This window comes from Spongorhabdus nitratireducens (assembly GCA_947387575.1).
Classification (GTDB): Bacteria; Pseudomonadota; Gammaproteobacteria; order Pseudomonadales; family Endozoicomonadaceae; genus CANDOC01.
This window is the reverse complement of record CANDOC010000012.1, coordinates 57,672-173,014: the sequence shown is the minus strand read 5'-3', so window position 1 is coordinate 173,014 and position 115,343 is coordinate 57,672. Positions and strand designations below refer to the sequence as shown.

The following is a 115,343-nucleotide window of genomic DNA, read 5'->3' as shown; positions in this document are numbered from 1 at the left end:
AAAAATGGAGCAACAACCCAGTGATATCAGTAGAGGCCATAGCCGCCCCTCTCCGGCCCTTCTGTCCATAGAGTGAGCCTCGCTGTTATAGATGCATGACAATGTACTAACGTACCTATCAATCAATATATCTTACATTTCAGGCAAGAACAAAAAGGCTCCCAGACAAAAACCGTTATAGCTGAAACTAAACAACAGTATGCGTTGATGAAATAAAGTTGACTAAATCAAAAACCAGCCGTAATATTCACGGCCTCTGGTGCGGGGTGGAGCAGCCTGGTAGCTCGTCGGGCTCATAACCCGAAGGTCGTCAGTTCAAATCTGGCCCCCGCTACCAACTTTAAAATCGTGAAATCTACCAGTTTCACGTATTACACGGATCGCCTGATCTGAGTAATTATCGGTGCGGGGTGGAGCAGCTTGGTAGCTCGTCGGGCTCATAACCCGAAGGTCGTCAGTTCAAATCTGGCCCCCGCTACCAACTTTAAAATCGTGAAATATACCAGTTTCACGTATTACACGGATCGCCTGATCTGCGTAATCATCGGTGCGGGGTGGAGCAGCCTGGTAGCTCGTCGGGCTCATAACCCGAAGGTCGTCAGTTCAAATCTGGCCCCCGCTACCAACTTTAAAATCGTGAAATCTACCAGTTTCACGTATTACACGGATCGCCTGATCTGAGTAATTATCGGTGCGGGGTGGAGCAGCCTGGTAGCTCGTCGGGCTCATAACCCGAAGGTCGTCAGTTCAAATCTGGCCCCCGCTACCAACTTTAAAATCGTGAAATATACCAGTTTCACGTATTACACGGATCGCCTGATCTGCGTAATTATCGGTGCGGGGTGGAGCAGCCTGGTAGCTCGTCGGGCTCATAACCCGAAGGTCGTCAGTTCAAATCTGGCCCCCGCTACCAACAATCATATTCTTAGACAGCCCTTCTACAACCACAAAATCTATTGCCATTCATTGGTGAGGCAAGTAAAGTTTTAAAAAGACTTGCAATACAGTCTTAGAATTACTGCACAAAGCCAGACTCACTCATAAGAGCCTAAAATAACAACAAAAAGATTGAGGCTGAGATGGAACTTGACCTAACTTATCTAGTCTACCCATAACAACTGATTATTCCTCATTCCAGCTGTAGTTGTCGTAGTGGATTAAGCGTCTATAAGCCATGATGTACAGCTGTATCAAATTAGCTGATTGATGGGCGGTAGCGTTGGCTTAGTCAAGCAGCTAAAAGAGGTAAAACGTTCTATTGTCGATCAGAAAGTGCAACACAGGATAAGCGCAAGAAGTCGGGGACAAGAGCTGTACATCTATTTCAATGAAAGCGTGTGTCAGCAAGATACTTGATTCAAGAGCAGATATCTAAAAGTTAGCGGACAACTCAGAATGAACTTCAAACAGCAACTTATTGACAGGTTCGACGATAAAACAGCAGTTATCGGAATCATAGGTTTAGGCTATGTCGGTCTTCCATTAATGCTTCGATACGTTGAAGCCGGTTACAAAGTAATTGGAGTAGACACTGACAAAGATAAAGTCAAAAAGTTAAATCATGGTATTTGTGAAATAAAACATATTTCATCAGAAAAAATAGCTTCAGCCATTGAGCAGAAACTGTTTGAAGCCAGCAGTGACTACGCTGACTGCACCAAAGCAGACGCTCTTATTATTTGCGTCCCAACTCCTCTTAACAAATATCGAGAGCCTGATCTCAGCTTTGTTCTTGATACGATGGACAACATTGCCCCCCATATGAAGCAAGGGCAGATTCTGGCTCTTGAGAGCACAACATACCCAGGAACGACAGAAGAAGAGTTGCTTCCCCGTATCGAAAAGACAGGACTAAAAGTCGGAGTAGATACATTCCTTGTTTACTCTCCGGAACGAGAAGACCCTGCAAACCCCAAATACGACACACGAACAATACCTAAAGTATGCGGTGGTGATACAGAGTCCTGCCAACAAGTTGGTAAAGCACTATATAGTGTAGCCATAGATAACATTGTTGCAGTTTCATCGACCAAAACTGCAGAAATGACAAAACTGCTGGAGAATATCCACCGGGCTGTAAATATCGGTCTGGTTAATGAAATGAAAGTTGTGGCTGACCGAATGGGGATCGATATCCATGAGGTGATTAGCGCTGCATCAACTAAACCTTTTGGGTTCACCCCCTACTATCCCGGCCCTGGACTCGGTGGTCACTGTATCCCTATCGACCCCTTTTACCTTACCTGGAAAGCAAGAGAGTACGGTCTCCATACACGTTTCATTGAACTGGCAGGTGAAATAAATGCTTACATGCCCTGCTTTGTAATCGAAAAGATTACTGATGCACTGAATGTCAGAGGAAAGGCTCTCAGCGAATGTACCGTCCTCGTTCTAGGTATTGCGTATAAAAAGAACGTTGATGATATGCGTGAGTCGCCTTCAGTCATTATGATGGAGAAGCTGGAGGAAAAAGGAGCTGTAATAGCTTATTCAGACCCACATGTTCCTGTATTTCCAAAAATGCGAGAACACCATTTTGAATTGAGCAGTATTCCTATTACACCAGAAACATTAAAAGAGTATGACTGCGTTATTCTAGCTACAGATCATGATGCTTTTGATTTCGAAATGATCTCCCAACACTCAAAACTGTTGATAGATACACGTGGAAAATATCATCGGCCTGCTCTCAACATTGTAAAAGCATAAGGTTAGATTAATGCTCCCCATCATAAATAATCGAAAGCTAAGAATCGGTATTGTTGGCTGTGGAAGAATATCTGCCAAACACTTTGAGGCCGTTAAAGCCCATAATAATGATCTTGACCTAAAAGCTGTCTGCGACATCGAACCAGCAACTTTAAAAAAGGCTACAGAAACTTATAAGGTACCAGGATACTCCAGCCTTTCAGCCATGCTGGAAACTGAGCAGCTGGATCTGATTTCTTTATGCACACCCAGCGGATTGCATCCAGAGCAAACCATTGCTGCAGCAAAAGCTGGCGTAAATGTTGTCAGCGAAAAGCCAATGGCTACAAGATGGTCTGATGGCCTGAACATGGTAAAAGCATGTGACGATGCAAATGTACGGCTGTTTATTGTCAAACAAAACCGGTTAAACACTACTCTTCAGCTTCTGAAGAAAGCAATCTCTGAAAAACGGTTTGGTAAAATTCATACTGTACATATAAATGTTTTCTGGACCCGCCCTCAGGAATATTACGACAGGGCTAAATGGTGCGGTACATGGGAGTTTGATGGTGGTGCCTTAATGAATCAGGCAAGCCATTATATTGACCTGATGGAATGGCTGATTGGGCCCGTTTCCGACATTCAATGCATGACGTCCACTTACCGGGACATTGAAGTAGAAGATACCGGAGTCATGAATGTCAGATGGAGAAACGGAGCGCTGGGATCAATGGCTGTGACGATGTGCACTTATCCAAAAAACCTCGAAGGCTCCATAACAATTCTTGGAGAAACTGGTACTGTACGTATTGGTGGCGTTGCAGTAAACGAAATACAGCAATGGGATTTCAGTGACCAGAAGCCCTATGACCAGGAAATTCAAAACGCCAATTATCAAACTACTTCCGTCTATGGATTTGGTCATCCCGTGTACTATAAAAATGTCATCGATACTATGCGTGGAGAGACTTCAGCAGAAACTGATGGCAGAGAAGGACTGAAATCACTGGAACTGCTAATTGGTGCATATCTTTCAGCCCGTGACGGAAAGACAGTTTCACTACCTCTTGAGTACTGAAAATGGCTGACCATAATTATACTGCACACCACACAGCTATCATCGATACCGGAGCCACTATTGGAGCCGACACCCGAGTATGGCACTGGGTTCATATCAGCTCAAATGCCGTTATCGGATCTCAGTGTTCATTAGGGCAGAATGTATATATCGGCAATCAGGTCAGTATTGGCAATAATGTAAAAATACAAAACAATGTGTCGGTATATGACAATGTAACTCTGGAAGACGATGTATTCTGTGGCCCAAGTATGGTTTTTACTAACGTCTACAACCCAAGATCAACTATAAACAGAAAAGACGAATACAAAAGCACCCTGGTAAAGCAGGGCGCCACACTGGGAGCAAACTGTACACTTGTATGCGGCATTACTGTCGGGCGCTTTGCATTTGTTGGTGCCGGTGCTGTTGTTAATTCCGATATACCTGATTACGCCCTGGTTGTTGGTGTTCCAGCACGACAAGTCGGGTGGATGAGTGAGTTTGGTGAAAAACTTGATCTCCCTTTATCCGGCAATGGCAGCTGTACATGCCCTCACACCAATGAAACCTATATATTAGAAAATAACAGAGTCTCTAAACAGACTGCCTGACAAACCTTCTCTAAAGAATTTTGATCAAAATGGAATTCACCGATTTAAAATCACAATATTTAAGTATCGAAGATAACATTAACCATCGAATTTCTGAGGTACTCCGGCACGGGAAGTATATTCTCGGCCCTGAAGTTACAGAACTGGAACAGCGTCTAGCAGAATATACTGGAGTGAAGCACTGTATTTCTGTTGCCAATGGAACAGATGCGCTACAGATATCTCTTATGGCCTTGGGAATTAAGCCCGGAGATGAAGTAATCACGCCTGCATTTTCTTATATTGCAACAGCTGAAACAGGTGCTCTCCTGGGAGCAAAGCTGGTTTATGTTGATGTAAGCCCTCAAACCTGCAATCTCGACCCTGCTCTTCTAGAGGCAGCGATCACAAAGAAAACCAGAGCTATCATTCCAGTTTCTCTATATGGACAATGCGCTGACTTTGATGCAATCAACGCTATTGCCAAAAAATATAATATTCCGGTCATAGAGGATGGCGCACAAAGCTTTGGTGCCACATACAAGGGAAAGCACTCAGGAAATCTCAGCACGATAGGTTGTACTAGCTTCTTCCCATCAAAGCCATTAGGTGCTTATGGTGACGGTGGTGCAATATTTACAAATGATGATGATATTGCTTTGATTGCGAAGCAAATAGCACGACATGGACAAGATCGGCGTTATCATCATATCAGAGTTGGAATGAACAGCAGGCTTGATACTATTCAGGCAGCAATTCTGCTGGCAAAAATGGATATCTTCGACAAAGAAGTAAAAAGGAGAGCCGAAATCGGAAGAAGGTACTCTGAACTACTTAACAGCTTGCCAAATATTACAACACCGGTTATTGATGAACACAATACAAGTGTTTATGCACAATACACTATTCAGGTAGCTGACAGAGCCAATACACTGAAGTTGTTACAGCAAGCCAACATACCTTCAGCTATCCATTATCCACTACCATTAAACCTTCAACCTGCTGTTGCAGATGAACACTGCCATGTTCCCGTTAGTGAAATGCTGGCAGAAAAAGTAATCAGTTTGCCAATGTCTCCTTATTTAACATCGACTGACCAAGAACAGGTTGTTGAAACCTTAGCCTCAATATAAAAACAACCCAGTGATATCTTGTATGCAGCCATTTCTTCCTTTTGCAACTCCAGATATTGGCGACTCTGAAATATCGGAGGTCATAGACTCGCTAAAAAATGGTTGGTTAACGACAGGACCTAAAGTAAAACAGCTTGAAAAGAACTTTTCAGAGTATCTCGGGGATGGTGTAACTGCTTTAGCTGTTAACTCAGCCACTTCAGGGCTTCATTTGGCACTGGAAGCTTTAGGTATATCCGAAGGGGACGAGGTTATACTGCCAAGCTATACCTTCACTGCAACCGCAGAGGTCATTAAATATCTTGGTGCAACCCCTGTTTTCGTTGATATCGATGCCTTTACCTATAATATTTCCCCAGAAAGTGTTTTGAACGCAATATCACCGAAAACCAAAGCAATCATGCCTGTTCATTTTGCAGGATTGGCTTGTGATATGTCTCCATTATTCGATATTGCAAAAAAATTCAATCTCTCCATTATTGAAGATGCTGCACACGCATTTCCTGCAAGTTATAAAGGAAAAAAAATAGGTACTCTGGAGTCAGATGCTACAGTATTTAGCTTTTATGCAAATAAAACAATGACAACAGCTGAAGGAGGAATGATTGTTTCCTCTAATCCAGAACTAATCAAACGAGCCAAAACCATGCGGCTTCATGGCATAAACCGAGACGTTTTTGACAGGTATAATAGCCATCTCCCTTCATGGTATTACGAAGTAGAAGCTCCCGGATATAAATACAACATGCCGGATATAAACGCAGCAATCGGCATTCATCAACTGAAACGAATAGATAATTTTCTTGAAAAACGAAACAAGCTTGCTCAATTTTACTTTGATAATCTTAAGAATCTACCTCTAACATTACCTCCCACACCAAATCAAAACGAAGATATACATGCATGGCATCTATTCCCTATATTATTAGATGAGGGAATTGACAGAGACAAAATTATAGAATCACTCTATCAACATAATATTGGCTGTTCAGTCCATTTTATCCCTCTTCATCTTCACCCTGCCTGGAAAGGCTATTGCATAAGCTACCCCAAAGATCATTTTAAAAACACTATTAATACATTTTCCAGAGAGATCTCAATACCCCTGTACACAAAAATGGATACTGGTGACGCACAGCGTGTTGTAAGTGCTCTTGGGGATATACTCAGACCTTATGTATAAATTAACAAAGCGTTCTTTCGATATAATTGTCTCTGCTATAACCATTTTATTACTCTCTCCACTCTTCATATTGATTGCTATATTTATAAAAATCAATTCGCCTGGCCCAGTCTTTTTTAGACAAGAGCGTGTTACCCAAGGGGAACGTCGATTTTACATTCACAAGTTCAGAACCATGAAACATAGCTCTAAAAAAGGGAAGCTAATTACAACATCAAACGATAGCAGAATTACTTCACTGGGAAATCACCTCAGGAAATATAAGATTGACGAACTACCACAACTTATTGATGTTTTTCTTGGAGATATGAGCCTAGTCGGCCCAAGACCAGAAGTGCCATCATATGTGAACTATTACTCAAAGCCAGCAAAGAAAAAGATTTTTTCAGTTAGAGCAGGTATAACAGATCCTGCATCAATATTGCTTGTCGATGAAAGCCTAATCCTCAGCAAGTCCAAAGATCCAGAAAAAACTTATGTCGAAGAGCTGCTACCTAAAAAAATTGATCATTACATTTCATATGTAGATCACTCAGGTTTCTTCTATGACATCAGAATTATATTACAGACCATTTATCGAATTTTTTTTCGAAGATCACACTCAACCATTCCAGATTGAATTAAATAACAAGGCCTGCAGAGTCGCAGCAAGTACCAACTGGCTGAGTGATATGCGCCCCCCTTCTTCAATATAGCGAGATGAAACCTCACCATTATTTCTCACACCCGAGTATGCATGCTTGATAGCAATACTATAACTGTAATTTGCCCACTCCTGTGGATTATCGATCGCCAGCTTGGGTAGCACCTTCACATCAACTTTACTTCTCACCTTATCTGCGAGCTCTTTTGACTTGTTTTTCCAGTCATCATCAAACCACCTCACTTTCGGCAAAGCCATCACTCCTGCATCCCACAACCGATGCAGCGAAGTAATCTGCTCCCCCTCCCAGTTAACTGGCTTGATTCGAAAGCCGGTTCCTCCATTGTCTCCATGAGGCGCAGCCTTGGAAAACCGTGACACCACATGCATGGGCTGAAACAAATCCACCATAACGTGCATCAAGCTTCGTAACATAAGTGCTTTGGCAAAATCAGATGCGCGCGGATTTCTTAACGTCTTTATTGCTTCAGAAGCAAGGGTCACAGCATTGTTAGGATTATAAGCCGGTAGTTGTCGTGGGGGATCAACGACATAAGGTTGATCAATAAAATGCCAGGATGAAAAGATGGAAAGCCCCCTGCCATTCTGCTGATCCATCCAGGTCGAAGCCTGTACAAAGTCCGTCATTGCAGGTTCTGCATCACCCAGAATCCTCAACAGCCGGTTTATTTCCTTTTTGGCAGGTTCATTTAGTCTTTCCCAGGTAATCTGGGCAGCCACCATATGTCCAACGTCATACCAGGCTCTCACTGGTGCGGCCACCAGCAAAATAAAAAGCATACAAAACTGCACAAAAAAACCAAAAGACCATTCTGTCGCTGACTTTTTCATCGTTTTCATCCTGCCGATGACATGTAATAATGCCTACAGTTTGTTCGGATACCCGCTATATTCAGCCTGCAATGCGGTACTTTTTATTTTCTGCCTGAATGCTACTGAACCATACCGGCCACAAGCCTAAGGGAACACTGACCAGGCATTACCCGTCTGCAGCAGTGATCTGGTTTATATCCAGCAACCGGGCAAACCGTCCAAGGCAGCATGACATTCGTTCCACTGAACGGGTAAAAATGTCTCTTTGGCAATACCAAACTGTCAGGACAGCAGTCTGCACAGGTGAGAAATCACCCCTCTGTTGTTTCCCTAACAGCCTCAAACAGCCATAACACAGACATATTAAGTAGTAGCACGATGTCGACATCCAACCAAGAAAACCAAACCTGGAAAAGTAAAGGCACCTTTTTGCTGGCGGCCGCCGGCTCCGCAATCGGCCTTGGAAACCTGTGGCGCTTCCCTTATATCACCGGTGAGAACGGTGGTGGAGCATTCATTCTTGTATACCTGCTGTGCGTGCTGATGCTGGGCCTGCCTCTGTTAATGGCAGAGGTCAGCCTGGGTCGCTATTCCCGTCGCAGCCCGATTACCGCTATGGGTTCACTGGCACGTCATATCGGCGCATCCCGCAGCTGGGCCGGGGTTGGTATTATGGGTGTACTGACCGGGGTAATGATTCTGTCGTTCTACAGTGTTATTGCCGGCTGGGCCATGTCCTACACCTACGAATCCTTTGCCGGTACATTCACCGGCATGCCTGCAGATGAAATTGGCAAGTTCTTCAGCAACATGATTGCTGACCCGGTCACCCTGACTATCTGGCACACCGTATTTATGCTGGCTTCCGGCATCATTGTTGGACGGGGTATTCACAAGGGACTGGAAAGCGGCCTCAAAATCATGATGCCGGCCCTGTTTATCCTGATGCTGCTTATGCTGCTGTATGCCATCACCCAGACCGGGCAGTTTGGCCGAGCTGTAGAGTTCATGTTCAAGCCTGATTTCAGTGAGCTGTCCGTCAACAGTATTATCGCAGCGATGGGACAGGCATTCTTCACCCTGAGCCTGGGCATGTGCACCATGATGACGTACGGTGCTTACATGCCAAAAGAGAACAGCATTCCGGTGACCTGTTTGAGCGTAGCCGGTCTCGACACCCTGATCGCGATCATTGCTGGTCTTTCTATCTTCCCGATCGTATTTGCTTTCGGTATGGAAGCCAGTGCCGGCCCGGGTCTGCTGTTTATCTCCATGACTACTGCATTCTCCCAGATGAGCTTTGGTGCTATCGTCGGCGGCCTGTTCTTCCTGCTTGTCACTATTGCTGCCCTCAGCTCCGCCATTTCCCTGATGGAGCCTGCCGTCGCCTGGCTGCAGGAGCGCTTCGGTATGAGCCGTGCAGGTGCAACCGTTATTGTTGGTGCCCTGATCTGGTTCGTCGGCCTCGGCTGTGTTCTGTCCTTCAACCTGTGGTCTGGCGAAGAGTACAAGCTGTTCGGCAAGACCTTCTTCGATATTCTTGATTACCTGACAGCCAACCTGATGCTGCCACTGGGTGGTATGCTGGTTGCCATCTTTGCCGGTTGGAAGATGGGTCGCAACAAGATGATGAAGGAACTGGGACTGAGCACTACCCTGTTCAACCTGTGGATGCCGCTGACCCGTATCTTTGCTCCGGCGGCGGTACTGGTAATCCTGTTTACCTCCCTGTAATCAGCAGCCCACTCCACAGACACAAAAACAGCGCCTTCTGGCGCTGTTTTTCGTTAACAAGCGGACAAGTCTGGTTTGACTCATGTCATTCAGGCGGGTTCTGCTTCCTGAACAGATTGACTGTCTTGTCTGGATTCTTTTACCGCGCGCTCTGCCCGGGCATGAAAAACATAACCCAGCAGATTCATCAGTACCTGAGCAGCCAGAATACTGGTTGACCCGGTCTGATCGTAATCCGGCGCCACTTCGCATAAGTCGATACCCACAACCTCACCCTGATGAGCAACTTGCTGGAGTACCTCCATCACCTCATAGTACTGAAAGCCACCATGACTGGGTGTGCCGGTACCCGGCGCAATAGAAGGATCAAAACCATCAATATCAATAGTGATGTAGTAGTTCACACCTTTGGGGATCAGCGCCATCACACCATCCAGCCCCAACCGGCGTACATCACGCACAGACAAAATGGTTGAGCCTGCATTTTCAGCCAGCTTGTGATCATTCCGGTTGGATGAGGAAACATTGCGAATCCCCAGCTGGGTCATGCCACTGACATAACTCTGTTCTGATGCCCGACGCATCGGATTGCCATGGCCATAACGCACACCATGACGCTCATCCACAAAATCGAGATGGGCATCAATCTGAATAATATGAATCGGCCCCTTATCGGCATATTGCTCAAATGCCCGAATACAGGGCGCATTAACCGAGTGATCACCACCAACAGTGACAGGCAGAGCACCGGCTTCAAGCATCTTGCGTACACCATATTCAATATTGGCATGGCTCTTTTTGGTATCGGTATGAACGATATCCGCATCACCAATATCAACCATATTCACGCCTTCCAGGTACATGATGTCTTCTTCATAGGAATAAGCACCACCATGTCCAAATGAAAACAGTGTTGATGCTTCCCGTACAGATCTGGGTCCCATGCGGGCACCGGAACGCCATTGAGTGCCACAGTCAAAGGGCGCTCCCATAAAGGCGACATCAGCCTGGATATTGTCCCAGTCTTCGCAGGTCGGGCTTTTGGCAAAAGTACAGAAGCCAACAAATGGAAGGTTCAGTCGACCTTTTTCGTAGGCGTTTTCGCTCATTATTATTATTCCTGTCTCGCATCTGCTCCGGTATCGAAGCAGTGTTGAGACGGGAGTATTGCAAAGATAAATGCATCAAAAAATATAAAAGTTATGATGCTTACATCAGTAAAAATTATGTATTTTTTGATCATCCACTGTTGTTTATTCCTGCAAGACTGGAACCACTCTCTTCTGGATTTCGAATGAAGGTATGGCGGCTTTAATATCCTCCAGAAATACTGTGACAATGTTACGCACCGAAGGAGAATCCCGCATCGCCAGATAAAACGATGAGTAATGGCTGAGATCCAGATGATTAATGGCTCTCATCTCCCCTTTATCCACCCAGCTTTGGGCATAATGCACCGGGAGAAATCCCATAAACTGCCCACTGATAATCAGCATGACCTGGGCTTCCATATTGCTGACATAGGCGGTGTTTTTTATGCCCGGCAAGTCAGGATTCTGCATATAGGCACGACTGGATACAGGAAACTTTTGCAAAGTCTGCCAGCTGATTTCAGCTTCCGGCATAGCAAACAACGGATGTTGTTTGCCACAGTAGAATCGATGCTCTTCCTTGTGAAGTAAGTGGTAACTCAGCACGCTATCCCGCCGCTGAAAGGGGCCAATCCCTATATGGATATGACCGCTGGTTAACTGTTGCTCCAGTGCTTCCGGAGACAAAATTTCAAGCTTGATGGAAACATCATTTTTTCTGCTGAAAAAATTCTGAATAGCCTTGTAGATAGGAAATGCTTCATTGGTGATGGTGTTATCAATCAGGCCAACACGCAATGTCCCCGTCAGCTTGTTATGAAGCTCACCCAGCTCTGCCTCAAAGTCGGAAATATTGTTCAGTATCCGCCGGCATTTCTCATAAGCCAGCTCCCCTTTCTCTGTGAGACTGAAGCCGCTTCTTCCCCGCTGACACAATTGAAAGCCAAGCCTGATTTCCAGGTCTCGTATATGAGTGCTTATGGCCGGCTGACTCATTCCCAGTGCTGCCTGGGCACTAGCAAAGCCGCCACACTCGACAACAGTGCAGAATGTGTGCAGATGTTTTACTGAATACTGGGTCATATTTTTTATTATCGTTGGTTATGCAGACTCAAATTACATTAGCTTTTATAATATATACATATGGTTTTTTATATTTTTTAATGCATACGCTTTTGCAATACTGACCCGGCATCCAACTTGCTGTGATCAAAATCGCTAATAAAAATAAACTCTATAAAGCGAGGCCTTTAAGATGTTCAAGTTAGGGACAAGCCTGCGGAATTTAACAGCATCTGCCGCAATCTTTATGTTGCCAGCGTTGTCAGTTGCCGAGGAGTGGAAATTTGCCATCGAGGAAATTCCGGGCTCCATCATGGACTCTTACGCCCAGGAATTTAAACGTCGAATTGAATCCAAAACCAATGGTGATATCACCGTCAATGTCTATCCCCAGGGCTCTCTGGGAACACCAACAGAAATCGTTGAACAGACTGCAGACACCGTCGTTCACTTTGCCAATGTATCAGTAGGCAACCTCGGCACCATTGTTCCCGAGTCCCAGTTATTCCTGCTGCCCTACACTCTGCCTTCCGACCCTGCATCTATTTCCAGAATGCTGACCACCAGCGACGTTATCTATAACGATCTGGGCAAGGACTTCGCCAGTAAAGGCCTGAAGCTGCATACCATGTACTCGGAAGGTCCACAGGTATGGACCACCAACAAGGAAGTCCGCAAACCGGCCGACCTCAAGAACTTCAAAATGCGAGTCATGGTGTCACCTATTTTGCTCAAGGCTTACGAAGATATGGGTGCCAGCCCGACTCCATTACCTTTTGGTGAAGTCTACGGCGCACTGCAGCTGAAAACGGTAGACGGCCAGATTAATCCGGTGCCAACCATTGAAGAGATGAAGTTCTATGAAGTCACCGACTATATGATCTGGGCAGGCGAGCAGGAGCTGGTCACCACTATTGTTTCCGGCACTGACTGGTACGAAACCCTGAGTCCGGAAAAACAGCAACTGATCAGCGAAACAATGACTGAAATGCGAGGCTTTATTGATGATGTGGTCGTTCGCTTCAATGAAGACAAGCTGGACAAAATCAAGGCGGCCAAACCCGATATCAAGTTTGTGAAGCTGAATGCAGAAGAGCAGTCCGTCTTCCGTGAGCGCAGCACTTCTACCCACGAAGCCTTCGAAGACATCGCTGGTGAACGTGGACAACAGCTGCTGAAAAACCTCCTTGCCGAGCTTGATGCTCAATAAGTTGCAGCTCCGGAGTTATCAGTCACTGTTCTGGTGATTGATAACTCTGTTGCTTTTCCTCTCTATCTGCTGCTGTTTATTTACCTAGCTGTGAGCCTTATATGCTGAAAGGTATTTCAAGGGGGCTGGCTCAAATCGATCTCTGGATTGGTCGTATTGAGGCAAGTATTCTCAGTCTGGCGATTATCGCCATGGCAACGAACTCGATTGCCAATGTTTTTGGCCGTTACCTGTTTAACCAAAGCCTGTATTTCTCTGACGAACTCAACCAGTTTCTGATCGTTATCATCACCTTTATGGGATTGGGTTACATCACCCGTAAAGGCAAGCATATCCGGATGTCGGCTTTCTACGATATGTGGCCGGCTAAAGTACAAAAGATGGCCATGATTGTGATTGCCCTGCTGACCGCGTTCGTGATGTTTGTACTGGCCTGGTATGCCCTTGAGTATGTGCAAAAGCTTGAGCGTCGTGGCCGAGTAACACCGGCACTGCAGGTTCCACTCTACTTGGCTTATTTCTGGGTTGCGGTCGGCTTTTTTATTGCCGGAATACAGTATCTGCTGACCGCCATCCGAAACACCGATCTTGCAGACGAAACGGTCTATATCTCATACACCACCGTCGACACCTATGACGATCCGGAAATAACCAGCGTCATCCAGAACAGTCAGGCTGGTAATAAAGCGGCGGACGAACCGCATTCAAATAACAAGCAGGAGCCATCATCATGACGTTAGTAATGCTGGGTATCATGCTGGTTCTGCTACTGGGCGGTTTCCCGATGATGATGCCGCTGCTTTGTGCAGCCATCGTCGGTTTTGTTGTCTATTACCCGAACCTGAGTCTGCAGCTCATCATTCAGCAAATGATTGGCGGGGTGAAACCATCAGCACTGATTGCGGTGCCTATGTTTATCCTCGCCGCAGATATTATTACCCGGGGCCATTCCGCTGACCGGCTGGTTGATGTGGTCATGCGCTTTATGGGGCATATTCGGGGAGGTCTGGCCGTTTCCGTAACCACCGCCTGTGCCATGTTCGGTGCCGTTTGCGGTTCGACTCAGGCAACAGTTGTTGCGATTGGTGGCGCCATGCGTCCACGGATGCTGAAGGCCGGTTATAACGACTCCTTTTCAATCGGACTGATTATTAATGCCGCCGACCTTGCGTATCTGATCCCGCCCTCCATCGGCATGATTATCTATGGTGTTATTTCAGGTACTTCTATTTCCGAGCTCTTTATTGCCGGACTGGGCCCCGGGTTACTGATTATCGTGCTGTTTTCCATGTACTGCATGTGGTACGCCAGGCGTCATAATATTCCGGTAGAACCCAAAGCCAACTGGTCTGAACGCTGGACATCACTGCGACGAGCACTCTGGCCTGCCGGGTTTCCGGTAATTGTAGTGGGAGGCATTTATGGCGGGGTATTTAGCCCGACAGAAGCAGCGGCCATCTGTGTACTCTATGCACTGGTGTTGGAGTTGCTGATTTTCCGTTCGATCAAACTGAAAGATATTGCTGATATTACCCTGTCGACCGGCGCTGTTACCTCAGTCGTCTTTATATTGATTGCAGCTGGCGCAGCATTTTCTTGGCTGCTCTCCTATGCACAGATACCTCAGCAGATTATTGCTTCACTGGGGCTGGAACAGGCCGGTGTTATTACAACGCTGATTGCAATCAATGTGGCGTTTTTCATTGGTTGTATGTTTGTTGACTCCATTGTGGTTATCCTGATTCTGGTGCCCATCTTTGCGCCGCTGGTAAAAGCTACCGGACTCGACCCGGTATTGGTGGGTGTCATGATAACCCTGCAGGTTGCAATCGGTGCCGCGACACCGCCCTTCGGCTGCAATATTTTTACTGCTGTTGCCGTCTTCAAGCGCCCGTTTGTCGATGTCATCAGAGGCATCCCCCCGTTTCTGATCATACTGTTTGCAGTCACTGTACTACTGGCAGCCTTTCCGGAGATTGCACTCTGGCCAAGAGATCTGGCTTTTCGCTGAATGAATGGATTTACATAGCGCCGGAAATAAAACATCTTAAAACAGAGGACGCTTTTCAGGTTGCGGTCGGAACAGCTTCTGAGGACATCGAAACCAGGTTGTAACCGGACCTGGTTTCGATGACAGGATCAGACCTGGCAGGGAGAGCCCATGTACTACATGATTTACATCAGCACGGCGACCACGCTGATGACTGAAGAAGAACTGACATCAATACTGGAAACAGCACGTCATAATAATGCCAGCAATAACATTACCGGCATGCTGCTCTACAGCAATGGTACCTTTATGCAGGTGCTTGAAGGGGAAGATCGGGACAAGCTTCAGGCACTTTACCAGATCATTGAACAGGACAAGCGTCACCACAGCATTATTCGCATGATCGAGGGAGAAACCCAAAAACGTCAGTTCCCGGACTGGAGTATGGGCTTCAATCATATCGAACAGGAAACCGCAGAAACCTCCGGATTTAATAATTTCATGGCTCAGTCTGCGGAAATTACCGATAAAAGCTCAATGGAAAGCACTGCCTGGCGGTTATTATTGCTGTTCAGACGTAACAACCCCAGCTAAATAATCTTTCCATGACGACTTGAGCAACTTGACAGCTCAACCTGCAACGGGATAATTTACGCCAAACGCGCCGATTTGAGACTTCAGCTTGCGGGCGCATGGATAAATACTGCTAAAAGAAGGTTTTTCAGAATTCGTCGGAAAAGCCACTCTGTTAGCAGAGTGGCTTTTTTGCATTTTACAGCCCACTCTGTACAGACCTCCTCCCCCCGACCCCTGAAATTCCGCACCTTAGCTGTATGCGGAGACCCCATGATAGAACTTAAAAATATAACCAAATCTTTCGGAGAGGGTGCCAGTGCAGTCAAAGCACTGGACGATATCACTCTGAAAGTGCCATCCGGCGCTATCTATGGCGTCGTCGGTGCCAGCGGTGCCGGCAAGAGTACCCTGATTCGCTGTGTCAACTTACTGGAACGACCGTCATCCGGTGATGTACTGGTCAATGGCCAGAATCTGGTCAAGATGAATGACCGGGAGCTGCGCCAGACTCGTCGTGATATCGGCATGATTTTCCAGCATTTCAACCTGCTCAGTAGCCGCACTGTATACGACAACATTGCATTGCCTCTGGAACTGGCTGGCAAATCAAAAGCAGAAATTCACGAAGCGATTGAACCACTGCTGCAACTGACCGGGCTGGACGAAAAACGTCAAAGTTATCCTTCCCAGTTATCTGGCGGTCAGAAGCAGCGTGTCGCCATTGCCCGCGCCCTGGCCAGCAAACCTGCGGTTCTGCTGTGTGATGAAGCTACATCAGCACTGGATCCGAAAACCACCAATGCCATTCTGCAACTGCTGAAAGATATCAATAAGCAGCTGGGCATCACCATTCTGCTGATTACCCATGAAATGGAAGTGGTGAAGTCAATTTGTGATCGTGTCGCCATTCTCCATGGCGGCCGTCTGATCGAAGAAAATGCTGTCGAGCAATTCTTTATTCAGCCACAAACTGAAATTGCCCGGGAATTTGTTCGCAGCGCCCTGCATGAGAAGCAACCAGCAGAACTGGAAGCTGATTTCCATAAGGAACCCCGTGAAGGTTCCCGGCCGGTGGTTCGCATCTCCTTTATGGGGCACAGCGCAGTAGAACCCCTGATTACCCAGGCTGCCCGCCAGTTTAATGTGGATATCAGCATTCTGCAGGCCGATATGGAAACCGTACATGGTAATCGCATGGGCTTCCTTACCGCCGAACTGATCGGTGATGAGGCTGCAACACAGGCAGCCACCAACTATCTGCAACAACATCCTGTACAAGTGGAGGTACTGGGCTATGTCAACTGATGCCTGGCTGTTACTCGGTTCTGCCTTGTGGGAAACCGTTTACATGGTGGCACTGTCCGGCGCCATGAGTTTTCTGTTTGGTATTCCGCTGGGTGTGCTGCTGTACAGCACCCGTGAAGGCAATATTCTGCAAAGCCCGCTGACTAACCAGTTGCTCGGTGCCGTGGTTAATGCTGCACGCTCAGTGCCGTTTATCATTTTGATGGTTGCCATTATTCCGCTTACCCGACTGCTGACAGGTACTTCTATCGGTACCACCGCAGCAATTGTTCCGCTGACACTGGCATCAATACCTTTCGTCGCCCGAATTGCAGAGGGTGCTCTTAACGAAGTGCCGGGCGGGTTGGTTGAAGCCGCGGAAAGTATGGGAGCCACACCGCTACAGATCATTAGCCGGGTATTGCTGCCGGAAGCACTGCCGGGACTGATCCACGGTATCACCCTGACGCTGGTCACACTGGTCAGCTACTCTGCAATGGCAGGTGCCATCGGTGGTGGTGGTCTGGGTGACTTGGGTATTCGCTATGGTTATCACCGCTTTGACGGTGTGATTATGGCGGCAACCGTCATTGTACTGATTATTCTGGTGCAACTGATCCAGATGGCCGGTGATCACCTGCACCGCAAGTTTGATCACAGCTAAACCCTGACATTGAAATAGTTTCAAGCACTTCAGTTGCCCCCTCCAGGGGCTGAAGAGACTTTATTAAAACAATCCCCCACGAGGAGATGAAAAGCATGTTCGCTGCAGTAAAAGCGTTATCCCAACTGAAAACCCTGGCGGCAACCGCCGTGATTGGCACCGCACTGGTTCTGAGTGGCTGTGGTCAGGATACTGACAAGGCCGATTCCCCGTTGAAAGTCGGCGTAATGGCCGGCCCTGAAGCCGATGTAATGAAAGCCGCGGTTGATCAGGCAGCAAAAGACAGTGGTTTGAAAGTCGAACTGGTCGAATTCTCTGACTATGTGTCGCCCAACATTGCCCTGTCCGATGGCAGCATTGATGCCAACGCCTTCCAGCACAAGCCTTACCTGGATAGCATGGTTGAAAGTCGCGGTTTCAAACTGGCAGCGGTAGGTAACACCTTTGTTTACCCGATCGCAGCGTATTCCAAGCGCCTCAAGGACATCAGCGAACTGCAGGACGGGGCAACCATTTCGATCCCGAATGATCCCAGCAATGAAGGTCGTACCCTGCTACTGTTGCACAAGCATGGCTATATCACTCTGAAAGATCCTTCAGACCTGGAAGCAACCCCGGCAGATATCAGCGACAACCCGCACAACTTCAAGTTTGTTGAACTGGAAGCTGCACAGCTGCCGCGCTCACTGGATGACGTTGACCTGGCATTTATCAATGGCACTTACTCTGTACCGGCAGGTCTGATTCCAACCCGCGATGGTCTGTTAATCGAAGACAAGGAGTCTCCCTATGTGAACCTGATCGTTGCGCGTCAGGACAACAAGGATGACCCTCGACTGCAGACTCTGCTGAAGGCTTATCAGTCACAGGCTGTTATTGATAAAGCTGAAGAGCTGTTCAAAGGCAGTGCGGTACCGGGCTGGGATGTAAAATAAATCACCTTAATATTTTTCGATAAAGGCTCTGGCTTTACATTTGATAAAGCCAGAGCCTTTCTTTATCAGTCATCCCAGTCCTCATCCTCTACATCAAAAAACTCAAACAATTCTTCTGATCTTTCGACTACTTGATACTTCAGAAACGGTGCAGCTAATGTATTCGCGGCTCCTTCCACTGTATAACAGGCTTCTGCTTGTCGTCCTCCGGCCGGATAAACCAAGCTATAAACAGCATCAGCCAATTCTCCGTTTAATTGTGACTGCTTGATCGTAATAACTATTTTTGTCTGTATTTTTTCCGGAGCAGCCCCCCTTTCTACACTTCCTTCTTTTCCATTTTTTGAAATAGTGAAAATGATTTCTGCCTGACTTGTTTCTATATCTAATGAACTTTCTTTAACAAAACAGGAACAACTGTCAACCATAGAGGCACATTCGCCTCCACTAGTCAGTTCTGGTTTCAGAGAAAAAAGCAACCCATACCCCAATGCAAATATAGGGGGAAGCTCAGGACATGCTTTACCTGCATCGGTATACTCCCCACACTCAATGACTGGCAATCTCGAAAATTTGTAAGTGCAGGGGTCAGGTTCTGATTGTTGTTTTTCTGGCTCAGAGCTCTCGCTCTGAATTTGCTCATCAATCCCTTTCGTATAAACTGTAAGTGTTTTATCTTTTTGATACAGTTCTGATGCTGAAAACTTAATTCCTATATTTTTTGAACATTCCATATCAGAGCCGCTCTTTACCTCAATCCATTCATCCCACAAAAACAGTTTTGTGTTTAGTGGACCAGAAAAACTCTGACTGGATATAAAAAAAACACCCATCAATAAAAAAAGTTTCAACAGGGTTTCATTAAAGACAAAAACTTTTTTTTGACTCATACTAAAAACCAAATTTTATACATTAGTTAGAATAAATTAATAAGGTTGGGCACAATTAAAGAAAGAAAATAAGAATAGCAGTAATTCTGAAAAAACAATCCAATGATAAATAATTACCTGAAGGCTTATACATCTTTAAAAGCATCCAATTACAACCTTGAAAAGTTGTTCTAGCAGCAACAAATAAATTACAGGGGGTTATTGAGGGTTATTCCGAAAAAGTCTGTATTATGGAGACAAGTCTCTTGTCGAAGATAAAAGCTGCAATCAACGCTAAAGTCATGATCGGCGGCACAGTACTGTTGATTTTCTTTCCCCGACATTTTTAATGCCGAATCCGGATATATTTACTGTGTAAGAACAAGTGCAGGCAGCAATGGCGCTCCGGTAGGCAATGACTACGAAACCAAAACCTTTATGCAGATACTGAAACTGGATGCTGCTAAACGACTAAACCATGAGTGGAATGTTGTAGTAAAAGAATAAAGCCTTATTAGAAAGCAGGCAGCCAGATACTGGCTGCCTTGTGAGATTATGATATTGTCGGTTTTGTCTTCATTAACTTCAGCTCAAGCAACACTGGCTCCACACCTGACAGCTTCGGACTGACTTCCAGTGACAGCTGCAGGACTGTAATCCACCCGAACAACACGGGCCCGGGGAAAGTAGTTGAAATCTGTCGCTGAAGCACTGGTATAAGCTCCCATATAGCGACCGATGACCAGATCGCCCTCTTCCAGTACCGGCATCATGATATTCTCATCCACAATATCGTTGCTGTCACAGGTCGGCCCTGTTAGAACTGCAGGTTCAAGAGGGCCCTGTTTCAGAACTGAAAGTGGAAAACGAGTATGGTCAAATAAAATGCCACTGTAAGAACCATATACGCCATCATCCAGATAATGCCACCAGCGGCCTTCACGTTTGGCGACACCCATTACTGAACAAACGGCAGTCACAGCTTCTGCTGCAAGAAAGCGACCCGGCTCTGCAATTACTTTCATTTCCTGTGGCAGTAAAGAAAGAGCTTCCCGAATCGGACGGCAGAACTCACTGATTGCCGGCAACGGCGCGTCATAGGGAACCGGAAAACCACCACCAATATCCAGCACTTCCAGCGGCATACCTTCTGCAGCAGCCTGCTCGATCAGCTCACGGCAATGGTTGATAGCATCAACATAACGGCCCGGATGAATGACCTGGGATCCAACATGGAAACACAGACCACTAACTTTCAGCCCCATGGCTTTGGCTTTTCGCAGCAACGGTAGAGCCGCTTCCAGCTCACAACCAAACTTTTTGGACAGATCAACCCGGGTGTAGGGATTCCTGAAGCTGAGCCGCAGCATCAGATTCACCTGATCACGCCAGGGGTGGAGTTTGTCCAACTCACCGGCATGATCAAATACAAAGGTACTACAGCCATATTCCAGACAACTGACAATATCTTCACGTCGTTTAACCGGGTGAGTCTGTATACAGCGCTCCGGATCAATGCCCAGCTCCTGTACCAGCGCCACTTCTCCGGCAGAAGCCAGATCAAAGCTGGAACCAGATTCATTCAGCAACTGCAGCAATTCCGGATTCGGAAAGGCTTTTACGGCGTAATGCAGGGTAACACCCGGCAATGCTTCACTCAGTGCCTGATATTGCTGGCGAACCACCGATGCATCCAGCAGCATCAGCGGCGTACCATACTGCTGAACCATCCGCTGATAGAAGCCATGCCGGGCTGGCGGGAGAATTTCCGGTACCCGCGCCTGCTCTTGAGCCACCACGCTCAGTCACCTGCCTGCTGGGTATCAGCCATACCTGGCAGATCCAGTACATACTGTGGCAGGGCAAAGCTGCCAACGTGCACTGCCGGGGTATAGTAACGGCAACGCAGACCGGACTGCTCGAAGCGACGGCTAATCTCTTCAACCGACAACTGACGCAGCGCCGGATTATCTGTCGCCCATGCAAACGTCATTTGCCCACCAACATAAGTCGGCACCGCGGCAACGTAAAAAGACACATCGTCAAAATAAGGCTTTAACCGCTGCGCACTGACAGTCACCTCTTCCGGCTGCATAAACACGACGCCATTCTGGGCTACCAGAACACCACCTTCATTCAGGCAGCGTTTGCAGCCTTCATAGAACTCGCTGGTAAACAGGGCTTCACCCGGGCCAATCGGATCAGTACAGTCAGAAATAATGACGTCGAACTTGTCAGTGCTGTTTCGCACATAATCCAGCCCATCACTGATTACCAGATTCAGACGAGGATCGTCGTAGGCTCCGGCAGAATGATTCGGCAGGAACTCCCGGCACATATCCACAACCTGACGGTCAATTTCAACCTGGGTGATATGCTCAACAGATTCATGTCGGCATACTTCACGCAGCATTCCGCCATCACCACCACCGATAATCAGCACCCGCTTGGCATTTCCGTGCGCCAGCAGCGGCACATGGGTCAGCATTTCATGGTAGAAGAATTCGTCGGCTTCCGTCGTCTGGATAACACCGTCCAGTGCCATCACCCGACCAAACCGCTGGTTGTTGAAAATAACCAGATGCTGGTGTTCGGTGCGGTTTTCAAACAGCACCTCGTCCATACCAAAGAACTGACCGTAGATACCCTTGTAAAGGGATTCATCATAACGGCGGCTATCATTCGCCTGACTGTCAGTGTGACTCATTGTACTCCCTCCTGAACGATACCCCGCAGGTGCCGGCTGACATTCATTCGGCCCGGCATAAACATTTCTTCCAGTACACTCAGGGCTCTGGAAGGTACAGCATCACCACACATGAAAATATCAAAGGCCGCAAAGTTGCGTTCCGGCCAGGTGTGAACACTGATATGGGATTCAGCCAGCACTGCTACGCCGGAAATACCCCCTTCCGGTGTAAAGTGATGCAGGTGAATATGGAGCAGGGTTGCTCCGGCCACTTCGACCGAGCGACGCAGGGCCGATTCCATCTTTTCCAGATCATCCAGATATTTGGCATCCCAGAGATCAATAATCAGATGGGTACCGGCAAAAACCTTGCCGTCACGCACAACAAAATGATCCGGGGCCACTTCATGGTCCGGTGTCACTTCATGTCCAGTGGAAGTGTGGGGAGCGGAGATATCCTGAACAGGGTTGTCGGGATAGGGAGCTTCGTTTAGCGCAGCAGCAAGCGCACGATGTGTCTGCATTAAAATTTCCTTGAAATTTTACCGTGTAGTCCGGGGTTACAGGTGTTTCTGAGACCTGCACTCAATGCCCTCAGGCCACACGGGTATTACTCGAAAGACATAAAAACCTTGGTTGGGTTGTCTATAAAGAAGATGCGGTTTATACCGGATTGATTAGTAAATGCAACTGCTCGCAACTAACGATTTTGTAATATCAAATGACGCTTACCGTGCCTTCCGCACAGCCGTAACGGAATAACGAAAAGTCTTCGAGTCCTGCTATCAAGGGGGTTTCAACAATCTGTATTAATGTCTGCCGTTTCCAATCGGTCAGCCTGCTTTTGTAACCGGTGTAGCCTTACTGTAGCGGCCAATCGTAACAATTTAGGTATTTACCCCTCCCCCCGAATCATCGAAACTGTCACTTGTACAGGGCAGGCAATAACAAATACACTGCCTCTTCGATTTTTATTCAGGAGTAGATTCTTTGACCGCCTTTCAGCGATTTTTAAAGCTTGAATCTGCAGGGGGCATTTTACTTGCTGCTGCATCTCTGCTGGCTCTGATCGTTGCCAATACACCGCTGGTTTCCTGGTACGATCTGCTGCTGCATTCCAAGCTGGAGATTTCTTTCGCCGATTACGGCATCGATAAAAGCCTGTTGCACTGGATCAATGACTTCCTGATGGCGATCTTCTTTCTGACCATCGGTCTCGAAGTCAAACGGGAATTCGTTTCAGGCGAGCTGTCCAGCCCCTCCCAGGTAGTTCTGCCGGCTATCGCCGCAGTTGCCGGCATGGTGGTTCCGGCCATGATCTACGCCTTTATGAATCAGCATGACCCTGAAGCACTCAGTGGCTGGGCGATTCCGGCGGCAACTGATATTGCCTTTGCCCTCGGGGTACTGGCACTGCTGGGCAAACGGGTACCGACCAGCCTGAAAGTATTCCTGCTGGCACTGGCGATCATTGATGACCTCGGCGCGATTATTATCATCGCCCTGTTCTATACCAACGACCTCTCCCAGACTTCACTGATTCTGGCAGGAATCTGCCTCAGTATTCTGGCCTTCATGAACTATAAAGGTGTCACTCGCCTCACACCGTTCATGCTGGTCGGTACTATTATGTGGGTCTGTGTACTCAAGTCAGGCGTTCACGCAACGCTGGCAGGTGTCTGTCTCGGACTGCTGATTCCGATGGAAGGAAGCAAACCCGGTCACTCACCGGCCGAGCACCTGGAACACGAACTGCACCCCTGGGTCGCTTTCTTTATTCTTCCGGTATTTGCTTTTGCCAACGCAGGGGTGACCCTGGACAGTGCTCAGCTGGAGAACATGTTCGGTCCGGTACCTCTGGGGATTCTGGCAGGCCTGTTTATCGGCAAGCCGCTGGGTGTGTTTGGCAGTGCCTGGATCACCATCAAACTGGGGCTGGCCCGACTGCCTTCCGGCAGTAACTGGCTGCAACTTTATGGTATCTCGCTGTTGTGTGGTGTCGGCTTTACCATGAGTATGTTTGTGGGCGGCCTTGCCTTTACCGACACGGCTTATATGCAGGCTGACCGGATTGGTATCCTGCTGGGCTCGATACTCTCAGCAGTAGTGGGTTATCTGGTACTGGACTATAGCGCCCGCCGCAAGGAAAAAGCTCAGGCAGTATCTGCCAGATAACACTATCAGGCTTCTGCCACGGAGCTGCCTTCTATAACGGGGAAATCTCCCTGTAAAAACCCAGCCGGAGTAGTTTATACTCCGGCTGCCTCCTGACCCATTATAAAACGTCTTATAACCTTGCAGACCAGCCGAGAAAAACCATGCCTGCACCGGAAGCCATGTCATCCTCCACTTCGTCCCTTCAGCGCCGCGGTGTACTACTGGTTAACCTGGGTTCACCGGACTCGACTTCTGTTCCGGATGTCCGTCGCTATCTGAACCAGTTCCTGATGGACCGCTATGTGATCGATCTGCCCTGGTTACTGCGGCGCTTTATTGTCAGTGCCTTCGTACTGCCCAAGCGGCCACAGGAATCTGCTGAAGCCTATGCTTCCATCTGGACACCGGAAGGCTCTCCCCTGAAAGTAAACAGCCAGAAGCTGACCGATAAGCTGCAACAGCAAACTGATCTCCCGGTTCGACTGGCCATGCGTTACGCCAGCCCGGATATGGAAACCGAGTTGACAGCACTGGCCCGTCAACCCGGTATTGAAGAAATCCTGCTGTTGCCCCTGTATCCGCACTACGCCATGTCGACAGTAAAAACTGTGGTTGAAGAAGCACAGCGTATCATCAGCAAGCACCAGTTAAATGTGCAGCTGAAAGTGCAGCCAGTGTTTTACGATGACAAAGACTATATAGAAGCACTGGTAGAAAGTGCCCGCCCGTGGCTGGAGCAACCTTATGACCACCTGCTGTTCAGCTATCACGGTTTGCCCGAGCGTCATCTTAAGAAAGATGATCCTACCGGCAGTCACTGCCTGTCTTCACAGGATTGTTGCCAGCGCAGTTCCACTGCACATCCCACCTGCTACAGGCACCAGATTTACCGCACGACTGCTGAATTTGTTGAAAGAGCCGAGATTCCGGTAGATCGCTACTCTGTTGCATTTCAATCCAGGCTGGGACGTGACAAATGGCTTGAGCCCTACACCGAGCCCCAGTTACAGGAACTTGCCGCCAACGGAGTGAAGAACCTGCTGGTAATCTGCCCGGCCTTCGTAGCTGACTGTATCGAGACGCTGGAAGAGATCGGAATTCGCGGTCAGGAAGTATTTCAGGAAGCTGGCGGCGAAAAGCTGACTCTGATCCCCTGCCTCAATGATCATCCCATGTGGGTGAATACGATTCAGAGCTGGATCGAAAAGCCCTGAATGATTGCTCACTATTTTTGACTCAGGTGTTGCTATCTTACTGATCCTGTTATAAATTACGCCGCGTCCTGAGGCAGCAACCACTGCCCCGGATCAAAACTTGGTGAGGTGTCCGAGTGGCCGAAGGAGCACGCCTGGAAAGTGTGTATACGGAAACGTATCGAGGGTTCGAATCCCTCCCTCACCGCCATATCAGAAAAGCCCGATTCATATGAATCGGGCTTTTTTTGTTTTTCTCCCCGCCAAATCTGATCAAAACCCGCTAAACTTCGTATCTTCCGCTCCAGACAAGTGCAATAAGACAAAAAAAAGAGTGAACTACTCATAGCATTCACGCTCACAACTTATATAATAAGCCCCATGTTAAAAGTGCTTTATTATTTATGTACCGGTTCAGATTATCTGAATCAGAATGCTTGGGTGTAGTAGCCCGTCCTGCGTTTCATAAGCAATAACAAAACTTCTAGCACCACCGCCTTGCGTTTGCGAGGTGTTATTCATGTTTAAAATTCAGGATGACGATTATGTCTACTACTACCGGTACCGTTAAGTGGTTCAACGAAGAGAAAGGTTTTGGTTTCATCGCTCAGGACAACGGTCCTGACGTATTTGCCCACTTCCGTCAGATCGTTGGCGACGGCTTCAAGACCCTGGCTGAAGGCCAAAAGGTTAAGTTCACTGTAACTCAGGGCCAGAAAGGTCCTCAGGCAGAGAACATCGAAGCTCTGTAATTCAGATGCTTTGTGAATCCGGCACCCGTTAGCGGTTAGAGTCGGATTACAGTTTCACCTTTCAGGTGAACAAAAAGGGTAATGCATATTGCATTACCCTTTTTTATTATCTTCCGAAAAGCAGTCACCTGCCTGCTTCTGGTGCAGATAATCGATTTTTTCTGATATTTGCCTGTGCGTCTGCAGGGCACACTCAAGAACATCTTCAATCCTTTTCTTCTGCTCCAGCAGCACTTGCAACGCCTCCACTTTAGACATTTCTTTCGCCATAAAAGCATCCAGCAATGGCGCAATATCTTTCAGGGTAAAACCAATAGCCTGCCCCTGCTTTATAAGCTGCAGGCGCCTGACCGTTTCATCCGGAAAATCACGATACTGGCGGCTACCTGCCTGAACGGGCTTGGAATAAATCAGCCCCAGTGACTCATAGTGACGCACCAGGGCTTTTGACACTTGAGCCTGACGGCAAAGTTCGCTGACTTTCACAAGTTATCTCTTGACTGAGCGGTATAGGTCACAGTTTACACTGCGACCCTGAATAGCAGACAGGAGAATGCTAATGCTTTGCAAAAAGTGGACAGCAGCCGATATGCCGGATTTGTCCGGTAAAGTCGCAATAGTGACGGGTGCCAATACCGGACTCGGATATAAAACCAGTCTTGAGCTTGCACGCAAGGGTGCGCACGTTGTCATGACAGCCCGCAATATCAACAAAGGTCAGCAGGCGATAGAGCAGATTCAGACACAATTTCCCGGGGCAAAGCTTTGCCTGCTTCAGCTGGATCTGACCGACACAAATACAATTGCTACATTCGCTGCAGAACTTAGCAACAGATTCAGTTCTCTGGATTTACTGATCTGTAATGGCGGTGTAGTTAATCTGGAAACCCGGATGCAGACTTCCCGCGGGTATGAAATGCACTTTGCTACCAACCACCTCGGTCACTTTGCGCTTACACAGGCTTTGCTCCCCCTGCTGGATAAAGCTGAAAAAGCCAGAGTTGTTGTGGTCTCAAGTGGTGGATATGCCTTTGGAGATCTCGACTTCGATGACCTGCACTGGCAACACAGACCCTACAACCGGGTAAAAGTATACGGCACCAGTAAACTCGCCAATTTACTGTTTGTCCACCAGCTCAATAAACAACTTGCCAACAGCAATTCGTCAACCATTGCCGTAAGTGCTCATCCGGGACTTACTGCATCCGAACGCCAGCAAGCAGAAGGCGTCGGAGGTTGTTTATCAAAATGGCTGGCATCACCGCTTGATACAGGGGTAAAGCCTCAACTTTATGCTGCTACGGCACCTGATGTTAAAGCTGGCCAGTACTATGGGCCGCGTTTTGGACTACGCGGGTCACCGGCAGCCAAATCTCTCAAGCCTGTAGCCACCGATGACACTGCAGCCAAACGACTATGGCAAATATCGACAGCTTTGCTTCAGTAGTCGGTTTCTGCAAAGAGCACCTAAACTAAGCACTCGCTCTGTAACCGGTACCCCGGAGGTTCAAGATGCGGGTGTTCAACCTATTTCGCTACGCATGGTTAATCGTTTGTATTGCGCTGTTATCGGCCTGTAGTTCCGAGCCGGTAAAAGACTCATCGAAATCGAAGCTGTGTGATGGCAAGGTGCATCGACTGACAGTCCTGCATACCAATGACAACCATGGTCACTTCTGGCGCAACCATCGTGGTGAAGGCGGTATGGCCGCCCGTAAAACCCTGGTCGACCAGATCAGAAAAGAAGTTGAGGCAGAAGGCGGTGCAGTGATACTGCTATCCGGCGGCGATATCAATACCGGTGTTCCCTCTTCAGACCTGCTCGATGCACTGCCTGATATCAAGGGCATGAATCTGATCGGCTACGATGCATCCGCCGTGGGCAATCATGAATTCGATAACCCGCTGCCGATCCTGATGCAGCAGGCCAAATGGGCAGAATTTCCTCTTCTCGCAGCCAATATCTATCGGCGGGATAACGGCCAGCGACTGTTCAAACCCTACACCATTCTCACAGCAGGTGATTTGAAAGTAGCGGTTATTGGTCTCACGACCCTTGATACAGTCACTACCTCCAATCCGGATGTGGTCAAGGATCTGGATTTTCGTGACCCGGTCACCGAAGCTACAGCACTAATGCCCGAGCTGCAGAAACAGGCCGATATTGTGATTGCCGCAACCCATCTGGGCTGGTACTTCCGTGGAGAACATGGTGTTAATGCGCCCGGTGATTACCGGCTGGCCAATGAAGTCGATGGTGTTGATGTTATTGCCGGCGGCCATTCCCAGGATCCGCTATTCCGTCCCGATATCAAAAATTCCACCTATATCATGCAGGCGTTTGAATGGGGCAAGTATGTTGGCCGGGCTGACTTTATTTACCGTGACGGCATTCTCAAGCTGACCGAATACCGGCTGGTCCCGGTCAACCTGAAAGAAAAAGTAATTCGGGACGGCAAGAAAACTTATGTCTATATCGACAAGCAGATTCCCGAAGATCCTGAAATGCTCGATCTGCTGATGCCTTACCAGCAGAAAGGGGAAGAGCGGCTCAGCGTTAAAGTAGGCTCAACCAATGCCCGGCTACCCGGAGATCGCGCCGAAGTCCGGTTTCATGAAACAGCACTGGGCCGACTGATTGCTATGGCCCAGATGGAACGCACCGGGGCTGATCTGGCGGTTATAAACAGTGGAGGTATTCGAGCCAGTATTCCCGAAGGCGATATCACCTACCGCGATGTTCTGAAAGTGCAGCCCTTCTCCAATCAGGTCAGTTACTATGAACTGTCTGGCAAGGACCTGAAAAACTATCTGCAGGTTATCGGCAGTATGCCACCGGACAGCGGCGCTTTTGCTCACTTTGCTGGTGTCACCATGACGGTGGAAGACGGTATGCTGAAAAAATTGCTGGTTGGCGGCAAGAAAGTTGATGACAATAAAACCTACCGCATGGCAGTAAACAGCTTCTCTGCTTCCGGGGGAGATGGTTATCCGAAGATTGAGGATAAACCCGGATTTATTAATACCGGCTATATCGATGCCGAAGTCCTGAAGGAATACATTCAGAAAAACTCTCCTATTGATGTTAAAAAATATGCACCCAAGGGAGAAGTAAAGCGTTATTGAGATGATTTTCTAATGAAAAGCCCTCTGACATTGCCTGTATGTCAGAGGGCTTTTGCATTATCTGAACCTGACAATTAAAACAGATTATAGATAAACACAATCGCCACAGCAGCCGGAGTCAAAAAGCGCAGGGTAAAAATCAGGCTGTCGTATAAAACGCCATCACCCAGACCTAACTGTTCCTTAACCACCTTACGGCTCATAAACCAGCCGGCAAACACTGCAAGGCACAGTCCGCTCAGCGGCATAATCAGATTCGCGGTGAGGTAATCCAGAATATCGAAGATGGTCTTGCCTTCGAATACCGGAATAAACGCCAGCGGATAGAACTCGGCCCACTCGTTAAAAGACAGTACGGTTCCAATACCCATAATCCAGGCCAGTGCGCCCAGCACAATTGTCGCCTTCATCCGGTTAAAACCCTGGCGCTCTTCCAGCCATTCAACCGTAGGCTCCAGCATGGAAATAGCAGAAGTCAGGGCGGCAATCACCAGCAGGGCAAAGAACAGTGTGCCGAAGAACACGCCGCCTGCCATTTTTCCGAAAGCCAGTGGCAGGGTCTGGAAAATCAGCCCCGGGCCAGCTCCGGGCTCCAGTCCATTGGCAAATACCAGCGGGAAAATCGCCAGACCAGCCAGCAAAGCTACACCGGTATCAACAACGGAAATGGTCACCGCTGTCTTAACAATCGGCACATCTTTGGGCAGGAACGAGCCATAGGCAAACATAACCCCGACACCGATACTCAAAGTGAAGAAAGCATGACCCAGTGCACTCAGTACCGCTTCGGTAGACAGCTTGCTGAAATCAGCAGCAAACAGAAACTCGATTCCGGCATAAAAATGGTCTGTGCTCGCGGCATACCCCACCATTACCAGCAATAACAGAAACAGCAGCGGCATCAGAATATTGATTGCCTTTTCCATACCGGATTTCAGGCCACGGGCCACAATCATCACGACAGCCAGCATAAATACACTGTGCCACATGAAAAGCTGCCACGGGTTACTCAGCAGACCACCAAATATACTGCCTATCTCATCACTGCTGGCACCGGCAAAACTGCTGTTCGCCGCTTCCCCCACATAACTGACGGCCCAGCCACCAATCACGGAATAAAAGGTAAGAATCAAAAACGAGGCAGAAACCCCCAGCCACCCCAGACCAACCCAGTGACGGCTTAGACCCTCTTTCTTAACCAGCCACTGCATGGTTCGAATAGGACTGCCGCCGCCCCAGCGACCGATCATCACTTCGGCAATCAAAATCGGCAGACCAACAATGGCAATACACAGCAGGTACACCAGAACAAACGCGCCCCCGCCGTTTTCTCCGGTGATGTAAGGAAACTTCCAGATATTACCGAGCCCGACAGCAGAGCCGCTGGCAGCCAGAATAAAAGCCAGCCGCGACGACCACATCGGATTACCTGCACGCGCATCTGCAGATTCAGACACACCGCCCCCGGAGTGTGCTACTTCACTCATATTATTCCCTGATTTTTGTTTTTAGGTGCTGCGCTTTGCAGCTGAAGATATTCAGGCAGGTTGCTGTCGGTCATCCCGACCGACAGCATTTATCAAACAGTTATGACCGGCTTACGCCTTCAATACCTGAGTGACAGAGTTTACAAAGTAATCAATATTGTTTTCGCTCAGACCAGCAATATTGATTCGGCTGGAATCAACCATGTAGATGCTGAAGTCCTTTTTCAACTGATGAACCTGCGCCGGGTTAATACCCAGGAACGAGAACATACCACTTTGCTGCTGAATGAAGCCGAAGTCACGATCGATACCGGAAGCAACAAACTTGTCAACCACTGCACCACGCAGGAAGTGAATCCGCTGACGCATGGCAGCCAGTTCGTCCTGCCATACAGTGGTCAGTTCATCGCTGGCCAGAATCAGATCAACTACAGATGCACCGTGTGACGGTGGCATGGAGTAGCAGCCACGGATGATACTGAACAGGCGGCTGGCAGCAACCGCAGCCTGATCGGCATTGGCAGACAACAGCATTACAGCACCGGTACGCTCACGGTACAGGCCGAAGTTCTTGGAGCAGGATGCGGTAATAACCAGTTCCGGCATTTTCTCAGCCATCAGGCGTACACCGTAGGCATCTTCATCCAGACCGTCACCCAGGCCCTGATAGGCAATATCGATAAACGGCAGCAGACCTTTACGCAGACACAGCTCGGTTACCTGTTGCCACTGCTCCTGATTCAGGTCAGCACCACTGGGGTTATGGCAGCAGCCGTGCAACAGCACGATATCACCGGCTTTAGCTTCGGATTCCAGCTTGTCCATCATGGCATCAAAACGAATGCCACAGTTTTCATAGTCGTAGTAAGGGTACTCAACTGTTTCCAGACCAGCGCTGTTCAGCAGCGGGTGGTGGTTGGCCCAGCTGGGGTCACTCAGCCATACCTTGTTACCCGGCTTGCACAGGTTCAGGAATTCAGCGGCCATGCGCAGTGCACCGCAACCACCTGGAGTCTGGGCTACAGTCAGACGACCACTTTCCAGTACCGGGTTATCGCTGCCCATCAGCAACTTAGCCATGCTGCTGTTAAAGCCGGCATTACCGGCCGGGGCAACATAGGTCTTGGTGTTTTCGGTTTCCAGCAGAATACGCTCGGCACGGTCTACCGCCTGCATAATCGGGGTAGCGCCCTGAGCATCCTTGTAGACACCGACCCCCAGATCAATTTTCTGCGGGTTATTATCCTGACGCTGTTCAGCCAGCAGTCGCAAAATCGGGTCCGGTGGCAGGGCAGTCAGATGTTCAAACATTAACAACTTCCTCTATCGTTTTCGTTCTCGAGGCTGATTGTACAGATGGTTGCTCAAAACGCTGTAACAATATGTTCTGGCGTGCTTCTGCCTGCCCGGCTGACTTCTCCCTGACCGGTCCGAAGCCTCTGATTTCTGCCGGGATATTGGCCAGCTCAATAGCGGTCTGGTAATTATCCTGGCTCAGCTCGGTGATCAGCTTGCGCAGCAACTCCTGATAGGAGGCCAGCAACTGGCGATCCAGCTTCCGGTCGGCACTGTGCTTGAACGGATCAAGGGCTGATCCGCGCAATCCTTTCATGCCCGCCAGTACTTTCAGCGATTTCAGCATACCCGGACCGAACCGGCGTTTTACCGGACGGCCACGGCCGTCCAATTTACCATTGAATATGGGCGGAGCCATATAGAAATTGAGTTTGTAATCGCCTTCGAAGGTTTCTTCGACCTGTTTTAGGAAGTCTGTCTGGGTATAGAGCCTTGCAACTTCATATTCATCCTTGTAGCTCATCAGTCGGAACAGCTGGCGTACTGCGGCCTGAGTCAGCGGCAGACTCTCATCGTGCCCAGCTACTTTTTGTTCTGCAGCCTGCACATCCGCAATCAGCTTGCTGTAGCCATTGGCCCACTGTTGATTCTGGTAATCAGTCAGATAGCTGACATTACGGGTCAGTCGTTGATCCAGTGTCAGTTCCCGGGAAACTTTCGGTTCATCCTGCAGCGCTTCATTCACAAAGGCCCGGTTGGCAGCTGCCAGACGGCCCCAGCCAAAGGCCTGCTTGTTCTTTTCAATAGCAACACCGTTCAGCTCGATGGCACGCATCAGTGCACTATGAGAAACCGGCACCAGACCACGCTGCCAGGCAAAGCCCAGCACCATAACGTTGGAGAATACGGTATCACCCAGCAGTTTTTCGGCCATATGGTTGGCATGCAGGGTTGTCATCAGGTCTTCGGTACCCAGCGCTTCGCCCAGCAGTTTCAGACGACGATCTGAGTCCATATCCGCATCGCGGTACAGTACATAATCCGCTGTCGGCAGCTCTGCCCGGTTTACGACGGCTTTTGTATGCTCCTTGCGCAGGGTGCTTAGAGCCTTGTCAGAAGTGGAAACCACCAGATCACAACCGATCAGGGCATCCGCACCACCGTGGTCAATACGCAGCTGGTTCAACTTAGCCGGACTGGAGGCCAGACGCAGATAACTCAGCACCATACCGCCCTTCTGGGCAAAACCCATAAAGTCGAGCACAGTAGCGCCTTTCCCTTCGAGATGCGCCGCCATAGTGATCAACTGACCGACGGTAACAACACCGGTACCACCCACACCACCGACCAGCAGGCTGTAACTGTTATTCAGTGGCTGGTGCAATGGTGAAGCCAGTGCATCAAGCTGCTGCTGGAAAGCATTACCGGTACCAATCCCTTGTTTCTTCTTCAGGTCTCCGCCTTCAATGGTGACAAAGCTGGGGCAGAAACCATCCACACAGGAGAAATCCTTGTTACAGCTGGACTGGTCAATCTGGCGTTTACGACCCAGTTCGGTCTCTTTGGGGACTACGGACAGACAGTTGGACTGTACCGAGCAGTCACCACACCCTTCACACACATGATGGTTAATGAAGGCGCGACGCGCAGGGTTCGGGAACTGGCCACGCTTGCGACGGCGACGTTTTTCCGAGGCGCAGGTCTGATCATAAATCAGTACAGTGACGCCCTTGATTTCACGCAGCTCACGCTGAACAGGGTCAAGCGCATCCCTGTGCTTGAAGGTTACACCTGCGGGGAACAGGTTCTCGTGACCTTTATATTTTTCCGGCTCATCCGACATCACGATGACTTTGCGAGCCCCTTCTGCAGTTACCTGCTGGGCAATCATCGGTACCGTAATCTGGCCATCTACCGGCTGGCCACCGGTCATGGCTACCGCATCGTTAAACAGAATCTTGTAGGTGATATTGATACCAGACGCGACGGCCTGACGAATCGCCAGCGAGCCGGAATGGAAATAGGTGCCTTCACCCAGGTTCTGGAAAATATGTCCATTACCAATAAACGGTGCCTTACCGGCCCAGTTCACACCTTCACCACCCATCTGGATCAGAGAACTGGTGTCACGTCCCATCCATGACGCCATAAAGTGACAGCCAATACCGGCCAGCGCCTTACTGCCTTCCGGCACCTTGGTCGAGCGGTTATGCGGACAGCCGGAACAGAAATACGGCAGACGACGAACATTACCCGGATCAGAAATACAGTGTCCGGTAATACCAATCGCTTTCAGCTCTTCGGTCAGATCCAGATCGAACAGTCGCTTCAGACGACCGGCAATAAAAGGTGCCAGCAGGCTCGGACTCAGCTCGCCAACATAGGGAATCAGCGGATCACCGATTTCATTCTGCTTGCCGGTAATCAGCACTTCGCCGGGACGGTCCGGCTCGGACATGGCTTCCTTGATCTGGCTCTCGATAATGCCGCGCTTCTCTTCGATAACCAGCACTTCGTCCTTGTCATGGACAAAATCAAGAATGCCCTGTTTTTCCAGCGGCCAGACCATGCCCACCTTATAAATGGCAATGCCTAGCTCAGCGGCTTTATTCTCATCAATACCCAGCTGATCCAGCGCTTCCATCAGGTCGAGATGGCCTTTACCGGTGCTGACAATACCAAACCGGGCTTTCGGATTATCCCAGATCTTTTTATCAATCGGGTTAGCACGAGCAAAAGCCTGAACTGCAGCCAGCTTGTGCTCGATCCGGGTTTCCAGCTGCGGCCCCGGCAGGTCAGGCCAGCGGTAATGCAGACCATCAGCCGGTGCTTCGAAGTCTTCAGGAATCGTAAATTCAGGCAGCGGTTTCAGCTCAACAGAAGCCGCACTTTCAACGGTTTCCGAGATGGCCTTGAAACCAACCCACATGCCACTGAAACGGGACAGGGCAAAGCCCCACAGGCCAAAGTCCTGATATTCACTGACAGATGCCGGATTAATCGTCGGCATAAACCACGACATAAAAGCGACATCGGATTGATGCGGCATAGAGGAAGAAACACAGCCATGGTCATCGCCGGCTACTACCAGCACACCCCCATTGGGAGAGCTACCATAGGTATTACCATGTTTCAGAGCATCACCGGCACGGTCAACACCCGGGCCCTTGCCATACCAGATACCAAATACACCATCGACGGTCTTATCCGGGTCTGTTTCAACCTGCTGGGAACCCAGCACCATGGTGGCACCCAGTTCTTCATTAATGGCTGGTTTGAATTCAATATTATGTTCGTCCAGCAGCTTGCCGGCCCGCCACAGCTCCTGGTCATAGCCACCCAGCGGTGAGCCACGGTAGCCACTGATCAAGCCGGCAGTATTGCGCCCGTCGCGGCGATCCACCAGCTGCTGCATCATGGGAATACGCACCAGAGCCTGGGTACCGGTCAGGAAAACACGGCCCTCTGTGCGTTTATAGCGATCTTCAAGACGATAATCGTCAAGGGAGGTTTGCTCGCCCTTCATGGCCATCTCTCGTTTTTTATTCGTTATTGTCTGAGTACGACGTTTATTATTGCTGTACAGCTGTTATTTATTTCCAGTCACGAATCTTGTGTTCATGTACTGCAATCTCAACCGCATCAAGTGCTTTTTATCAGTCTGTACAGCTTCATCTGCTAGCGTCGTCTGGCCGCTATTTTATGAATAAAAAGCTGAAAGGTGCTTGCAAATTAGATTGCCATACACCACTCAAAAGAAATATTCTTGCGCCAGATCAAAAACAACAAAATAACCTTTCATAAAAGCTGAACATGATGACTCTTGACTCCTTTGACCATCGCATTTTGTCGCTGCTGCAGCAAGATGGTCGCATCAGTAACCAGCAACTGGCTGATAAGGTCGGCCTGTCGTCCGCAGCCTGCTGGCGCCGGGTTAAATCGTTGGAACAACAGGGCACTATTCAGCGCTATGCCGCACTGGTTAATGCTGAACATCTCGAAAAGGGATTATGCGTCATGCTGATGGTATCCCTGAGCAAACACTCGCCGACCCATCAGGCCGAACTGGAAAACTCAGTAAAGAAATGTCCGCATGTCCTGCAGTGTTATGCCGTATCAGGCAATGCCGATTACATCCTGCGAATTCAGGTGAAGGATATGAAGGCCTATGAACAGTTTCTGCAGGAGTACATCTTCCCGCTGGAAGGGGTTGCCCAGGTTAATTCCAACTTTACGATGCGGGAAATAAAGCACGAGACCGCCATTATTGCAGAATAACAACACAGCGAGGTATTGACCTGTCTACAGGTTCAGGCTTGAGAATAGCGCTTCAAAACAGAGCCGGGGCAGGCAATGAACAATGATTTCACGGTCATTCGGCCGTTACATACACGCTTGAGAGATTATTTTTTTGAAGCGCTATCTCCCACTGCAAGAGGCGTCATTCTGGCACTGGTTTCAACAGCGCTGTTTACCATTACCGGGGTTATTGTTCGTCTGCTGAGTGAGCGGATTGATGTATTCCAGATTTTATTTTTCAGACAGCTGGTCTTTATTACCCTGCTGACTCCCGCCATGTACGGGGCTATGGACAAGTTGCTAAAACCACAACTGATACGGTTACATCTGTTCAGAATTGCAGGAGCATTTGCCGCACTTTACCTTGGCTTCGTTTGTATCAGTAATATTCCACTGGCTGACGCAACAGCACTGGGTTTTATGCAGGTGTTGTTTGTAGCGTTGATTTCCCAGGTATTCCTTTCTGAATCGGTGGGTAAAGGCCGGATGTTTACTATCGTCGCAGGCTTTGCCGGCGTTATGCTGGTTGTCCGCCCGGAGTTTGCCAATCCATCATCTATCTATATTCTCGCCGGTCTTGGAGGCGCTCTGGGAGCAGCTGTAGCCGTTGTTTGCGTTCGACGGATGGCTCAAACCGAATCCAGAGTCGTTATGCTGGCTTATCAGGCTGTATTCGTAGGATTGATCGCACTGATTCCCAGTATTTCGCTATGGCAATGGCCAACTGTTTATGAGCTGTTGTTACTCACCGCAGTCGGTGTAATTTCTTCTGTGGCCCAGTGGGTTGGTGTCACCGCTTACCGTGAAGGTGAAGCGAACATTGTCGCCAATGTTGAATATGTAAAAATGATTTATTCCATTTTACTGGGGTACTGGTTATTTGCAGAAGTGCCTGACCTGCTTGCAGTGATCGGGGCGGCCATAATTATTGCCAGTGCACTGATTCCTTTTGCATTGGGGCTTTTGAAAAGGAAAAGTCAGAGCTGACACCCTGACTTTTTCGATCAAATAACCGGCACTGGCAAGTCACACCATTTTAATGCGGTTGTTTCAACTCAAAGTTAAAACTGCCGGTGCCAAGCATTTGATACATACGACACCATAATATCAGATGCATTTCCATCGCTCGGGCATAAACAATGCCCCCCAGATCAATAATCTGTTCCTGCCTCCAGCCAAATGAAAGCAGCAGTTCTTTCACTTGCACTTTCGCTTCTTCACTGTCTCCACTCATAAACACATTATGACCACCCTCAATCATACCTGGGTTCACCATCAGAGAGTGTTCAACATGATTAAGTGTTTTGACGATGTATGCTTTGGGAAAGGCCTTCTGGAGCTCTTCTCCCAAAGAGGTGGTATTCACCAGTTTCAGTGCCGGCAGTGGATCCGAGCCGGTAAATTCCAGATAGTTGGATACATCCACAATTACTTTGCCATCAAGCAGCTCTGCCCCAATACTGTCCAGAACCGCCTGACTGGCAGCACCGGCTGTAGCCAGAAACAGAATATCAGCTGCTGCAGCGGCAGAAGCAAAAGACTTGAGAGCAATATCCTGCCTGTTTTCACACCACTGTTTAAATGGCAAATTACCCATCGCATCCACTTCGGTTACAGCCAGAGTAGTGCCAACATTTCGGGTTCCCATCACAACAGTGTGACCGGTTTCCGCCAGCTTTACCGCCAGACTTCTGCCCACCATTCCTGTGCCAAGTACTGCAATATTCATCCAAAAATCCTCATGCCTGCGGCCTTGTTTTTCAAACCAAGACCTGATGCCAGGCACTATATGTGAAGACCCTCCCTGCTAAAATGCACATACTTGCAGACCAAACCTGCGCATATGCACACGACAAGTTATATGCATAACTGGGAAGACATCAGATATTTTATTGAAGTGGCCAGACTGGGCAGCTACTCCGCTGCAGCACACAAGCTCAAGGTCAATCACACCACCGTATCCAGACGAATCAGAAGTCTGGAGCAAAACATTGGGGCAAAGCTGTTTATCAGTACCAGCCAAGGCTTTGCAATGACCAATGCCGCACAGGCTGTGTTTGCCCAAGCCAGCAGTCTGGAACAGGCCCATCAGTGTGTTGCACGAACCCTGACCGAATATAACGACCTATTATCCGGGCAGATCCATCTGACAATGCCTCATGATCTGTTCACCCTGTTTCTGGCAGAGACGCTTGCAGAGTTCAGGCAGTTATACCCTGACGTGGATCTGACCCTGTCTCTGACCAATGACCTGAAGGATATAGCCGCCAAAGAAACTGATATCGCTGTTCGTATATCGCAGCCACCCGATAATCTGATCGGGACCAGGATCGCAACTTTGCAGGGTGGTGTTTATGCCAACCGAAAACTGGATACAGCCAAACCGGTAGGTATCATTTTATGGGAAGGAGAGACGGAAATTCCCCCATGGGCGCTGGATAACTTCGCTTCCTGTTACTGCTCTTTAAAAGTCAACGACCTGGCCTCGATGCACGCTGCCATTAACGCTGGCTTTGGCGTAGCAGCAATGCCCGCTTATCTGCCAGAAAAAATGGCAGGGCAGCTGGTTGAAAATGATGTTGTCAGACTTGATATAAATGTCCCGGAAAATCCCTGGGGGCTCTGGGTACTTACTCATGTAGAAGTGAGGCAGGCCGCCCGCATCCGGGTTTTAAAAGACCACCTGATACGCGCCCTGAATAATGTAAAAAACAGTTTTGGCTGAGAGCGTAAACGACCTGGTTTTTATATGCCGGGCAAGGTCAGACAAGATAATCTCTATCCTGCCCGGCAGCTGTTATTTCATCGACTAAACCAGAGTTCCGTCTGTTTCAGCCAACGTCACCAGTCGTTCTGCAGGCTGCCAATAGCGGTCACCCAGCTGCTCCCGGAACTGTTCAATCCGGGAGACAACATTCTTCAGTCCCAGTTCCTGCGCATAGCACATCGGACCACCGCGGAAGCGCGGGAAACCATAACCGTTGAGCCAGATAGCATCGATATCACCGGCGCGGGCCGCAATACCTTCATTCAGAATCCGGGCACCTTCATTGATCAGGGCAAATACCAGCCGGTCCTGAATTTCCTGCTCGGAAATCTCCCGCTGTTCGACACCCAGTCTCTTCGCTTCTGCAGTAAACACTTCCAGTACACTGGCATCAGCATGTTTCTTGCCGTCTTCATCGTATTGATAGAAACCCGCGGATGTTTTCTGTCCCAGCCGACCACTTTCCACCATCAGATCGGCAGCACGGAAGTAGCAGGGATCATCCGGCAGATCAGGGTTTTCCCGCCGTGCTTTATAGGCAATATCAATCCCGGACATATCATTCACTGCCAGCGGCCCCATCGCCATGCCCCAGGCCTGCATGGCCTTGTCGATCTGCTCCGGTGAAGCACCTTCCAGCAGCAACATATTGGCTTCACGGCCGTAGCAGGCGTACATCCGGTTACCAACAAAACCATAGCAGACACCGACCGCTACACTGATCTTGCGAATCTTGCGGCCCAGCTGCATGGCCGTTACCAGTGTTTCATCACTGGTTTTGTCTGCACGAACGACTTCCAACAATTTCATAATGTTGGCCGGACTGAAGAAGTGCATCCCCAGCACTTTTTCCGGGCGGGATGTTGCAGTCGCAATCTGGTCAATATCGAGATAGGAGGTATTGGTCGCCAGCAGGGCTTCCGGCTTGCAGACCTTGTCCAGGGTGCTAAAAATCTGTTGCTTTACCTGCAGATTTTCGAAAGCAGCTTCCACCACCAGATCAACTCCGGCCAGATCATCATATTCACAGGTACCCTGAATACGATCCATGCAATCTGTCAGCTGCTGTTCGGACATCCGCCCTCTTTTCACATTTTGCTGGTAGCGGGTGTAAATCGAAGCCAGTCCGGTCTGCAGGTTATCTTCGCTCAGCTCCAGTAACCGCACCTGTAGCCCGGCACTGGCAAAGCACATGGCAATCCCTTGCCCCATGGTACCAGCACCAATAATAGCCACTTCGTTGATATCCAGTGGCTGTACAGACTTATCAATACCTTCCAGTTTCGCGACTTGACGCTCGGCAAAGAAAGCATGACGCATGGCACGGGACTGGCTTGATGCACGACAACTCAGGAACATTTCACGTTCTTTGGCCAGTGCTTCATCAAACGGCAGCTTTACTGCATTCTCGACAGAATCAATAGCCAGTTGTGGTGCGGTCTGACCACGGGCTCGTTTGGCTGCTGTCTTGCGATATTGATCAAAGATATCTGCCACAAAGGAATCTGCAGCAATAGAACGCTCAGGCACCGCAACTGCGGCACGCTGTTCACTGACTACAGTTTTGGCAAAATCAATGGCCGCATGAAGCAGGTTGTCATCGACAATCTGGTCGATAGCATCAGTGTCTACCAGCTTCTCGACCTTTTCCTGCTTGCAGGAAGTAATCATCTGCAGTGCTGTTTCAACGCCCACAACCCGGGGCAGCAACTGGGTGCCACCGGAACCCGGAATAAGGCCCAGATTTACTTCCGGCAGCCCGACTTTGGTGCCTTGCAACGCAACCCGGAAATGGCATGACAGCGCTGTTTCAAAGCCTCCGCCCAGAACCGTACCTTGCAGCGCGGCAATTACCGGTTTGCTGCTTTGTTGCAGTCGCTGCAGTACATCCGGTAGATGAGGTTCCAGCGGTGGTTTACCAAACTCGGAGATATCGGCACCGGCAATAAAGGTGCGTCCCTCACAGGCCAGCACGACCGCCGCTATATCGGCATCATTTTCCGCAGCAGTCAGAGCTTCAACAATACCCTGCCGTACACTTTGAGACAGTGCATTGACCGGCGGATTATTGATAGCGATAACGGCAATATTATTGTTCTTTTCCAGTGTGACTGTTGAGGTCATACAAACATCCTGTTACCTGCTGTCAGAGCCGGTTACTTCAAACCACCAAAGCGCTGGTAGAAGTCCCCCCGGGGTTCAGGCAGGTTACCATTGACACATTCGAGATTATTTTTGATATATACGACAGAGCACTCTGCTAGCCGACGATAAAGCCGTTGCAGCAGATCATGGGCTTCATGCCCGACCCAGCCATGGGGCAGCATCGCATCCGGGAAATTGGGATCCCGTAGCAATATCCTTCTGAAGTCATGAATCAGCATGGTTCGCATTACAAAGCAGTCCTGCCCTGTGGGCATTCGCTGAACTGTTTGCTGATTCCACGAGCGATAAAACGCGACGAATTCACTGTATGACCGCTGCAGCTCGCTGAGTTTCCAGCGCTCCATTGCCAGCTCTTTTACCACCTGCGACGAATACACTTCATCGGTGCTGGCAGACATCACAATAACATGATCATTGAGCCCCTGTTCCAGCAGGGTTTCATCCAGTGAACGACGATCCGGCGACGGATGGGCAAATACCCCGTTGGTCAGGGTATTAAAGCCCTGCCACCCCAGGCTTTTGCGAAACTCATCCCGTTTTTCTTCCGGTACCGAAACCGGTAAAACCAGAGTCCAGAACCCGTTCCATTCAACCTGGCGGGGGTGATAAATCCGCCGAGCAGCCTTCTCGTAATGGCTTTTGGCCGTATCGGTAAAGCAGTAATAACTGCAGCGCCCGGCCTTTTTGGTCATCAGCCAGTCACTCTGTACCAGACGATAGACGGCTGTTCTCACCAGCCTTTCACTGAAACCAAAAGGCTTCATGGCCTTGATCAGGCTACCCAGCCAGATCCAGCCACCATGTTGGGAAACCACATCACCAAAAATCGTGACGACCATCGAAGTACAGCTGATACTGCTGTCAGCAATACGCTGCTGTACCTGATGTACCCTGTTTTGAGCAAGGTTCTGGGCGAGGCTTTGAGCAAGGCCCTGATCCAGATTTTGAGCAGTATTCGCTTCAGACACCCTATCTATTCCATCTATCATCGGGAGCGCCATTGTAATCATCCATTGAATAGCGCAGCAAACTACGAGCGTCTGACAAAACAGCCACCAGTGTGGCTACCCATTACCACACTGATGGCTTAAAAGTTCCGGCCGGGTACACCCCGGCCAGATTATGCGGCAGCTTTACAGACTGCCGGACAGCATTACCGCAGGTCAAAATCCAGCTCGACTTCATCGGATACCGGATGCGCCTGACAACACAGGACAAAGCCCGCTTCAATCTCGTGGGGCTCCAGACCATGGCTGATATCCATGTCTACCTGCCCCTTGACCAGCTTGGCCTTACAGGTTGAGCAGACACCTGCCTTACAGGAATAGGGCAACTCCATGCCATTTTCCATACCGGCATCGAGAATATTTTCGCCTACAGTAGCCAGATCAAAGGTAATCGCACGACCATCTGCGCGTACAGTTACAGCACTGGTTTTCTCTTCACCGTATTCGTGCACCCGCTGCTGGGCTTTCTTCAGACGTTGCTGGGAGTCATCCGCAGAGCTGGCAAACAGTTCGTAGTGAATCTGACTGTTATCAAGGCCTTCAATCCGGAAACCGCGGGAGACTTCCGACATCATGGATTCCGGACCACAGATAAAAGCTTCGTCAGTATTCTGGATATCAATCAGCTTCTGCTTCTGCAGCAGGTAGCCCTTCTTGTTATCAATCCGGCCGTTCAGCAAATCAGAACCCTGATCTTCCTTCGACATGATATTGATCCACTTGAAGCGGGTCAGGTACTGGTTCTTGAGGAAGCTCAACTCTTCCTTGAACATCATGGCCTGAGTGCCTTTGTTACCGTAGATCAGGGTCACATCGCTTTTTGATTCGGTTTCCAGCACGGTCTTGATAATCGACAGCATGGGGGTAATACCACTACCCACAGCCAGACACATATAGCTCTTGCTGTTATCTGCATTCAGCTCGGTGTTGAAGCTGCCCTGCGGCGGCATCACATCAACCTGTATACCCTTTTCAAACTTGTCATTGGCGTAGTTGGAAAAAACCCCGCCCTTAACCCGCTTGATCGCTACACGCAGCGCGCCGCCCACTTCGGAGCAGATGGAATAGGAACGACGGACATCTTCACCATCGATCATGGCACGCAGGGTCAGAAACTGGCCTTGCACAAACTGAAATTTGTCCTGAAGGTCTTCAGGCACTTTGAATGTGACACAAATCGCGGTGTCGGTTTCCGGCTGCACGTCAGCGACCGTGAGCGGATAAAAATTGGTATCAGTCATAATTCCAAATAGCCCCAACCTGTATTCTTATTCTCAGCTTCTGGCTGTTTTTCAACACGCTCATGGCTTTCCAATACGCTCATGGCTGTTATATTTTTTTGAAATAGTCGAAAGCTTCGAGGCAGTCCTGACACTGGAATAGTGCCTTACAGGCAGTCGAGCCAAACTCACTTACCCGTGTCGTATTATCTGAACGACAGTAGGGACACTTGACCTGCGATTCCGGTGTTTCATCGTCGACAGCATGTTCCGGCGCATCATCAGGCGCGGCAATACCGAAGGCGCGCAGCTGATCCCGACCCTTGTCGGTCATCCAGTCGGTGGTCCAGGCTGGTGCCAGTCGGGTTTTGACCTGAACGCGGGCCACCCCGTGGCGGTACAGGGCATCCTCGATATCATCCCGCATCTGGTCCATGGCCGGGCAGCCCGAATAGGTCGGAGTAATGGTTACCAGCACCCGGTCTTCACAGGACTCAACATCCTGCAGAACGCCCATATCCCACAGCGACAGGGCTGGAATTTCCGGGTCCATGACCCGATCCAGTACCCGCCATAGCTCCTGGCATTCCGAGTTACGACGCTGTCTCTCCCGCTGATACCGGGCTTCGGTCATCAGTGGAATGGTGACTGTGTTCGACTGATTCATAACATTACCGCCTGCTATCTGCTTCAGGGCTCGCTGCGTGCTTTACTTCTAATTGCACTCTCTAAGGCGAGCCCCTGACTACTTCTCTGGTTGCCTTTATTTCCGGCAGGGTTCTGTTACCACTGACAACCCGGGTAGGCACGATGCACACTCTGCATCATTGCCAGCATTTGTCCCAAGTATTCAGTGTGATAGCCCTCACGGCCACCACGAACGGCCCACTCTTCCTGTGGAAGTTTCAGGGTGGCTTCTTCCAGAATGGCGGTAACGTCTTTCAGCCACTGATCCTTGAGGTCGGCAGCTTTTACCGCAATACCCTGCTCAGCCAGACGCAGCTCCAGTTCGTCCTGCTCAAACAGCTCATGGGTAAAGCCCCAGACATCTTCCAGCGCCTGCTGGATCTTCTGATGGCTTTCTTCAGTACCGTCACCCAGACGCAGGGTCCAGTGGCGGCTGCGGCGCAGGTGATAGCGGGTTTCCTTGATACCTTTCTCGGCAATCGCGGCCAGCGTTTCATCCTTGGAGTGACGCAGCTGTTCAAGGTAATGCTGGTTAAATACATCAACCATCAACTGACGAATAATGGTGTTGGCAAAATTACCACGGGGCAGTTCATTAATCAGGTGATTCTGGTATTCCCGCTCGGTACGCATAAAAGCAAAGTCGTCTTCAGTACGACCCTTGTCTTCCAGTTCAGCGGCATAGGTGTAGAACATTCGGGCCCGGCCAATCAGGTCCAGCGCCACATTGCCCAGGGCAATATCTTCTTCCAGAAACGGACCATAGCTGACCCATTCAGAAACCCGGTGACCCAGTACCACGGCATCGTCACCCAGACGGGTGGCGTAAGTGATGATATCGTTGTTCAAACTTTTATCGCTCATTATCATCACTCCTTACATATTGCCCACTTCTTTGGGCAGCGGGTAGTAAGTGGCATGACGATAAGGCTTGTCGTCAGACGGATCGAAGAAGCAATCGCTGTCATCTTCCTGGGAAGCACAGATATCTCTGGACTTCACTACCCACAGGCTGACACCTTCACTGCGACGGGTATAAACGTCACGGGCGTATTCCAGTGCCTGTTCATGATCTTCAGCGTGCAGGCTGCCGACATGCTTGTGATCCAGACCACGCTTGGAGCGAACAAATACTTCAAACAGTTCCAGGTTTTCCAGAATCATTTTCCAGTCCTCAATCTTTATTATTCTTTTTTCAGGGAAATCAGGCGGCGTCAGCTGCTTTTTTAGCTTTCTGCTTGGCGTTATAAGCCAGCTGTGCATCACGCACCCAGGCGCCTTCTTCGTGGGCCTTGATATGGTGCTGAATACGCTGGCGGTTACAATGACCGTTGCCGTTTATAACCTTGTAGAATTCATCCCAGTTGAGCTCACCACTGTCATAGTGGCCACGCTCTTCATTCCACTTGATGGCCTTGTCAGGGTGTTCAAGCCCCAGGAATTCAATTTGTGGAACGGTCTGGTCGATAAATTTCTGGCGCAGATCGTCGTTGGTTTCCCGCTTGATTTTCCACTTCATGGACTTGGCGGAATGAGCGGATTCCGAATCATGAGGACCGAACATCATCAGTGCCGGCCAGTAGAACCGGTTGAGAGAATCCTGCGCCATCTGCTTCTGTGCCGGTGTGCCCTTGGCCAGTTCAATCATAATTTGATAGCCCTGACGCTGATGGAAACTCTCTTCCTTACAGATTTTGATCATGGCACGGGAATACGGGCCGTAAGATGTCCGCTGCAGTGAAACCTGGTTCACGATCGCCGCACCATCCACCAGCCAGCCGATAGCGCCAACATCACCCCAGGTCTGGGAAGGATAGTTAAAGATGGATGCATACTTGGCCTTACCAGTCTGCAGCGCCTCAATCATTTCAGCTCGGGAGATACCCAGTGATTCTGCGGCACTGTACAGATACAGGCCGTGACCCGCCTCATCCTGCACTTTGGCCAGTAGTACTGCCTTGCGACGCAGTGACGGTGAGCGAGTAATCCAGTTACCTTCCGGCTGTTCACCGATCACTTCGGAGTGAGCATGCTGGGAAATCTGGCGAATCAGGTTCTTGCGATAAGCCTCCGGCATCCAGTCCTTGGGCTCAATTTTCTGTTCATCATCAATACGCTGTTGAAAAGCCGCTTCTTGTTCTTCTTCCGTCAGCTTGTATTCAGCCATGGTTTATTCTCTATTATTTTTGGACCCCGGGCACATGATACACATATCTGGATATTTTGAAATATATGTATCATATAAACACAAAAAGAAAGCCTGCCCTAAAAGACAGGCTTTGTGGCATAGAAGACTATGCATGAAACCGTTTGATTCTGCGGTGACCTTTGGTCTCAAATAAATACTTCAGGCAACACCATTCATGATGTCTTTGATAGCATAATTTGAGCAAGTTACTGACTCACTTAACAACAACTTCGTCAGGGTATACCCAAACTCCACTGACAAGGTCGGTAGTTACAGTGATAGGAATAAAAGGCCAGAAAATGGGAATGAAATTACCATAAAACAGCGGGCTCATTTCCGCTTGAAGTATTTTACGCTTTCCTTCAGTAATCAGGATCAAATCATCCCCTGACTTGTTGGGTCTGATATCAACCGTGTCAGGAGCAGAACCTTCAGCAATCAGAACACCTGCCGTATTAATAAGCTGGTATTCACCTTTACCTGTGATTTCTATGCCGTTTTCCGGCTGCAAAAGAGTCGTACACCCTCCCAGAGATAAAGTGGTAAGGAGAGCAAAAGCAGCGTGTCTGATTTTCATGAATAAGTGAGAGCAGGGACTGATTTGAGGGCGGCAAATACTCTCAAACAGCTGTTCTGTTTGCTATAGGTAATGGTGGGGCTTCGGGCAGGCTCCGTATAAGTGGTTATGCATTATAACTGATTAAATTCAGAGCCCACCCTGTTAAGACCTCTTACATTTTGCAGAGATCCCGTTTGGGGGAAGAACAGTAATCCAGCAATGTCTGGAACTGGTCCTCAGCCTTGCCAAGTACCGGTGGCACTTTCAGCTTCTTTTCCAGTGTATAAAACTGTCCATTTACATCATAAGGCTCTGTTGACTGAATATGCCGAATGATACGCTGACCACACTCCTCTGGCTCAATACTGCCGGCCATTCGACTCAGCCAGCGAATGATAAAGTGTCTGTCAGTCACTGTTCTGGTATTTACAATGCCCGGCTGCATAAACTCGTGGGCAACAGAGGACTTTGTATTCTCACCAAAATATCGCACCAACAGAGCGCTGCCGGTAGCCGCCTGCCACAGGGAACGCATAACACCATAATCCGGCTGTGACAATTTTTGATAGCGAATATCAACCACTCGACTAAGGCCTCCAATATGTATCACCCGTGGAGAATCTCCCCGCTTTAGCAATGGGTCCAGTGCATACGAGAACATGACTCGGGACAGACAGCCGATAACAAAGTTGCTATCAATGCCATCACCTGAGAGCTCGACTTTTGTTGAGAAACGGTTGGCATTCAACACCATCAGATCCAGCGCTTCAAATGCCTGACAGTAATCATCAAGAAAGTCACAACAAGCCGATAGACTGGATAAATCAACCAGGAACAGCCGGTGTTCCAGCCCCGGAGCAATAGCTTCGAGTTGCTCTAATACCTGCTCACCCCGTTCAGAGCTGCGTCCCAGAATATGAACTTCATACCCTGCACGAGCCAGCTCAACTGCAATGCTTCGGCCAATGCCATCTGTTCCGCCAGTAATCAGTGCCCGGCAGCATTTCACAGCTTCATCCATTACTTGCCCAGCCGCATTGTTTCAAACACCTGATCCCGGCGCATATAGCGATGCCATAAAGCGGCACCGATATGCAGTGTCAGTAACCCCCCAAGCAGAGAAATACTGCCGGCATGAAATGCTCTCACCTGCTCAAACAGTGCGGCATCCCCCCTTGCCAGATTAAAGAGCTTCAGCGGCTCAACCGGTAACGGCGAATGCCAGGCTGTTGCCAGGCCGGTTATCAATACAGCTATCAGTGAAATATAAATGCCATACTGCACAACCTGTGCAGTCAGCAGCTGAAGTCGTGGTAATTCAAGTACAGGACGACCCGCTTTGCCTGAAGCTCTCATCACAACCCGCAGCAGCATCAAAACAATAACGACAAGCCCCAGCGATGAATGTCCGGCCAGAGAAAACAGCCGCTCATCTTGCGGCAGCTCTGTATTAAAACGTTGCCCGGCCAGCAGCATGGTTATTACCAGTACTGACATGATCCAGTGCACCCAGCGAAATCCCCGGCTATAACGTACTACAGCATTATCAGACATATTGACTCTATCCGTCGTTCTCCTAATATCTGCTCAGCAGGGTAAACCCTGAACCATACTCCAGAGTCAATAGCCGCAAGAACGGACACAGCCAGAGATGCAGATTGGAGAGCTAAGCAAGAAGTCAGGAATTAGCGTCGACACGCTCCGCTTTTATGAACGCAAGGGTTTACTGAAACCTTCAAGGACAGGCACAACAAACAATTACCGCTATTTCAAACAGCAGGATCTGGCGCGGCTGGAATTGATAACCAAAGCAAAGTCACTCGGATTTACCCTGACAGAGGTTAGCGGCATGCTATCCCGGGTTGAAGGCAACGAGCTTTCTGATGATGAAAAGCATGCGGTTATTGATGAAAAAATTGCCCAGATAGAAGCAAAAATGCAGGAACTGAAAGAGATCCATCAGATGCTGACGACCATTCGTGGCAGCCTTGGCACTCATACCTGTGAGCTGGAACAGTAAGTATTCTTTCTGCTTTGAGTGTTTTTTCTCTTATATTTCCAGCGATTTGATAACCGATCGCAACCAACTGCACGCCGGATCATGATGCTGTCGGGTGTGCCAGTATTGAAAGACCTTGTATCCATCCAGCTCCAGTGGCGGCTGGAACTGTCTCAATTCAAAGCGCTCCATATATTGTGTAGCCACTCTGGACGGCAGCGTTGCCAGATACCCTGTCTGCTCCAGCACTGCAGGAATCACCGATACATGCGGCACCCGCAACGCAACTTTTCTTCTTAGTGACTGTTTGGCCAGCGCCGTATCAACATTCCCTGCCCCCTTGCCTTCCAGCGAAAACAGGATATGTGGCGTTTCACAGTACTTTTTAAGCGTCATTCTGCAGTTTTTACCAAAATGATGCTTTCCTCCCAGCGTCACATAGTGATCCTGAAATAACTGCTGCTGATAAAGACCAGGGCCGTTTAAATCTGTGGAGACAACCAGCTCAGTTCTGCCGGTTCTGAGCTTTTCGTAGGCACTGTCTCGATCAATATGACTTGTAGTAATAGTGATACCCGGCGCTACGTTCTCAAGCTGTCGCATCAGCCCGGGCAATAACAGTGAGCCAATATAATCGCTCACTGTCAGACGAAAATTGTCGCTGGACGAGTGGCAATCAAAACTGCCGGAGGCCGCCAGGCAATCCCTGAGCGCAGCAAGGGAACCGGACACCACCGGAATAATCTTCTCGGCATAGGTTGTTGGCACCATACCATCAGCGGTTCGCACAAACAGAGGATCACCTACTTTTTCCCTGAGTCGTTTCAGGGCATTGCTTACTGCAGGCTGGCTCAGGTTCAGCTGCTCTCCTGCTTTTGTCAGGCTGCCATCGTTATATATCGCCTCAAACACCAGCAGCAGGTTCAGGTCTATCCCTTGCAGATTCATAAATCAAATAATAAAGCATTCATAACATTGATTTTATTTATGATACGGCAGCCGTTATAAATACCCAAAATCTTCTTCAGGCATTTATATGACAACAATAAAAAATGGCCAGAGTACCCGGGACGGGCGCTTGAACTCTTATCTGCAGGGAGCGATGGCAACAATTCCGTTGATTATCGGGGCCATACCTTTCGGTATTATTTTCGGTGCCATTGCCTTTGATCTGGAACTGAGCATTTATACGACATTAGCGATGTCAGTATTTGTTTTTGCCGGCTCAGCACAGTTTGTCGCACTGGGGTTAATTGCTACGGCCAGTCCGGCCTTACTGATTACTGGCACTGTCATTGTCGTTAATTTAAGGCACCTGTTTTATTCAGCAACGCTGGCACCCCATCTGGAAAAATTGCCGCTGCACTGGAAAGCAGTACTGTCATTCAGTCTGACAGATGAAGTTTTTGCGGTGATGAGCCGTCATTACGACAACCAGAGTACAGTTAACAGCCACTGGTACTTTCTTGGTTCCGGCTCGGCCATGTGGATTTTCTGGAATATCTCCACAATAACCGGCTACCTGTCCGGCGCCAGTTTTCCGGTTATGTACGATATGGGGCTGGAAGTCGCGATGCCGATTACATTCGCCTGTATGGTGGTATTGATGTTGAACAATACGGCCACAGTGGCCGCAGTTTTTGTATCAGCAATAACAGCATGGCTTGGCAAAGACCTGCCCTATCAAACCGGATTACTTATCGCCACCATTGCGGGAATCACAACCGGCTACCTGATCAGTAAAATGCCACAGGCCAGGGAGAAGCACACATGTTAATAATGATAGCGGGTATGGCCTTATCTACATTCGTTATACGTTTTTTCTTCATTGCCCTGGCTGGCCGACAACGCCTGCCGGAACCTGTGGCCCAGGCTCTGGCCTTTTCTCCTGCGGTTGTATTAAGCGCTATTGTTGTCACAACCCTTTCCGGTATGGCGAAAGAGGCAACGGATTTTGAATCCGTCATCCCTGCGCTGTTAAGTATTGCAGTGGCAATAGTCATCACTTTCCTGAGAAAGAACCTGCTATTGGCTATCGGGGCGGGAATGGCAGCCTATGGTTTGCTGAATTATCACATGATGGGCTGATATTTATTAAGGAAGCAATAATCCATGAATCATTCTGCATCAGGTCATTGCTCATGCGGCAACACAACATTAAATCTGAGTTTGCCCCTGCCGGTAACAGATTTGACACCCAGAGCCTGCGACTGTGATTTTTGTGTTTCGCATCAGGCTGCTTATCTGTCGCACCCGGAGGGGCAGCTGCAGCTAGCCAGTAAAATGCCTTTTCGTACAAAACAACAAGGCTCGAAACAAGCCCAGTTTTTGTTCTGCTCAAGCTGTAATGATCTGATTGCTGTAATTTGTCAGATCAGAGGGGAATATAAAGGAACTGTTAGTGCACGTTACCTGAGTGAATATTCTTTCATGAAGGAAGCTCTTCCTATCTCACCAAAGGTGCTGTCTCCAAAGGAAAAGTGGACTCGCTGGGAACAGATGTGGATGCCTGTTGCTATAACCAATAGGTAGGTTTTAACGTGGCAAAAGTAGACTCAATGTTGTCCTGTGCTGTAGAGGCGGCGCTTTTCTGAACTGACACAAATAAAAATATTAAGACTTCAAGCAGATAATAAACCGCCATATTCAGCTTAACAAAACACTCTGATAACTTGACACATCCCTCAATTCGCGCTAAAAAACCACCCAGAGAAGCAAAATACTCCCAAGAGAAGCACTAAAGCACTTAAAAGAGAAAAGTTATGAATAATTTAAAAAAGCACCGATTATCAGCAGGTCTGACACAGGCGCAGGTTGCTTCGAAGCTTGGAATTCGCACTAACCGCTACGGCAGTTGGGAGCGAGGAGAAAAGCAACCTCCAGCGTCAATTCTTCCACAGCTAGCTGAGCTTTTTCGTACAAGTACAGACAAACTTTTATCACCTACTACAGCTACGGAATCAGATAGAGATTCAGATGTAGAAAACCTCGATATTAAACGAATGTTTATAGAGTTTGATCCTGATCAGCTACCTTTTGTAAGGTATGAGTTGATTATTAAGCTATCGATATTTGAAAAACCTCTACACTTCACGCCTCCTTTGAACAATCTTAATCTATTTATAAGAAATTACAGCGATAGTGATTACCCATGGTTAATTATTCAAACCGTTAACAACTCAAGTCATATAATAAACAAGCAGCATATTGAATGGTTTGTTGTACATGATGAAGGGCTAGATAACTGGCCTTCACTAGCTCAGAATGGCTTTCATGAAACTCCTCTAATGAAAGAAGGAGTTAGTGCTAGTACTGCAATTATGGCGATGGCTATTAATGCTTCTTTTTGTGAGCTTCTAAATATTGATGAGAATAAGCTCGAATTGAAAAGCATGGTTAATGAAGACAACTTTTCATATAAACTACATAAAGATTTTGAATGGTTGGTTGAGCATAAATCCGAACTTTTTGATAAAAGAAATATTGAGCTTAAAGATACCCGTGAACAGTTGCGCTATGAAGAAGCATTAGCAGATAAAGAGAAAAGCGGCTGGCTCAACTCATTCAATGAATCTTGGGGAATAAGGTCATATTTTTCTAACGGGCAAACACTATTTAAGGGTGGGTGCACAAGTTACGAAGCTGAATGGCATGGTGAGATTTCTGAGTACTTCCTCTATCTTAATCATGGTTTTTTCGATCAGCCACAATCTTATTCAGCCACGGATTCAGATGGGAATGAATACACCTTCAGATCAGACCTTTTTGTCATGATGGAGCTGCCCACAGCATTCCTAGAAATGGCTAACATCCAATCTCATTGGGATGCCATGGAACATAAGCCCAAGCAATTGTCACAAGATGAGGCAGAAAAAGTAATGATCAAGATTATTGAAACAGTTCATAAACGTAACTTATGACACTAAATTTAATACAACGTTTTTTCAGAAATTCGACTGGCCTTGGCGATGCACTATGAGGTGTATCGCCAAAGCAGCTTTTTATACCCGTTCGATAACCAGCGCAATACCCTGCCCAACACCAATACACATACTGCACAGCGCGTATTGTCCACCAGTACGATGCAGCTGATACATGGCCGTGGTCACCAGCCGCGCACCACTGGCACCCAAGGGGTGACCCAGCGCAATAGCACCACCATTGGGGTTAACCCTGGGATCATTATCTTCCAGCCCAAGATCACGCAGTACAGCAAGGCCCTGTGCAGCAAAGGCTTCGTTCAGCTCGATAACATCCATCTGCTGCAGTGACAGGCCGGTTTTTTCCAGTACCTTGCGAATGGCCGGTGCCGGACCAAAGCCCATAATCCGTGGCTCCAGACCTACCGTTGCCATACCGACGACGCGGGCTTTCGGTGTTAACCGGTAGGCTTTTACAGCATCGTCAGATGCTACCAGCAGAGCACAGGCACCGTCGTTTACACCGGAAGCATTACCGGCAGTTACCGAGCCGTTCTCACGGAACGGTGTACCCAGTTTGGCCAGTGCTTCCAGCGAGGTTTCACGGATATGCTCATCACGGGCAAAAACCAGTGGTTCCTGCTTGCGACGGGGAATGGTGACCGGAACGGTTTCTTCGTCAAAGATACCCTCTTCCCGTGCTTTGGCCGCTTTCTGCTGGCTTAGCAGGGCAAAGGCATCCTGGGATTCACGATCGATATTAAACTGTTCGGCAACATTCTCAGCGGTTTCTGGCATAGAGTCGATACCGAACTGCTGCTTCATGATTTTATTCACAAAGCGCCAGCCAATTGTGGTATCAAACATTTCCGCGCTACGGCTGAAGGCATTTTCGGCCTTGCCCATCACAAACGGTGCCCGCGACATGGACTCGACACCACCGGCAATCACCAGATCCTGCTCACCACTGCGAATGGCGCGGGCAGCAGTACCCACTGCATCCATACCAGAACCGCAGAGGCGGTTAATGGTCATGCCCGGTACAGTGTCCGGCAAGCCCGCCAGCAAGCCACTCATCCGCGCTACGTTGCGGTTATCTTCACCGGCCTGGTTGGCACAGCCATAATAAATATCGTCAACAGCGCTCCAGTCTACTTCCGGATTACGCGCCTGCAGTGCCTTGATCGGAATCGCTCCAAGATCATCAGCCCGAACAGTAGACAAGCTGCCACCGTAACGCCCAAACGGGGTACGAATAGCGTCACAGATATAAGCTTCAGACATCTTTTTTATTCCTGTTATTCTGTTCGTTCTCTGGAAATAACCGGCTGCCCCAATCGCGCAGAGTTACCCTGGAACAGGGCCACCTGCTTGCCATCCTGATTCACGACTTCAATATGATACACACCGCTGCGGCGACCCTGATAAGCAACCTTTGCCCTGGCAGTCAGTACATTGCCCCGGTATGCCGGACGAATAAAATCAATTGAGCAGTGTGCAGCGACGGCAACTTCATCCTGAGAGTTACAGGCAAAGGCAAAAGCCGAATCGGCCAGCGAGAAGATCATGCCGCCGTGACAGGTATCATATCCATTGACCATATCGTCACGTACCGGCATAACAACTGTGGATTCCCCTGGCCCGACAGATTCAATCACCATCCCCAGTGACTGTGATACCTGGTCATTGGCGTACATCGTTTCAGCACAGCGCTCTGCCAGCTGCTTTGCTTGCTCCGGGCTTAACGTATCAGCCATGCTTATTCACCTTTAAAAGCGGGTTTACGCTTTTCCATGAAAGCAGCAACACCTTCACGGTAGTCATGGCTCTGACCCAGCATTCTCATCGCTTCTTTTTCCAGCTCCAGCTGCTGATGCAGCGGGTTGGAGAAGGACTCATTCAGCAGCTTTTTAATCATCGCTAGCCCCTTGGTCGGCTGGGTTGCCAGATGCTCGGCCATAGCGATGGTTTCCGGCATCAACTGCTCATTATCAACACAGCGCCAGATCATGCCCCAGCTTTCAGCCTGTTCTGCCGGCAGTTTGTCGCCCAGCAGAGCCAGCGCCTTGGCTCTTGGCAGTCCCAGTGCCCGCGGCAGATTCCAGGTACCACCGGAGTCCGGTACTAGACCGATCTTGCAGAAGGCCTGCACAAAGCTGGCACTACGAGCCGCCAGCACGATATCGCAGGCCAACGCAATACTGGCGCCAGCACCGGCTGCTACGCCGTTAACTGCGGCAATAACCGGCTTGTCGAGGGTCATAATGCTGCGAATCAGCGGGTTATAATTCTTTTCTACAGACTCACCCAGATCCGGCGCTTCATCACTGGCTTTCACCGAACGATCATTCAGATCCTGTCCGGCACAAAAGCCGCGACCGGCACCGGTGATTACCAGGCAGCGGACATCAGTATTGGTGCGCACATCTTTCATCGCTTCACGCACTTCTTCATGCATCTGTGCCGTAAAGCTGTTGAGTGTTTCCGGCCGGTTCAGTGTCAGCAGAGCAACACCTTTGGTCACTTCATAGGTAATGGTTTCAAATGCCATGAGAGGTTCCGTTCTTTAGAATTCTTGTTTTCTGGCCTTTGCCATTTTTTCTGTGTGCTTTATTTTGTGCTAGGGTACGAACCCAATGACTTGTACCCATACATATAACAATTCAAGCAGCGATAAAAATAACCATGCCTGTTTACGCTACCGAAGACCTGATCCCTGTCGTTGATCCAACAGCTTTTGTTCACCCTACCGCCGTCTTGATTGGCGATGTGATCATTGGCCCCGGCTGTTATGTCGGTCCCAATGCTGTTCTGCGCGGTGACTTTGGCCGTATTGTGATGGAAGCCGGAAGCAATCTGCAGGACACTTGCGTGGCTCACAGCTTTCCATCCAAGGACTGCATCATCGAAGTCGACGGACATATAGGACACGGCGCCGTACTGCACGGTTGTCGTATCGGTCGTAACGCTCTGGTCGGCATGAATGCCGTGATTATGGATGATGCCGTTATCGGTGCTGAATCGCTGGTTGCTGCCGCGGCTTTCGTCAAATCCGGGTTTGAGTGTCCACCGCGCAGCCTGCTGGCTGGCAGTCCGGCTCAGGTCAAACGGGAATTGAGTGAAAAAGAGGTGAACTGGAAGTCTGCCGGTACTGCCGAGTATCAGAAGCTGACACAGCGCAGTCTGGAATCACTTCGTGAAATCACACCCCTGACCGAGATCCAGCCTGATCGTCCCCGCTATATCGACAGCAGCCATAAGCCCAAACAGTCTTCATAAACGGATCGTCACAGCATTCCTGCTTTCGGAACGCTGTGACGATCAACCGTTTTAGTCTTCCTGACGCTCAACCAGAGTCATGATGTCGTACAGGGCAACCAGCTCCTGATTCTGGTTCAGGACTTCTACATCCCAAACCACAACACCACTGGCACGATCTTCATCCGGACGCTTGGCCTTCTTGATCTTCTTCTTGACGGTGATCTTGACCTGAATGCTGTCACCAATACCCACCGGCTCGACAAAACGCAGGTTTTCCAGACCGTAGTTAGCCAGAACCGGACCTGGTGCAGGCTCAACAAACATGCCCGCTGCAGCAGAAATCACGAAGTAACCATGTGCTACCCGCTTACCGAACAGGGAGTCCTTGGCCGCAATCTCGTCAAAGTGAGCATAGAAATGGTCACCGGACAGACAACCAAAGTTAACGATATCTGCTTCCGTTACTGTACGACGATGCGTTGTCAGGCTTTCACCGACCTGCAGCTGCTCAAAGTACTTTTTGAACGGATGGATATCGGTTTTTGTGGTTTTGGCTCCAGCCACATACTCTTTGGTAATCGCCATCATGGTAGTCGGCGAGCCCTGAATCGCAGTACGCTGCATATAATGCTTGATCGCCCGGCTGCCACCCAGCTCTTCACCACCACCGGCACGACCCGGGCCACCGTGAACCAGCGGTGCCAGAGGAGAACCGTGACCGGTAGATTCGCCGGCACAGTCGCGGTTCAGTACCAGCATACGACCATGATAAGCCGCCGCGCCCATCACAAGTTCGCGTGCTTCCTGATCATCATAAGTCACGACAGAACCTGCCAGACTACCCTTGCCCATATGCGCCAGCTCTACTGCCTGCTCAATACTGTCGTACGGCATCAGAGTGCTGACCGGGCCAAAGGCTTCAATGCTGTGCGGAGCTTCGGTTTCCATCGGGTTGCCACAGAACAGCAGGGTCGGCGGGTAGAAAGCGCCTTCAACGGCAGAAGCACCTTTTACCTGAACTTCAATATCGTTGCCGCCGTAAACAACTTCACAGTGCTCCTGCAAAGCTGCAACCTTGCGACGAACATCTTCACGCTGGGAACAGCCTACCAGCGGCCCCATGCGAACGCCTTCTTCTGCAGGATCACCCATCACAACCTTGTCGAGACGGGCTTTCAGTGCAGTAGTAACGGCATCAACTTTAGCTGCAGGTACCAAAATACGACGGATAGCAGTACATTTCTGACCGGCCTTGACGGTCATTTCCCGAGCGACTTCCTTGATAAACAGATCAAACTCGGGATCTTCCGGATTGACGGTTTCCCCCAGAATAGAGCAGTTCAGAGAGTCGGCTTCCATATTGAACGGAATGCTGTTGGCAACAATATTGGGGTGATTGCGCAGCATCTGGCCGGTTGATGCAGAACCAGTAAAGGTTACGGCATCCTGTTCGTTCAGTTGATCCAGCAGATCTCCGGTACTGCCACAAATCAGCTGCAGAGAACCTTCCGGTAACAAACCGGATTCAACAATCATCTGCACCATGGCTTCGGTCAGATAAGCGGAAGCTGTCGCAGGTTTCACGACCACCGGCATACCGGCAATCAGACTGGGTGCAATTTTTTCCAGCATACCCCAGCAAGGGAAGTTGAAGGCATTGATATGAACCGAAACACCCAGTTTCGGGGTCAGAATATGCTGACCAACAAAGGTGCCTTCGGCAGACAATCGCTCGGGAGCACCTTCAACAATAAAGGTTTCGTTGGCAAATTCACGACGGGCGATGGATGAATAGCTGAACATGGTGCCGACACCGCCTTCGATATCGACCCAGCTGTCGGCCTTGGTGGCACCGGTTTGGGCAGAAACCTGATACAGCTCTTTTTTGCGAGCCATCAGCACCTTGCCCAGTTCTTTCAGGGCATTGGCGCGGTCGTGTACGGTCATGGCGCGCAGTGCTTTGCCACCAACTTCACGTCCGTACTGTACGACTTTGGCAAAGTCGACCCCTTCACTGCTTACCCAGCTGATAGTTTCGCCGGTGACTGCATGCTTGACTTCTATGCCCTGGTCAGCGCCCTCAAACCACTCACCATAAACATAACTTTTGGTTTTCATACAGTTTCCTTGACTGCTCGCCTGAGCTATTTGCCCGGGGCGTACTCGGAGAGTATCACTCGGTAAAACCACTGATCAGGCTCTTATTATTGATTTTTATTACCGCAATCATGATACACATTTATTGTTTTGCATCAAATTTATGTATTATATCCACGCCCGGATTGCTTTCCCCCGAGATTTTCTCATTGCGAACTTTCCGGCGCAGGTTCCCAGCTCAATAAAAACAAATGTGATCTAAAGACGAACGGGGCCCCTATGTCAGACAAGAATAAAAATGCAGGCCTTGACGCTATTGAGTCAGCCAGCATTGATGAGATTCGTGATTTGCAGTTCAACCGTCTGAAAAAGACCCTGAACCATGCGTACAACAACTCTCCGGTCTACAAGAAGAAGTTTGATGATGCCGGCGTTCACCCGGACGATCTGAAAACCCTGAGCGACCTGAGCAAGTTTCCCTTTACCACCAAAGCCGATCTGCGAGAGAACTACCCGTTCGGCATGTTCTGCGTACCCCAAAAGGATATCGTCAGAGTTCATGCATCCAGCGGCACGACAGGCAAACCCACTGTCGTTGGCTATTCACAAAACGATATAAAAACATGGTCGGATATCGTGGCGCGCTCGATTTACGCTGCTGGCGGCCGACCTGAAGACAAGGTTCATATCTCCTACGGCTATGGCCTGTTTACCGGCGGTCTGGGTGCCCACTACGGTGCCGAGCGGCTGGGTTGTACCGTTATTCCCATGAGCGGCGGCCAGACTGAGAAGCAGGTGCAGCTGATCAAGGACTTTGACCCAGACATTATCATGGTCACCCCTTCCTACATGCTGAATATCGCCGACGAAATGGAGCGTGAAGGATTGGATCCCCATGAGACTTCACTGCGGATCGGTATTTTCGGTGCCGAGCCCTGGACCAATGCCATGCGCCAGGATATCGAACAGCGGCTGGGTATTGATGCGGTTGATATCTACGGCCTGTCGGAAGTTATGGGGCCGGGCGTAGCCCAGGAGTGCATCGAAACCAAAGATGGCCCGACCATCTGGGAAGATCACTTCTATCCGGAAATCATCGACCCCAAGACCGGCGAAGTACTGCCGGACGGTTCCGAAGGTGAACTGGTCTTTACCAGTCTGACCAAGGAAGCCATGCCGGTGATCCGTTACCGCACCCGAGACCTGACCCGCCTGTTGCCGGGCTCTGCCCGTACCATGCGACGGATGGACAAGATCACCGGTCGCAGTGACGATATGCTGATTATTCGCGGGGTTAATGTGTTCCCGACCCAGATCGAGGAACAGATCTGTAATATTCAGGAGCTGGCGCCTCACTATATGATCGAGGTCGACAAGAAGGGCAATATGGATACTGTGCGGGTATCGGTAGAAAGCAGCATGATTAACTCTACCGAGCTTAATCAGCAGCTGGCTGCTTCACTGCGTCACAAGATCAAGTCGTATATCGGTATTTCTGCTGCGATTGATATTGTGGAACCGGGCAAGTTGCCGCGCTCTGAAGGCAAGGCAAAGCGGGTTATCGACAAGCGTTAAGCCTTTAACTAATTGTTGAAAACAAGCTCGCAAAAAAAGGCGCCCTGATATGCAGGGCGCTAACCACAGAGAAACTGTTAATTCTTTCTGCTATTCAATTCTTGAGACTATAACCTCGTTTAGGGCTATAACCTCATTCAGGACTACAACCTCACTTGCGACTATAAACCTCACCGGTTACGGCAGTTTTGCACGCGCCGTATATCGCTCCGACAGGTCCTGTTACATAAGCGGCCGGGAAGCCTGCGGGATAAAACATCACCGCCTTTCGAGCCAGTTTCAGCGAATTGATGACAGGTCTGGAATCAAGGTTACGTAGCAAATCCCTGGTTCTTTCCTTTCCAGTCATCAACGCCATTGTCTTGTTAACGCCCTTGCAGTAACCGTTTCCAGCGCCTTTTAATATCGCGACCAGACGCAAGCCGAAGCGCTTTAATGCTGAAGGTCTTTTAGGCTCGTTTTTATTTACTGCAAATAAAGCTGAAGGATGAATCGTTCTGGCAATCGTATGCATAAGCTTCTTCCCTGTGTGTTTAATCAATAGCCCGCACTATCCTGTGCAGTTGATTAGAACTATAAGGAATAAACAGAAGCAGGGGTATTATACCAAGGTATGAGAGCTTCCAGAGGCAGGGCGATATTCAGGCTCCCGTAAACACAAAAAAGCCGGCTTGTGGCCGGCCTTTCCGTCAGGTACCTGATATCCGGTTTTAACCGGAATAAAGCACTTTGGGTAACCAGAGTGAAATTGCGGGAATAAACAGCAACAACAGCAGCCGGATAATATCCGCACACCAGAACGGTGTGACACCTTTGAATATGGTGCTGGTTTTGATGTCCTTGATCACACTGCTTAATACAAAGATATTGAGTCCAACCGGTGGTGTAATCAGGCTGATTTCAGTGACTACCACCACGATAATACCGAACCAAACCAAATCAAAGCCCATACTCTGTACCAGCGGGAAGAATACCGGCACGGTCAGCAGCAACATCGACAGACTTTCAAATACGGTACCCAGCAGAATATAGATACCAATAATCGCCAGCATCACCAGGAACGGTTCAGCACCGATGGACTGGATCAATGCAACCAGCTCTTCCGGCAGCCCGGCACGGTTGACAAAGTTGGAGTAAATCAGAGCACCGATAATAACCCCGAACAGCATGGTCGAAGTCCGGGCGGTTTCAGTCAGGATATCTTTCAGCACCGCTACCGTCAGCGTACGACGATATAAGGCAATACAGAAGGCACCTGCCGCACCGATACCGGCAGCTTCTGTCGGGGTAAAGACACCACCGTAAATGCCGCCCATAACCAGTACAAACAGACCGAGAATGGCTGATACCGAACGAATCGCCTGCCACTTTTCCTTGCTGGAAAGCTTTTCACCCGCTGGACCGGCTTCCGGATTACGCCAGACCACATAACGGGTTGCCAGCATATAGAACAGAATACCCAGCATCCCCGGCAGGAAGCCGGCAGCAAACAGATCTCGAATACTCTGTTCAGTCAACACCCCATAAATAATCAGAATCACACTGGGAGGAATCAGAATCCCCAGGGTTCCACCCGCAGCGATGGATGCTGCTGCCAGACCATCGGAATAGCCATACTTGCGCATGGAAGGCATGGCTACCTTGGCCATGGTGGCAGAAGTCGCCAGACTGGAACCGGAGATGGCAGAGAAACCTCCACAGGCGGCAACCGTTGCCATTGCCAGACCACCACGACGATGGCCCAGGAAGGCATAACAGGCGCGATACAGTTCCTGTGACAACCCTGCCTTGGTAATAAAGTTACCCATCAGGATAAACATTGGAATAACTGACAGGCCATAGTCCTGTGCCGTATCAATCAGACGACGGGCACTGACCGACAGTGCACCGTTAAAGTTCCAGTCGCCCAGTGCCGCATAACCGAAAAAACCAACCACACCCATGGCAAAGGCAATCGGCATTCGCAGCAGAATCAGAAACATCAGGACTGCGAATCCGAGCAGAGTCAACAACATGCTAATTTCACCCCTAAACAGCTATGCATTTGAAAAACCGCTGCACGTTTTAAAAACGTTTCACTTCAGAAGTTATTCCTGATTTTCGTATTCTTTATCCACCAGCCGGGTTATCACCAGCACCAACGCGGTAATAGCGGTCAGGAAACAGGACACGGCAATAAAGTAGATGAAGTAGCTGACCGGAATTTCCAGATACTCGGTCACTTCTTCGTAACTGGCAGCCCTTCCAGCCAGCTGCCAGACCTTGCCACCAATAATGAACAGGCTGCCGCTGATGCAGAGGTTAAAGAACATATCGCGGAGTTTTTTGACCCTGGACGGAATCATATTGTCGACCAGGTCAACAATGATATGTTCCTTGCGCCAGGTGATCAGAGGCAGGGCTGAAAATATCAGACACCCCAGCAGTAATTCAGTGATTTCCACGCTGCCGACCAGGGGGCTGTCAAACAGATAGCGCCCCAGGACATCAACACAGGTAACCATCATCAGAACAAACAGAACGGCGGCAGCAAACCACTTCAGAAGCCATTCAAACCGCATGGCCGCTTGCTCCCAGAGCCGGACCACCATAATGACTGTGCTTTTCATTTCAGCCTCTTGATATTGCAGAGGTAGCTTTTCGCTCCTTCAAGGGAGAAGGAGCGAAAAAGGTCAGACTTTTGTGCTTGACGCTACAGCAGCAGTGATTAGAGCTGCAGCGGCTGGTAGTTGCGGGCTTCTTCCTTAAATGCTGCCAGTGCAGCGGAGGCGTCGACCTTGCGCTTCTTGACGGAGTCCAGCCAGTCTTGTTCCATACCCTGAACAAGCTGCTTGAAGTAGTTGATATCATCTTCACTGGCATCAATAACCTTGCTGCCGGAAGCGATAATATCGGCTTCGCCTACCTTGTCAGCTTCATCCCACTTGCGGCCGGCCAGAGCAGACAGTTTCTCACCGGAAACCGCCATTACCGCCTTGCGGTCCTTGTCGGACAGACCATCGAGGAAGTCATTGCTGAGGAAGATACCGAAAGAACCGAGGTACAAACCATTGGGCAGTTTGATGGTATAGGGTGCCACATCCTTGAAGCGGGCCACTTTCATCATATCCATCTGCATAAACAGGCCGTCGGCCACACCCTGAGACAGCATTTCGTAAGCCTTGTTGGCCGGCGCACTGACACCGGATACACCCAGTCGTTTACCGATTTCAGCAGAAACGCCACCACCGATACGGACTTTCTTGCCTTTCAGCTCTTTCAGGGAGTTAAGCGGTTCACGCATATGAACCTGACCGGGACCATGTACAAACAGACCGGCCAGCTGAACACCGCGATATTCGCCGGACTTGTTAAAATATTTGTCATTGATCCGCCAGTGAGCCACTGAAACCGCTTCGGGGGTAGCGTCCAGTCCTGGTAGTTCCGCCATCTGGGTCAGACGGAAACGACCCGGCAGGTATCCGTGGAAAGTCCATGATGCATCGACAGCACCATCTTCAACCATATCGACCAGGCTCTTCGGATGACCCACGTCATATTCGAGCTTGACCTTGACCCGGCCTTCAGTGGCGTCTTCAATCCACTTGCCCCAGGTCGGCAGTACGTCTTTGTTCATGGTGTGGGTCGGGCTCAACCAGGTAGCGACTCTGAGCTGGGTTTCCGCCCATGCATTGCTCACGGAAGCAACCCCTAAACCAATGCTCACTAAACCGGTTATTATTTTTTTCTTGAGCACTGAACAGCTCCTTTATTGGTTTTATTAGTGTGTCAGCGCGCATAAAGTGACACAAATTCCTGAATAATTCAAAAATTAAGTATCATTACATATAGAGTTTTTCATGATCTCCACACGACAAGACCATGACAAGACTCCCACTCTTTTTAATAGCTATACATGGATGAATATTTAATAATCCGTAATTACATAGTTATCTTTCACGAAGTGAAGTACAAAATTCACGAAGGAGTAGACACAGTGATCCTGACCAATATTGAAGCCGTGCCGGGTAAAAAAATTGTTCAGCATCTGGGCATGGTGCAGGGAAATACCGTTCGTTCGAAGCATGCCGGCAAGGATATTCTGGCTGGAATCAAAAACATCTTCGGCGGTGAGTTGACCGGTTACACCGAGTTGCTGACCGAGGCACGGGAGGAAGCCGTTGCCCGCATGTCCCAGCAGGCCGAAGCGATCGGCGCCAATGCCGTGATCAATATCCGCTTCTCTACTTCATCTGTAGCTGCAGGGGCTGCCGAGCTGTTTGCTTATGGTACTGCTGTTGTTCTTGAGTGAGACACAGGAGTAAACCGATATGTTTAATCTGATTATTTTCCTGTCACTGCTGATACTGGGCTATGTCTTCGGGCGGATGGCAGAATCCCGGCATTTCAAATCGATCCTGAACCGGGAAGAACAGCTGCGGGATATTCTGACCTTCAATGAACGCACCCTGCCTCCGGGTTACGAGCAGGCCTCAGGCGAACTTGTCGGCGGTAATGTGGTGATTTCCATTGACTACTTCAAACAGATTTCCGCCGGCCTGCGCAACCTGTTTGGTGGCCGGGTCAGTGCTTATGAGACTCTGATCGAGCGTGCCCGCCGGGAAGCCATTCTGCGGATGAAACAGGAAGCACGGCTGAAAGGCGCCAGCAAGATTATCAATGTCCGGCTGGAAACCGCTTCTATTAGCAAAGGGGGGCAGGATCAAATTGGCAGTGTTGAAGTTTATGCTTATGGCACCGCTTTGATCCCGACACCATAAATATCAGGCAGACGCGATGGAGTATCAGAACCCAAAGATTCCGGAGGGCATTAATGTCAGCCAGGAGCACCCGCTGAAAGATTTTTTTATCATGCTGCTGGGTGCCGGGCTGATTATTGCCGGGCTGATTTTTACCCTGACCCTGCTGGCCGGCTCTCTGGTGCGCTATGTGCCGTTTGAACTGGAGCAGCAGCTGGCTGCTTCATTAGAACAAGAGCTGGTTGAGACAGAGACAGTAAAACCAGGGCGACATCAGCAATACCTGCAGAATCTGGCAGACAGGCTGGTCATAGCGCAGCAACTTCCTGAAGCGATGAAAATCACCGTCCATTATATGGATGGTGACGAAGTAAATGCATTCGCGACACTGGGCGGACATATTTTTGTCTACCGCGGGCTACTGGAAAAGATGCCCAACGAAAATGCTCTGGCCATGGTGCTGGCGCATGAGATTGCCCATATCAAGCATCGTGACCCGCTGGTAGCAACTGGCCGGGGGTTAACGGTGGGATTGGCACTAATGAGTCTGGCCGGCATTGCCGACAGTGCGCTGGCGCAGCAGGTAATCAGTCAGGTATCACTACTGACCACACTGGGGTTCAGCCGGGAGATGGAACGTGCCGCAGATAACGAAGCATTGTTAACGCTGAAACAGCATTATGGTCACACGCTGGCTGCGGATACAGTGTTCCAGATATTTAATGACCTTGAAGATGGTCAGGGATTGCCTGCTTTTCTAAGCACTCACCCTCAAAGTACAGACCGTATTGAAGTCATTGATCATTTTCAGCATCGACATGGTAGTCATCAGGGAACGCTGACTCCACTGCCATCGTGGTTTAATGAACCTTGATATCGATACCAGATGCGCCTGATCCTTGTAAACAGAATTTCAGTTTACAAGGATCAGACATTTCTTACCTGGAATTAAATATCAGTTATTCCTGTGGAGGTGTACCTTCACAATTAGAAACAACCGCATCAATTTGAACCAGGGCATTCATAGGAATATCTGAAACACCAAACACGGTTCTTGCCGGAAGATCGCCTTTAAAGAAAGTGGTGTAAACTTCGTTTACAGCATCAATATCTTCAATATTCTTAAGTTGAATATTCATTTTCACGGTATCGTCCATAACATGGTCGACACTTTCAATAATTGCCTTGATGTTTTTCAGACATTGTTCTGCCTGCTCTTTAACACCACCCGCTAAAATTTCACTTGTTTCCGGATTTAACGGCAATTGACCAGAGATATGATTGTAATGAGAGAAAGCAACGGTATGTGAATAAGAAGCGTTCGGTGCTTTGTCTGTATTGTTTGCTTCTATAACAATCAGGCGAGCATCTTCAGGAAGTTGTGGTGGTGTACCATCACCATGGGATACAACGGTATCAATCTGAACCAGAGCATCCATCGGTAAAGCTGAAGCACTGATATGTGTTCGAGCAGGCACGTAGTTTGGAAAGAACTTTTCACAAACTTCATTTACAGCTTCTGCATCAGAAATGTCTTTAAGGAAAATTGTTGTTTTAACAACGTCATCCATCACATGGTCGATGCTTTCCAGAATGGCTTTAATGTTGGTCAGGCACTGTTCAGCCTGCTCCTTGACGCCACCTGCTACGATTTCACCTGTTTTCGGGTCAACAGGTAATTGAGATGAAAGGTTATTGTAGTGAGAAAAAGCCGCTGTTTGTGAATACAGACCTTTTGGTGCATTTTCTGTATTTCTTGAAACTTTAATGAGATCGCAGGGATCTTGTGGTGCAGTACCTTCACCGTTAGAAATCAGTGCATCAATTTGAACCAAGGCATCGCTCATTGGTAAAGCAGCAACAGCGACGGTTGTTCGTGTAGGCAGATCACTTTGGAAGAACGTTGTATAAACTTCATCAATCTCTGTAAGATCAGCGATGTTCTTGACAAAAATATTGAGTTTAACAACATCGTCCATAACATGGCCGATACTTTCTACAATCGCTTTAATATTTTCCAGACATTGTTTTGCCTGTTGCTTTACATCCCCAATTACAATTTCACCCGTTTTCGGATCTACGGGTAATTGAGCAGAAATATTATTGTAATGAGAAAAAGCGACCGTTTGCGTAGAAAAAGAACTTACAGGTGCACTTTCTGTATTTCTTGAAAGTTTCACAATATCGGCACACATAGCGACATTTCCTATTTAGTATTGCAAGAAGGATTTTTAGGTAGCAATCACAAAATAAAAGGCGGAACTTGATGCAGCGGAATCTATAGCTTTCGGTTTATGATTTAAATGACCTGAAGCAGTAAAAATGGTTACCGCCACTCCTTCAAACAAAACTGCCGACGCATTAATTGATACAAAGCAAAAATAACCGGCACTTAATAACATATCGATGCGGATCAAATTAAAGCATTGCCATCATAATTGAATGCACCTTGACAGAAGAGCTGACTTCACAACTATACTGTATATACATACAGCACAGGATTTCAGTCATGGTCCCTGTTCCTCTCCAGCCCTCCCGGTCAGCAGCAACCTACCCCTTTTATCAGCATCCAGCAGCCTGTGGCTTTTCAAGTCCGGCGGCAGACTACCTTGAAGACAGCCTGTCTCTGGATCAGCTGCTGATTCGGCATCCGGCGGCCACCTTCTTTGCCCGGGCCCAGGGTAAATCCATGATGGGAGCCGGTATTCATGATGGCGATTTGCTGCTGATTGACCGGGCTCTGAAACCCGGACACAACGATATCGTTATTGCCCTGCTGGACGGCGAACTGATTGCCAAGCGTTTAGTGTGGCGGAATGACAAGCCAATACTGATGTCCGAGCATCCGGACTATCCCCCGATTCATCTGACAACCGAACAGCAACTCGATATCTGGGGCGTTGTTACTGAAGTCATTCATTCATTGCGATGAAACAGGTTATTGCCCTGTGTGATGCCAACTCGTTTTACTGTTCCTGTGAGCAGGTATTTGACCCGGGCTTGCGAAACAAACCGCTGGGCGTACTGAGTAATAACGACGGCTGTATTATTGCCCGTACCCGGGAGTTGAAAGCACTGGGCATTGCAATGGGCACTCCGGCTTTTAAAGTACGCCAGCAGGTCGAACGCGGGCAGATTCTGCTGCGCAGCTCCAACTATGCCCTGTATGGCGATATGTCATCCCGCTTCATGTCGGTTCTGGAGCAGTTCAGTCCCGGTGTTGAGGTTTACTCCATTGATGAGGCTTTTGTTGACCTAAGCGGTTTTCCACTGGAGCAGCTGGAGCAAATCGGAAACAAGATGAAACAGCGGGTTATGCAGTGGACCGGACTCCCCATCGGGGTCGGCATTGCCACTACTAAAACCCTGGCCAAGCTGGCTAATCATGCGGCCAAACAATTTGCAGCTACCGGTGGCGTGGTTGATTTAACTGATCCGGCACGGCAGCTACGGCTGATGAAGATCATGCCGGTCGAAGAAGTCTGGGGCGTCGGGCGCAATATTGGCAAACGACTCAGGAAGCATAATATTTTATCCGCTGCCGATCTTGTCGCCTGCAATCATCACTGGATCAGAAAGCAGTTTTCAGTAGTACTGGAACGCACGGTCTGTGAACTGCAGGGAGAGAGCTGTATTCCCTGGGAAGAGACCGGAACCGGTAATAAACATGAAATTATGTGCTCCCGCAGCTTTGGCCAGCGGGTTCATACCAAACGTGAGCTGCATGCTGCACTGGTCAGTTTTGTGTCCCGGGCCTGCGAGAAACTGAGACGGCAGCAGAAACTGGCAAGGGAAGCGATACTCTTTATTCGCACAGATCCCTTTCGAAATGATACCGCCCAGTATAATCGCAGCATTCGGTTAGCCCTGCCCAACCCCACAAACGACACTCGCCCATGGCTTCGGCTACTTGTTCCGGCTTTGAACACACTATACCGGCAGGGATTTGAATATAAGAAAGCCGGTTTTGTACTGCTGGATTTATGTACTGAAACCAGCCTGCAGAATGATTTGATCCAGCCACCAGCCGTTATAAAACCGGATCTGATGCCGGTGATCGACAGTATTAACCAGCGTTTTGGCCGCCACACTATCCGTCCTGCAGCCATGGGTTTTCAACCACAGTCATGGCATATGAATCAGCAACATTGCAGCCCTCACTATACAACCTGCTGGAACGATATCATGAAGGTTTATGCGATAAAATAATTGCCATAATCGCCCGGTTACAGCGGATTTCAGCTATAGCTAATAGTGGAAAGCGGTAGGAGTACTCGTGATGAAAAGATGGGTATGGCTACCAATATTGCTATTGATATGGCCTTTTCAGGTTTCTTCTGCATCCTGTCTGAAGTGTGCTCGAAAAACACCGGAATCCATTTCTTTATGTATTCTGTGTGCGTTAGAAGAAGCGAAACCGTCCTACAACAGAAGCAACTCTACTCCCTTTTCAAACGCTTCAACCAAGCCACCCACACTATTACGACAGCAATCGTACTCAGAGTATCCCGATATTCCATCTGAACATCCCGGGCATAAAAACAGGCCACAACATCTGGACTTGTCGTCCTCGCCCCGTGTCTATATAAGTTATGAACCCGCTTGCTATGAGTTAGACGATTCAGCATATAAAGGATTGCTAAGAGCTAGCATCGCCCCATATGTAGTCGCAAGCTTAATGGCTGATCTGACCACAGCGGCAAACATCAAAAATTATTGCCGCTATATGCAAAGCAAGAAGGGTATTTACAAGATCGGCAAGCATATTGTAGTTTGCCCGAATCAAATGGAAGCCGCTTTGGACTCCTTACAAAATGCACTCACCGATCAAAACTCACCCAATAGTCTTGCACTGATCTACTGCTCTCTCACCAAAGATCTTATTACGCTATCCAGCACCAGGCTCGAAGGCTTCGGCAACCTGTTATTTGTTTTCTTCACCAACAGCGATTACGGGTTCGTAGAAAAATGGGCTTTAGACATAACGGTGAGTAGCATGATGCACTCATTACTCTATGTTTTCGGGCCCAGTATCTGGCTCTACATGCATCAAGCTGTCCATCCCCAGCCTCATTGCTACTCCCCACCGCCACTTGAGCAAGGCGCTGAGTGAAATGTCAGTTGTCACCAAACCTTAACCAAATCTCCTCGCTTCTCCCGGTAAACTGCTCTAAACCTGATACCAACAATCACAACTGCGCTGCAACGCAGACCCGGGGAAATCTCATGAAACGTGATCCTTACCTGCTAACACCCGGACCGATCACTACGTCCATGGAAACCAAGCAGGCCATGCTGCATGACTGGGGTTCATGGGACAGCGACTTCAATGCCATCACCACCGAAGTACGCCAGCGTCTGCTGGCTGAAGCCAACGCCACCAGCAGCCATGAATGTGTGCCGATACAGGGCAGCGGCACGTTTGCAGTAGAAGCTACTCTGGCAACCGTTATTCCTGCGGATGGCAAGGTGCTGATTTTAATGAATGGCGCCTATGGCCAGCGGATGGGAAAAATCTGCGATTATCTAGGACGCAATTATGTAACCCTCGACAAGGGTGATTACCTGCCCCCCCTGCCCCATGAGGTGAAATCCTTTCTACAAGACGATCCCGATATTACCCATGTTGCAGTGGTTCACTGCGAAACCAGCTCGGGCATTCTTAATCCGGTGGAAGATATTGCCCGGGTTGTAGATCAGGCCGGGCGCAGTCTGATTATTGATTCCATGAGTGCCTTCGGCGCTTTACCGATTGATGCGCAAAAACTGAAGTTTGACGCACTGGTATCCTCAGCCAACAAATGTTTTGAAGGCGTTCCCGGTTTTGGTTATGCCCTGATCCGGCAAGAGGTTCTGGCTCAGGCCGGGGGTAATGCTCATTCCCTCAGCATGGATCTGTATGACCAGTGGCAATATATGGAACGTACCGGACAGTGGCGCTATACCCCGCCAACCCATATCGTCGCTGCATTTCTTGCCGCACTGCATGAACATGAAGCCGAAGGCGGCAGTCGCGGCAGGCTGGCACGTTACAGCAGTAACTGTAACCGGCTGGTTTCCGGTATGCGGGCCAGAGGATTTCAGACCCTGCTGGAAGAACGCTGGTTATCTCCCATCATTGTCACCTTCCTGTCCCCGGATCACCCCAGGTTTGAATTCAAACGCTTCTACAACCTGCTGAAAGAGCGCGGTTTCATTATCTACCCCGGCAAACTGACCGAAGCTGACAGCTTCCGTATCGGTTGTATTGGTCGTCTGTTTGGTACCCAGATTGATGAGTTGCTGGATGTGATAGATGAAGTTCTGGAACTGATGAACATTCAGCTGGAAGCTCAGGCTCTGTTGACATAACTGTTGACATAAGCCTGCTGATTTATGCAAAACGAGAGAACAACAATGACGTATACCTACACACGCCATTATATCGGTCCGGTTCAAGCTGTAATTTTCGACTGGGCCGGCACTGTGGTGGACTATGGTTCACTGGCACCGATCAATGCTTTCTGCCTGCTGTTTGAACGCAACAAGGTGGCTATTACCCAGGCTGAAGCCCGAGTACCAATGGGCACTGAAAAGCGGGAGCATATCTGTCAGTTGCTGGCCATGCCCCGTATCCGCAAGGCTTGGATCGAAGTTTATGGCAGTGAGGCCAGCGAGGCTGATATAGACCGGCTGTATCAGGAATTTATTCCAATTCAGGTCGAAGCGATTAATCAGCGCACTGCCCTGATTCCCGGCACCCGTGAAACATTTGATTATCTTCAGCAGCGCGACATCAAAGTCGGCAGCAATACCGGTTACAGTCAGGCCATGATTGAAAACCTGATTGCCAGTGCGGCCGATCAGGGCTTCAGTCCTGCAAGCGTTGTGGCTGCCACAGATGTACCCCGCGGTCGCCCCTGGCCCCATATGGCACTGCAAAACCTGCTGCAGCTGGAAGTTGCAAACCTGCAGGGCTGCATCAAGGTTGACGACACCATACCAGGCATTGAAGAGGGACTTAATGCCGGACTCTGGACTGTTGGTGTTGCAGTATCCGGAAATGAAGTCGGAATGGAACCGGCTGCGTGGAATGCCCTGTCCGCCACCGAGCAGAATACAAAACGACAGCAAGCCTATACCCGGTTACAACAGGCTGGTGCCCACTACGTCATTGACTCCGTTGCCGAACTGCCGGCAGTTATTGAAGCCATTGAAGCCCGAATGAAAGCAGGCGAGCGCCCCTGAAGACACTGTCATAAATCTGTCTTCAGGCCGACTTATTTTGTTCACACTACCTGCCTAACCTTGACTGCAACTCATAACAGATAACAGCGTCAGGGTTGAGCAGGTCACCATGGCAGACAAGACCAATAAAGTTATTCTGGTGGTACTCGATGGTCTCAGGTTTGAGACCGCAGAGAAGTGCATGGGGTTTCTCCAGGCACTGTGTGCGCAGGGAAGCGCAACCTTATACAAACTGGAATGTGAATTACCCTCACTCTCCCGCCCGCTTTACGAAACCATTCTGACCGGTGTTACTCCAGCTACAAGCGGTATTGTTCATAACCAGATTACCCGCAACTCCAGTCAGCAAAGTATTTTCAGCCTTGCACAGCAGGCAGGGCTTACAACAGCCGCTGCAGCTTATCACTGGGTCAGCGAACTCTATAACCGGGCACCTTATGACCCGATTCGGGATCGTCATACCAGCAACGCTGAATATCTGATTCAGTATGGCTGCTTTTACCATGCAGACCATTATCCGGACGATCACCTGTTACTGGATGCTGAAATGCTGCTGCAACGGCACGATCCCGATTTCCTGCTGATCCATCCGATGAATATCGATGATGCCGGACACCGGGAAGGTGGTGACAGCGCCCACTACCGCAACCGGGTTCGCCACACGGATGTGGCACTTTCCAACCACTTGCCCCGCTGGATAGACGCCGGCTATCAGATTCTGATTACCGCCGATCATGGCATGAACAGTGATCGCAGCCATGGCGGCATCCTGCCGGAAGAACGGGAAATTCCCCTGTTTGCTATTGGCAGCCGGTTCTCTCATTTGCAGCAGTGTATTCCCGAACAAACAGAGATCTGTGGTGTGGCATGCGAACTGCTGAAAATCCCGAATCACGGCAAGTCGGTAACTGAAGGCTTGCTGCAATAAACATCTGAAAACGCCCTGAAACAACCCTTTAAAAGCATCGCTTAAAACAATAACGATAATTCAAAGGAAACTACATCATGTCAAAGCTGCTTGGCGCAGGTGCAATCTCTTTACTGGCTGCGGTGATTTCAAACCAGAGCATGGCGGCCTCATGTCCGGCTGCTGCCGGCCCGCAGGCTGGAGGGAAATATCCTCACCTGTTTGAAAAATCTGAATATGAACAAAAATACGATTGCCAGCTCGGGTTTGCAGAAAATCCGGCGATCGCCGCTCTGAATCAGCGCATTGGCGGCAACCCTGAACTCAAACCACTGGCACAGCGGCTGCCGGAAGAGCCATTAATCATTGCTCCATACCAGCGTGTAGGTCAGTACGGCGGTGTACTGGACGGCATTTCCAAGGCAACCGAGTCCGGTACTTCAGACCTTCTGTCTGTTCGCCACGTCAACCTGACCCGTTTCAGTGATGACCTGGCTACGGTTGTGCCCAATGTGGCCAAATCCTGGCAGTGGAACAAAGACTTTACCGAGCTGACCATGAACCTGCGTAAGGGTCACAAATGGTCAGACGGACATCCTTTCACCGCAGAAGATATTGCCTTCTGGTACAACCATCTGGTGATGGATGAAAACGTTATTGAAAAACCCAAGGAGCGTTTTCTGTCTGACGGCAAGCCGATGAAAGTTGAAGTTCTGGATGACACCACCGTCCGTTTCAGCCTGAATGCTCCGAAGCCGGCTCTGGTTGCCATGTTTGCCCAGGATTATGCCCAGCCCTTCCAGCCGATGCATTTGATTGGCAAGTTCCATCCGGCACTGAATCCGGAAGCAGACAATCTGGCCAAATCACTGGGCTTTGAAAATGGCTATGCCGCCGTCAATTTCTATTACGGCCAGTCTGACTGGAAGGATGTGCCGACACCGCTGCTGAAAGACAAGGCCGCTTCCGATCGTCTGGTTAAGGCCGGTTTCACCGCTATCGCTCCGACGCTGGAATCCCATATTGTGATTGAAGACACACTGGAAGGCCGCCGTCTGGTTGCCAACCCGTACTTCTTCCAGGTGGATACCGCTGGTAATCAGCTGCCTTATATTAATGAAATCAGCGAAGTCTTTATCGGTGATGAAGATATTCAGACCGCACGCCTGATTTCCGGCGACGTTGACTACAAGTCACAGGCTATCAACCTGCCCTCAGCTCCCGTACTGCTGGAAAACCGCAGGGCAGGCAATTATAAAGTTTCTCTGAGACCGACGATCAGCATGGCAACCTTTGCTTTCAATATGACCGCAAAGGATCAGGAAAAGCGGGAACTGTTTAATCGCTATGAATTCCGTCAGGCCATGTCGGTTGCCATTGACCGGAATCGTATTAACGAAGTCGCCTACTTTAAACTGGGCAAGCCCACCCAGTACACCGCCTTTGACGGCGATACCACGCCATTTATCTCCGGTGAATTGAAACAGGCCAACACCCGCTATGATGTCAGACTGGCACAGCGACTGCTCGACCGTGCCGGTATCAAGGACACCAATGGTAATGGTGTCAGAGAACTGCCTTCCGGTCGTGAGCTCAGCCTGACCATTCACTACACCACCCAGGGCATTCCGACCGAGCTGGCTGAAATTGTTGCTACTAACTGGACCGATATCGGGGTCAAAACCACCCTCAAGGAAGTGACCAGTGACGAGTATCGCAATGCCCAGTCAGCCAACGAACTGGAAGTCCTGAACTGGACCGTGGGTCGTCCTCTGGCTTCAATTGCCAGCAATACCGAAACCCTGCTGCCACCTTACGACAGTTTCTTCGGGCTCCGTACCGGTATGCTGTGGGCTCAATATCGTGACAGCAACGGTGCAGAAGGTATTCGTCCTCCCGCCACGGTTAATGCCATGGATGAGCTCGCCAGCCGCTTTGTCCAGCTGCAACCCGGTACTGAAGAGTCCAACCGGATTGGTCAGCAGATTGCCAGACGCGTTGTCGATGACCTGTTTATGATCGGTACGGTTAAGGCGGTATCTCCGGTTTATCGCAGCAACAAGCTGGCTAACTTCGAAACCCCGAAAACTTCATCTTACGAGTACTACCGGGTCTATCCCTACCTGCCAAGTCAGTGGTTCCTGCAACAGGACGACAAGAACCTGGCCAGTAACTAACACACGACACTGAACCAAGAGGGAAAGGCTGAGCCTTTCCCTTTTATCAATTGATTACGCTAAAACTGGCTGACGTATGTTGCTTGAGTCGTTGATTTCATTTCTGGCTGATACCTGGCTGCTGTGGATCCTGGTCGGTATCAGAGTAACCCTGTTCTGGCAGGCACGCCGCAGCCAGTATTTTCATTATGTTTTAAACCGCTATATGCTCGCCCTGATCACCCTGCTGTTAGTCAGCGGCATTGTATTTTCATTGATGGAAGTCCTGCCCGGTGACTGTGCAGAAAAGATTATTGCCTATAAGAACACCCAGGGCGAAACCATCACCCAGGCTGATATTGATGCTGAACGGGCTCGACTGGGGCTCGATAAGCCGATGCCGGTGCGCTGGCTGAACTGGGTGACAGATCTGACCCTGAACGGCGATCTGGGATACTCCTGTGCCAAACGACAGTCAGTTAATCTGGCTCTGGGTGACCGGTTCTGGATGAGTTTCTGGTTCTGTGTGGCAGGGCTGGCTTTCGCCTATCTGATCGCTGTTCCTTTTGGCATTCTCTCTGCCTATGCCCTGAACCAGCCGTGGAAAGACCGTAATCCACGCCATTCAACCGTAAAGCGCAGTATCAACTCGCTGGGTCTGGCCGCCAACAAGCTGCTTGACCTGCTGTTGCGAATGATCAGTTACCTCGGACTGGCGCTACCCAACTTTCTGCTCGCCCTGACCATTATCCTGTTTTATGTCTTTGCCGGAGAGTCGGCACCCACCGGACTGTTTTCTGATCAGTGGAATAATGAACCCTGGTTTAACGATCAGGGCTTTCAAACCGGCAAACTGGTCGATTTCATGGGTCATATCTGGCTGCCGATTTTTGTGATTGGCTGGGCCGCTACTGCATTGCAGCTGCAAACTGTTCGGGCACTGGTGGTTGATGAATCCAGCAAGCTTTATGTCGAGGCAGCCCGGGCGCGTGGTGTATCAGGCACGGCACTGTGGATTCGCTATCCGGTGCGGCATTCTATTAGTCCACTGTTTAACAGTATCGGTTTTGACTTTCAGCGTGTTTTTAATGATTTGCCGATTGTCGCCCTGGTCATCGGTCTGACAGACGCTGCAGCTCTGTTGATAGAAGCACTGGCCATGACCAACGACCAGGAGCTGGCAGCCGGGATTTTGTTTCTGGTTGCGCTGGTCGTTATCAGCATGAACTTTTTGACTGACACTATTCTTGCCGCAGTCGACCCCCGCGTGCGTAACAGTGTACTGGGTGCAGGAGGCCACTGAGATGACAAGTCTGATCGCACGCTTTCGGGGCAAACAACAAACGTCGCAGGAATCCTATTATACCGCCGGTCAGTTTGCCCTGATTCGCAGCCGTTTTGCCCGCAAAACCAGCGGCGTGATTGCCGGATGGATACTGGGTACGCTGGTATTGCTGGGACTGTTTGCACCCTTCTTTTCACCATCCGATCCTTCAATTCGCGGTGCTGATACCAGCTATCAACGCGGTGCACCCCAGATCATTAAATTCAAGGATGAGAACGGCTTTTCCTGGCGTCCTTTCACTTATACCTACAGTAAACCTGACTCCGGCTTTGACCTTTCGTCACTGGCAGCAGGAGGCAGTCTGGATGCCCTGGACGCTCTGACTTCCAGTGGGGCGCTGGATGCATCCGAGCAGAACCGTTACGAAATAGATCGCAATCAGCGCCGTTACATCCAGTTTTTTGTTGAAGGCTGGGAATACAGTGTGCTGTCGATCGAAAGCCTTGATATCGATATTCGCTGGAATCTTCATCTGTTCGGCGTTGAGAACGGACAGATTCACCTGATGGGTACCGATGAAGATGGCAAGGATGTCTTCAGCCGCACCCTGCATGCGATCTGGGTCACCATCAGCATTGCTGTAGTGGCATTGATTGTAAAACTGCTGGTATCGCTGCTGGTTGGTGGTGTCAGCGGTTATTTTGGTGGCCGGGTGGATGCAATACTGATGAGTTTCACCGAAGCCGTTCGGGTTATTCCATCCATTCCGGTTTACCTGGCCTGCGCCGTAATGCTGGCCGGGCTTGAACTGACACCAACCCAGCGTTATTTCGCTATCGCCGTTGTGATTGGTGCGCTGGATTTTGCTGCACTGGGCAGACGTCTGAGAACACATATTCTGACCGAACGTAACCAGGACTACGTGCTGGCAGCACAGCTCAGTGGAGCCAGTACCGGACGTATTATCTGGCGCCATCTGGTACCCAGTTTTTCGAGCTATATCATCGTCGATACCCTGATTAATTTCCCCTATGTCATTCTGGCAGAGACCAGCCTCAGTTTTCTCGGACTGGGGCTGACCGAGCCGGTTAACAGCCTCGGTGTTCTGCTGCAAAAAGCCCAGGATCCGGATATTCAGCAGAATATGGTGTGGCAGTTTTTCCCGGTCGTGGTTTTTGTCGCCCTGATTATGGCCTTTGTCTTTGTCGGCGATGCCCTGCGCGATGCTGCAGATCCCTACTCGGAGCAAAACAAATGATAACGGTAGCCAATGCAGGCAATAACAGCCGCTTACTGGATATCCATAATCTCGGGATTAATTTTCATACCGATGAAGGTCTGGTGCGTGCCGTTGATAAGATCAACCTGAGTATTCGTCCCGGGGAGATTATGGGACTGGTGGGTGAAAGCGGTTCCGGCAAGTCAGTGACTGCAAAATCTATTATGCGGCTGACACCAGGGCATGCAGTCATTGATGCCGAGAGCCAGATTGAATTACAGCATCAGAATCAGACGCTGGACGTTTTACAGCTTCGCAACCGCGACCTCAATCTGGTGCGTGGTGGTCGGGTTTCGATGATTTTTCAGGAACCCATGGCCAGCTTTGCGCCGGCGATTCGCATTGGTGACCAGATTGTAGAAACGATGCAGATTCATCTTGGGCTTGAGCGTGAACAGGCACGGCGAAAAGGGATAGAACTGTTTGAGCGCGTCGGGATTCCCTTTGCCGCAAAACGCTTTGATCAGTATGTGTTTGAGCTTTCAGGCGGGATGCGTCAGCGGGCCATGATCGCGATGGCATTATCGACCAATCCCAAACTGTTGATTGCTGACGAACCCACCACTGCACTGGATGTCACCATTCAGGCTCAGGTTCTGGATTTAATGCTGGAACTGCGGGAACAGTTGGGCATGGCAATGCTGTTTATTACCCACGATCTCGGAGTCATTTCCAAAATAGCCGACAATGTCACTGTTATGCAAAAGGGGCAGGCTGTGGAAACCGGTGTAGCAGAGCAGGTGCTGTTCCATCCCCGCCACCCATACACTCAAAAACTACTGGATGCCCTGCCTCATATTGATCAGCTGCCACCGGAGCCGGTCGAAAAGCCGGAACCACTGGTCAGTATTGATAAGCTGGCTATTCGTTATCCGCTGGCAGGTAGCGGGATGAAGCGTACTGAATATTTTACCGCGGTCAGCGAGCTGTCACTCAAGCTTCCGAAGGGACAAATCATCGGCCTGGTCGGTGAAAGCGGTTCCGGTAAAACCTCGTTGGGTAAATCACTGCTGGGAGCGGCTCCCATCAGCAGTGGCAGGGTTAACTTTCATGGTGATAATCCGATCAGTTTCAACCATCCAAAACAGATAAAGCGCAAGGCGCTGGCTAAAATTGCCCAGCTGGTTTTTCAGGATCCTTACGCGTCTTTGAATCCACGCATGACCGTGCGTGATATTATTGCTGAGCCGCTGGAAGCAATGAAGCTGACCTCATCCCGGGAAGAAACCGACCAGCGGGTGATTGATATTGCCAGACGCTGCCATATTGAGATCAGTCATCTTCGACGCTTTCCCCATGCCTTTTCCGGTGGCCAGAGACAACGCATCAGTATTGCCCGGGCACTGGTTTGCAACCCGCAGTTTATTGTCGCAGATGAAGCTGTTGCCGCTCTGGATGTCTCTATTCAGGCCGAAATTCTGGCGCTGCTGAAACAACTGAAAAAGGAACTGGGAATAACTATTCTGTTTATTTCCCATGATCTGAGCGTAGTGGCAAACCTGTGTGATCATGTATGCGTGATGAAACAGGGCCAGCTGATTGAACAGGGCAGCGTCCGCCAGATATTCACCCGGCCGCAGCAGGCCTACACCCGAAAACTGATCGGAGCTATTCCACTGCTTGAAAAGCGGGATGCAGCTGCAAACAACATCCATCAGGCGGATGCCATACCAGCCTGAGAGGGTTAAGTGCCCAAATATTTAAAAGCAAGTGTCTGGGTACTTATATCAAGAGATCAAAAGAGGTTATTGAATGAATGTACTCGGCCCGCTGCTTTTCGCCATGATTGCAGCACTGGGAAATGCCATGTTTGCCGCCGGGCAGAAAAAAGCCCTGATTCAGGAAAATGCATTCAGTTTTATTGTGCTGGCTGCGCTGGTCTGTGTCACTCTGACCAGCCTTGCCGCCCCGTTACTGGGGCCGACACACTACGACCGGGAACTGCGACAGAATGGGTGGTGGGCGGTACTAAGTGGCGCGGGACTGTTTCTCACCTATCTGGGATTTAACCTGCTTTATACTCACTACGGCGCGTCGAATTATATTCTCTATGCCGTATTGTCAATTATTACCACTTCCATCCTGGTAGGTGTGGTTCTGTTCCGGGAGAATTTCAACCTCTATCACTGGCTGGCATTTGGCTGTTCGATTCTGACCGTGGTGCTTTTCTCTCTGGGAAACAGGGTGGCCTGAAATCAGGTTGAAGCCCAGTATTGTTATCGCCATAAGTTAACAATCAGGGTCAAAACCAGACTGATAACAATCATCGAGGTGAGCGGAATATAGATACGGGTATGCTCACCTTCAAATCTGAAATCTCCCGGAAAATGCCCAAACCATTTCAGCAGCCCGGGAGCAAATTGCAGCAGCAAGCCCACAATCAAAATAGCCAGTCCGACCATAATCAGTAGCTTTGCCATGATCATTCCATCCGATTCAGGTTACTTCACCATCATGGGCCTTCCTGAAATAACAGACAATGCTGATTTGTTTGGCAACACCGGTTTAGGCTCTGCTTTATGCCCCGCCAATGTTTTCAGAACCGCAGAATGAAACTCCCGGCGATAAAGAATCGCGACCACCAGCACAGTACTGGCAATAAACAGCAGCGGATTGATAAACCAGGCCATCGTTGCCAGTGCAAAGTAATAGGAACGTAGCCCATAGTTAGAGTATTTCGACGCCAACGTCATAATCTGGCTGGCTCGCTGTGAGAAAAGCATTTGCTGCCCTGAAATCTGACCGGATTCAGGAACCTGTGGTGCACTTCCCATCAAGACACAGCTGAAGTTATACAGTCGCAAACTCCAGGTGAAAGCAAAAAAGGAATAGACAAAAACAACCAGCATCACCAGAACTTTCAGTTCCCACAAGGCTCGGGTATGAGTTGTTACAAAAGGCAGGGTAGAAAGAACGCTGACAGCCTTTTCCGAAGCGGCAACACCGGTAATCAGGCCGGCAATAATCAGAATACTGGTCGAGGCAAAAAAGCTGACATTGGATCGCAGACTGTTTACCAGACTGGCATCGGAAATCCGGTTATCCCGTTGCAGCATCTGCTGCATCCATTCCTGCCGGTAACGTGCCATTACACTGGCCAGACAGGGAGAACGCTTACCCTTCCATGCAGCATATTGGGTATAGCCAACCCAACACAGCAGAAGATTAAACAGAGCGATGGCATCAATCCATGAGCCGGTCATACTGATCATCATATTGTCCCAGTGAGGAGTCTCTACTGCTGTTATAGGCTCCCCATCTGACAGTCGCATGACGATCAGAAGTCAGTTTTGCGACGCTTGGTCGGTAAAGCTCTGTTAGTCGTAACTATCGAGCTCAATCACGTTGCGATCCGGATCACGAATAAAGATGGCGGACATGTTGCCAAAGCTGAATGATCCTGTGATCAGAATATCGTGATCTTCCATAAACTTTCGGGTGACAGGCAGGGATTTTACCGTAAGCGCCATATGAGTGATGCCGGCATATTTTTCCTTTACATCCATCAGGATATTCTTGTCTTCAGCGACTGTTGTCGGTCCCAACAGATTCAGAGTTACCCCGCTGTCATGTTTCATAACGACCGGATGCCCGGCTTCAAACCCGTCACGTTCTACTGAAAACCCCAGCAGTTTGTAGAATGCGACCGAACGGTCACGGTCTTTCACCCGAATGCCAATATGGTTGACGCTTGCTATTGGAACTCTTTCGACCGGAACATTTTGGGATGATTCAGCTGTAACCTTCTCACCGGCAAAAATGGCACTGATTTTATCTGCCACCGCATGCCCGAGGTTTTGATGAGCTTCCTGATTCAGATGCACACCTTCACTCGGATCAGCGGCAGCAAACTCAGCCGCATCAAGATAGTGAGCCTTTAGCTCCTCCGCAGTATCCTCATAGTATTCTGCAAATTCGGCAGACTTTTCCACGGCACCGGGAAAGTAAGCCTTCATCTCTCCCCCCAGTTCGCTGACAACCGGTGGTGCAATAATCAGCAGTTGAGGCGGATGCCCGTCAGGTCCGGTCTGGCTGGTTTGAACCATCTCTCCAAGCACCCCGACACCACGGGCAATATCTTCTGCCGATACGTTGTGATAAGGCTTGAGATCATTGGTTCCCAGCATAATCACCACCAGATCCAGTGGTTTGTGGGTTTCCAGCAGCATGGGCAGTGCAGCAGTACCTTTTCTTCCCGGCTGAAAGGGATCCTCCCAGACCGTGGTTCTGCCATTCAGCCCTTCTTCAATCACCCTGAATGATGTCCCCAGTTTTTGCTGCAGAATACCGGGCCAGCGCTGCTCGAACGGATAACGTCCTGCAGTACCGGGAATATAGCCCCAGGTATTGGAGTCACCAAAACAGAGAATCGAACGCATAGGGGCACTTCCTCCGGAGTCAGGTTTTTCCTTGGCAGATACAGTTAAAGGTAAAAGGAATCCGGTCACAAAAACAACCAGCATACCCAGACCCAAGCGGTGAAAATGCCTCACTTTAATGTTCCCTAGCCCATCCGGCTGTTTGCCCGAAAGCTACAGAGCATAGATCAGATATTTACAACAGCACCCTGCCCGCACCGGTCAAAGCAAAGATTGCCACCACACTCAACACCGGCCATTTCAGTCGGTTCAGTACAATGAAACCGGCTATGACCAACAGCACATCGATCCAGCCAGATACCGCACTGGTAAACACCGGTTGATAGAGCGCAGCCAGCAACAGACCCACAACGGCCGCATTCACACCCCATACGGCTCCAGCAATACACGGATTGGCTGCCAGTCCCTGCCAGGCTTGCTGGAAGCCAAGAACAAGCAGAAAACCCGGTAGAAAGATGCCTGCAGTAGCAATCAGGGCGCCGGTCAGGGCTGTTTCAGGCGTGAGCTCGGCACCAAGAAATGCTGCCAGAGAAAACATCGGCCCGGGAACCGCCTGTGCAGCAGCATATCCGGTCAGAAAACGGTCCGGACTGATATTACCGTCCAGCATCTGTTGCAGCAGTGGCAGCACAACATGACCGCCACCAAACACCAGACTGCCTGACTGATAAAAAGCCGAGAATAAACTTGCAACCTCTGACTGATTTGCAAAGAACGGTAACCCGACAAACAGCAACATAAATATGATTAAAGGCAGCCAGCTCACGTATGGACGATGGCTCTTTTGAAGGGTACCTTGAGCAGGATGGCCACAAAAGCAGCCAGCAATCGCCGCTACCAGTAACACCAGCATTTGAGTCCATAGTCCCGGAGCAAACAGTAATACAGAGGCAGTAGCAACAGCAATCAACCGTGAACTCCATTCCTTGCAGAAGCTTCGGGACATGCTCAGCACAGCATCCGCGACCACCACCACAGCCAGCAGTTTCAGACCCTGTGTCACGCCATTAAAGACGACATTGTCGGAGAAAGATGCAGAAAAAACAGCCAGACAATACAGCAAGATAAACGACGGCAAGGTAAAGCCCACAAAGGCTGCCAAGCCACCTAACAGGCCAGCACGCTGTAATCCCAGCGCAAAACCTACCTGACTGGAACCCGGTCCTGGTAAAAACTGGCTTAAAGCCACCAGCCGACCATAAGCCGGCATATCGACCCACTGCAACCTTTCAACGAAGGTCTTTTGGAAGTAACCAATGTGTGCTGCTGGCCCTCCAAAACTGGTACAGCCAAGCAGGAAAAAATGCCGCAAAACATCCCATGATTTTTTTATCTTAACCCTGTCTTTCATAATCAGCTTTTAACACTCAAAACCTACTGATTATTATTCCTTTATATGTCCAAAAAATGACAGGTCAGGATTTCATCTGGCAATCGAAATAGATACTCTTGTTTTATTACGCTGTTCGCGTAAATACCCATAACTCAAAACCAGTATCGCAAGCAGTGCCAGTAACTGGGCAGATAGCATTGGCAGAAAGGCCAACTGAAAATCCAGCACTTCAGGTTGTCGCAAAGTGGTCTCAACCCTGCTGTCGAGAATCCAGCCAATCGCAGGTTGCAAAGCCGGGCCCGGCATTAGCATACAGCCATTAGCACCGGCCAGTACCAGTCCTGTATACGCCGGAAGACCAATGATTCTGACCATACCAAACACCAGCATATAACCACCGGAAAAGAAACCGGCAAGAAAACATAACACCGCTGCCGATTGCAGAGATCTGTTGCAAAACAGCAACAGGCAGGTGAAAAGCAAACTGGCTAACACAGACCCGACCATCAGCCGCCGAGGCGCATTAAGCCAGGACGAAAGTGCTCCCAACACTGGAACACCACATCCCAGTCCGATAAAAATCAGCGCAACGGTCGAGGCTACGGCTATATCCTGATCCGGGAACTGTAGAGCTAGAAAAGGTACGCCCCAGAGCCCGCCAAAGCAGCACACCATGGCAAATGCACCAAAGCCATAAACACAGTACAACCCGTATTCAATAGCAGAAAATGGTCGCCGGTTTTTAGTCTGGTCGATTATGCCAATATCATCAGATAAATGTTCCCGGGGTGGAAAGCTGCGAACCAGCAGCAGGCTGGCCACGGCAAGCAAAATACCAAACGCCGCAAGCCACATCATGGTCTGTCGCCAGTCAAAAGCAGCCATCAGGCGGGGAATAACCAGAGGCCCGAGCGCTCCGCCGGCCATAATCACAGTTTCTGCCAGCCCGTTAATGGCAAAGAACCAGCGAGCCGGAAACCAGCGATGAATCAGGTTCAGGCAAATGATAATACCGGGAGCAGTGGCTATGCCCATCATACCGCGGGTCAGACAGGCTTCAGTCATTGTACTGGCATGACTGAATCCATAGCAGGCGATAGCAATCAGCAGGCTACTGAAAATCAGCAACCCTTTGGAGCTCAACCTGTCGGCCAGATAACCGCCCGGTAGCTGCAGCAGCAGATAAACATAAAGAAAGCTGCTGCTCAGCCAACCGACATCTGCCAGGTTAAGATCCAGATCCTGCACCAGCTCGGGCACCATTACCGCTGGTGCCCCCTGCAGCATAAACTGATAGCCACAGAACGATGCAGCTACCAGGCAGGATAATCCACCTCTCAGATACAGCGTGAAAGCAGACACAGCTTTACCCGGTAAACATGTTTGCCAACATTGATAAATCAGCCAGCTGATAATGGGCTACAACCCATCTTGCCTGCTGCTGTTGCTCCGGTGGCGGAATAACCACCGTTTGCATATTGGCAGCTCTGGCTGCAATCACCCCGTTAAAGGAATCTTCGATGGCAAGACACTTCACCGGGTGAATATTCAAACTTTTAGCACAATTCAGATAAACCTCTGGATGGGGTTTTCCGTATTGCAGATTTTTAGCCGATGCAATCGCCTGGAAGTAATGACGAATATTAAGTCGGTCGAGTACGGCATCAACCAGTTTCATGGGCGATGATGTCGCCAGCCCTATGCTGTAACCCTGCTGTTGGCAGTATTCCAGTGCCCCCGTTACGCCTGTCATTGGTTTACCGTCGCGATGAATAAAGGCAATCACTGCCTGCACCAGTGTCCGGGAAACCTCGGCATTGTCATAATCAGGCCAGGGGTATCGCTGATACCAGTAATCAATCACCTGATCGATTCTCAGCCCGGTGGTTTTGAAGGTATCTTCATAGGTGATGGGAATGCCGTATTCGGGTAACAGATCAACTTCAGCCTGCTGCCAGGCTGGCTCGGTATCAATCAGTACACCATCCATATCAAAAATGACGGCTTCTATCTGCTGCAGTGACATTGCACTTCTCATCATTTCTATCTGACAAGGAATCGCGTTGGATTCACAAACCGGCAAAAAGTTCAGGATTCCACCAAGTGACAAAATAGCATCTCAGCATGCATAAAAAGTGATGAAATACTGTCTGTCTGTAATCCTGTACTCGTTGGCCTGAAGGCTTATCTATACTTGCTGCTACTGTTATTAATGCCTGCAGACTGGAGTTCTGATGTCCTCTCTCCAAAACAATGCTGAGCTCAAGGCGACACTGGTTAGCAAACTGAATCAGATACTGGAACATGAACTGGCCGGGGTTGTACGCTATACCCACTACAGTTTTATGGTTTTTGGCTACAGCCGTATTCCTATTGTTGGCTGGTTGCGGGGGGCAGCCAATGAAACCTTGGCTCATGCCCATGAGGCAGGAGAAATGATTACCCACCTGGGAGAGCACCCTTCACTGGGCATCGGGGAGCTGCTGGAAACGTCACAGCATGATATCGGTGATATTATGCAGGAGGCACTGACTTTCGAAAAAGAAGGGGTTCAGCTTTACAGGGATTTGCTGGTACTGGCCCGACAGGCCAACTCAATCATGCTGGAAGAATATGCCTGCCGGCTGATCGCCGAAGAAGAGACCCATATCGGGGATATAGACAAGATGCTGCGCAAGCCAGGCGATATTGCCAGTGTGGCTCACTGAGCGGAAACGACAATATTCCCACAGGCCTGACGACAACGTTCAGGCCGGGGATACCGGATCGAGCTACAACCTGAGCAAGAATCTGAATGATGACTCAGTGCTTGTGGTGGCGCTTGGCATCCTTGCGGGCAAAATGGACAAAGCCGGCAATCACTGCAACACAGCCACCGACGACCAACAGACCTGAAATTACAACAATATCTGTATACATGTGCACTCTCCTCACCCCGTAATTTTGATACCAGACTACCGTTCCCCCCATAACAACTTTATGATCTGGATCAAGCAAGATTCCGAAGTGAGCGGCACAGGAGGTTACCCATGAAGCTGAATGATCCGACCCTGCTGGCAACCGGTGCTCTGGTCGACGGAGACTGGATTGCAGCCGATAGTGGCGAAACACTTGATGTCAGGAACCCGGCCACGGGAGAAGTCCTGCATCAGGTTGCTCACTGTGGCACTGCAGAGACCCGCCGTGCTATTGAAGCGGCTGAATCCGCACTGGTTGAATGGAAGCAGCAGTCAGCCAATGAGCGTGCCCGGTTGCTGCGCCGCTGGTTCAAACTGATACTGACGCATCAGGACGATCTGGCCACCATTCTGACTCAGGAAATGGGTAAACCGCTGGCCGAAGCCAAAGCTGAAATCGCTTATGGCGCGGGTTATGTCGAATGGTTTGCAGAAGAAGCCCGGCGCATATATGGCGACACCCTGCCCCGACCCTCGGAAGATAAACGGTTACTGGTAGTCAAACAGCCTGTTGGTGTTGTGGCTGCGATTACACCATGGAATTTCCCCAATGCCATGCTGACCCGCAAGATTGCCCCGGCACTGGCTGCAGGTTGCACTATTGTCTGCAAACCGGCCAATGCCACACCTCTTTCAGCCTATGCCGTTGGCATACTAGCCCAGAGAGCAGGTATTCCGGACGGGGTTATCAATATCGTTACCGGCGTCACTCGGGAAATTGGTAATGAATTGACTCGTAACCCGGCGGTGCGCAAGCTGACCTTTACCGGCTCAACGCCGGTCGGAAAAATCCTGATTGAGCAATGTGCAGCCACAGTTAAACGAACCTCAATGGAGCTGGGCGGCAATGCACCGTTTATTGTGTTTGATGATGCTGATCTGGATGAAGCAGTAAAAGGGGCCATGGCCTCCAAGTTCCGCAATGCCGGCCAGACCTGTATCTGTGCCAACCGATTACTGGTACAGCGAGGCGTATATGATGAGTTTGCAGCCAAGCTTGAGCAAGCCGTTAAACAGCTGCAGGTCGGAAACGGGATGGATGAAGGCATCACTATCGGGCCGTTAATCAATGAAGGTGCAGCAAATGATGTGCGAGCCTTAATTGATGATGCTGTAAACAAAGGCGCGTCTTTGCGAACCGACAGCGCTGATAATGATAAAGGCGCCTTTGTTAACCCCGCGGTGCTGACCGGTGTGTCCACCGAAATGCGGGTATTCAGGGAAGAAATTTTTGGGCCGGTCGCACCACTGATTGCTTTTGATACCGAAGAGGAAGCCATCCAGCTGGCCAACGATACCGAGTTCGGTCTGGCATCTTATATGTACAGCCGGGATATCGGCCGGGTCTGGCGGGTAAGCGAAGCGCTGGAGTACGGTATTGTCGGCGTTAACGACGGTGCAGTATCCAACCCTGCAGCGCCTTTTGGCGGAATGAAAGAGTCCGGTAATGGCCGTGAAGGCTCTAAATACGGTATCGAAGACTATCTGGAAATTAAATATATCTGCATGGGAGGCATTGACCGTTAAACTTGGTAAATGAGTTCAAATATCAGTTTTCATGTCACCCTGTTTTATGATGGCAACTGCCCGATTTGCCAGCGCCAGATTGCCTGTCTGGAAGCCCGGAATCATAAGAGGCAGCTGAAAACCGTCAGTATTCGGGAACCTGACTTTGCCCTGCATTATCCGGAGCTTGACCTGCAGGCTCTGGATGAATTGATTCATGCCCGGCTGGGGGATGGTTCAATACTGACTGGAATGGATGCCACACAGGCTGCCTGGCATGCTGTGGGAAGAGGCTGGCTGATGGTACCGTTACGCTGGCCGCTTATACGCTATATCGCTGATGCAGGCTATCGCTTGCTGGCTCGCCACCGCTATCCTCTGGCACGGTGGTTACGACCATTTCTGGGAAAACCACCACAGTGCAATGAGAGAGTGTGCAAATAAATCTCACCGGGTTCCCTTTATCCCGTAATTTACTCTATGATCAGCCGCTTTGAACACCGGACCGCAAAGAGACACCATGTCTGAACAAAATGATCTGCTGGATGGCGAAGGGCTGAAAACCATCATTGAAAACCAGCTGGAAGAAGGCAATCCGCTTAAGGTCAAGGAAACCCTGATGCGGTTGATGATGACCGGTACCCCAAAGGAAGAAGCGATTGAATTGATGGCCTGCGCACTTGGGCTGGAAATGGAGCAGATGGTTAATAACGAAGAGTCATTCAACCTGACCCGCTACAGTGAAACTCTGGATATGCTGCCGGAAACGCCCTGGATTGATGACGTCGAATAACACAAACTCTGACATTGTCTTCAGTCAGGTAACCGGTGACCAGCTGGGGCTGGTTAACCGGTTCTATAAAGCCAATGGCCATAAAGGCAAGTGTGGTCGTGAAGATCGGGTGTATGTTGCCCGGAGTTTACAAGGCATTGTCGCCGCGGTGCGCTTCACATTGAAAGGCCGTGCCTGGCTGTTGCGAGGTCTTTGGGTTGCACAGGATAAAAGACGACAGGGACTGGGTTATCAGCTGCTTGGGTATTGTCTCCCCAAGTTTAGTGAGCCTGTCTGGTGTTACCCGTACGCCTACCTGATTACTTTTTATCGCAAGGCTGGTTTCCTCGAGCAGGGCTGCGAGTCAGCCCCAGATAATATTGCCTCCCCCTGGCGAATGTACCGTATGCGGGGAGAAAGCTTTGCCCTGATGTCTTATAGCCAGCAGCTACCGGGAGGTAATTGATATACGGGCAGCAATAGATACCGCCGAGAGATAGTCCCGGGAAATTTGAATCAGCACTAAAACACCAAAGCCAATACCCTGAACCATAAGCAGCAGCCCCCACACCAACAATATAACGATCCCTGTTACCACCAGCAGACTCTGAAAAAAAATGGAGTCCATTTCAGTCTCCTCATCAGCATCCCTCAAAGTCTGACAGATAAAAATGTCAGTTCGTTTACATTCTTTTTTCAGAAAAATGAAAGATAGCTATTCAATATTCAGAGCCCTTTTTAGCCATTAACATGATGAGTAACTCTAAAAACATTCAAGAACTTACTAATTGAAAGCAAGCTATTGTAATTATGCTATTTTTTGCAATAGAGAATTCATAACTTGTTCGGAAGCGCTTTTATCTCATTATATTTAATCAAATAGCCGTTCTTTATATTTCAAGGGAGTATCAAGTCTGGCTACTTTTCTGAAATTAATTGTATTGTATTTTATGTGCCGCTTTTGCTGCGCAGATGAACTGGAGCCCCAGAGTATTGAACCAGATTTACTCTCATCTTTCGGTCAACAACAACCTGATGCCAGCTCAGAACCTCTGAAAAAAAAAGTTCCGTGTAGAAACACATACAGCCAACACACTACACGTCCATTGAACCCATCCCTCGAGCCTGACCACTCGGAAAGAACAAAAATACAAAGACGTACTTCTATTTCTCACCATCCACTCACCTGTTCTCACTCATTTTCCTGTGATGTTGCACGGCAACATCGCAGAGCACTCTCTCTTGAGAAGCCACCAACGACAGATACGCCCTCTTTTAGCTATATCTCTGGCACCAGAAATACCCTCGTCTGGGATTCATGCGGTTCATTAAGTTCATCTACAAGTAGTTCATTACATTCATCTACAAGCTCGATTTTTAGTCTTTCACAGCTGGATTCTGATTCAGGTTTTTCATCAAGTACCTCTGATCATGACCCATTATCCTACAGTGGATCAGAACTGGATTTGCTTAGTCTGCTTCGTGATGACGCCTCTCAACAATCAAGTCCGGTCCTGTCCCGTGTCGCCGAAATTGGCCTTATGCCCCGTTACCGCAGACGGCTGGCACTACGAAAATCATGCTCTCCGGTTCAGGAACACTCTCAGGAACACTCTCAGGAAGATTCACCCTTTATATTTGCCCAACAGTTTGAGGAGGAAACCAGGAGCGGGGATGACTCAACTCCTCAGACAGATGATGACGGAAGTACAAACACCCTGAGCTATCCCCGTCCGGCATCAGCATGCTCTCAAGTAACAATTCTTGATACAGGAGGGAATATTCCAGTCTTTTTACCTGATTGTTGCTTTGGAGAAACAGAAATAACTGAAGCCGGTTGCGCAGCCTGTTTTGATGCAATGGAAAAACTACATGGTTTATATACCCAACTTCCAGAAAAGGCTCTGGCCCTCACAATAAAAAAGAAAGATTCTGAAAAAAGCCTGCGGGAAATCATTGTATGGACACACAACGAGCTTGAGTACTTCTTTACCTCCTGCTCCCAAAGAAAAGCCAAGGCCAAGGGTACCCAAGGGCTTGAATTAGCGGTCAAACACCTTGTGAAAGCACTAAAACAGGCACATAAAGATCAACTTGCATATTGTCCCAAACCATTAATCTCAGCACTCAAGAAAAAAGTTGCCATATCAATGCAGGCCTATAGCAAGGCTCCAGATTTTGTGAAGCCTAAAAAACTTAAACACTGTTTCTCTTTTGATCTGGTAGGCCAGCTGCTTGTTCCTGTAGTTAATGCACAGCTCTACATTCATAAAAATTTTGGTGCTGACCCGGCGGAAACGCTGTTCACTTTGCGACAAAAGTGCTGCTCGTCATTTGTACGCAAATACCTTGCAACAGATCACTTTGAGCACTGGGCAATGAGTCTGCTGTTTAACTGCACGATAGATAAGAACCTTACCGGACGGGTGCTTGCCGGATATTTTTCCGAAACCTCTATTTCTTCCGACCCCACAGACGAGACATGCCTGACTATATTTAAGCAGCAGATGAGCAGGGTCTTTGCAGCCATGGAGGACTGGCGTGACCTGATAAAGGATTATCACGGCGGTCGGTCTGCTGAAATTGAAGAAGAAACCAGAAACTTCAAAATACTTGCGTCAACCCTTTCCAAACAATCTAGTTATGCCAGTTCAATAGAAGATATACAACAGCTGGATATTATTGCAGGTGTGATGATGTCATGGCTAACGGTGGAGGGCAGACTTGCTCTGCCCTGCTGGGTCTCTGGCTATGCCGAACGATTCAGATTTTACTACTTGATCAAAGGAGATAGCCCGAAGGACAAACTTAAGCTCAAACATATCCCGGCAACATTACGCCCCTATATACAACGACTTGCGATTCCAGTGATTTTCAAGATCTCATGGAGCAGTGGTGAACAACTGGCAGAACGTATCCGCAATCCGTCACATCGATACCATCAAAAGTGGCCGGTAATAAGGGTTGATGAACGTACAATTGCAGAAACCGCTGTAGCAGTTCCTGACTTACCACCCAAGGCCATACCCTCACCAACGGCAGGCAAACATCTGGAAAGCATTGCTTCTACCAAAACAAAACAACGCCTCCCACCCGATGAACTCGTATCATTGGCCTGGTTATATTTTTATCGACTGTCGGTTTACGGTGACCAAGATGATGCCAGCAGGGTTATCGCAACGACAGTTGATGGAATTTTCCAACTGTTTGAACTAATCAAGGCTGCCAGTGATAGCACTACACTTCCACAAGACCAAGTGAAGATATGCGCCAGAGTAGCAACAACGCTTTACCCTCTATGCGAAGAAGCCGCCTTCCAGCAACAGTCTCCAACACACCTCCAACACCATCCGATCATCGCCCAGCTTCGGACAATTCCCGACAATATTGACACCTTGGAAAATCCAGAAGATTTGACCTCCAGAACACTTCACGAGCTGGGCATCATTGTATTTTCCGGAAACGCATCTTTCTGCCCAATTGTTAGCTGTGATGATTAACCATTTTCACAGCCTGATACCCTGCAGAGCCTTACAAACCTCGGTCATATCGGGTCGCTCTGTCACATTTGGGTCAGTACATTTTATAATAAGTTTAATCAGTGGATGATTAGATTCAATAGCCCCATCATCAGCTATGGCTTTTACATCCAGAGGCAAGTCAGTAGCAACATACCTCCCCAGACTTGCGCCTTCATCGGGTAAACTTTTTTTATACACTTCAGCCGGTAAACCTTTCCGCTCAGCAAAATGTTCCAGCATCGGCTTTACCAGTCTTGTCCGGGCCAGAGCCCGGCGGTATTCGGGATAGTGGTTCAACGTTACTGCCAAAAAATGACCAAAGGACCAGACGTCAGCAGCTGGCTCCAATTGAATGTAGAGCCATTCTTTTGCAAGGCCTTCAGGGAATCTAGCTTCCGGTGCATGATGCCTGTTATTAACGTAAGTAAAACGTGCTTCCCCTGCAGCCTGCAGCTCAGCACTAGCTGTCTTCAGAATATGGGCTCGACCGAAATCACCGAGCATGGCTGTACCGTCGGTTTTCATCAGAATATGACCGGTACAGAAATCTCCATGTACAACACCATGGCTATGACAGTAGGACAGTGCATCGGCCAGATGTTTGCAATGGTCAAGCACTTCCGCAAGATCCGGGGCAGTTCCGAGGTAGGTATCAAAGTTCTGATCGAACCTTTCCTGTACAGCAAAGGTTTCCGTTTCCGGTATTAATCGTGATATATGCGGGTGTTTGAGATATTGCAGAATCCGTGCTTCTCTGGCAATGCTGGCCAATGACTCGAACACCTGATTGGGATCATCAGGTTTTAGACCTTTATTATCCCGACCATCATTAAGTCTCATCAGTTTGATCACCCCTTCAGATGAAATAAAGGGAATTGAATCACCCTGAATTTTCAACTGCACAGCATGAGTCAGATAAAACCATTCATTGACTATCGGCTCACCGTCCCCTATCTGTGATAGTGTTTCCTTTTCAAAAGTAACGGGAAGACTCTGCATAACAAAAAGCTGATAGTTCTCATCGCCATCCATATCCACACGGGAACCATCATCTTCACGAGTCAGATGATAAAGGGTTCCGTCACCCGATTTAGCCAGCACTTTAACCTTACAAGTTTCTCTGTAAAATCGCCTGCTTTTTTCATCCTGCCCTTTCTCACAAGCCTCTATGAACCTCTCCATAAACCTGCCGTCAGGATCAATCAGGTAACTGGTATCTGCACTCTGCCAGCTAAACCCTCCGGCGAAAGCCTGAGAACCGGTCATCAGCAGTAAAGCCAGCCCGACTATTATTCTTTTCATAACCACCACGCCTGACACTGTTACCAGATTTCTCTGACCTGAATATAAAACTGAAGTTCAGAGAGGCAGGTTAGACTTAGGGAGTAGAAGCCGGGCTGAAATTTTAGACTGTCATTACAGCCAGTGAACCGGAGTCTCCTGCTCCCTAAGCAGTAATTCCAGACTATGGCCCGTGATAGCAAAGGTGTATTCAGGCAAGCCCGGCGTCCAGTGGAGGCTGTCGTGAGTTAGCAGGTTCCTGTCTATGACCAGCTCTATGGATGGATCATGACCAAACGGGCAGACAGCGCCCGGAATACAACCCAGTACGTCTTCCATAACCTTGCTGTTGCAAACAGAGGGGCGGCTACCCAACAGTTGCCGAATAGCCTGCGTAGCCAGACGGTTATCTTTCTCTGTCAGATAAATGCAATAACGACCATCTTTCAGCTGCAAAAACAGGCTCTTGGTGGGTGTTGCCGTCCAGCCCATTTCAGCAGCAATCTGCATATCGGTTTCAAAATCGAGGATGGGCTCATGAGTCCATTGTTGCCACTGGACTCCGGCCTTTTCAAGCAGCCTGATATTGTTTTGATAAATCTGCTCCAGTCGTGTGCTCATTCAGATCACACCCATCAGTAACTTGAAGGCAATAAACCACATCATGGTGCCCACCAGCACATCAATCCAGCGCCGCACATGCAGTTGTCCCAACCAGGGTGCCAGTCGTGCCGCACCTGCGGACAAACCATAGAACCAGACAAATGATGCCGCCAGTGTACCCACTGCAAATGCAATTCGTTCATCGCCGGCATACTGCCCGCCAAGACTGCCCAGAATCACCACGGTATCGAGATAGACATGGGGATTAAGCAAGGTAACAGCCAGCGCCCCGACAACCACCGAACGGCGGCTGGTTTTGAGGGCGGACGTAATATCATCCTGCCCTTCGTCCGTTGCCTTCCAGGCACTGCGGAATGAGCTATAGCCATACCAGGACAGAAACAGAATGCCACCCCAGCTCATCAGCATCAGCAACAGCTGATTGCTGGCAATCACGGCCCCGCCGCCAAAAATACCGGTACAAATCAGTGCTATATCACACAACAGACAGGTCGTAGCTGTCGCCAGATGATGCTGTCGTCGAATGCCCTGATTAAGGACATACGCATTCTGGGCCCCGATGGGAATAATCATACTGGCCCCCAGGCCAAATCCCTGCAGCAACGGCCACATCATCATAACAGCACCTCCTGAAGCTGATTTTGTTATTGGAAACGTGCCTCAGACTAGCTTTAGTGCCAGAATAAATACATCTAATAATTTTTATATATCATTAATTATTCTTATGAGACTCGATTACAAGCTGCTTCAGGCGCTGGATGCGGTGGTCAATCGCCGCAGTTTTGAAGGCGCTGCCGATTTGCTTTGTATTACCCAGTCCGCTGTATCCCAGCGTATCCGCCAGCTGGAAAAGCAGATGGGACAGCCTCTGGTGGTCCGCAGCCAGCCTCCCACACCAACACCAACCGGACAGAAACTGCTTGGACTCTATCGCCGGGTGCAGTTACTGGAACAAGAGGTATTGCCCGAACTGCAACCGGATATCAACAGTGGCTTTCTCCATATTCCCATTGCCGTCAATGCTGACAGTATCGGCTCCTGGCTGATTCCGGGGCTGGCGCCCCTGCTCAAGCGTTCACGCATTACGCTGGATATGCAGGTTATGGATGAGTCGATGACGCTAAAACAGCTTCAAAGCGGTGAAGCAGTCGGTGCCATTAGCCTTGAACAAACACCATTGCCGGGATGTAAAGCAGACTATCTGGGAAAAATGGATTATGTCTGCGTGGCCACTCCTGATTTTATGCAACGCTATTTCCCTGATGGCGTCACCGCAGAAGCTATGGTGCAGGCACCATTTATGTCCTTTGATACCTACGACGATCTGCACCAACGGTTTCTGGAACAGCACTTCAGCCTGCCGCCCGGAGCAACCCCGGGGCATCGGGTACGTTCAACAGAGGCGTTTACCATTATGGCGAAGGAAGGAATTGCCTGCGGAGTCATACCCAAAATGATGATTGAAAAGGAGCTTGAAAACAGTGAGCTGGTCGAACTGATTCCAGGATTGATTCACAGCCGTTCGCTGTACTGGCATCGCTGGTCGCTGGAAAGCGGTTTGCTGCAGGAATTGTCAGAGCAAATTATCAAAGCGGCTCATCAAAGCATGCAATAAAGGACAACGTTTAGGGAGCGTTCTCAATTAAACATATGACCAGTTCATCACGCAAGCTCTCAGGCAAGGCGAACGGTGAAGGGCATGGTGGTTCCATGTTCGAGCCGTTCAACGCGGCATGAGAGCTTGCGTGATGAACCCGAAGGGCCGCTTATGGTTTACGCCAGAGCTGCGTTGTTCACTGTTTATGTGGAATCACCACACCGCACAGTTCGCGCCTTGTCTGACGTAAACCATGAGCGGCTGGTCATATGTTTAATTGAGAACGCTCCCTAGTTTGTAAAATGCAGATAGCATCAAACAAGGCAACCTTTTAGACTGGCTCGCAATTTTTTATGGTAACCAAGTTCTCACCATGGCTCTTAAAGCAACTATCTACAAAACAGAACTCCAGATTGCCGATATGGATCGTGGCTATTATCAGGATCACAATCTGACCATCGCCCAGCATCCGTCAGAGAATGATCTGCGAATGATGATCCGGATTGTGGCCTTTATTCGTCACGCGCATGAAAACCTGACCTTTACCAAGGGTCTCAGCACCGATGATGAACCGGATCTGTGGCAAAAAAGCCTGAGTGATGAAATTGAAGTCTGGATCGATCTGGGCCAGCCAGATGAAAAGCGGATCCGTAAAGCCTGCGGCCGGGCAAAAGAGGTCTTCATTTACACCTACAGCGGTAATGCCGGTGATATCTGGTGGGAACAGAACGCAGGCAAACTTGCCCGTTTTTCCAATCTCAAGGTATACGACATTAACTGTGATGACTCGGCACAGCTGGCATCCCTGGTGAATCGCACTATGAGTCTGCAATGTACGGTTCAGGATGGAGCCATCTGGCTGACTGATAATGAGCAGACCATTCAGGTCAATATCAATCCTCGCTAAGTCTGTCATCGATAGTACTCAAAACCGTAAATTCCGCAAAACCGGACACTTCTCTTAATTTCCCTACTGATAAGGTTGTCAGCAATCACCATCATTGCTGTCAACCTTTCTTTCATAGGGCTTCACATGAAAATCACCCTGATCAAGGCTTGTGCTCCAAGCGAGTTTAAAAAGTACAAGAAGAAACGGGGCGGACCACCACAGTCACTGTTCTCTGCGGCTGCAGCGACCCCGGCCCATCATCAGTTACAGATGATTGATGAAACCGTACAGAAACTGAATCCAAAAAAGATCAATGCCGATCTTGTCGTACTGTTTTTCTCGACACCTGATGCCATTCATGGCTATCAACTTGCCGACCAGTTCAGGGCCAGAGGAATTCAGGTTGTACTGGGAGGGCTTCATCCAACCTTTATGCCCGAGGAAGCTGCAAAGCACAGTGATGCCGTTATGACCGGCGAGTGTGAAAACATCTGGCAGGAATTACTTGCTGATGCCGAAAGCAAACAGCTCAAACCTTTCTATAAGGGTACTTCCGCCGACCTGGATCATGTCGCGCCCTACCCTGTCGATCTGATACCGCATCAAATCTATGACGGTTTCTGGTCAGTACTGGTAAGCCGTGGCTGTCGACATAAATGCAGCTTCTGTCTGGTACCTGGGATGTTGGGAAAAACCCGCTATCGCCCTATTCCAGCAATCATTGAAGAAATTAAAAATCTGAAGACCAACTGGCTGGAATTGCATGCGGACAACCTTACAGATGACAGGGATTATGCACTGGCACTGTTCAAGGCACTGGAACCACTGAATATAAACTGGGTGGGTGAAACCACTATCAAAATTGCCGACGACCCGGAACTGCTGGAGGCTGCGGCCCGTTCCGGTCTGAAGTATATTCTTATCGGCATTGAAACACCCTCGAAGTCCGCCCTGAAGTACTCCGGCAAGGGGTTTATCAAAGCAGAAAACATCAAGGCGCAGATCGAGCGTATTCATCAGCATGGCATTGTCGTCGATTCAGCAGCCATTCTGGGTTTTGATGAACATGGACCGGAGATATTTGAAGAGAGTGTCGAGTTTTTCAATGATGTCGAAGTGGATGTCTGTGTTCCGGTTATTATGATTCCCTTCCCCGGCTCCAGAGTATTCCAGCAGCTGGACCAGGAAGGCCGGATTCTGACACGAGACTGGTCCAAATATGATGGCACTCATGCAGTCTATGAACCCAAGGGTATGACACCTTCAGAGCTGGAGAAAGGTGCTACGGACTTTTATTACAAGTTCAATTCAACCGGAAAATATATGAAGCGCAAGCTGCGCCAGATTAAGCAGCTTGGGACAACGACCGCCCTCTACATTTAAGGCATTTGGATCTATACCTCGCGGGGTTACTCTGCGAGGTATAGATCCATTCGTTTTGTGCTGGTGTTTACTTTCCTCAAACAAGACCATCACACTCTCGCCCCGCAACAGCCCCACCTCAACGCAGTACAACTGCCTACCCGCAGTCGGGGACTCCGAACAGACGACACACCAACAATAGCGAATAATACATGCCCCCGAAATCTCCAGTAATGTTAAGCATTTACCAGACGCTGACATAAATATTTTCCAGGAAATAGAGATGACCAGCTTTCTTCTGTCCATAGCAGCCCTGTTGGCCGGCTACTTTGTTTACGGCCGTATTGTCGAACGCATGTTCGGAGCGAATCCTGAACGCAAGACGCCTGCCCATACCCTGCAGGACGGTGTCGATTATGTACCCCTGCCCTGGTACAAAATTTTTCTGATCCAGTTTTTGAATATTGCCGGACTGGGCCCGATTTTCGGCGCGATTATGGGCGCCATGTTTGGCCCGGCCGCTTTTCTGTGGATTGTTTTCGGCTGTATCTTTGCCGGTGCCACTCACGACTACTTTTCCGGCATGCTATCGGTGCGTCACGAAGGTAAATCGATTCCGGAAATTGTGGGTCATTACCTGGGTGAAAATGCCCGAATGGCCATGCGAGCATTTTCGGTAATCCTGCTACTTCTGGTCGGTGTCGTATTTATGATGGGCCCGGCAGGACTGTTGGCCAACTTGGGCTTTGAAGGCACACTGGCTCAGTCGTCAGTCTGGCTGGGAATTATCCTGTGTTACTACCTGCTGGCTACCATCCTGCCTGTCGACAAGATTATCTCCCGGTTTTATCCGGTCTTCGGTGCAGCCCTGCTGATTATGGCTCTGGGTGTTGGTGGTGGACTGATTATTAACGATATGCCGATTCCCGAAATTGGCGATGCCGTATCTCACCCCCGTGGACTGTCAGTCTGGCCGATGCTGTTTGTAACCATTGCCTGTGGTGCTATCAGTGGTTTTCATGCCACCCAGTCACCGTTGATGTCCCGCTGTCTATCGAATGAAAAATATGGTCGTCCGGTTTTTTATGGCGCCATGATTGCCGAAGGTATCGTTGCCCTGATCTGGGCTGCAGCGGCCATGTCATTCTTCCCGGAAGGTATTGAGGGGTTGAATGCGAAACTGAGCCAGGGTGGTGCAGGCTTGGTGGTACAGGAAGTGTCTGTTGGCCTGATGGGCAGCTTTGGCGGTATGCTGGCGGTACTGGGTGTGATTGCTTGCCCGATCACTTCCGGCGATACGGCATTCCGCTCGGTACGACTGATTATTGCTGATGCAATGGCACTGGATCAGACCAGTTCTCTAAACCGACTGAAAGTTGCCCTGCCGCTGTTTACCGTTGGTTTTGCTCTGACCTTTATCGATTTCAATATTATCTGGCGCTACTTTGCTTTCTCTAATCAGGCACTGGCAACGATTGTGCTCTGGGCTGCAGCAGCCTATATGGTATCAATTAACAAATCACACTGGCTGGCTTCAATTCCGGCAACCTTTATGAGTGCTGTTTGTGCCACCTATATTCTGATGGCACCGGAAGGTTTCAGTATGGGTCACAGCATTGCCTACCCGACGGGTATTGCTGCAGCAATTTTCGGACTGGTAAGTTTTATTCGCACGACAAAGAAAAGCCGGTTACAAACGGCTGAAGTCTGACATTTCAGATAGCTACTGATATATAAAAGCCGGCATTCTGCCGGCTTTTTTGTACACCATTATGATTCAAGTAATTACTGCAAAAACCGTTGCAGTCCCTGGTCATCTACCATCCGCTGCAACACCATTCCCAATACTTCGTTAATCAGCCTTTCATTTTCTTCATCAGAAGGTGCTTTCAATACCCGGCGTTGCAAGTCACTGCCGTAACGCCCATCGTACCAGTCACCCTGACTGTTTCTGACCCGGATTCGGATATCCGCTTCCAGCGTCACTTCTGTCACATAGCTGCCTTCCGGCACAATGTACGTCAGCTTATCAATATAAATTTGAAAGGGGTTGGCATCGGTGCGGGAGATATCCACGCCCATAACACTCAATGCCTGATCCGCAGCCCCCTTGACCGCCAACGCCAGATTATTGCCTGCGCGCAGCTGGCTGGAATCGGCATAAACACCACCGCGAGAACCGATAACCGGCGAGGTGCGCTCATCATATGCCGTTATCGATACCGCACCACCAAGATTTGCTCCGGCAGGCGCCATCACCCGGGGAGCAACAAAAACCGACTGTGGACTCATGGCACAGCCGGTCAGTATCAGTGCCAACAGTAAACCTGTGTAAAACTTCATTGATCGGGTTTCCGTCTTTTAGAGCCTGTTCATGATCTTTCGCTATCCACGATAAGATTGTGAACAGGCTCTTAATGCATAAATACCTGCAGCGCCACTCACATATACCCACCGTGCCAATGCAGGTCGTACTTGTTATCAGGCCCTCACTGTACCGAATCCTGCGCCTTGTCTCTAGCCGGAGCGGTAGCTATAGTGGCGCAAAACAACAGCCAGCCGGCGGCCAGAACAATGAATAACAATCAGGTCATTATTTTTGATACCACCCTGAGAGATGGTGAGCAGAGTCCCGGTGCCTCCATGACCCGGAGTGAAAAACTGCAGATAGCCCGGGCGCTGGAACGAATGAACGTTGATGTCATCGAGGCCGGCTTTGCCATGGCCAGCCCGGGTGACTTTGAAGCGGTGAAAGCCATTGCTGAAACCGTTAAAGCCAGTACTGTGTGCAGCCTGTCCCGAGCACTGGATGCAGATATTGATCGTGCCGCAGAAGCGCTGAAGCCTGCAGTTTCCGGTCGGATTCATACCTTTATTGCGACCTCCCCCATCCATATGAAACACAAGCTGCGGATGGAACCGGATCAAGTCATTGCCCAAGCAGTACATGCCGTCAAGCGGGCTCGTAACCAGATTGATGATGTCGAGTTTTCCTGTGAAGATGCCGGCCGTTCCGAGCTGGACTTTCTGTGTCGCATTATTGAGGCAGCGATTGATGCGGGCGCGCGAACGATCAATATTCCGGATACCGTCGGCTATAACCTGCCACATCAGTTTGGCAAAACCATCAACCAACTACTGCAACGGATTCCTAATGCCGACAAGGCTGTTTTCTCAGTACACTGCCATAACGATCTCGGGTTGGCTGTAGCCAATTCACTGCAGGCGGTCGTCAATGGTGCCCGTCAGATTGAATGTACTATTAATGGGCTGGGGGAGCGGGCCGGCAATGCTTCACTGGAAGAAATCGTGATGGCAATCCGTACTCGTAATGACCTGCTGAATGTGGAAACCAACATCGACACCCAGCTGATTGTCCCCACTTCAAGACTGGTTTCCGGCATTACCGGTTTCCCGGTACAACCCAACAAGGCAATTGTCGGTGCCAACGCCTTTTCCCATGAGTCCGGTATTCATCAGGATGGTGTACTCAAGCATCGCGAAACCTATGAAATTATGCGGGCGGAAGATGTTGGCTGGCAGAATAATAAAATGGTTCTTGGCAAGCTGTCAGGACGAAGTGCTTTCAGCAACAGGCTGGAAGAGCTGGGTGTCACCTTTGACAGCCGTGAAGCACTGAATGAAGCCTTTGCTCGCTTCAAGACTTTGGCAGACAAAAAGAGCGAGATCTTTGATGCCGACCTGCTGGCATTGGTACGCGCCAAATCAAATGATGAGATGCCGGATGAATACCGGTTGCTGCATCTTGAAGCCGGCTCCAGCACCGAAGGTACACCAGAAGCCACCGTTTCACTGGAAATCAACGGTATCACCCAGATCGCCCGCAGTGGCGGTGACGGCCCGGTAGATGCCATCTTCAAAGCGATTGAATCGGTAGTTCATTCCGGCGCCACACTGGCACTTTACTCGGTCAATGCCATTACCGGCGGCACCGACTCCCAGGGTGAAGTAGGCGTCCGTCTGACCCGGGATGGAAAGGTGGTGAACGGCAGTGCGGCAGATACCGATATTGTGATTGCCTCGGCCAAAGCCTACATCAATGCGCTCAATCTGCTGGAATCCGATATCGTCAAAGCTCACCCCCAAGTATCGGAAGTCTGACTCTTTTTAAACGGAATATGAAAAGCAATAAATTTCCGTGATATAAATAGAAAGGGCGGTTAGTATTACCGCCCTTTCTATTTATCAGCCTCGCCACACGGACCACCAGCACAGTATGAATGAAGCATTACGGCAGCAATATCTTGGCGCGATGGGCATTCAGCCTTTCTACAGCCGTTATCGCCTGCCGAATGCACAGCCATCAAATATTCAGCCGACCTTGCCTGCGGCAAATTCTGCCGTTGTTGAAGCTGGAGAGGTTGTTGCTGCTTCGCCACATCAGGTATTTGCACCACCGGCACCGAGGCATCATTCACAGCCACAGCCTTCATCCGGGGCTAACCGGGCTCGCATTGATCAGCTACTGGGACGCAACCAGACTGAACAAAAGCCGGCTACACCGAAGCAACAACCCAAAGCAGCTGAGATTGAAACCCAGCCTCAACCTGTTCCTGAAGCGCCTCAGCAGGAAGTTGTTTCAACACCTTTCCGGGTTATCGTTATCGCGCCCAATGATCATTGTCTGGTGGTTGCTGATATGCCTCATTCGGGCGAGAAGATGGTCACCCATGCCCACACCACATTGCTGAGCAATATTCTGAAAGCTGTAAATGAACCGGTGGATCAACTTGAGTATCGCGAGTACAGCTGGCCCTTCAGTGTTCGTCCTTTTATCGTTCAGGATGATACTAACGCCCGTGAAGCACTGACCGAGTTTCTGGATAACCAGTATGGCCTGAACCGGCGTAAAACCCTGCTGCTGCTGGGACCTTATGCTGCCCGGTTTGTGCTCAAGCCGGATGAGTTATTTGAGAATCTTCGGGGTGTGCGTACATTTGCCGCCGGTCACTGTGCAGTCAGCTTCAGTCTCGATCAGATGATGAAAGTCCCCGCTTGTAAGCCGGATGCCTGGCAGGACTTGCGTCCGCTGCTGCAACCATCCTCATAAAGCCTCTAATTTAAAAAGTCCCGTTTGCCATGTCTGCTTCCCTGAATTTCCGCGCCATGACTCTCCAGGATCTGGATACTGTTGTTGCTATTGAGAACAACGCCAGCCAGCCACCATGGACCCCCGGCAACTTCCGTGACAGCCTCGATAACGGCCATTTCTGCCAGCTGCTAACGGACGACAATGACAATATTATGGGCTATGTCATCGGCTACGCCGTTGCTGGTGAAGCTCACTTGCTGACTATTACGGTTGCGCGGGAACATCAGGGTAAAAAACTGGGCAAGGCATTATTGCAGCATATGGTGGAATGGTCAGAGCAGCTGGCAGAAACCCTTTTTCTTGAAGTGCGGGTATCCAATCAGACCGCAATCAATCTTTATCTGGGGGCCGGTTTCAATGAGCTGGGTATTCGCCGTAACTACTACCCTTGCCCCGATGGCGGGCGAGAAGATGCGATGCTGATGGCATTGGATATGGGCTTTCATCAGTTTGCCTGAATCAGCATTCAATCATGCGTCATTTTGAATACATCAGTGCCAAATCGTTTCTTGCCTGAACCTGTTTTCAGATGAGGTCGCCCGGTATTATTCTGGGTCACCTCCATATGCCCGCCTTCTACCACCATGCCCTGGGCATTTGTCTGCTGCTCCCGAGTCAGAGGTAACTGCCAGTCTGGAACCCGGCCGTGCAGGGCTATTTCGGAAGCCAGCCAGCCAATTGATCCTGCTGCTTCGCCAGTACGGTCCTTGCCACTCTTGCAGCTCCAGTGTGGCATGGCATCAATTAACCAGGCCAGATACAGCAATCGGTCAACCATTTTGTAGGCATCAGTACCCTCTTTTTGATAAGCCTTGCTGTGCCAGATTTCCCGCACCTGACGTACCAGCTGGCGGACAATATCCGCATCAGGATGGTCGGGGTTTTGCTGTAACCAGTCTCCCGCCCAGCCACCGACAGCTGATCCTGGAATCATTTGGCCCAGCAGTACTTTCAGCCCATTACGGTTATAGCGGTTCGACTGCATCCAGCTGCCATCGAGTTTTCCCAGCCAGCCCCCAATACCCTGCGCCAAACCATTCACACCCAGATTAAAAGTTGCCAGTTTGACATCAACATTAACAGGATGAATCCCGCCACTGGCATCTCTCAGCATAATTGGCAGTCCTTCCTGGACGACTTCCTCAAAGGCCCTGATCTGCTCTTTCAACATGGTGAGTTCATCATCGTGAATATGAGTCAGATGGCGTAGCATATCAGGCGATAGCAGTGCATTCGATAACAGCTTCAGCTGCACCCGCTGCCCGGCTTCAGCAGCCCTTGCCAATTCCGGTTTCTTGGCAAACTGCTGCAGTAAAGCTGCGGTGATAATTTCCCGTGCCCGGCGCCGGTTCGCTTCGCGACGATCACTCTTGTCCTTGATGCCATAAGCACAGAGCGTTCCTGAGCGTACCCCCTGAAACTGTAGTTTTCCGTCTTCATCCCGGATATCCATGGTCCAGAGATTAACCGCGTGATAGGCCTCATCCTTGACCAGCGAACTGACACCCCCGATATCGGCGCCACCGGTAAAAGGCATACGACTATAGCCACTGGCAAAAGGGGTGTGATGGCCTGGCGCCCCATTGATATAGCGCATTTTGCTGGCCGGAGTCTGAATCACTTCCATCAGTACGGTCTTGCCGCCACCCGATACCGGTACTGTTTTATGAATCACATCCCACGGCAACTCCGTTACAACAACCCGACGGGCATCGTTCATCAATTGTTTGGCCGTGGATTTATCCATTCCCGAGGCTTTCAGCTCACGCACCATAAACTTCTGGTAATTTTTCAGCTCCCGGGTCATTTGCTCCCGGCCACCTGCAGGTTCAGTCACTGGCAGCACCCTGATTTGTTCGTTAACCGAATGCTCTAATAGCTTCAGGCTTTTAATCAGGGTCTGTTTGCGCTCAGAAAGAGGCCGTGGTTTTCTGGCCAACCGATCAAGCTCCCAACTGATGGCTAGCAATACCGACTCAAGTTCAACCTGATGCCCTTTACGCCAGTTTCCTTCATTGCGAAAGTCGCCTTCATGCAACAGGTCAAGATGGCTGGCAGCCGCTTCCAGTTGTCGCTGCTGGTGCCAAATATCATCCTGCAGGTTTTTCACCTGCTCAGGATCTGGCAGCGTTTCAGCCCAGCCCTTAACACTCAGAAAGCGATCAAGCAGGCTGGCATGATACCTCAGCTCTTCAGCCTGCCCGGCGTAATCCCATCCCTGAGCCGCGGTTTTATAGGGCGACCTTGTCAGTAGTTCTGCTGTTTTCTCAGTGGCCTGATAATACTTCTCCCGCGAAGTAAAAACCCTAACCTTTCGTTCCGGACTGTCCCCTTTTGGCAGACTCTTCAGTTTTGCTGCCACACTTGCCATTGCAGGTGAATACTCCTGCTCCACGGGAAGAGGGGTTTTTATCGGCAAAATACCGGCTTCGGATTTATGAGTTACGGAAGGAATCTTCAACTCACTCATCTGCGGCCCGGAATCAACAAAGGTCGTCGCTTTCAGATGTACCGGTGGAGTAGTAACAGTGACTGAGGGTTCGACTCTGGTTGCGGATTTTAATCCGCTGGAAGGTGCTGAGGTGGAAAGTGCCATGGCAGGCAACGAACGCGTTACACTGATACTGTCTTTTCTGGCCAGTGATGTAGGCTGCCTGGCCGGCGGCCGGCTCATTAACTCGGTTGTTTTCGGTGCCAACTGCTGAATAGGGGAAACAAACTCGGTCACAGCCCGTTCGGCACATTCATTAAGGGTGTAATCGAATTCTTTACTGCGAGCCCAGTCCAGCATTAACAGCAAGTTATCCCGCAAAGCCTGCTGCTCACAGGGAGGTAGCTGTTCCAAGGAGCAATCACGATGCTGCCGCAGAAACCGGTTCAATTGATGAGTGATATCCTGTTCCGAAACCGAACCGGTATTCGGTGCATAACGCTGATAGCCCTGGATTGAGCGAAAGCGTGAAAGAGAGCGGCGCAAAAACTCCGAGGACATCGAAGCAAGTCGATTGACCGACTTGGTACCTTCCGCCATATGGCGTGTTGCCCGGGTCAGTTTTACTCCCCAGGTGGCATGGATCGAGGCTTTTGTCTCTGTATCCTGATCAATAAGCGGCTTTCGGTCGGATTCAACCGGATTATGCCGACCTGGAATTTTTCCCGGCATGGCTCCATCACGCTTTCTGGCTTGCCTTCAGACGTCCTGTAGAAGGCGAACTGGCAGTTAAAATGACCCTCTGGGGCAATTCCGCACAGCATGGTTTCGGGGTTTATCCCTCAACATATCAGGAATTGCTTTATTACATCTACACCTTTTCATCCTGTTCCCACCCTGATGATCAGTTTATAATCCCGCCCCGATTTTTTAATTCTTCACCTGACAGAGGTACCATGACCGATTTCGCTACCGAAGTTGCAACGCGTCGCACTTTCGCCATTATTTCGCACCCTGACGCCGGTAAGACCACGATTACCGAAAAACTGCTGCTGCTCGGTGGCGCAATCCAGATGGCCGGAACCGTAAAGGGTCGTAAAAGCGGCCGGATGGCAACCTCCGACTGGATGAAGATGGAGCAGGAACGCGGTATCTCCATCACCACCTCCGTGATGCAGTTCCCCTACCGTGACCGCATGGTTAACCTGCTGGATACTCCGGGACACGAAGACTTCTCTGAAGACACCTATCGCACCCTGACTGCGGTCGACAGCTGCCTGATGGTGATCGACGGCGCCAAGGGTGTCGAGGACCGCACCATCAAGCTGATGGATGTGTGCCGGATGCGTGATACGCCGATATTCAGTTTCATCAACAAGATGGACCGTGAAGTGCGTGACTCCATCGAGGTTATGGATGAGATCGAAGAGATCCTGAAAATCCAGTGCGCCCCGATCACCTGGCCGATTGGCATGGGCAAGAACTTCAAGGGTGTTTACAACCTCTACACCGACACCATTCATGTCTTCACTCCGGGACAGGGTGACCGTATTCCGGATGATATCCGTATTGAAGGTATTGAGTCCGACGCGGCCAAAGAGCTGCTGGGCGAAGATCTGCATGAAGAGCTGGTAGATGAAATTGAACTGGTTCGTGGTGCCAGCCATGAATTTGATCTGACAGAGTACCGTGCCGGCCGAATGACACCGGTGTTCTTTGGTACTGCGCTGTCCAATTTCGGTGTTAAGGAAATGCTGGACGATTTCGTCGAGTGGGCACCTGCACCGCTGGCTCGCACAACGGATGCCCGCACTGTTGAAGCGGATGAAAGCAAGTTCAGTGGCTTTGTTTTCAAGATCCAGGCCAATATGGATCCGAAACACCGTGACCGGATTGCCTTCCTGCGTATCTGCTCCGGCAAGTACACCCGCAATATGAAGATGAAACATGTGCGGATCAGTAAGGATGTAAAAATTGCCGACGCGGTAACCTTCCTGGCCGGCGACCGCTCTCATGTAGAAGAAGCCGTGTCCGGTGATATTATCGGTCTGCATAACCACGGCACCATTCAGATCGGCGACACCTTCACCCAGGGTGATATGGTGAAGTTCACCGGTATTCCTCACTTTGCGCCGGAACTGTTCCGCCGGGTGCGTCTGAAAGATCCGCTGAAACTGAAGCAGCTGCAAAAAGGTCTGCAACAGCTGTCCGAAGAAGGTGCAACCCAGCTGTTTATGCCGACCAAAAACAACGATCTGATTCTGGGTGCGGTGGGTAGCCTGCAGTTTGATGTAGTTATGCGTCGTCTGAAAGACGAGTACAAGGTTGAAGCCCTGTACGAAGCAGTCAATGTAAACACTGCTCGCTGGGTTGAATGTGACGACCCGAAGAAGCTGGAAGAATTCAAGCGCAAGTGTGCGGAAAACCTGGCGATTGACGGTGGTGGCCACCTGACCTACCTGGCTCCGACACGGGTTAACCTGTCATTGGCGGAAGAGCGTCATCCGGATGTGACCTTCCGGACAACGCGGGAACACTGATAATATTTTCAGTAGTCAGCCGGAATGAGTTTTTACTCATTCCGGTAACAACGTAATGTCTTAATCTGTCAGCGTCCTTGTTTTCTTTTCTTTGGATCGACCAGAAACTGAGGCCAGACTGTCCTTGAAGTTTTCCTGTGCTGAATAGATCATTCTGGCCAGTACTGTATGGTCTCCTTCAATACCATTATCAGCCAGCATTTTCTCTATATCCTGGAGTGCAGAAACAGCACTTCCACTGGTAAACATTTGCTCACTTTCATCAAATTTACGCTTGATATAGGATGCGATTCGTGAAGCTTCACCACCCTCGACATCCCACATAACCAGCTTCTCTCTGGCAACCCTGTATAAAAATGATGACTCATCACACGCAACAACAACTGCGCGCTCTGCCGGGTCAGTTCTATATTTTATTGCGGAGGAAGCAACAGTTAATTGCCAGTAAGCATTCAGCATTATTTTGAAACGTGGTCCAGGATCAGGCTCCTGTCCCTTGATGACCCTGTCTGCAAGAGGTCTTAAACCGGAGAGCCATTGCACCAACACAACACTCTCCCTGCAATACCAGATGTGACCAGGAGCCGTTCCGTCCTTCTGCATCTTTGCCATAACAGCACTGTGAAGCTGAGCCACAGGAACAATGAGTTCCGGAAATTCAGCCAGGGCAGCCAGTGCCAGATAGCTTTTCATCTGGTGCCCCGTTTTTTGGAATGGATCTTTTAAAAAGGATCTTAACCATTTCCTGACATCTGCTGACAAATGCACTTTTCGGGTACAGGGGGCACCGGCCATCGTTAATAACAAGGCTCGCTGATGCAATATGGAATGAATTAAAAGTCCGACACATTGACGGCGGTCACAGGTATCTGTCCCCCCTCTTTCCTTCTCAGCTAACTTAATATCATCACACAGCAAATCAGCTGCCTGATCATAAAGGAATGTGAATTCTTCAATACTGGCATCTACAACATCAAGCATCTGCTGAATTTGTGGATGCTCTCTTGGCAATAATCGACTCTGATCTTCTGCGCTATCATGTACCCGCATCAGCTGGGTAGTGAAAGACTCACCTTCTTCAATATTCTCTCCCTTCTCATTTTCACTTCCCCCGGCAGCAGCCTGAGATTGTAAGGGAGCTCTAACAGTACCTGCAGCAGGACTTCCGTTACGATAAAAGGTTGTTTGCAGAAAAAACAAGGGAGTGCTGGCAAAAAGCAATACCGATTGCTTAGAGCCGGAAAGAGATTTCATTACAGTCAATAACAAATGACCACTGATTGCCTTGAAATGAAGCATAAAAGCATGCAAAAACCGAAGGCTATCCGGTTCACATTCTTCGAAATTAAACCAGAAACCCGGCTTGTTTCGATTCTCATAAAATTGATCCAGCACATAACGAAGCTGAAGCGGGTTACATATTTTGAGGCATAGAGGCATTAACCCCTGATCGTACAGAGTCTGAATCATTCTCTGAACCTCCGGATCCGAGGCTCCCTTTGGAAATGATCGTCCCGCACACCATTCGGTAAAGTGCTTCTCAAAATAAGCCGAAACCCAGATACCCTTTTCCGGGTTCAGGTTCTTTCCCATAGCCGCACAAAAGGATGGATATTTCGATCGGGCACCAGCCAGTGAGACTTTGTCTCTTATGACCATTTCCGCCATTGCCGTCATATCCTGAAAACGGGTCGCAGTGGCAAAAGAGCCTGATTTGAATTTAGCCGTCTGATAATGTTTGCCTGAGCTCTTACCAGATAATGCAGCCATGACAAAAGCAGAACGAGTCAGTTTTGAGAAATCAACAGGAGTAGAACCCTCGTCTTTCACCTGAACAGGGCTTAGCCAGCCTGTTTCTTCTCCCGCCCAGCAAGAAAGAGAGAAAATTATAAACCCTGAAACCAATAAAACTGACAATACAATTCTTTTTTTCAAGCTCATCATATATCAGTCCTTTACAACCTGTTTAGGCGGAGGATTAAGAAGGTAAGGGTCGTCAATCAGGTCATAGATCTTTTCAGCGGTCATACCCGTTTGGTTCAGGCCAGGCAGTAGCAACCTGCAAAGAAATGCAATTTCATCATCCAGGTATTTTTTGTGTTCAGGCTTTTGAAGAATATTCTTATTCTGATATACAGAAATCAGGATAGCTTTTAATGTACTCTCATCAATAAGGTTACCATCCCGCAAAATTTTAATTTCTGCTCTTGCCCGATTAAATCGAGCCTGCTCATCATCTTCTTCAAAGTCTTCATTCTGGCCAAACAGGATCGTGCCGGTGTGCATTTCACACAGCAGGACCCCCATCAGGAAACAATCCAGTTCGAATGCATTAAACATGGACTTTTCGGAATATTCCTGACCTTCCTCCTTTGCAGTAACAAGGTAGCCACGAGCATAAGCACCGGTATAGGCTACAGAACAGGTCAGCCCTTGTGTCCGGGCAACTCGTTTCGCAGTACCAAAATCAAATAATTTAACTTTACCATCAGCACCGATACCAATATTTGAGCGTTTCAAGTCTCGCCATGCCACACCACTGCCATGCACATGAGCAATGGCAGAAACAACACCCCGCATGACCCACCATACTTCCAGATGTGAAAAGGGCGGATCAAAATAGTTATCCAATACGATGGGCAGGCTTTCCATTACCTGAAAGTAGTTTTTCCCTGACACACCGTGAGCAAGAACATTCACGAAGTTTTCATGATTGAAAATACCTTCCTGCATCAGATTAACATGCCTGTCACGCCACTGATGACGTCTGAAATGCGCGTGACTTTCACACTTGAGTACAAGCACCTTGTCAGCTTCAGTCGGAATACTGCTGATCGGATGGACAAAGTAAGTATTCCCTTCCGCGCCTTCACCACAACGGTCAAAAATTGCATATTTCCTTTCCAGGTTTTTAGGCAAGTGGTGGGTCAGATCCGGATCAAATGCATCGGTCAGGTCATCGTCGGCTTCAATTTTGAAGGGACAACTTTCCGTTGTAGGGGACAGACATGAGCACTCTCTTTCAGGCAACCTGGCTTTACTAAAATCCGTTAGCCAATCGCCTTTCTCCCAGATCGTTTGTTCATGAGCTGTTGCGGCAGCTTTGGGGGCTTTTGTTGGTTGTGGCGGAATATGATCTTCTGACTTAGTGTTTTTTGGAGAATGAACTGCAGCATGACTCGATCTTTCTACATGCAAACCAGATGGTGACGACGTCACATTCATTAATTGGCTTTGCCTTCCTGTATCATCAGAGGAAGAATTCAAAACCTGATGTTTTGAATGGTGGTGCAATCTTGTTTCATCACGCTCTCGGCTCTGCTTGATACTACCGACAGCCATAACATGAGATGAACTTTTTTCTTCGTATCGTTTTTCTTTATCTCGCTCCCTCTTTTTCTCGGCCTCAAGCTGCTTTTTAAATGCGGGGTTATGTTTTGAACATGTAGCGCAGTACACTGCAGCTAACGGTTTAATGGCAAATCTACGATGGTGTGAGCATGAAGTTAATTGTTGTTTTTTCACAACATCTTCAGCACTCAATTCTCGCCGGCCACATTTGGCTTCAACACTCGCCTTCAAGAGTGCTGTTAACCTCGAACCAGACATAAAGTCCTCGGAACTGACATTTTCCGAGGATCGCAACACTGAACTTTTTCTCAGCTTTTGATACCAATTGTGGTGGAATGTCCAGATATGCTGCTTGCACATAGCCGTGCTGACTAGCACTGCACTACAGCGTGGACAGATATAACAGTCTTCTCCCATCAAGGCTTCAATGGCAAGCTGTAGAGGATCTGTCGGCACTATTGCAGAAGTATGCTTTGAAGCAGAGCCATGTAATCGAGAATGCCTTATCTCGATATGACGATCTAAGCAAAGCTGACTGAGATATTTGTTATTACACCCCGGGGTTTTGCAACGCCAGACAGCCCACTGGTGATCACCTTTATGATTCACGCTAGCACTGAGTACCCTACGATAATTTGCTGCATTCAGCCGGTGCTTATTGTGCCAATCATAAGCCAGATGATCATGCCTTTTACTGCAGTGTGAAGCATAGCCAGCCATATCATCAAAAATCATAGTGCAGTAAGCACAAACCCATTCAAGGTTCACAGGCACCCCGGAAAACTCCACACGGGTACTACTGCTGGTTGTTAATAGAGCAGCAACCTCTTTTTCTGGTTTGGTTGGCAGAGGACCAGATGAGCTGTGGTGGTGTTTCTTATGCTTTAAACCTTCCTTGCCTGCCGACGTAAAGGGTGTTGTAGTTACAACAGTCGAAGAAGAAGATGTTGATGGCGTTGTAGTCACACCAGCGAAAGAAGATGCTGAAGATGTTGAAGACGTGGCTGTTTCACTCCGGGTAGTCTTGAGGTACTTCAGGCTGTGTCTCTCATCCTTGTGCCACTGCAGAGCTTCTCTGCTAAGGAATTGTGCTTTACAGTCACATGTATTTACTTTCCACCGATGATCAGGATTTGTTATTTTTCTTGTAGCAAAGCCAAGTGACTGCTTTAGATTCTGACCTAATTCTTGTTCGAAATTGAGTGCTGTCAGTTCAACCTCAAAAACATCACGCTTGGTGTGAACATCATGCTCTTGATAATGCTCTTCCATGCTTCTGCCAACGGGTATTATCTGACTACACCACTGACAAACCCGTTTCAGATCAACTGTATCATGTCCAAATTCCATCAGCGTGATACATGGCTTCAGCTCTTCCCCCAGAACATCATCATCTTTCTGGTACCCCGGTGGGTAACGAATATCTAAATCTGTCACATCAACGAGCTCACTGCGCTTATCATGAGCCACTGAAACCTCTGAAGTACTTTGTCCAGCGCCAGATGTAGTAACAGTAGTAACTGAAGGTATTGAAGACGATGTTGTAATCGTTGATATCTGTACAGCAGGTGCATTGGAAACAGTATCGGTTAGACTTAACCGGTGCGAGGTGCTACTGGGTGTAGATGTATGCACGGGCTCCGTATCTGTCGTGGAGGTTACAACAGCCACATCAAGACTTTCTTTTTGTATTCTTTGTTCTTTGTCCCGGGAGAAAGTATCAACGGGTTCTTCTTTAACGGCGACAACAGTGGTTAGTACAGGGGCAGAAGATGATACGGCTATACATTTGGGAGTCACTCTAATGAACTCCGAACCAGCCCCTGAAAGCAATTCAAGACTTTTATACAACTGGCTTTGCAGGACTACTCCGTGAGGCTCACCCAACAAGGAAACAAATGCCCTGTAACCTGCCGTTGTCCATTTCAGTGTTTCATAATTTTGTTTATGCTTTGCACATAGCCCTATAATCAGAGGATATACCGCAGGTAGAGATAGATCTGGAGTAGCAGCATACAGTTGGGTAAGAGCACCCAAAGCCGGACACAGTCTCATATGGATAATTGCAAACTCACTATCTTCATCTGTTTTTTCGCTGCACCCCGCGGTCATACACTCTGGAACAGGTATGTATGACTGCCATTTCTTCAGCCCTTCATATGAGTTTAAATAAATATCGCTCCATTGAATCCTGGGGTCAGTAAGCAGGAACAACCCTTTATATCGTTCTGATTCATGCTGAGAAAAGATATAATCCATTATTCGCAAAAAATATATTATTGCTGACCGGTTAACTTTATCTTCAACTGAAGCAAGCAATACCTCTCTTGATAAACCACTCATATAGGCAAAGGTTAAAAAATCAATATCATTGCACGTCATGACACGATGCATAGTATGTGACTCTTTAAACTTCCCGTTGATAAATCCACTGACAGTCCTGTTTTCTGAAAAAACAATGAATTTAATAAAACAGTTTTCTTTTTCTGGATCGAACCTGTATACATCAGGAATAGCAATCTTGCTTTCTTGAGAATATTCACCTGCTGCGCAGTCTGTAGACACCAAACGATGAACGCTTAGATTTGCAGTCCCTTGTGATTCTTCAGTTACATCCTCTTCCCAGCTACAGATAATAATCGGGCCCGATTTTTTGATCTCCCATTCCAGTCGACCTGAGCTGTCAGGTTCTCTGGCTGGTAAAGCCCAATGATTTGGCAAGAAGCACGTTTTAAACCCGCCCTGCTTTTCATAGGTTGTTAAAACTACTGAACCATCAATCGAATTATTTCCATCAATAGCAACAAACGATTCAGTATCCGAGTCATTATCTTTTTCAGCATCATTATCACATGCACCGGCCGAATAAATAGCTGAATCAAGGCAACGGGGAATAACAATGAAATTGAATTTCTGCTTTTTTGCATAAAGAGGAGGAGTTAGAAGCGCAAATAGAGAGAGCAGGATGAGAAAAATGTATTTGGAAATAAACTTCATGCAAAACATAACATTCGCTTTGCTAACCAGTATGTAGTGATTATTTTCTGCCCAAGAGAGAACATAGTTCAGAAAAAAGACTCACTACTGCATAAAACAAAATTTTCTATAAATTAACTACAAAGGCACTGACATGCCTGTCATATCACCCCGTCAAGACGCAGCCTTAAGACCAAGGATAAGTATTAACCCTTACAAAAAAACTGCAAGTTCCGTTTCTGTCCTATCCACTATCTGGACAAAACAAAAGACACACCTTATAGTCGCTATTCTCCGATCTGTTCTACTTGGGCTCATTCAGCCCTGTAGATTACTTGAGATCATTAGTAACTTATTGATGGTGAAACAATAATGATTGCCAATAGTTATGGTCCCGGATTAAGGCAGCCTTGCTGCAATACTTGCCCTGCATCTACAACCAGTACTCCTGTGCACGTTTCCCATCATCATACCCATCACCATCATCATTGATCGAAAATCCGTTTCGAACAATGAGCCTCTATGCCTGACTCCTCCGGGCACGCTCCCTGAATAAAATTTGCCGTTATAACTGACTTATACTTGCTGGATATTTCCACAACCAATACGGCACCATAGTACACAAAAAAACAGGATCTGACTCTGATGAACGCAGTCGTTATTGCGGTCGGTGTTATGCTCGTATTGAGCATGATGCGGCTTAATGTTGTGTTGTCTCTCTTTCTTGGTGCGCTGGCTGGCGGACTGAGTGGCGGTCTGGATATGGCCGCCACCATGAATGCCTTTACCGACGGACTGGATGGCGGTGCCAGTATCGCTTTCAGTTACGCCCTGCTGGGTGGTTTTGCCATGACCCTGTCCCGTTCGGGACTGCCTGAGTTACTGGCTGGCAAAATTGTTGCCCAAGTAAAAGACAAAGGCAGTGATCGCAAGAGAACCCTGACCTATGCCTTGCTGGGCAGTATTGCGCTGATGGCCGTGGCATCCCAGAACCTGGTGCCCATTCACATTGCATTTATTCCACTACTGATTCCGCCCCTGCTGGCCGTTTTCAGTCGACTGAATATTGACCGTCGTGCTGTAGCCTGTGTGATTACCTTCGGCTTGACTGCAACCTATATGTT

General features: G+C 49.2%; 105 protein-coding genes and 6 tRNA genes (1 of these 111 only partly in view). 64 read left to right on the top strand and 47 right to left on the bottom strand.

The genetic code is table 11. From position 1 onward, the window contains the following. The first annotated feature begins 260 nt into the window (after positions 1–260). From ACYZZ0_RS20220 to ACYZZ0_RS20170, 11 genes are all read left to right on the top strand, one after another. A tRNA-Met gene (locus ACYZZ0_RS20220) sits at positions 261–337 on the top strand. A gap of 67 nt (positions 338–404) precedes the next feature. Beyond that, a tRNA-Met gene (locus ACYZZ0_RS20215) sits at positions 405–481 on the top strand. 67 nt (positions 482–548) lie between these two features. Next, positions 549–625 (top strand) — tRNA-Met (locus ACYZZ0_RS20210). A 67-nt stretch (positions 626–692) separates the two neighbouring features. Then, positions 693–769: transfer RNA gene (locus ACYZZ0_RS20205), tRNA-Met, on the top strand. A 67-nt stretch (positions 770–836) separates the two neighbouring features. Further along, a tRNA-Met gene (locus ACYZZ0_RS20200) sits at positions 837–913 on the top strand. A gap of 482 nt (positions 914–1,395) precedes the next feature. Further along, positions 1,396–2,709: a nucleotide sugar dehydrogenase gene (locus tag ACYZZ0_RS20195; RefSeq protein WP_461538473.1), complete on the top strand. Its 1,314-nt coding sequence runs from the start codon at positions 1,396–1,398 to the stop codon at positions 2,707–2,709. Between the two features lie 10 nt (positions 2,710–2,719). Next, positions 2,720–3,769: a Gfo/Idh/MocA family protein gene (locus tag ACYZZ0_RS20190; protein WP_461538472.1), complete on the top strand. Its 1,050-nt coding sequence runs from the start codon at positions 2,720–2,722 to the stop codon at positions 3,767–3,769. Between the two features lie 2 nt (positions 3,770–3,771). After that, positions 3,772–4,362 (top strand): acyltransferase, encoded by a 591-nt coding sequence (locus tag ACYZZ0_RS20185; protein ID WP_461538471.1) that lies wholly within the window; start codon positions 3,772–3,774, stop codon positions 4,360–4,362. 29 nt (positions 4,363–4,391) lie between these two features. Then, positions 4,392–5,474, top strand: coding sequence for a DegT/DnrJ/EryC1/StrS family aminotransferase (locus ACYZZ0_RS20180; RefSeq protein ID WP_461538470.1), 1,083 nt, complete (start codon positions 4,392–4,394; stop codon positions 5,472–5,474). Positions 5,475–5,496: 22 nt separating this feature from the next. After that, positions 5,497–6,657 (top strand): DegT/DnrJ/EryC1/StrS family aminotransferase, encoded by a 1,161-nt coding sequence (locus ACYZZ0_RS20175; protein WP_461538469.1) that lies wholly within the window; start codon positions 5,497–5,499, stop codon positions 6,655–6,657. Beyond that, positions 6,650–7,276, top strand: a complete 627-nt coding sequence (locus ACYZZ0_RS20170; protein ID WP_461538468.1) for a sugar transferase — start codon at positions 6,650–6,652, stop codon at positions 7,274–7,276. Before ACYZZ0_RS20175 ends, ACYZZ0_RS20170 begins: the two co-directional genes overlap by 8 nt. Here the strand turns inward: ACYZZ0_RS20170 and ACYZZ0_RS20165 are convergent. After that, the gene (locus ACYZZ0_RS20165; RefSeq protein WP_461538467.1) at positions 7,259–8,152 is read right to left on the bottom strand and encodes a S1/P1 nuclease; all 894 of its coding nucleotides are present in this window, start codon (positions 8,150–8,152) and stop codon (positions 7,259–7,261) included. The two genes, ACYZZ0_RS20170 and ACYZZ0_RS20165, sit on opposite strands and share 18 nt — an antisense overlap. 360 nt (positions 8,153–8,512) lie before the next feature. On the opposite strand from ACYZZ0_RS20165, the gene ACYZZ0_RS20160 reads away from it, so the two are divergent. Continuing rightward, positions 8,513–9,868: a sodium-dependent transporter gene (locus tag ACYZZ0_RS20160; RefSeq protein WP_461538466.1), complete on the top strand. Its 1,356-nt coding sequence runs from the start codon at positions 8,513–8,515 to the stop codon at positions 9,866–9,868. Between the two features lie 89 nt (positions 9,869–9,957). Here the strand turns inward: ACYZZ0_RS20160 and speB are convergent, their stop codons facing one another. Next, complete coding sequence (gene speB / locus ACYZZ0_RS20155; protein WP_461538465.1) at positions 9,958–10,977, bottom strand: agmatinase; 1,020 nt, start codon at positions 10,975–10,977, stop codon at positions 9,958–9,960. A gap of 144 nt (positions 10,978–11,121) precedes the next feature. Then, positions 11,122–12,042, bottom strand: a complete 921-nt coding sequence (locus ACYZZ0_RS20150) for a LysR family transcriptional regulator (RefSeq protein ID WP_461538464.1) — start codon at positions 12,040–12,042, stop codon at positions 11,122–11,124. A 226-nt stretch (positions 12,043–12,268) separates the two neighbouring features. Here ACYZZ0_RS20150 and ACYZZ0_RS20145 point away from each other — a divergent pair, with 226 nt between their 5' ends. From ACYZZ0_RS20145 to ACYZZ0_RS20115, 7 genes are all read left to right on the top strand, one after another. Beyond that, on the top strand, positions 12,269–13,231 hold the full coding sequence (locus ACYZZ0_RS20145; RefSeq protein WP_461538463.1) for a TRAP transporter substrate-binding protein: 963 nt from the start codon (positions 12,269–12,271) through the stop codon (positions 13,229–13,231). A 101-nt stretch (positions 13,232–13,332) separates the two neighbouring features. Further along, positions 13,333–13,965, top strand: a complete 633-nt coding sequence (locus ACYZZ0_RS20140) for a TRAP transporter small permease (protein WP_461538462.1) — start codon at positions 13,333–13,335, stop codon at positions 13,963–13,965. Next, positions 13,962–15,242, top strand: coding sequence for a TRAP transporter large permease (locus ACYZZ0_RS20135; protein ID WP_461538461.1), 1,281 nt, complete (start codon positions 13,962–13,964; stop codon positions 15,240–15,242). Before ACYZZ0_RS20140 ends, ACYZZ0_RS20135 begins: the two co-directional genes overlap by 4 nt. A 150-nt stretch (positions 15,243–15,392) precedes the next feature. Beyond that, positions 15,393–15,815, top strand: a complete 423-nt coding sequence (locus ACYZZ0_RS20130; RefSeq protein ID WP_461538460.1) for a BLUF domain-containing protein — start codon at positions 15,393–15,395, stop codon at positions 15,813–15,815. A gap of 252 nt (positions 15,816–16,067) precedes the next feature. After that, entirely contained in the window at positions 16,068–17,102 is a 1,035-nt protein-coding gene (locus tag ACYZZ0_RS20125; RefSeq protein WP_461538459.1) for a methionine ABC transporter ATP-binding protein, read from the top strand. Continuing rightward, the gene (locus tag ACYZZ0_RS20120; protein ID WP_461538458.1) at positions 17,092–17,745 is read left to right on the top strand and encodes a methionine ABC transporter permease; all 654 of its coding nucleotides are present in this window, start codon (positions 17,092–17,094) and stop codon (positions 17,743–17,745) included. The genes ACYZZ0_RS20125 and ACYZZ0_RS20120 overlap by 11 nt, the downstream gene beginning before the upstream one ends. A gap of 95 nt (positions 17,746–17,840) precedes the next feature. After that, positions 17,841–18,680 carry a MetQ/NlpA family ABC transporter substrate-binding protein gene (locus tag ACYZZ0_RS20115; protein ID WP_461538457.1) on the top strand — a complete coding sequence of 280 codons (840 nt, stop codon included), beginning with the start codon at positions 17,841–17,843 and terminating at the stop codon, positions 18,678–18,680. 65 nt (positions 18,681–18,745) lie between these two features. Here ACYZZ0_RS20115 and ACYZZ0_RS20110 read toward each other — a convergent pair whose 3' ends face one another. The 4 genes from ACYZZ0_RS20110 to speD all read right to left on the bottom strand — a co-directional run bounded on the left by ACYZZ0_RS20110 (position 18,746) and on the right by speD (position 22,762). Further along, a complete protein-coding gene (locus tag ACYZZ0_RS20110) occupies positions 18,746–19,570 on the bottom strand; it encodes a hypothetical protein (protein WP_461538456.1) in 825 nt (274 codons plus the stop codon). 569 nt (positions 19,571–20,139) lie between these two features. Continuing rightward, on the bottom strand, positions 20,140–21,348 hold the full coding sequence (locus ACYZZ0_RS20105; protein ID WP_461538455.1) for a type III PLP-dependent enzyme: 1,209 nt from the start codon (positions 21,346–21,348) through the stop codon (positions 20,140–20,142). A gap of 2 nt (positions 21,349–21,350) precedes the next feature. Next, complete coding sequence (gene speE, locus ACYZZ0_RS20100) at positions 21,351–22,256, bottom strand: polyamine aminopropyltransferase (RefSeq protein ID WP_461538454.1); 906 nt, start codon at positions 22,254–22,256, stop codon at positions 21,351–21,353. Continuing rightward, on the bottom strand, positions 22,253–22,762 hold the full coding sequence (speD, locus tag ACYZZ0_RS20095; RefSeq protein ID WP_461538453.1) for an adenosylmethionine decarboxylase: 510 nt from the start codon (positions 22,760–22,762) through the stop codon (positions 22,253–22,255). Before speD ends, speE begins: the two co-directional genes overlap by 4 nt. 466 nt (positions 22,763–23,228) lie before the next feature. Here speD and nhaA point away from each other — a divergent pair, with 466 nt between their 5' ends. The 4 genes from nhaA to ACYZZ0_RS20075 all read left to right on the top strand — a co-directional run bounded on the left by nhaA (position 23,229) and on the right by ACYZZ0_RS20075 (position 26,340). After that, complete coding sequence (gene nhaA / locus ACYZZ0_RS20090) at positions 23,229–24,413, top strand: Na+/H+ antiporter NhaA (protein ID WP_461538452.1); 1,185 nt, start codon at positions 23,229–23,231, stop codon at positions 24,411–24,413. 143 nt (positions 24,414–24,556) lie between these two features. Next, positions 24,557–25,609, top strand: coding sequence for a ferrochelatase (hemH, locus tag ACYZZ0_RS20085; RefSeq protein WP_461538451.1), 1,053 nt, complete (start codon positions 24,557–24,559; stop codon positions 25,607–25,609). Positions 25,610–25,711: 102 nt separating this feature from the next. Beyond that, positions 25,712–25,799 (top strand) — tRNA-Ser (locus ACYZZ0_RS20080). 334 nt (positions 25,800–26,133) lie between these two features. After that, complete coding sequence (locus ACYZZ0_RS20075; protein WP_461538450.1) at positions 26,134–26,340, top strand: cold-shock protein; 207 nt, start codon at positions 26,134–26,136, stop codon at positions 26,338–26,340. A gap of 93 nt (positions 26,341–26,433) precedes the next feature. On the opposite strand, the gene ACYZZ0_RS20070 is transcribed toward ACYZZ0_RS20075, so the two are convergent. Then, the gene (locus tag ACYZZ0_RS20070; protein WP_461538449.1) at positions 26,434–26,826 is read right to left on the bottom strand and encodes a MerR family transcriptional regulator; all 393 of its coding nucleotides are present in this window, start codon (positions 26,824–26,826) and stop codon (positions 26,434–26,436) included. A gap of 73 nt (positions 26,827–26,899) precedes the next feature. Between ACYZZ0_RS20070 and ACYZZ0_RS20065 the strand changes: the two genes are divergently transcribed. Both ACYZZ0_RS20065 and ushA read left to right on the top strand, forming a co-directional pair. Further along, positions 26,900–27,787 carry an oxidoreductase gene (locus tag ACYZZ0_RS20065; protein ID WP_461538448.1) on the top strand — a complete coding sequence of 296 codons (888 nt, stop codon included), beginning with the start codon at positions 26,900–26,902 and terminating at the stop codon, positions 27,785–27,787. A 65-nt stretch (positions 27,788–27,852) separates the two neighbouring features. Then, a complete protein-coding gene (gene ushA, locus ACYZZ0_RS20060) occupies positions 27,853–29,466 on the top strand; it encodes a bifunctional UDP-sugar hydrolase/5'-nucleotidase UshA (RefSeq protein WP_461538447.1) in 1,614 nt (537 codons plus the stop codon). Between the two features lie 74 nt (positions 29,467–29,540). Here ushA and ACYZZ0_RS20055 read toward each other — a convergent pair whose 3' ends face one another. The 3 genes from ACYZZ0_RS20055 to ACYZZ0_RS20045 form a co-directional block, all read right to left on the bottom strand. Next, a complete protein-coding gene (locus ACYZZ0_RS20055; protein WP_461538446.1) occupies positions 29,541–30,953 on the bottom strand; it encodes a sodium-dependent transporter in 1,413 nt (470 codons plus the stop codon). Positions 30,954–31,064: 111 nt separating this feature from the next. Beyond that, positions 31,065–32,264, bottom strand: a complete 1,200-nt coding sequence (locus ACYZZ0_RS20050; RefSeq protein WP_461538445.1) for an amino acid aminotransferase — start codon at positions 32,262–32,264, stop codon at positions 31,065–31,067. Further along, a complete protein-coding gene (locus ACYZZ0_RS20045; RefSeq protein ID WP_461538444.1) occupies positions 32,257–35,781 on the bottom strand; it encodes an indolepyruvate ferredoxin oxidoreductase family protein in 3,525 nt (1,174 codons plus the stop codon). The genes ACYZZ0_RS20050 and ACYZZ0_RS20045 overlap by 8 nt, the downstream gene beginning before the upstream one ends. Before the next feature lie 281 nt (positions 35,782–36,062). On the opposite strand from ACYZZ0_RS20045, the gene ACYZZ0_RS20040 reads away from it, so the two are divergent. Together ACYZZ0_RS20040 and ACYZZ0_RS20035 are read left to right on the top strand one after the other, a co-directional pair. Continuing rightward, positions 36,063–36,527 (top strand): Lrp/AsnC family transcriptional regulator, encoded by a 465-nt coding sequence (locus tag ACYZZ0_RS20040; protein WP_461538443.1) that lies wholly within the window; start codon positions 36,063–36,065, stop codon positions 36,525–36,527. Positions 36,528–36,602: 75 nt separating this feature from the next. After that, positions 36,603–37,535 carry a DMT family transporter gene (locus ACYZZ0_RS20035; protein ID WP_461538442.1) on the top strand — a complete coding sequence of 311 codons (933 nt, stop codon included), beginning with the start codon at positions 36,603–36,605 and terminating at the stop codon, positions 37,533–37,535. A 49-nt stretch (positions 37,536–37,584) separates the two neighbouring features. On the opposite strand, the gene ACYZZ0_RS20030 is transcribed toward ACYZZ0_RS20035, so the two are convergent. Then, a complete protein-coding gene (locus ACYZZ0_RS20030) occupies positions 37,585–38,277 on the bottom strand; it encodes an NADPH-dependent F420 reductase (RefSeq protein WP_461538441.1) in 693 nt (230 codons plus the stop codon). Positions 38,278–38,409: 132 nt separating this feature from the next. Here ACYZZ0_RS20030 and ACYZZ0_RS20025 point away from each other — a divergent pair, with 132 nt between their 5' ends. Beyond that, positions 38,410–39,273 carry a LysR family transcriptional regulator gene (locus tag ACYZZ0_RS20025; RefSeq protein WP_461538440.1) on the top strand — a complete coding sequence of 288 codons (864 nt, stop codon included), beginning with the start codon at positions 38,410–38,412 and terminating at the stop codon, positions 39,271–39,273. A gap of 84 nt (positions 39,274–39,357) precedes the next feature. Here ACYZZ0_RS20025 and ACYZZ0_RS20020 read toward each other — a convergent pair whose 3' ends face one another. The 10 genes from ACYZZ0_RS20020 to ACYZZ0_RS19975 all read right to left on the bottom strand — a co-directional run bounded on the left by ACYZZ0_RS20020 (position 39,358) and on the right by ACYZZ0_RS19975 (position 48,696). Beyond that, positions 39,358–41,439, bottom strand: coding sequence for a 3-hydroxyacyl-CoA dehydrogenase NAD-binding domain-containing protein (locus ACYZZ0_RS20020; protein WP_461538439.1), 2,082 nt, complete (start codon positions 41,437–41,439; stop codon positions 39,358–39,360). Between the two features lie 32 nt (positions 41,440–41,471). Next, the gene (gene paaX / locus ACYZZ0_RS20015) at positions 41,472–42,449 is read right to left on the bottom strand and encodes a phenylacetic acid degradation operon negative regulatory protein PaaX (RefSeq protein WP_461538438.1); all 978 of its coding nucleotides are present in this window, start codon (positions 42,447–42,449) and stop codon (positions 41,472–41,474) included. A 185-nt stretch (positions 42,450–42,634) separates the two neighbouring features. Next, positions 42,635–43,729, bottom strand: a complete 1,095-nt coding sequence (paaE, locus tag ACYZZ0_RS20010; RefSeq protein WP_461538437.1) for a 1,2-phenylacetyl-CoA epoxidase subunit PaaE — start codon at positions 43,727–43,729, stop codon at positions 42,635–42,637. 88 nt (positions 43,730–43,817) lie between these two features. After that, positions 43,818–44,375 (bottom strand): 1,2-phenylacetyl-CoA epoxidase subunit PaaD, encoded by a 558-nt coding sequence (paaD, locus tag ACYZZ0_RS20005; RefSeq protein WP_461538436.1) that lies wholly within the window; start codon positions 44,373–44,375, stop codon positions 43,818–43,820. Between the two features lie 116 nt (positions 44,376–44,491). Beyond that, positions 44,492–45,259 (bottom strand): 1,2-phenylacetyl-CoA epoxidase subunit PaaC, encoded by a 768-nt coding sequence (paaC, locus tag ACYZZ0_RS20000; protein ID WP_461538435.1) that lies wholly within the window; start codon positions 45,257–45,259, stop codon positions 44,492–44,494. Between the two features lie 12 nt (positions 45,260–45,271). Then, positions 45,272–45,559: a 1,2-phenylacetyl-CoA epoxidase subunit PaaB gene (gene paaB / locus ACYZZ0_RS19995; protein ID WP_461538434.1), complete on the bottom strand. Its 288-nt coding sequence runs from the start codon at positions 45,557–45,559 to the stop codon at positions 45,272–45,274. A gap of 40 nt (positions 45,560–45,599) precedes the next feature. After that, on the bottom strand, positions 45,600–46,562 hold the full coding sequence (paaA, locus tag ACYZZ0_RS19990) for a 1,2-phenylacetyl-CoA epoxidase subunit PaaA (protein ID WP_461538433.1): 963 nt from the start codon (positions 46,560–46,562) through the stop codon (positions 45,600–45,602). A 235-nt stretch (positions 46,563–46,797) separates the two neighbouring features. Beyond that, positions 46,798–47,160: a hypothetical protein gene (locus tag ACYZZ0_RS19985; RefSeq protein ID WP_461538432.1), complete on the bottom strand. Its 363-nt coding sequence runs from the start codon at positions 47,158–47,160 to the stop codon at positions 46,798–46,800. A 154-nt stretch (positions 47,161–47,314) separates the two neighbouring features. Next, entirely contained in the window at positions 47,315–48,163 is an 849-nt protein-coding gene (locus ACYZZ0_RS19980; protein ID WP_461538431.1) for an SDR family NAD(P)-dependent oxidoreductase, read from the bottom strand. Continuing rightward, a complete protein-coding gene (locus ACYZZ0_RS19975) occupies positions 48,163–48,696 on the bottom strand; it encodes a cytochrome b (protein ID WP_461538430.1) in 534 nt (177 codons plus the stop codon). Before ACYZZ0_RS19975 ends, ACYZZ0_RS19980 begins: the two co-directional genes overlap by 1 nt. 97 nt (positions 48,697–48,793) lie before the next feature. Between ACYZZ0_RS19975 and ACYZZ0_RS19970 the strand changes: the two genes are divergently transcribed. Next, the gene (locus tag ACYZZ0_RS19970; RefSeq protein ID WP_461538429.1) at positions 48,794–49,162 is read left to right on the top strand and encodes a MerR family transcriptional regulator; all 369 of its coding nucleotides are present in this window, start codon (positions 48,794–48,796) and stop codon (positions 49,160–49,162) included. Positions 49,163–49,192: 30 nt separating this feature from the next. Here the strand turns inward: ACYZZ0_RS19970 and ACYZZ0_RS19965 are convergent, their stop codons facing one another. Beyond that, positions 49,193–50,089 carry a LysR family transcriptional regulator gene (locus tag ACYZZ0_RS19965; protein ID WP_461538428.1) on the bottom strand — a complete coding sequence of 299 codons (897 nt, stop codon included), beginning with the start codon at positions 50,087–50,089 and terminating at the stop codon, positions 49,193–49,195. An 88-nt stretch (positions 50,090–50,177) separates the two neighbouring features. Here ACYZZ0_RS19965 and ACYZZ0_RS19960 point away from each other — a divergent pair, with 88 nt between their 5' ends. From ACYZZ0_RS19960 to ACYZZ0_RS19945, 4 genes are all read left to right on the top strand, one after another. Then, entirely contained in the window at positions 50,178–50,918 is a 741-nt protein-coding gene (locus ACYZZ0_RS19960) for an AzlC family ABC transporter permease (RefSeq protein WP_461538427.1), read from the top strand. Beyond that, positions 50,912–51,229: an AzlD domain-containing protein gene (locus ACYZZ0_RS19955; RefSeq protein WP_461538426.1), complete on the top strand. Its 318-nt coding sequence runs from the start codon at positions 50,912–50,914 to the stop codon at positions 51,227–51,229. The genes ACYZZ0_RS19960 and ACYZZ0_RS19955 overlap by 7 nt, the downstream gene beginning before the upstream one ends. 24 nt (positions 51,230–51,253) lie before the next feature. Then, the gene (locus tag ACYZZ0_RS19950; protein ID WP_461538425.1) at positions 51,254–51,673 is read left to right on the top strand and encodes a GFA family protein; all 420 of its coding nucleotides are present in this window, start codon (positions 51,254–51,256) and stop codon (positions 51,671–51,673) included. A 230-nt stretch (positions 51,674–51,903) separates the two neighbouring features. Further along, a complete protein-coding gene (locus ACYZZ0_RS19945) occupies positions 51,904–53,061 on the top strand; it encodes a helix-turn-helix domain-containing protein (protein ID WP_461538424.1) in 1,158 nt (385 codons plus the stop codon). Positions 53,062–53,142: 81 nt separating this feature from the next. Here the strand turns inward: ACYZZ0_RS19945 and pcaF are convergent, their stop codons facing one another. Genes pcaF through paaG form a run of 3 tightly spaced genes read right to left on the bottom strand, consistent with a single transcriptional unit; the run spans position 53,143 to position 55,612 of the window. Further along, a complete protein-coding gene (gene pcaF / locus ACYZZ0_RS19940) occupies positions 53,143–54,345 on the bottom strand; it encodes a 3-oxoadipyl-CoA thiolase (RefSeq protein ID WP_461538423.1) in 1,203 nt (400 codons plus the stop codon). A 14-nt stretch (positions 54,346–54,359) separates the two neighbouring features. Further along, complete coding sequence (paaI, locus tag ACYZZ0_RS19935) at positions 54,360–54,818, bottom strand: hydroxyphenylacetyl-CoA thioesterase PaaI (RefSeq protein WP_461538422.1); 459 nt, start codon at positions 54,816–54,818, stop codon at positions 54,360–54,362. Positions 54,819–54,820: 2 nt separating this feature from the next. Next, positions 54,821–55,612: a 2-(1,2-epoxy-1,2-dihydrophenyl)acetyl-CoA isomerase PaaG gene (gene paaG, locus ACYZZ0_RS19930; protein WP_461538421.1), complete on the bottom strand. Its 792-nt coding sequence runs from the start codon at positions 55,610–55,612 to the stop codon at positions 54,821–54,823. A gap of 134 nt (positions 55,613–55,746) precedes the next feature. Between paaG and ACYZZ0_RS19925 the strand changes: the two genes are divergently transcribed. Beyond that, positions 55,747–56,340, top strand: coding sequence for a phenylacetic acid degradation protein PaaY (locus ACYZZ0_RS19925; protein WP_461538420.1), 594 nt, complete (start codon positions 55,747–55,749; stop codon positions 56,338–56,340). Between the two features lie 51 nt (positions 56,341–56,391). Here ACYZZ0_RS19925 and paaZ read toward each other — a convergent pair whose 3' ends face one another. Continuing rightward, on the bottom strand, positions 56,392–58,440 hold the full coding sequence (gene paaZ, locus ACYZZ0_RS19920; protein ID WP_461538419.1) for a phenylacetic acid degradation bifunctional protein PaaZ: 2,049 nt from the start codon (positions 58,438–58,440) through the stop codon (positions 56,392–56,394). Between the two features lie 258 nt (positions 58,441–58,698). Here paaZ and paaK point away from each other — a divergent pair, with 258 nt between their 5' ends. After that, positions 58,699–59,994, top strand: a complete 1,296-nt coding sequence (gene paaK / locus ACYZZ0_RS19915) for a phenylacetate--CoA ligase PaaK (protein ID WP_461538418.1) — start codon at positions 58,699–58,701, stop codon at positions 59,992–59,994. A gap of 151 nt (positions 59,995–60,145) precedes the next feature. On the opposite strand, the gene ACYZZ0_RS19910 is transcribed toward paaK, so the two are convergent. The 4 genes from ACYZZ0_RS19910 to ACYZZ0_RS19895 form a co-directional block, all read right to left on the bottom strand. Further along, a complete protein-coding gene (locus tag ACYZZ0_RS19910; RefSeq protein ID WP_461538417.1) occupies positions 60,146–60,508 on the bottom strand; it encodes a hypothetical protein in 363 nt (120 codons plus the stop codon). 196 nt (positions 60,509–60,704) lie between these two features. Next, positions 60,705–62,009 carry a TRAP transporter large permease gene (locus tag ACYZZ0_RS19905; RefSeq protein WP_461538416.1) on the bottom strand — a complete coding sequence of 435 codons (1,305 nt, stop codon included), beginning with the start codon at positions 62,007–62,009 and terminating at the stop codon, positions 60,705–60,707. 72 nt (positions 62,010–62,081) lie between these two features. Next, the gene (locus tag ACYZZ0_RS19900) at positions 62,082–62,603 is read right to left on the bottom strand and encodes a TRAP transporter small permease (RefSeq protein ID WP_461538415.1); all 522 of its coding nucleotides are present in this window, start codon (positions 62,601–62,603) and stop codon (positions 62,082–62,084) included. A gap of 98 nt (positions 62,604–62,701) precedes the next feature. Further along, positions 62,702–63,673 carry a TRAP transporter substrate-binding protein gene (locus ACYZZ0_RS19895; RefSeq protein ID WP_461538414.1) on the bottom strand — a complete coding sequence of 324 codons (972 nt, stop codon included), beginning with the start codon at positions 63,671–63,673 and terminating at the stop codon, positions 62,702–62,704. A gap of 297 nt (positions 63,674–63,970) precedes the next feature. Here ACYZZ0_RS19895 and ACYZZ0_RS19890 point away from each other — a divergent pair, with 297 nt between their 5' ends. Genes ACYZZ0_RS19890 through ACYZZ0_RS19880 form a run of 3 tightly spaced genes read left to right on the top strand, consistent with a single transcriptional unit; the run spans position 63,971 to position 65,607 of the window. Further along, positions 63,971–64,285: a YbjQ family protein gene (locus ACYZZ0_RS19890; RefSeq protein WP_461538413.1), complete on the top strand. Its 315-nt coding sequence runs from the start codon at positions 63,971–63,973 to the stop codon at positions 64,283–64,285. Positions 64,286–64,304: 19 nt separating this feature from the next. Then, complete coding sequence (locus ACYZZ0_RS19885) at positions 64,305–64,754, top strand: YbjQ family protein (RefSeq protein WP_461538412.1); 450 nt, start codon at positions 64,305–64,307, stop codon at positions 64,752–64,754. 16 nt (positions 64,755–64,770) lie between these two features. Beyond that, complete coding sequence (locus ACYZZ0_RS19880) at positions 64,771–65,607, top strand: M48 family metallopeptidase (protein WP_461538411.1); 837 nt, start codon at positions 64,771–64,773, stop codon at positions 65,605–65,607. An 85-nt stretch (positions 65,608–65,692) separates the two neighbouring features. Here ACYZZ0_RS19880 and ACYZZ0_RS19875 read toward each other — a convergent pair whose 3' ends face one another. Beyond that, a complete protein-coding gene (locus ACYZZ0_RS19875; RefSeq protein WP_461538410.1) occupies positions 65,693–66,928 on the bottom strand; it encodes a RidA family protein in 1,236 nt (411 codons plus the stop codon). Positions 66,929–67,242: 314 nt separating this feature from the next. Between ACYZZ0_RS19875 and ACYZZ0_RS19870 the strand changes: the two genes are divergently transcribed. The 11 genes from ACYZZ0_RS19870 to ACYZZ0_RS19820 all read left to right on the top strand — a co-directional run bounded on the left by ACYZZ0_RS19870 (position 67,243) and on the right by ACYZZ0_RS19820 (position 79,780). Next, a complete protein-coding gene (locus tag ACYZZ0_RS19870) occupies positions 67,243–67,665 on the top strand; it encodes a LexA family protein (protein ID WP_461538409.1) in 423 nt (140 codons plus the stop codon). After that, positions 67,662–68,942: a Y-family DNA polymerase gene (locus tag ACYZZ0_RS19865; RefSeq protein ID WP_461538408.1), complete on the top strand. Its 1,281-nt coding sequence runs from the start codon at positions 67,662–67,664 to the stop codon at positions 68,940–68,942. Before ACYZZ0_RS19870 ends, ACYZZ0_RS19865 begins: the two co-directional genes overlap by 4 nt. Before the next feature lie 469 nt (positions 68,943–69,411). Next, positions 69,412–69,846 carry a hypothetical protein gene (locus tag ACYZZ0_RS19860; RefSeq protein ID WP_461538407.1) on the top strand — a complete coding sequence of 145 codons (435 nt, stop codon included), beginning with the start codon at positions 69,412–69,414 and terminating at the stop codon, positions 69,844–69,846. Between the two features lie 113 nt (positions 69,847–69,959). Beyond that, positions 69,960–71,084 carry a 2-aminoethylphosphonate--pyruvate transaminase gene (locus ACYZZ0_RS19855; RefSeq protein ID WP_461538406.1) on the top strand — a complete coding sequence of 375 codons (1,125 nt, stop codon included), beginning with the start codon at positions 69,960–69,962 and terminating at the stop codon, positions 71,082–71,084. 45 nt (positions 71,085–71,129) lie between these two features. Then, the gene (gene phnX / locus ACYZZ0_RS19850) at positions 71,130–71,960 is read left to right on the top strand and encodes a phosphonoacetaldehyde hydrolase (RefSeq protein ID WP_461538405.1); all 831 of its coding nucleotides are present in this window, start codon (positions 71,130–71,132) and stop codon (positions 71,958–71,960) included. Between the two features lie 109 nt (positions 71,961–72,069). Further along, on the top strand, positions 72,070–72,888 hold the full coding sequence (locus ACYZZ0_RS19845; protein WP_461538404.1) for an alkaline phosphatase family protein: 819 nt from the start codon (positions 72,070–72,072) through the stop codon (positions 72,886–72,888). A 77-nt stretch (positions 72,889–72,965) separates the two neighbouring features. Further along, a complete protein-coding gene (locus ACYZZ0_RS19840) occupies positions 72,966–75,044 on the top strand; it encodes an ABC transporter substrate-binding protein (protein ID WP_461538403.1) in 2,079 nt (692 codons plus the stop codon). A 76-nt stretch (positions 75,045–75,120) separates the two neighbouring features. Beyond that, complete coding sequence (locus ACYZZ0_RS19835; RefSeq protein WP_461538402.1) at positions 75,121–76,326, top strand: ABC transporter permease; 1,206 nt, start codon at positions 75,121–75,123, stop codon at positions 76,324–76,326. A gap of 1 nt (position 76,327) precedes the next feature. Next, entirely contained in the window at positions 76,328–77,566 is a 1,239-nt protein-coding gene (locus ACYZZ0_RS19830; RefSeq protein WP_461538401.1) for an ABC transporter permease, read from the top strand. Beyond that, entirely contained in the window at positions 77,563–79,266 is a 1,704-nt protein-coding gene (locus ACYZZ0_RS19825; protein WP_461538400.1) for a dipeptide ABC transporter ATP-binding protein, read from the top strand. Before ACYZZ0_RS19830 ends, ACYZZ0_RS19825 begins: the two co-directional genes overlap by 4 nt. Before the next feature lie 73 nt (positions 79,267–79,339). After that, positions 79,340–79,780, top strand: coding sequence for an EamA family transporter (locus tag ACYZZ0_RS19820; protein WP_461538399.1), 441 nt, complete (start codon positions 79,340–79,342; stop codon positions 79,778–79,780). Positions 79,781–79,803: 23 nt separating this feature from the next. On the opposite strand, the gene ACYZZ0_RS19815 is transcribed toward ACYZZ0_RS19820, so the two are convergent. The 6 genes from ACYZZ0_RS19815 to hxpB form a co-directional block, all read right to left on the bottom strand. Continuing rightward, complete coding sequence (locus tag ACYZZ0_RS19815) at positions 79,804–80,007, bottom strand: DUF2905 domain-containing protein (RefSeq protein ID WP_461538398.1); 204 nt, start codon at positions 80,005–80,007, stop codon at positions 79,804–79,806. A 21-nt stretch (positions 80,008–80,028) separates the two neighbouring features. Next, a complete protein-coding gene (locus ACYZZ0_RS19810) occupies positions 80,029–80,859 on the bottom strand; it encodes a DUF599 domain-containing protein (protein ID WP_461538397.1) in 831 nt (276 codons plus the stop codon). 45 nt (positions 80,860–80,904) lie between these two features. After that, positions 80,905–82,080, bottom strand: coding sequence for a GDSL-type esterase/lipase family protein (locus ACYZZ0_RS19805; protein WP_461538396.1), 1,176 nt, complete (start codon positions 82,078–82,080; stop codon positions 80,905–80,907). Positions 82,081–82,141: 61 nt separating this feature from the next. Beyond that, positions 82,142–83,278 carry a chromate efflux transporter gene (chrA, locus tag ACYZZ0_RS19800; RefSeq protein ID WP_461538395.1) on the bottom strand — a complete coding sequence of 379 codons (1,137 nt, stop codon included), beginning with the start codon at positions 83,276–83,278 and terminating at the stop codon, positions 82,142–82,144. A 111-nt stretch (positions 83,279–83,389) separates the two neighbouring features. After that, entirely contained in the window at positions 83,390–84,661 is a 1,272-nt protein-coding gene (locus tag ACYZZ0_RS19795) for an MFS transporter (protein WP_461538394.1), read from the bottom strand. Positions 84,662–84,665: 4 nt separating this feature from the next. After that, the gene (gene hxpB, locus ACYZZ0_RS19790) at positions 84,666–85,325 is read right to left on the bottom strand and encodes a hexitol phosphatase HxpB (protein ID WP_461538393.1); all 660 of its coding nucleotides are present in this window, start codon (positions 85,323–85,325) and stop codon (positions 84,666–84,668) included. A gap of 208 nt (positions 85,326–85,533) precedes the next feature. Between hxpB and ACYZZ0_RS19785 the strand changes: the two genes are divergently transcribed. After that, entirely contained in the window at positions 85,534–86,007 is a 474-nt protein-coding gene (locus ACYZZ0_RS19785; protein ID WP_461538392.1) for a ferritin-like domain-containing protein, read from the top strand. A gap of 94 nt (positions 86,008–86,101) precedes the next feature. On the opposite strand, the gene ccoM is transcribed toward ACYZZ0_RS19785, so the two are convergent. Continuing rightward, entirely contained in the window at positions 86,102–86,218 is a 117-nt protein-coding gene (gene ccoM, locus ACYZZ0_RS19780; protein ID WP_461538391.1) for a cytochrome c oxidase subunit CcoM, read from the bottom strand. 110 nt (positions 86,219–86,328) lie between these two features. Between ccoM and ACYZZ0_RS19775 the strand changes: the two genes are divergently transcribed. The 4 genes from ACYZZ0_RS19775 (at position 86,329) to ACYZZ0_RS19760 (ending at position 89,000) form a co-directional block, all read left to right on the top strand. Then, positions 86,329–87,783: an NAD-dependent succinate-semialdehyde dehydrogenase gene (locus ACYZZ0_RS19775; RefSeq protein ID WP_461538390.1), complete on the top strand. Its 1,455-nt coding sequence runs from the start codon at positions 86,329–86,331 to the stop codon at positions 87,781–87,783. Between the two features lie 9 nt (positions 87,784–87,792). After that, the gene (locus tag ACYZZ0_RS19770; protein WP_461538389.1) at positions 87,793–88,206 is read left to right on the top strand and encodes a thiol-disulfide oxidoreductase DCC family protein; all 414 of its coding nucleotides are present in this window, start codon (positions 87,793–87,795) and stop codon (positions 88,204–88,206) included. A gap of 76 nt (positions 88,207–88,282) precedes the next feature. Next, complete coding sequence (locus ACYZZ0_RS19765; protein ID WP_461538388.1) at positions 88,283–88,555, top strand: hypothetical protein; 273 nt, start codon at positions 88,283–88,285, stop codon at positions 88,553–88,555. Continuing rightward, complete coding sequence (locus tag ACYZZ0_RS19760; protein ID WP_461538387.1) at positions 88,542–89,000, top strand: GNAT family N-acetyltransferase; 459 nt, start codon at positions 88,542–88,544, stop codon at positions 88,998–89,000. The genes ACYZZ0_RS19765 and ACYZZ0_RS19760 overlap by 14 nt, the downstream gene beginning before the upstream one ends. Here the strand turns inward: ACYZZ0_RS19760 and ACYZZ0_RS19755 are convergent. After that, positions 88,983–89,162 (bottom strand): hypothetical protein, encoded by a 180-nt coding sequence (locus ACYZZ0_RS19755; protein ID WP_461538386.1) that lies wholly within the window; start codon positions 89,160–89,162, stop codon positions 88,983–88,985. The two genes, ACYZZ0_RS19760 and ACYZZ0_RS19755, sit on opposite strands and share 18 nt — an antisense overlap. 913 nt (positions 89,163–90,075) lie before the next feature. Between ACYZZ0_RS19755 and ACYZZ0_RS19750 the strand changes: the two genes are divergently transcribed. After that, entirely contained in the window at positions 90,076–92,034 is a 1,959-nt protein-coding gene (locus ACYZZ0_RS19750) for a hypothetical protein (protein WP_461538385.1), read from the top strand. Between the two features lie 6 nt (positions 92,035–92,040). On the opposite strand, the gene ACYZZ0_RS19745 is transcribed toward ACYZZ0_RS19750, so the two are convergent. The 3 genes from ACYZZ0_RS19745 to ACYZZ0_RS19735 form a co-directional block, all read right to left on the bottom strand. After that, positions 92,041–93,357 (bottom strand): protein kinase domain-containing protein, encoded by a 1,317-nt coding sequence (locus tag ACYZZ0_RS19745; protein WP_461538384.1) that lies wholly within the window; start codon positions 93,355–93,357, stop codon positions 92,041–92,043. A gap of 114 nt (positions 93,358–93,471) precedes the next feature. Then, positions 93,472–93,957, bottom strand: a complete 486-nt coding sequence (locus ACYZZ0_RS19740) for a YbaK/EbsC family protein (RefSeq protein WP_461538383.1) — start codon at positions 93,955–93,957, stop codon at positions 93,472–93,474. Beyond that, on the bottom strand, positions 93,958–94,578 hold the full coding sequence (locus tag ACYZZ0_RS19735) for a LysE/ArgO family amino acid transporter (RefSeq protein ID WP_461538382.1): 621 nt from the start codon (positions 94,576–94,578) through the stop codon (positions 93,958–93,960). Positions 94,579–94,684: 106 nt separating this feature from the next. Between ACYZZ0_RS19735 and ACYZZ0_RS19730 the strand changes: the two genes are divergently transcribed. The 4 genes from ACYZZ0_RS19730 (at position 94,685) to ACYZZ0_RS19715 (ending at position 99,519) form a co-directional block, all read left to right on the top strand. After that, positions 94,685–95,575 (top strand): LysR family transcriptional regulator ArgP, encoded by an 891-nt coding sequence (locus tag ACYZZ0_RS19730; protein ID WP_461538381.1) that lies wholly within the window; start codon positions 94,685–94,687, stop codon positions 95,573–95,575. 355 nt (positions 95,576–95,930) lie between these two features. Next, complete coding sequence (locus ACYZZ0_RS19725; RefSeq protein WP_461538380.1) at positions 95,931–96,464, top strand: YaeQ family protein; 534 nt, start codon at positions 95,931–95,933, stop codon at positions 96,462–96,464. A 126-nt stretch (positions 96,465–96,590) separates the two neighbouring features. Continuing rightward, on the top strand, positions 96,591–97,829 hold the full coding sequence (locus ACYZZ0_RS19720; protein WP_461538379.1) for a B12-binding domain-containing radical SAM protein: 1,239 nt from the start codon (positions 96,591–96,593) through the stop codon (positions 97,827–97,829). Positions 97,830–98,091: 262 nt separating this feature from the next. After that, complete coding sequence (locus tag ACYZZ0_RS19715) at positions 98,092–99,519, top strand: carbon starvation CstA family protein (RefSeq protein ID WP_461538378.1); 1,428 nt, start codon at positions 98,092–98,094, stop codon at positions 99,517–99,519. A gap of 74 nt (positions 99,520–99,593) precedes the next feature. On the opposite strand, the gene ACYZZ0_RS19710 is transcribed toward ACYZZ0_RS19715, so the two are convergent. Then, positions 99,594–100,151: a YajG family lipoprotein gene (locus tag ACYZZ0_RS19710; protein WP_461538377.1), complete on the bottom strand. Its 558-nt coding sequence runs from the start codon at positions 100,149–100,151 to the stop codon at positions 99,594–99,596. Between the two features lie 231 nt (positions 100,152–100,382). Between ACYZZ0_RS19710 and ACYZZ0_RS19705 the strand changes: the two genes are divergently transcribed. The 3 genes from ACYZZ0_RS19705 to rimI all read left to right on the top strand — a co-directional run bounded on the left by ACYZZ0_RS19705 (position 100,383) and on the right by rimI (position 103,379). Next, on the top strand, positions 100,383–101,930 hold the full coding sequence (locus ACYZZ0_RS19705) for a 2-isopropylmalate synthase (protein ID WP_461538376.1): 1,548 nt from the start codon (positions 100,383–100,385) through the stop codon (positions 101,928–101,930). Positions 101,931–102,045: 115 nt separating this feature from the next. Next, positions 102,046–102,879, top strand: coding sequence for a uracil-DNA glycosylase family protein (locus tag ACYZZ0_RS19700; protein WP_461538375.1), 834 nt, complete (start codon positions 102,046–102,048; stop codon positions 102,877–102,879). Positions 102,880–102,908: 29 nt separating this feature from the next. Next, positions 102,909–103,379 carry a ribosomal protein S18-alanine N-acetyltransferase gene (gene rimI, locus ACYZZ0_RS19695; protein WP_461538374.1) on the top strand — a complete coding sequence of 157 codons (471 nt, stop codon included), beginning with the start codon at positions 102,909–102,911 and terminating at the stop codon, positions 103,377–103,379. A gap of 8 nt (positions 103,380–103,387) precedes the next feature. Here the strand turns inward: rimI and ACYZZ0_RS19690 are convergent, their stop codons facing one another. Further along, a complete protein-coding gene (locus ACYZZ0_RS19690; protein ID WP_461538373.1) occupies positions 103,388–106,084 on the bottom strand; it encodes an inositol phosphate phosphatase SopB in 2,697 nt (898 codons plus the stop codon). 224 nt (positions 106,085–106,308) lie between these two features. Here ACYZZ0_RS19690 and ACYZZ0_RS19685 point away from each other — a divergent pair, with 224 nt between their 5' ends. Continuing rightward, positions 106,309–107,892, top strand: coding sequence for a peptide chain release factor 3 (locus ACYZZ0_RS19685; RefSeq protein WP_461538372.1), 1,584 nt, complete (start codon positions 106,309–106,311; stop codon positions 107,890–107,892). 60 nt (positions 107,893–107,952) lie between these two features. On the opposite strand, the gene ACYZZ0_RS19680 is transcribed toward ACYZZ0_RS19685, so the two are convergent. Together ACYZZ0_RS19680 and ACYZZ0_RS19675 are read right to left on the bottom strand one after the other, a co-directional pair. Further along, a complete protein-coding gene (locus ACYZZ0_RS19680; RefSeq protein ID WP_461538371.1) occupies positions 107,953–109,662 on the bottom strand; it encodes a hypothetical protein in 1,710 nt (569 codons plus the stop codon). Between the two features lie 177 nt (positions 109,663–109,839). Then, positions 109,840–114,240, bottom strand: coding sequence for a protein kinase domain-containing protein (locus ACYZZ0_RS19675; RefSeq protein ID WP_461538370.1), 4,401 nt, complete (start codon positions 114,238–114,240; stop codon positions 109,840–109,842). Positions 114,241–114,864: 624 nt separating this feature from the next. On the opposite strand from ACYZZ0_RS19675, the gene ACYZZ0_RS19670 reads away from it, so the two are divergent. Beyond that, positions 114,865–115,343, top strand: partial view of a Na+/H+ antiporter family protein gene (locus ACYZZ0_RS19670; RefSeq protein WP_461538369.1) — the 5' end (the start) only. The gene runs 844 nt beyond the window's last position; only the first 479 of its 1,323 coding nucleotides appear in the window; the start codon lies at positions 114,865–114,867; its stop codon lies beyond the right edge, outside the window.

Coding starts and splice junctions, on each gene's coding strand:
- ACYZZ0_RS20195 (WP_461538473.1), top strand. CDS start 1,396: ATGAACTTCAAACAGCAACTTATTGACAGGTTCGACGATAAAACAGCA.
- ACYZZ0_RS20190 (WP_461538472.1), top strand. CDS start 2,720: ATGCTCCCCATCATAAATAATCGAAAGCTAAGAATCGGTATTGTTGGC.
- ACYZZ0_RS20185 (WP_461538471.1), top strand. CDS start 3,772: ATGGCTGACCATAATTATACTGCACACCACACAGCTATCATCGATACC.
- ACYZZ0_RS20180 (WP_461538470.1), top strand. CDS start 4,392: ATGGAATTCACCGATTTAAAATCACAATATTTAAGTATCGAAGATAAC.
- ACYZZ0_RS20175 (WP_461538469.1), top strand. CDS start 5,497: ATGCAGCCATTTCTTCCTTTTGCAACTCCAGATATTGGCGACTCTGAA.
- ACYZZ0_RS20170 (WP_461538468.1), top strand. CDS start 6,650: ATGTATAAATTAACAAAGCGTTCTTTCGATATAATTGTCTCTGCTATA.
- ACYZZ0_RS20165 (WP_461538467.1), bottom strand. CDS start 8,152: ATGAAAAAGTCAGCGACAGAATGGTCTTTTGGTTTTTTTGTGCAGTTT.
- ACYZZ0_RS20160 (WP_461538466.1), top strand. CDS start 8,513: ATGTCGACATCCAACCAAGAAAACCAAACCTGGAAAAGTAAAGGCACC.
- speB (WP_461538465.1), bottom strand. CDS start 10,977: ATGAGCGAAAACGCCTACGAAAAAGGTCGACTGAACCTTCCATTTGTT.
- ACYZZ0_RS20150 (WP_461538464.1), bottom strand. CDS start 12,042: ATGACCCAGTATTCAGTAAAACATCTGCACACATTCTGCACTGTTGTC.
- ACYZZ0_RS20145 (WP_461538463.1), top strand. CDS start 12,269: ATGTTGCCAGCGTTGTCAGTTGCCGAGGAGTGGAAATTTGCCATCGAG.
- ACYZZ0_RS20140 (WP_461538462.1), top strand. CDS start 13,333: ATGCTGAAAGGTATTTCAAGGGGGCTGGCTCAAATCGATCTCTGGATT.
- ACYZZ0_RS20135 (WP_461538461.1), top strand. CDS start 13,962: ATGACGTTAGTAATGCTGGGTATCATGCTGGTTCTGCTACTGGGCGGT.
- ACYZZ0_RS20130 (WP_461538460.1), top strand. CDS start 15,393: ATGTACTACATGATTTACATCAGCACGGCGACCACGCTGATGACTGAA.
- ACYZZ0_RS20125 (WP_461538459.1), top strand. CDS start 16,068: ATGATAGAACTTAAAAATATAACCAAATCTTTCGGAGAGGGTGCCAGT.
- ACYZZ0_RS20120 (WP_461538458.1), top strand. CDS start 17,092: ATGTCAACTGATGCCTGGCTGTTACTCGGTTCTGCCTTGTGGGAAACC.
- ACYZZ0_RS20115 (WP_461538457.1), top strand. CDS start 17,841: ATGTTCGCTGCAGTAAAAGCGTTATCCCAACTGAAAACCCTGGCGGCA.
- ACYZZ0_RS20110 (WP_461538456.1), bottom strand. CDS start 19,570: ATGAGTCAAAAAAAAGTTTTTGTCTTTAATGAAACCCTGTTGAAACTT.
- speE (WP_461538454.1), bottom strand. CDS start 22,256: ATGAGTCACACTGACAGTCAGGCGAATGATAGCCGCCGTTATGATGAA.
- speD (WP_461538453.1), bottom strand. CDS start 22,762: ATGCAGACACATCGTGCGCTTGCTGCTGCGCTAAACGAAGCTCCCTAT.
- hemH (WP_461538451.1), top strand. CDS start 24,557: ATGCCTGCACCGGAAGCCATGTCATCCTCCACTTCGTCCCTTCAGCGC.
- ACYZZ0_RS20075 (WP_461538450.1), top strand. CDS start 26,134: ATGTCTACTACTACCGGTACCGTTAAGTGGTTCAACGAAGAGAAAGGT.
- ACYZZ0_RS20065 (WP_461538448.1), top strand. CDS start 26,900: ATGCTTTGCAAAAAGTGGACAGCAGCCGATATGCCGGATTTGTCCGGT.
- ushA (WP_461538447.1), top strand. CDS start 27,853: ATGCGGGTGTTCAACCTATTTCGCTACGCATGGTTAATCGTTTGTATT.
- ACYZZ0_RS20055 (WP_461538446.1), bottom strand. CDS start 30,953: ATGAGTGAAGTAGCACACTCCGGGGGCGGTGTGTCTGAATCTGCAGAT.
- ACYZZ0_RS20050 (WP_461538445.1), bottom strand. CDS start 32,264: ATGTTTGAACATCTGACTGCCCTGCCACCGGACCCGATTTTGCGACTG.
- ACYZZ0_RS20045 (WP_461538444.1), bottom strand. CDS start 35,781: ATGGCCATGAAGGGCGAGCAAACCTCCCTTGACGATTATCGTCTTGAA.
- ACYZZ0_RS20040 (WP_461538443.1), top strand. CDS start 36,063: ATGATGACTCTTGACTCCTTTGACCATCGCATTTTGTCGCTGCTGCAG.
- ACYZZ0_RS20035 (WP_461538442.1), top strand. CDS start 36,603: ATGAACAATGATTTCACGGTCATTCGGCCGTTACATACACGCTTGAGA.
- ACYZZ0_RS20030 (WP_461538441.1), bottom strand. CDS start 38,277: ATGAATATTGCAGTACTTGGCACAGGAATGGTGGGCAGAAGTCTGGCG.
- ACYZZ0_RS20025 (WP_461538440.1), top strand. CDS start 38,410: ATGCATAACTGGGAAGACATCAGATATTTTATTGAAGTGGCCAGACTG.
- ACYZZ0_RS20020 (WP_461538439.1), bottom strand. CDS start 41,439: ATGACCTCAACAGTCACACTGGAAAAGAACAATAATATTGCCGTTATC.
- paaE (WP_461538437.1), bottom strand. CDS start 43,729: ATGACTGATACCAATTTTTATCCGCTCACGGTCGCTGACGTGCAGCCG.
- paaD (WP_461538436.1), bottom strand. CDS start 44,375: ATGAATCAGTCGAACACAGTCACCATTCCACTGATGACCGAAGCCCGG.
- paaC (WP_461538435.1), bottom strand. CDS start 45,259: ATGAGCGATAAAAGTTTGAACAACGATATCATCACTTACGCCACCCGT.
- paaB (WP_461538434.1), bottom strand. CDS start 45,559: ATGATTCTGGAAAACCTGGAACTGTTTGAAGTATTTGTTCGCTCCAAG.
- paaA (WP_461538433.1), bottom strand. CDS start 46,562: ATGGCTGAATACAAGCTGACGGAAGAAGAACAAGAAGCGGCTTTTCAA.
- ACYZZ0_RS19985 (WP_461538432.1), bottom strand. CDS start 47,160: ATGAAAATCAGACACGCTGCTTTTGCTCTCCTTACCACTTTATCTCTG.
- ACYZZ0_RS19980 (WP_461538431.1), bottom strand. CDS start 48,163: ATGGATGAAGCTGTGAAATGCTGCCGGGCACTGATTACTGGCGGAACA.
- ACYZZ0_RS19975 (WP_461538430.1), bottom strand. CDS start 48,696: ATGTCTGATAATGCTGTAGTACGTTATAGCCGGGGATTTCGCTGGGTG.
- ACYZZ0_RS19970 (WP_461538429.1), top strand. CDS start 48,794: ATGCAGATTGGAGAGCTAAGCAAGAAGTCAGGAATTAGCGTCGACACG.
- ACYZZ0_RS19965 (WP_461538428.1), bottom strand. CDS start 50,089: ATGAATCTGCAAGGGATAGACCTGAACCTGCTGCTGGTGTTTGAGGCG.
- ACYZZ0_RS19960 (WP_461538427.1), top strand. CDS start 50,178: ATGACAACAATAAAAAATGGCCAGAGTACCCGGGACGGGCGCTTGAAC.
- ACYZZ0_RS19955 (WP_461538426.1), top strand. CDS start 50,912: ATGTTAATAATGATAGCGGGTATGGCCTTATCTACATTCGTTATACGT.
- ACYZZ0_RS19950 (WP_461538425.1), top strand. CDS start 51,254: ATGAATCATTCTGCATCAGGTCATTGCTCATGCGGCAACACAACATTA.
- ACYZZ0_RS19945 (WP_461538424.1), top strand. CDS start 51,904: ATGAATAATTTAAAAAAGCACCGATTATCAGCAGGTCTGACACAGGCG.
- pcaF (WP_461538423.1), bottom strand. CDS start 54,345: ATGTCTGAAGCTTATATCTGTGACGCTATTCGTACCCCGTTTGGGCGT.
- paaI (WP_461538422.1), bottom strand. CDS start 54,818: ATGGCTGATACGTTAAGCCCGGAGCAAGCAAAGCAGCTGGCAGAGCGC.
- paaG (WP_461538421.1), bottom strand. CDS start 55,612: ATGGCATTTGAAACCATTACCTATGAAGTGACCAAAGGTGTTGCTCTG.
- ACYZZ0_RS19925 (WP_461538420.1), top strand. CDS start 55,747: ATGCCTGTTTACGCTACCGAAGACCTGATCCCTGTCGTTGATCCAACA.
- paaZ (WP_461538419.1), bottom strand. CDS start 58,440: ATGAAAACCAAAAGTTATGTTTATGGTGAGTGGTTTGAGGGCGCTGAC.
- paaK (WP_461538418.1), top strand. CDS start 58,699: ATGTCAGACAAGAATAAAAATGCAGGCCTTGACGCTATTGAGTCAGCC.
- ACYZZ0_RS19910 (WP_461538417.1), bottom strand. CDS start 60,508: ATGCATACGATTGCCAGAACGATTCATCCTTCAGCTTTATTTGCAGTA.
- ACYZZ0_RS19905 (WP_461538416.1), bottom strand. CDS start 62,009: ATGTTGTTGACTCTGCTCGGATTCGCAGTCCTGATGTTTCTGATTCTG.
- ACYZZ0_RS19900 (WP_461538415.1), bottom strand. CDS start 62,603: ATGAAAAGCACAGTCATTATGGTGGTCCGGCTCTGGGAGCAAGCGGCC.
- ACYZZ0_RS19885 (WP_461538412.1), top strand. CDS start 64,305: ATGTTTAATCTGATTATTTTCCTGTCACTGCTGATACTGGGCTATGTC.
- ACYZZ0_RS19880 (WP_461538411.1), top strand. CDS start 64,771: ATGGAGTATCAGAACCCAAAGATTCCGGAGGGCATTAATGTCAGCCAG.
- ACYZZ0_RS19875 (WP_461538410.1), bottom strand. CDS start 66,928: ATGTGTGCCGATATTGTGAAACTTTCAAGAAATACAGAAAGTGCACCT.
- ACYZZ0_RS19870 (WP_461538409.1), top strand. CDS start 67,243: ATGGTCCCTGTTCCTCTCCAGCCCTCCCGGTCAGCAGCAACCTACCCC.
- ACYZZ0_RS19865 (WP_461538408.1), top strand. CDS start 67,662: ATGAAACAGGTTATTGCCCTGTGTGATGCCAACTCGTTTTACTGTTCC.
- ACYZZ0_RS19860 (WP_461538407.1), top strand. CDS start 69,412: ATGGCTGATCTGACCACAGCGGCAAACATCAAAAATTATTGCCGCTAT.
- ACYZZ0_RS19855 (WP_461538406.1), top strand. CDS start 69,960: ATGAAACGTGATCCTTACCTGCTAACACCCGGACCGATCACTACGTCC.
- phnX (WP_461538405.1), top strand. CDS start 71,130: ATGACGTATACCTACACACGCCATTATATCGGTCCGGTTCAAGCTGTA.
- ACYZZ0_RS19845 (WP_461538404.1), top strand. CDS start 72,070: ATGGCAGACAAGACCAATAAAGTTATTCTGGTGGTACTCGATGGTCTC.
- ACYZZ0_RS19840 (WP_461538403.1), top strand. CDS start 72,966: ATGTCAAAGCTGCTTGGCGCAGGTGCAATCTCTTTACTGGCTGCGGTG.
- ACYZZ0_RS19835 (WP_461538402.1), top strand. CDS start 75,121: ATGTTGCTTGAGTCGTTGATTTCATTTCTGGCTGATACCTGGCTGCTG.
- ACYZZ0_RS19830 (WP_461538401.1), top strand. CDS start 76,328: ATGACAAGTCTGATCGCACGCTTTCGGGGCAAACAACAAACGTCGCAG.
- ACYZZ0_RS19825 (WP_461538400.1), top strand. CDS start 77,563: ATGATAACGGTAGCCAATGCAGGCAATAACAGCCGCTTACTGGATATC.
- ACYZZ0_RS19820 (WP_461538399.1), top strand. CDS start 79,340: ATGAATGTACTCGGCCCGCTGCTTTTCGCCATGATTGCAGCACTGGGA.
- ACYZZ0_RS19815 (WP_461538398.1), bottom strand. CDS start 80,007: ATGGCAAAGCTACTGATTATGGTCGGACTGGCTATTTTGATTGTGGGC.
- ACYZZ0_RS19810 (WP_461538397.1), bottom strand. CDS start 80,859: ATGCGACTGTCAGATGGGGAGCCTATAACAGCAGTAGAGACTCCTCAC.
- hxpB (WP_461538393.1), bottom strand. CDS start 85,325: ATGTCACTGCAGCAGATAGAAGCCGTCATTTTTGATATGGATGGTGTA.
- ACYZZ0_RS19785 (WP_461538392.1), top strand. CDS start 85,534: ATGTCCTCTCTCCAAAACAATGCTGAGCTCAAGGCGACACTGGTTAGC.
- ccoM (WP_461538391.1), bottom strand. CDS start 86,218: ATGTATACAGATATTGTTGTAATTTCAGGTCTGTTGGTCGTCGGTGGC.
- ACYZZ0_RS19775 (WP_461538390.1), top strand. CDS start 86,329: ATGAAGCTGAATGATCCGACCCTGCTGGCAACCGGTGCTCTGGTCGAC.
- ACYZZ0_RS19770 (WP_461538389.1), top strand. CDS start 87,793: ATGAGTTCAAATATCAGTTTTCATGTCACCCTGTTTTATGATGGCAAC.
- ACYZZ0_RS19765 (WP_461538388.1), top strand. CDS start 88,283: ATGTCTGAACAAAATGATCTGCTGGATGGCGAAGGGCTGAAAACCATC.
- ACYZZ0_RS19760 (WP_461538387.1), top strand. CDS start 88,542: ATGACGTCGAATAACACAAACTCTGACATTGTCTTCAGTCAGGTAACC.
- ACYZZ0_RS19755 (WP_461538386.1), bottom strand. CDS start 89,162: ATGGACTCCATTTTTTTTCAGAGTCTGCTGGTGGTAACAGGGATCGTT.
- ACYZZ0_RS19750 (WP_461538385.1), top strand. CDS start 90,076: ATGCCCCGTTACCGCAGACGGCTGGCACTACGAAAATCATGCTCTCCG.
- ACYZZ0_RS19745 (WP_461538384.1), bottom strand. CDS start 93,357: ATGAAAAGAATAATAGTCGGGCTGGCTTTACTGCTGATGACCGGTTCT.
- ACYZZ0_RS19740 (WP_461538383.1), bottom strand. CDS start 93,957: ATGAGCACACGACTGGAGCAGATTTATCAAAACAATATCAGGCTGCTT.
- ACYZZ0_RS19735 (WP_461538382.1), bottom strand. CDS start 94,578: ATGATGATGTGGCCGTTGCTGCAGGGATTTGGCCTGGGGGCCAGTATG.
- ACYZZ0_RS19730 (WP_461538381.1), top strand. CDS start 94,685: ATGAGACTCGATTACAAGCTGCTTCAGGCGCTGGATGCGGTGGTCAAT.
- ACYZZ0_RS19725 (WP_461538380.1), top strand. CDS start 95,931: ATGGCTCTTAAAGCAACTATCTACAAAACAGAACTCCAGATTGCCGAT.
- ACYZZ0_RS19720 (WP_461538379.1), top strand. CDS start 96,591: ATGAAAATCACCCTGATCAAGGCTTGTGCTCCAAGCGAGTTTAAAAAG.
- ACYZZ0_RS19715 (WP_461538378.1), top strand. CDS start 98,092: ATGACCAGCTTTCTTCTGTCCATAGCAGCCCTGTTGGCCGGCTACTTT.
- ACYZZ0_RS19710 (WP_461538377.1), bottom strand. CDS start 100,151: ATGAAGTTTTACACAGGTTTACTGTTGGCACTGATACTGACCGGCTGT.
- ACYZZ0_RS19705 (WP_461538376.1), top strand. CDS start 100,383: ATGAATAACAATCAGGTCATTATTTTTGATACCACCCTGAGAGATGGT.
- ACYZZ0_RS19700 (WP_461538375.1), top strand. CDS start 102,046: ATGAATGAAGCATTACGGCAGCAATATCTTGGCGCGATGGGCATTCAG.
- rimI (WP_461538374.1), top strand. CDS start 102,909: ATGTCTGCTTCCCTGAATTTCCGCGCCATGACTCTCCAGGATCTGGAT.
- ACYZZ0_RS19690 (WP_461538373.1), bottom strand. CDS start 106,084: ATGCCGGGAAAAATTCCAGGTCGGCATAATCCGGTTGAATCCGACCGA.
- ACYZZ0_RS19685 (WP_461538372.1), top strand. CDS start 106,309: ATGACCGATTTCGCTACCGAAGTTGCAACGCGTCGCACTTTCGCCATT.
- ACYZZ0_RS19680 (WP_461538371.1), bottom strand. CDS start 109,662: ATGGCTGCATTATCTGGTAAGAGCTCAGGCAAACATTATCAGACGGCT.
- ACYZZ0_RS19675 (WP_461538370.1), bottom strand. CDS start 114,240: ATGAAGTTTATTTCCAAATACATTTTTCTCATCCTGCTCTCTCTATTT.